Here is a 111,252-nt window from a genome sequence, read left to right on the forward strand (position 1 = left end):
GGCGCCGGGGCGTGGGGGCCGGGATGGGTGGGCGGGCGCGGGGGCGTGGCGGCCGGGATGGGTGGGCGGGCGAGGGGGCTTGGGGCCCGCCGGCGTCAGGCGTGCGCGGCCGAGTGCCCCGCGAAGACGTTCAGCACGATGACGCCCGCGATGATCAGGGCGATGCCGATGAGCTTCGGCACCGTCAGGCTCTCGCCGAGGAAGAGCACGCCGATCGCGACGATCGCCGCAGTTCCCACGCCCGACCAGATCGCGTAGACGATGCCGATCTCGAGCTCCCGCACCGCCTGCGCGAGCATCAGGAACGACACCCCGTAGCCGGCGAGCACGCCGACCGTCCACCACAGCTTCGTGAAGCCCTCGGTCTTGCCGATGAAGCTCGTCGCGGCGACCTCGAAGGCGATCGCGAGCGAGAGGTAGAGCCAGGCCATGCGGGTTCCCTTCCCGTGCGCCGGATGCCGGGCGCCGGGCACGCCGCGCTGGCGGGCCCGGCTCAGTCCGCCGGGGTCACATTCGCATTGTCGCGGAAGAGGTTGCCCGGGTCGACCTCCGATTTGATGCGCCGCAGGCGCTCGAGCGTCGCGGGCGGGAACGCCGCGGCGAGCCGATCGGGACCGCCCTCGGTCTCGAAGCTGAGGTAGGCGCCGGTCATGTGCGGCTCGAGCAGCTCGTTCCAGCGCTCGCTCGTGCGGCGGCTCGGGGTGCCGAAGGCGACCACCGAGAACTCCGCGTCGCGGTGCGCGTAGGCCGTGGCGTCGGCGGGCACGTCGTGCACGGCCCCGCCGGCGGCGCGCACCTGGAAGAAGTAGCTCGCGCCGCTCTCCAGGAACCGTGCCGCGTCGCGGGCGAACTCCGGCGTGAAGCGGCCGATCAGCCCGGTGCGGGCGAGCGGCTCCCCCTCCGCGCTGTGGCTCGCGTCGCTCGCGTTCGAGACGATGGCGCGGTAGCTCGTGAAGCGCACATCCTGCGCGACGAGCTGGGCGACGTCGGCGAGCGGGTTCAGCCGCTCGAGCACGGTGTCGGCGTCGTCGGAGTCGACCACCACGAGCACGTGCGCGAGGGGCGGGCGGCTCGCGCTGCCGGGCTGCACGATGAGGAAGCTCGTGAGGTCGCGCGGCGCGTCCACGACCCAGTCGCTCCAGGCGAGGAGGAACGCTTCTGTGTCGCTCGCGTCGAAGGTGAGCTGCCCGAACGCGAGCACGCCGACCTCGTCGACCTCGAACTCGAAGGCGGTGACGATGCCGAGGTTCGCCCCCGCGCCGCGCACGGCCCAGAACAGCTCGGGATGCTCCTCGGCGCTCGCGCGCACGACCCGGCCGTCGGCGAGCACGAGCTCCGCGGCGCGGAGGTGGTCGATCGTGAGGCCGTGCTCGCGCACGAGCCAGCCGATCCCGCCCGCGGTCGCGAGCCCGCCGACCCCGACGCCGCCGAAGTCCCCGGAGCTCAGGGCCCAGCCGTGCGGCTCGAGCGCGGCCGCGACGTCGGCCCAGCGCGCGCCCGGTTCGATGCGGACCAGGCGGGATGCCTCGTCGAGCACCTCGATGCGGCGCATCCGGGACAGGTCGATCACGATGCCGCCGTCGTTCGTCGACCGCCCGCTGATGCCGTGGCCCGCGCTGCGGACGCCGAGCGGGAGCTCGGGGTGGGCGCGCGCCACGGCGACGGCCTCGACGACCTCCTCGGTGCTCGCCGGTTGCAGGACGAGACCGGGGTCGCCGCCGCGCAGGTACGTCGAGCGCACCCGGGAGAACTTCGCGTCGCCGGGCTCGATGGCCGAGGCGGCGAGGGAGGCGGGCAGCCCGTCGTAGTCGATGCCGGGCCGACGCTTCGCGAGGGCCGCGGTGCTGCGGACGGCGCCGGCCGAGGCATCCGCTCCGAGTTCCCGCTCGACCGCCTCCCGCAGCGCGGGGGCGACCTCCTCGATGAAGCGCTGCATGCTCGACGGGTCGTCGCCGGCGAGGATGAAGGTGTCCGCGCCGTCCTCGACGACGAAGGGCAGCAGCTGCTCGACCCAGTCGGCGGGGGCGCCCTCGATCGCGCCGCCGCGGGCGCGCACGTCGCCGCCGCGCCCGCCGGTGAAGCGCCCGGCGACGTTCAGCAGCCGGCGGATCTCGGCGGGGTTCCGGCCCGCCTTCGTCGCGGCCTCGTCGATGCGCGCGGCGGAGTCGGCGTAGTCGACGGGCTGCAGATACGCGAGCGAGGGCAACCAGCCGTCGCCCGCCCGGCCGATGAGGCGGAGCATGCGGGGCTTCAGCGCGCCGATCCAGATGGGGATGTCGTGGGCGGGCGCCGGCCCGCGCTTCGCGCCGTCGACGCGGTAGTAGTCGCCCTCGACGGCGAAGCGGCCGCGCTCGGAGACGTCCCAGGTGCCGCGGATGATGCGGATGGCCTCGTCGAGCGCGTCGACCGCCTGGCCCGGGGTGAGCCGGCGGCCGCCGATCGCCTCGATCGCGTCCCAGAATCCGCCGGCGCCGAGGGCGAGTTCGAAGCGCCCGTCGCTCAGCAGGTCGAGGCTCGCGGAGGCGCGGGCGAGCACGGCGGGTTCGCGCTGCAGCGGAAGGTTCAGCACGTTGCCGGCGAGGTGGATGCGGCTCGTGCGGGCGGCCGCCCAGCTCAGCAGGGTCCAGGTGTCATGGAACGCGGGCTGGTACGGATGGTCCTGGAAGGTCACGAGGTCGTAGCCGAGCTGCTCGCTGAGCTCGGTGAGCTGCACCGCGCGCTGCGGCGGGTCGTTCACGGGCGTGACGAAGGTGCCGAACTGCAGTGGGCGTCCGTAGTGCATTCCATGCTCCGTTCCAGGCGGTCGCGTCCATCATGCTCGGATGGGGCGAGGCACGCATCCAGCAGGTAAGCTGCTTACTCGAAGGAAGTACCTTCACCGGATGGAACGGAGCTGCGACCATGGCGTATTCCCCGGACCCCGAGACGCGGGCCGACGAGCTCGACGCCCGCCGCTCGGCGCGGCTGCACGAGCTCGGGCACATCGACGACGAGGCGTGCCGCCGCTTCACGAGCGCGATCGAGTTCGCCGGCCGCAAGTGGAACGCCGCCATCCTGCTCGCCGGCGTCCGCGGGGCGCGCCGCTTCTCCGAGTACCGCGACACCGTCGCGGGCATCTCCGACCGGGTGCTCGCCGCCCGGCTCCGCGAGCTCGAGGCCGACGGGCTGCTCGAGCGGCACGTCCGCGCGACCACCCCCGTCTCGATCCGGTACACGCCGAGCCCCCGCGCCCTGCAGCTCATGGAGCTGCTGCAGCCGCTCGTCGAGTGGCAGGCCGGCGAGGAGGGCGCCGCCGGCCGGGTCGGCTGAGCGGAGGGGTCCGGCCGAGCGGAAGGGTTCGGCTGAGCTGAGTAGCCCGGCCGAGCGGAGCAGGCCGCCGGAGCAGCGCGAGCCGACGCCTCAGCGCGCGGTGTGGTCGACGAACGGCATCCGCGGTCCGCGCCGCGGGCGGCCCCGGTGGCCGGTGAGGCCGAGCAGGCGGATGACCCGGTAGCGCTGCCCCGACCACGGGGCGAGCGCGGCGAGCATCTCCTCGTCGCTCATGTCCCGCCCCTCGAGCGCGTGCCCGACGAAGTTCGCGAGGTGGAAGTCGCCGACCGAGACCGCATCGGCGTCGCCGAGCGCGCGCTGGGCGACCTCGGCCGCCGTCCAGGCGCCGACGCCGGGCAGCAGGGTGAGCCGGGCGTGCGCCTCGGCCGCCGTCATCCCGGCCGCCTCCTCGACGCGCGGCGCGACGGCCGCGACGCGCACGATCGTGCGGGAGCGCTGCGGGTCGACTCCGGCGCGGTGCCACTCCCAGCTCGGGATCATCCGCCATCCCTCCGCGCCGGGCGGCACGCGCATCGGGCGCGGCACCGGACCCGGGGCCGGCTCGCCGAAGCGGCGGAGCAGCACCCGCCAGGAGTCGTGCGCCTGCAGCGTGATGACCTTCTGCTCCAGGATGGCGGGCACGAGCGCCTCGAGCACCCGGCCGCTGCGCGGCACCCGCAGCCCCGGGTTGCGCCGGTGCGCCTCGGCGAGCGCGGGCAGTCGCGGCTCGAAGCCCGTCGTGTCGTCGCGTGCGCCGAGGAGATCCGGCGCGGAGGCGACGGCCTCGGCGGCGCCCGGGCCCCAGGCCTCGCAGCGGAACTCCCCCGGTGCGAGCTGGGAGAGCCGCATGGTGGCCGGGCCCGCCGGCATGCGCGTCGCACGCCAGACGGCCCGGTCGGGCGCGGTCAGGTAGGCGGGGTCGCCCGGACCGCGGCGGAGCGAGCCCACCGTCTGCTGCAGCTCGCTCGGGTGGGGCGCCCGCCAGTCGAGTCGTGCGTCCGCGGTCACCCGACCAGTGTGCGCCATGCCGCCGACCGCCGGCCTCTCCGACTTTCCGGCATACCAACTGATCGTCCTGTGGAGCTCTTTGTACGGAGAGACGGCGAGGCAGGTAGAGTCTGAGCGCACATGGCGGGATACCATTTCCGATCTTCGAAGGAGAACCGATGAGAGTTCGACGCACCCGGGCGACCGCCCTTCTCGGAGGAGCCGCTGCGGCGCCGCTGGGCGCCACCCTCATGACCGGCACCGCGTCCGTCACGTCGGCCGCGCCGGCGCAGTCGGCCACCTGCTACAACACCCAGCGCGATGCGACGTACAACACGCCCGGATGCTTCTCGGTGCGCCATTGGGTGACACGGAAGTCGACCGGTACTGCACGGACATACGGCGCATGGGCGGCATCAGGGGCACCAGCATGGTGATCAGTTATGTGGACTGGAAGAGCTCGGGCACCCAGGTATCGTGAACGCTCTCCGAATCGGCGTGGCCGTCGCCGCGCTGCTGCTGCTCGGCGGGTGTGCAGACACGACCGAGACTCCAGCCGACCTCGACGATGCGCCCGGATGGGACGATGAGCTCAGCGAACTGCGCGCGGGCGCCACGACGGATCTGGAACTGCTGATCCTCGAAGACGGCCGGATCACCGACGAGGAACTCGCCGCCGCCGAGGACGCCTTCCGCTCGTGCGCGGCCGGTGCCGGGTTCGAGGTCACCGAGCTCCAGCCCGGCGGGGGCTACACGATCGACGGCCCCTTCACCGAGGACGGTCCTCCTGCGCTCACCGCGTGCGAGGCGTCGTTCAACCGAACGTCCGGCCAGTACTGGCTCATGGAGCGGAACCCCGCCGGCATCGATGAAGCCGAACTCATGGTCGACTGCCTCGTACGTGCAGGTGTCCTCGACGCGGACATCACCCGGAGCGAATACCTCGAGGCGCTCGGCACGCCGCCGCTGACACCGGGCGCGCCGGAGTTCGCGCGATGCAACGCGGAGCCGGCGACCGCGTACGTCGAATGAGTCCCCGGCCAAGCTGGCCCGCGATCGCCGTCCTGGCGGTCACTGCGGCGTGCGCGGGAGCAGTGGCGGCCTTCCTCATCCTCCCTGCCGAAACGCCCGCCGCTCTCGCGAGCGCCGATCCCCTGGGCGAGACAGCGGTGACCGATCGCGAGTTCTTCGACGAGCGCCCAGTCTCGGTCGCGATCGAGCCGACGCCCGACCTCGCGGTCCTGAGTACGACAGCCGGCGTCGTGACCATGCTCGACTGCCGACGCGGAGCAACCATCGAGTCCGGATCTGTGCCGATCGCGGTCGACGGCCGCCCCCGCTTGGCGCTCTCGACCACCACTCCTCCCTGGCGCGATCTCGAAGCGGGCGCGGAGGGACCCGACGTCCTCGCCCTGCAGGAGGAGCTCCAGCGCCTCGGGTTCCCGGTCGTCGCCGATGGCGAGCTCGGCGCCGCATCGATCGCCGCAGTGGAGCTCCTGCGAACCGGCGTCTCCAGCGGGGCACGCGAGATCCGAGCATCCGACCTGCTCTGGTTCCCTGCACGAACGGCGACGATCAGGTCCTGCGGCGCCACGCTCGGCGCCCCGATCGAAGTCGGAACCACGCTCTTCGACCTGCCCGGACGAGCTGCGTCGGCGACGATCACGGACTACCCGGGCGATCTGCTTCCCGGCGACCGCGCCATCGTCGTGGACGGGACGCGCTTCGACATCGCCCCCGGCGGCCTCGTGGACGAAGCGGAGGCCGTCGCAGCGTTGGAGGCCGCGGCCCGCGCACGGGCGGCGGAGTCCGGCGAGGGGGCAGGAACCGTGACGGTCGCACTGATCCTGCGCGAGCCGGCGACCGTCGGCGCGATCCCGCCGGGTGCGCTCTACGACGTGGTGGCCGACCGGGGCTGCGTGATCTCCGAGGGTCGGCCGGTCCGCGTGCGACCGGTCGCGTCGCAGCTCGGCCACGTGTTCATCGCACCCATCGACGGCCGATTGCCGCGGTCGGTGCAGATCGCCCCCTCGGGAGATCGGCCGTGCTGATCTCGCTCGAGCGCGTCACGCATGCGTTCACCGGCGGCCACGAACTGTTCCAGCCCATCACGGCGTCGTTCGCACGCGGCGAGATGGTCGCCGTCACCGGGCGCTCCGGGGCGGGCAAGAGCACCCTGCTCGCCATCCTCGCCGGTTCCCTCCGACCTTCGTCCGGCGAGATCCGATGGAGCGAGGAGTGCCGGGTGTGCTGGATCGCTCAGCGTCCACGCGGCGTGCCCGGCCGCTCCGCGCTCGACCACGTCGCCCTCCCGGTCCTCGCGACGGGAGCGCGGCGACTGGAGGCCGAACGACGCGCCGCCGAACTCCTCGACCGCGTCGGACTGAGCGGCGCGTCCTCGCAGCCGTTCGAGACGCTGTCCGGCGGGCAGGCGCAGCGACTGATGCTGGCCCAGGGTCTCGCCGCCGCGCCCGACATCCTTCTCGTCGATGAACCGACCGCGCAGCTCGATCAGCGGACTGCGGCGGAGGTCGACGCGGTGCTCGGCCTCCTTGCCGCTGCCGAGCTTCTGGTCATGGTCGCGACGCACAGCGCCGCAACACGAGCGAGCTGCTCCCGCGAGCTGACGCTCGAGCATCACGTTCCATCCGAGTGAGGGCACTTCCCATGCGATTGGACACCCTGCTGACGGAAGCGTGGCGCAACACGATCTCCGGCGCCGCGCGAGCCGTGCCGATCTGGGTGGCGCTCGTGTTCATCACCTTCCCGCTGCTCGTCGCGGAGGGGGCGGCCACGCGCGCCGCCATCGACGAAGCGATCGCCTATCGCCTCTCCGGAGCAGCGATCACGACGTTCCGGGCGGCGGACGCGATCGACGGGCCGACGTGCGACGTCCTCGGGTCCACGTCGGGCGTGACGTCGGCCGGCGCACTTCGGGCGGTCGATGCGGCCGTCTCGCCCCTCGCGCTCCCGGGGTCGACCATTCCGACGTTCGAGACGACGCCCGCGTTCCCTGCGCTCCTCAGCGCGGCGAACACCGATGGCCGGGCTGGTGGAGCCTTCGTCTCCCGCGCCGTCGCAGACCGACTCGGCGTGTCGGCCGGTGAGGACCTGCCGCTCGCCTCCGGCGAACGACTCGCCGTGGCTGGGATCTACGATTGGCCGGATGACGGCCGTCGACCAGGACTCGGCTTCGCCGTGGTGATTCCGACGATCGGTCGGGAACCGTTCGACGAGTGCTGGGCCACGACCTGGCCGGAGTCCGAGCAATTGGCAGCGCTCCTCCGCTCCTCGGCGATTCCTGATCGGATCGACCCGGCTTCGCCTCCAGTCCTCTCTGCGGTCAACGACACCCTCGGCAGCGAGTTCCGAGGGGACGAACGCTTCCCCGCGCGCGTCACCCGGCTGGCGCCGCTCGCGGCACTCCTGGCCGCCGCCGTCACTCTCGCGGTCGCGGTGCACTCCCGGAGGTACGAGCTCGCCCATGCCCGGCACCTCGGCGTGCGGAGAGCTGATCTGCTCGCGATCGTGCTCGCCGAGCTCGCCTTCGTCCTCGTGGCGGTCGCCCTGCCATCGATCCTCGCAGCAGCCTTCCTCGCACACGGCCCGGCGCCGGACCGCGCCGCCGTGTTCGACGCTGCGATCCGCGTCCTGGCCGGGACCGCCGTCGGGGCGTTCACCGGCGGCGCGGGCGCGGCCCTCACGACACGCGCAAGCGCACTCGCGTCGGCGCACTCGGCGCGGTAGGGCCCTCGCAACCGGCTCAGCAGTTCCGGAAAGACGCAGTTCTTCATTCGTATTGCTTGCCTTTCCGCGAGTATTTTGCGTATGCGGCGAGTTTCATGCGTGGAAGTTGCGTGAGCGCCGGGAACGGTTCAGACTTGCCGATGCCATCGAGAGGACACCCATGGGCACCGCAGCCGACGCATCCGCCAGCACCACCCCCGACGCCGGGACCACCGCTCCGTCCGAGGCCGTCGACCCCACGCGGATGCACGCCGTCACCGCCGAGACCGAGGCCATCGTCGACCTCGTGCTCGACTACTCGCGCCGCCGGCTGCTCTCGACCGACACCCCGCTCGACAAGCCCGCGACCGAGACCGAGCTCACCCGGCTCGCCGGCCGCACGATCGACGAGCAGGGCATCGGCGCGACCCGGGCGCTCTCGGTGTTCGAGCACGTGCTCGCGCCGGCCTGCATCACGATCGACCACCCCCAGTACCTCTCGTTCATCCCCGCCGCGCCCACGAAGGCGGCGATGGCCTTCGACCTCGTGGTCTCGGCGTCGAGCCTCTACGGCGGCAGCTGGATGGAGGGTTCCGGCGCCGTGCACGCCGAGAACGAGGTGCTGAGCTGGCTCGCGAAGGAGTTCGAGCTGCCGGCCGGAGCCGGCGGCGTGTTCGTGCAGGGCGGCACCATCGGCAACCTCTCCGCCCTCGTCGCGGCCCGCGAGGCCGCCCGCGAGCGCCGCGCCGCGGCCGGGCTGCCCGCGCCGGCCCGGTGGAAGCTCGTCTGCAGCACCGAGGCGCACTCCTCCAACAAGTCCGCCGCGAAGGTCATGGACGTCGAGCTCGTGCTCGTCCCGGCGGGCGCCGACGGGCGGCTCCGCGGCGCTGCCGTCCGGGCCGCGCTCGAGGAGCACGGCGACGACGTCTTCGCGGTCATCGCGACGACCGGATCGACGAACTTCGGCATCATCGACGACGTCGCCTCGATCGCGGCGCTGAAGGACGACTTCGACTTCTGGCTGCACATCGACGGCGCCTACGGCCTGACCGGCATGCTCTCCCCCGTGGCACGCGCGCGGTACGCGGGCGTCGAGCGCGCCGACTCCGTCATCGTCGACCCGCACAAGTGGCTGTTCGCCCCGTTCGACGCCTGCGCGCTGATCTACCGCGACCCCGAGATCGGCCGTCGCGCACACACCCAGCACGCTGAGTACCTCGACACCCTCACGGGCAAGCCGGAGTGGAGCCCGTCCGACTACGCGGTGCAGCTCACCCGGCGGCCGCGCGGCCTGCCGTTCTGGTTCTCGCTCGCGAGCTACGGCGCCGCCGCGTACCGGGCGGCGATCACGAACGCGCTCGAGCTCGCGCAGCGCATCGCGGAGGAGATCCGCTCGCGCCCCGAGCTCCGACTCGTGCGCGACCCGGAGCTCTCGATCGTCGTCTTCGAGCGGGAGGGCTGGACGATGGACGACTACGAGCGCTGGTCGTCGCGCCTGCTCGAGGAGCAGCGCGCCTTCGTCACTCCGAGCTCGCACGACGGGCGGCCGAACACCCGCTTCGCGATCGTCAACCCGATGACGACCTTCGAGCAGCTCGTCGGCATCCTGGACTCGATGAACTGAGCCGAGCGGTCCCGGCGCGCAACCCGCCGTGGGCGGCAGTGCGCCGGAGCGGCGGTGCGCCGGGGGCCGCCCGCCGCATCGTCGGGACCCGATCACCCGGCGGTGGCGGGGCCAGCCCGGCCGGCACCGTCATGCCGCGAGCGCGGCGCGCGCGGGCTGCGGCAGGAGGGAGTCGCCGCATCACCCGCGTCGCGCCGCCATCGCATCCGAACCGATGCGATCGTGCTCGTCGACACGTTCCAAGGCTGCGCGCCGAGCCTATGACCGGGCTATGACGGGGGCTCGGATCCGCTGTGAACCCGGCGGATCGCAGGCACCCCGCTCCAAGGCATCCGCCTGAGGCATCCCCCAGAGACACCCGCTCAGAGACACCCGCTCAGAGACACCCGCTCAGAGCGGACGCACGTATCGCAGCTCGTGCAAGCCGTCGACGCTCCCGCCCTCACCGAACTTCTCGGCGCCGTCGCGCGCCAGCCGTGCCGCTCGTAGAAGCGGATGGTCCGTGCGTTGCCGTCGAGCACCCAGAGGTAGGCGTCGGTCCAGCCGGTTGCGGCGAGCTCCTGCTGCGCCCGTTCGATCAGCGCATTGCCGACTCCGCGCGACCACCTCGTCGGCTCGACGTACAGCCCGGCGAGCTCGCCGAGCTCGCCGGCGTCGTCGTCCCGTCCGCCGCCGAAGCTCGCCCAGCCGCGGATCACTCCGTCGAGTTCGGCGATGAGCAGGCGATGCGCGACATCACCATAGCCGCCCGGCGCCTCCCCGGCCAACGAACGGGTGATCCAGTTCCGCCACATCTCCGTGCGGGCGTCGACGCTCTGCCGGTCCAGGACCGCCTGGTCGATCAACCCCGCGTAGGCGACCCGCCACGCGTTCACATGAACAGCGGCGACCCCCGCCGCGTCGTCGACCGTCGCCCATCGGATGCTCAGCATCCGACGACGCTACCGGAGACGCGCTCAGTGACCCGGGAGGAGCATGTCGCACGTCGACAGACGTTCAGTGTTCACCCTGATGCGGCGCACTCGGGAACATCGGTGAATGAAACCTGGGTCCGGGGAACTCGTGAAAGGAACTCCGCACCCATGAAGCAGCTCACCAAATTCACCGCGACCGGCGTCCTCGTCAGCGCATTCGTCTTCGGAATGCCGGCGATCGCTGCGCACGCGGAAACGCCCGCTCCCCCCGCACCGGTCGGTCCGGTCGGTGACCCGAACGTTCCGACGGTGTGGACCAAGCAGAACGACTCGAGCACTCCGAGCGGGGTGAATGTCTACGTCAGTCTCTGGGGCCAGGCGGTCTACACGGATGCCGACCTCGGACCTGCCTTCGGCGGGAGCTTCGCGGACATCATCAGGGAAATTCAGCGCTCCCGCGAGCTCCTGGATATCCCTGAGACGCTCTAGCGGCCTCGGCAGACGCGCCGAAGGGCGGTGCACCACTCGGAGCGCCGCCCTTCGTCGTGTGCGGGGGCGATGACCCCGAGGACCCGGCGTTTGCGCACAGCCATCCCGGCGCCCGCGTCATACGGCGCGAGGGAAGCGTAGCGTGGGGGCATTGGCCAGGACAGGAGGCCGCCATGCGACAGGACTGCGACGAGCTCCTCGTCGAACGCCCGCAGCTCACCGTGAACTTCCCCGAATCCGGCCAGTGGCAAATTGTCTCCGCCGACCCAGTCTTCCTGCGCTGGGCGGCCGAGCAGGAGGTGCAGCCGTGACCCGTCTCTCGACCCAGTGGTCCGCCTCGCTCGGGCTCCGCGTCCCCATCGTCGCCGCCCCCATGGGCGGGGTCGCCGGCGGCCGCTTCGCGCACGCGGTCTCGCGCGCCGGCGCGCTCGGCATGATCGGCATGGGCAGCGCGGGATCGGCGGCGAAGCTCGCGACGCAGCTCGCGGAGTTCGGAGCCGCGGATGCCGCGACGGACGCCTCGGACGCCTCGGATGAGGCATCCGCTCCGCCCTTCGGTATCGGACTCGTGCACTGGGGGCTCACCCGCGACCCCGAGCTGCTCGACACCGCGCTGGCGGCCCGGCCGCACCTCGTCTCGATCGGCTTCGCCGAGCGCTTCGACTGGGTGGAGCGGGTGCACGCCGTCGGCGCGCTCGCGGCGACCCAGGTGTACACCCCGGCCGAGGCCGTCGTCGCGGCCGATGCCGGCGTCGACGTCGTCGTCGCGCGCGGCAGCGAGGGCGGCGGGCACGGCGACCCGCGGATGGGCGCGCTCAGCCTCCTCGACGCGGTGCTCGACGCCATCGGCGGACGTGCGACGGTGCTCGCGGCCGGCGGGGTCTCGTCCGGCCGGAGCCTCGCCGCCGTGCTCGCGGCCGGTGCCGACGGCGCCTGGGTCGGCACGGCGCTGATGGCGAGCCCCGAGGCGCTCACGCCGGACTCGGCCCGACCGGTGCTGCTCGCCGCCTCGGGCGACGACACCGTGAACACGAGCGCCGCCGACGCCGCACTCGGACTGCCCTGGCCGGAGCGCTTCCCCGAGCGGGTCGTGCGCAACGCCTTCGTCGAGGAGTGGGCGGCGCGGGTCGACGAGCTCCGCGGCTCCGGCGACGCGCTCGACGGGTTCCGCGCCGAGTTCACGGCAGCGAACTCGGCCGGCGACCACCGCCTCGTCCCCGTCGACGCAGGCGAGGGCGTCGGCCTGCTGCGCTCGGTGCGGCCGGTGGCCGAGATCCTCGACGAGTTCGGGCGGGATGCCGTGGCGCTGCTCCGCCGCTGGGCGTGAGCCGACGGCTCCGGGCGTGCACGGTCGTCGTCTCGGCGATCGACTGGGAGGATGGTTCTCGTGAGAGCACTGTTGACTGCCGGGGCCCTGTCGTTGGCCTTCACGCTCTTTCTGACGCCGGTGTTCATCAGGCTGTTCACCCGGTTGGGGTGGGGGCAGTTCATCCGTGATGATGGGCCGCAGTCGCATCATGTGAAGCGCGGGACGCCCACGATGGGTGGGATCATCTTCATCCTGGGCACGCTGTTCGGGTACTTCGGGGCGACGCTGCTGAGCGGTGAGGGCGCGACGGCGTCGGCGCTGCTGGTGCTGTTCATGATGGTCGGGCTCGGCGTGGTCGGGTTCATCGACGACTTCCTGAAGACGCGGAAGAAGCAGAGCCTGGGGCTCGGCGGCTGGGCGAAGGTCGCCGGGCAGGTCGTGGTGGCGGGCACGTTCGCGCTGCTGGCGCTGCAGTTCCCGAACGCGCAGGGCACGACGCCGGCGGACACGAAGATCTCGTTCATCCGGGATCTGCCGCTGGACTTCATGGTGTTCGGCACGATCGCCGGCACGATCCTGTACGTGATCTGGATCTGCCTCATCTCGACGGCGGCGTCGAACGGGGTGAACGTCACCGACGGGCTGGACGGGCTCGCCGGCGGGGCGTCGATCCTCGCGATCGGCTCGTTCGTGGTCATCGGGTTCTGGCAGTTCAACCAGGCCTGCGCGAATCCGAACCTGAACCAGGCGGATGCCTACCGCTGCTACGAGGTGCGTGACCCCCTCGATCTCGCGATCGTCGCCACCGCCATCACCGGTGGTCTCATCGGGTTCCTCTGGTGGAACACGAACCCGGCGAAGATCATCATGGGCGACACGGGGTCGTTGGCCCTCGGCGGGGCGCTCGCGGCGCTCGCGATCGTGAGCCGCACGGAGCTGCTCCTGGTGCTGATCGGCGGGCTGTTCGTGATCGAGACGGGCTCGGTGATCGTGCAGCGGGCGTACTTCAAGCTCACCCACGGCAAACGGATCTTCCTGATGAGCCCGATCCACCACCACTTCGAGTTGAAGGGCTGGGCCGAGGTCACCATCGTGGTCCGGTTCTGGATCATCGGCGGCCTCCTCGTCGCCGCCGGCGTCGGCAGCTTCTACCTCGAATGGCTCCAGAGCTGACGTGTCGTCACTCGGCTGTTCGCCACTCGCGCACGCCGCCCCGGCTCACTCAGGCCGGCGGAACACCCGGCGCATGTGGTCGCTGTCCAGGAAGTCGGCGATGCCGATGAGGATCAGGCTGAAGACGATCTGCTCCGTCACCATCCAGAACGGGAACAGCCCGGGGATGGCGGCCATCACGAGCGTGATGACCGGGAAGATCTTGCTGAACAGCCGCAGCCGCGAGTACGCCCAGCGGTAGCCCTTCTGCGCACGCCAGGCGAAGTAGAACAGCGTCGCGGTCATGCCGAGCACCACCAGGATGCGCATCCACACCGGGAACGCGAGCACCGTGCCCTGCGCGAGCAGTACGATCGCGACGACCAGGGCCGCGAGTCCGATGAGCAGCTCCAGGGCGAGCAACCAGGTGATCCATCTGAAGGCCCGCCGGGTGCGCGGATGCTCGACGAGCTCGTCGTCGGCCTTCTCGCCTGCGGCGCGGCCGCCCGCGATCCGGTCGAGTCTCATGAGCACGGGTTCGAGATCCATGTCGCCTCCGGCACCGACGATACGCCCCGGGCAGAGCGGCCGCATCGACCGGAAGTTCGAGCCGCGAACCCCCGGAGCGGCACTGAAACCACCTAGAGTGGTGACATGGCGGGCCGCTCCGACGACGCCGTGGTCATCGAGGTCGACGGCCACGAGGTGCGGGTGAGCCATCCGGGCAAAGTCGTCTTCCCCGACGCCGGCCTCACCAAGCGCGACCTCGTCGACTACTACCTCGCCGTGGCCGACGGAGCGCTCCGCGGCGCCGGCGGCCGGCCGATGGTGCTGAAGCGCTTCGTCAAGGGCATCGACCGCGAGGCGTTCTTCCAGAAGCGGGTCCCCGAGCAGCATCCCGACTTCATCGACACCGCGACCCTGCACTACGCCTCGGGCACCGAAGCCGAGGAGACCGTCGTGCGCGAGCGCGCCGGGCTCGCCTGGGTCGTCAACCTCGGCTGCATCGACCTCAACCCGCACCCCGTCCGCGCCGAGGATCTCGACCACCCCGACGAACTCCGCGTCGACCTCGACCCGATGCCCGGCGTCGACTGGTCGCAGATCGTCGACACCGCGTTCATCGCGCGCGAGGTGCTCGCCGAGCACGGCCTCGTCGCGTGGCCGAAGACCTCCGGCTCCCGCGGCATGCACCTGAACGTGCGCATCGAGCCGCGCTGGAGCTACCCCGAGCTGCGTCTCGCCGCCGAGGCGCTCGCCCGCGAGGTCGCCGAGCGCGCCCCGGGTCTCGCGACGGCCCGCTGGTGGAAAGAGGAGCGCGGCGAGACCGTGTTCGTCGACTTCAACCAGAACGCGAAGGACCGCACCGTCGCCTCGGCGTACTCGGTGCGCCCGCTCCCCGATGCGCGGGTATCGACGCCGCTCGACTGGGACGAGGTGCGCACCGCCAGGCCCGAGGCGTTCACGGTCGCGACCGTGCTGCGCCGCTTCGCGGAGCGCGGCGATCGGGCCGCCGGCATCGACGACGCAGCCGGCTCGCTCGACGGCCTGCTCGCCCTCGCCGAGCGCCTCGGCCCGGCGGAGAAGCCGCCGCGGGGCGCGGATGCCTCGGGCCGCCGCACCTCGACGATGCCGCTCATCGAACTCGCCCGCACCGAGACGAAACCCGAGGCGCTCGCCGCCCTCGAGGAGTGGCGGACGAGGCATCCGGCCGCCGCCGCCGCGCTGCACCCGGCCGACGTGCTCGTCGACGGCATGCGCGGGGCGAGCTCGCTCTGGTACCGCGTGCGGGTGAACCTGCAGCACGTGCCCAAGCCGGAGCGGCCGCCGCAGGAGGCCCTCATCGCCGACTACGACCCCTGGGCCGGGCGGCGACCCGACTGAGCGCGCGCCGGGGGCGGGGCTCCGGCCTCGGCCTCGGCCTCGGCTCAGCGGAAGGCGAGCACCTCGTCGCCCCAGCCGCGGCGCAGCTCCCCGTCGAGGTCGGGCTCGACGCGATCCTCGGCGTCGATGACGAGCGTCGCCCTGGTGCTCCCGTCGTAACCGGGCCAGCTCGGCGCCCCGTCGGCATCCGGCGCGCGTCCGTGCGCGAAGTTCGTCCAGCGCTCCTGCATCCGCCGCGACACCTCCCGCCCGTGGCGACGGCCGCCGAGCAGGAAGGTCGGGTCCTTCCGACCGCCTCCGAGCTCGCCCCAGAGGTAGGGGAGCTCGGTCGCGTGGGTCGCGCCGATTCCGAGGAGCTCCAGCATCGGCGTCGTGTAGTCGAATCGGTAGAGGTGCACCGGCGCCACCGCGGCGTGGCCCTCCGCGGCCCAGACCGTCGGCATCCGGAACCCGATGTCCCGCGCGATGCCGAGCCCGAGCGCGCGATGGCGCACCCCCTCGTACGCCTCGAGCACCTGCCCGCGCGACGGCAGCTCGGCCCCCGGATGCTCCGCCGCCATCGCCCGGAACATCGCCGTGATGGTCGGCTCCGTGATCGGCATCAGCGGCGACTTCATGTACTTGAACAGGGTCGCCTCGTCGCGGTTGGTCCCGATGAGGAGCGGCACTCGGAGCCCGCGGCCGGCGCGCAGGGCGGCGATCGGATGCTCCGGCACGAGCTCGCCGTCGACGGCGGGGGCGAACGGGATGACGCCCGGCTCCTCGGCGGGGATCGCGGCGTAGACCCGGGCGGACGCCTCGACGACCTCCTCGGCGGAGCGCGCCCGCGCGGCCGTCAGGTCGTCCGCGCCGAGCTCGCTGAGCAGGCGCGCGCCGACGCGCTGCGCACGGTCCAGCTCGTAGACCGAGCTCACCGGCGAGCTCTGCGCGATCGCCCGGCTGAAGAGCCCCGCGGCCGACGGGGTGGCGAGCAGCGTGGTCACGAGTCCGCCGCCTGCGGACTCGCCGAACACCGTGACCCGGTCCGGGTCGCCGCCGAACGCCCGCGCGTTCCGCTGCACCCACTCGAGGGCGAGCAGCACGTCGCGCAGCGCGAGATCGCCGTCGACCCGCTCCCCGTTCGCCGCGACGCCGCCGAGCTCCGCGAAGCCGAGCCCGCCGAGGCGGTAGTTGATCGTGACGAGCACGACCTCGCCGCGCTCGACGAGCGATCGGCCGTCGAAGAGCGGCTGCGACGCCGAGCCGAAGGTGTACGCGCCGCCGTGCACCCACACCATGACGGGGAGCCCATCCCCCGGGCCGACGTTCGAGGGGGCCCGCACGTTCAGGAAGAGGCAGTCCTCGGAGACCTGGATGTCCGGCCCGAGCGGCACCGCAGGATTCGGGTTCTGCGGTGCCGCCGGACCGAACGCGCCGGCATCGGCGATGCCCTGCCAGGGCGCGCCGGGGGCGGGAGCGCGCCAGCGCATCGCCCCGATGGGGGGCGCCGCGTACCGGATGCCGCGCCAGACCGTCGTGGCACCGTCGGAACGGCCTCCGACGAGACCCGCGGCGGTCCTGGCGACGAGTCGCTCGGTCGCGGTCATGCTGCGCCTCCCGGCAGGTTCGTGAGCTGATGGATGAGGCTCGCGATCTCCACCGCCGCGAGGACGGCGAAGAGCACGGTCATGATCCACGCGTTGTGCCGGATCATCTCCTCCTTGAGCCGACCGAGGCCCGCGGTGATCGCGGGCGCACCGGTCGCGGCGAGCGCGGTCGGCAGGATGACGCCGAGCCCGGCGCCGAGTGCGAAGAGCGCAGCGAGACCGACGACCGCGATCGGGGCGAGGTCGTGGGCGCCGATGATCGCCCCCGCCTTCAGCTCGAGCGGGAGGTTCTTGGAGTTCGTCACCGCCATGAGCACGCCGAGCCCGGCGGCCCGCGCGGGGGTGAGGGCGTCGACCGCGGCGAGCCAGCCCGGCGGCTTCGGCGGGGCGTCTCCGCGCGGCCGGCCGCGCCAGCTCAGGAGGGCGAGCACGGCGAAGCCGATCGCGAGCAGCCCCGTGACCCCGAGCACGATGAACTCGTCGCCGTGGCCGCCGCCCGCACCGGCGCCGGCGGTGCCGAGGGCCGCGACGAGCGTGACCGCGAAGCCGATGCCCGTGTTCGCCGCGGCGAAGGCGAGGCCGTTCCCCCGGCCCCGCGGGGAGAGCAGGAGCGCGACGACCGCCACGATCGGGAGCGGACTGATCACGACCCCCGCCGCGAGCGGCACCAGCTGCGCCAGATCGGCCATCGACTCCCCCTCCGCCGTCGCCCGGGCTCGCTCATCGCCCGGACAGAGGCACGGTAGCCGTCGGAGCTCAGCCGGCCGGGGCGGTGTTCGGCTGTTGCGACAGCGCCGCCGACGGCGTCGCCACCGCGCCGCCGAGCCGTGCGCGGAGCACGACGCGGCCGTCGTGCTCGAGGAGGAGCAGCTCCTCGGCCCGGAGCCCGAGCGCGCGGAGCCGGAGCGCGTCGAGCCCGATGCCCGGAGACGACGGACGGCCGCGACGCAGCCGCCCCGGGGCGGAGACCTCGACGCGGACGGCGCCGTCGGCAACCGACGAGAGCCGGACCGCCGCAGAGGGCGCGCCGTGCTTCACCGCGTTCACCAGCGCCTCCGAGGCGAGATCGACGACGAAGCGGCCGAGCTCGGGCTCCCGGTCGAGCCGGTCGAGCGCCGCCGGCGCCGCGGAGACGTCGAGGGCGAGCGCGCGCGACCAGGCGCCCAGCACGGTGGCGAAGGCCGCCGACCCGGCCGGGCCCGCGGAGGCGGACCCCGCCGCCTGCGCCCCGTCGTCCCGGGTCGGGTCGTCCCGCGTCGCGTCGTCCCGCGTCGCGTCGTCGAGCAGCCGCCCGACCCGTTCGAGCTCGGCGAGCGCCTCCCGCCATCGGCGCTGCGCCTCGGCGGCGGCGGGATCGCGCTCGAGGATCGCGGCGACGACGAGGCATCCGCCCTGGGCATCGTCGTGCAGCGCGCGGAGCAGCGCCTCCCGCCGCTCCCGCACCGCCCGCCCGTGCTCGGCGGTGTCCGCCGTGTACGCGGCGATCTCCCGCTCGAGCTGCGCCCGCTCGTGGCGGAGCCGCCGGACCGCCTCGCTCGCGCTGCCCGCGACGAGGGCGACCGCGAGGTAGCTCGGGAGCACGGGGAAGAGCTCCGGCGCCCCGCCCGTCAGGAGCGGCGGACCGAGCGTGAGCGCGAGGCCCGTCGCGGTGGCGCCGACCACGGCCGCGCGGGCGCGGGTTCGCGCACGGGCGGAATCACCCGGCGCTCCCGCGAGGCGGGCGGTCGCGAGCTCGCCGAGCACGCCGATCACGAGGGCCGCGGACGCACTCGCGATCGCCGCCGCGACGCCCTCGTGCGCGAGCGTGTACGGCAGGTACGCCGCGACGAGCAGCGCGACGGCGAGTCCGGGCGGTGCGGGGGCGAGCGACGCTGGGGCGAGTCGCGCGGGAGCGAGCGGCGCAGCGGTGCCAGCGGCGCGCGGGCGGGGATCGCCCGGCTCGCCGGGCGGCAGCGGCGGGCGGACGTCGGCCAGCCGGTGGCTGAGCGAACGGGCCGTGTCCCGGGCGAAGGCCCGCAGTGCGGCCGCCCGCGTCGCGGCATCCGCGTGGCGTCCGCACTTGACGAGCGCGCCGAGGTCCGCACGGAATCTGGCCGCGGCGGCCTGCGTCTCGTCGGCCGCCGCCGCACGCAGATCGCTCCCGCCGCTCCGGCCCACCCGCATCGCCTCCGCGACCTGACCCAGGGCGGCGACGGCCTGGGCGCGCCTCCGGAGCGCCGTGACGACGACGGCGACGATCGGCAGCGCGACGGCCGCCGCGACCAGGTTCGTCGCGAGGCGGACCCCGAACGGAGCCGGATACGGCGGGAGCCCGGCCCAGGCCGTGAGCGCGCTCACGAGCAGGGGGCGGGCGCAGCCGAGCACGACGACCGCGGCGATCGCGACGCACGCCCGCGCCGACGCCCGGCTCAGCCGGCGCTCGGCCAGGGCGAACGGCGCCCCGAGGCAGCCGAGCACGGCGTGCACGACGAACGCGACGGCGAAGCCGCCCGCTCGCTCGGACGCCGTGGCGGCTGCGTCGTAGCCGCCGAGCACCGTCACGGCGAACGGCAGCGTGAGCAGCCAGCTCCAGCGGCTGAGGAAGGCCCCTCCCGCGAAGGCGGCGCCGACGGCGCCGAAGACGCCGGCGGGACCGAAGACTCCGGCGGGGCGGCCGGCCGCCGCTGCGGCACCGTCGACCGTCGTCATGCGGCCGCCGGGCGCCGTCACGTGGCCGCCGGGCCGAAGTAGCGGTTGAACCGGTTCGCCGCGATGACCCGGGGATTGACGGCGGGGACGTTCGCGATCTCCAGTCGGTCGAAGAGCCGGCTCACCGTGCGCTCGACGGCCCGGACGGTCGAGCCGGTGCGCTCGGCGATCTCGGCGTTCGAGAGCCCCGCGGCGACGAGCGCGAGGATCCTCCGCTGATGCGGGGTGAGGCCCGCGACGACCGGGTCGGGCGATGCGAATCCGGGCTGATCGGGCCATGCCGGTGCGGCAAGATCCGCGGTGTGCGCGCTGAGCCGCCGTTCGCCGCCCGCTCGCTCCGCGCCCGGCATCCCCCTCGCGGCCCGCTCGATCGCCGCGACGAGCTCGTCGGCATCGCCCAGCGTCGCCTTGTCCACGAACTCCGCGCCCGGGGGCATCCGCGCGGCCGCCGCGGCGTAGTTGCTGAGCACGACGACGCCGATCCCCGGGGACGCCGCCCGCGCGATCACCGCGAGCTCGACGCCGTCCGGCCGGCTGCCGAGCTCCACGTCGGTCACGAGCACGTCGGGATCGACCGCGTCGAGCAGCTCGAGCGCCGCCGCCGCATCGGCCGCGAGCTCGACCTCGAAGCCGCGATGCCGCAACGCCTCGGCGACGAGCACGCGCATGATCCGCTGATCCTCGACGACGAGCACCCGTCTCGCCCACGACGCCCCCGACACAGTCCGAGCGTAGCCGCGCCCGGGATCGCGGGGCCGGCATCGCGCGTCCCCAGTCCGGGTCTGCCTGCCGCCGGGCCCGGGGGCTGCGGACGTCGGCGGTCGGTGGCAGGCTGGGCACGATCCCGGGAGGCAGCATGTGCGGAAGGTTCGTGGTCTCGCAGAAGGCCGACGATCTCACCGAGGTGTTCGAGGCCGAAGACGACTTCCCCGAGTGGGAGCCGAGTTACAGCCTGGCCCCCACCGACACCATCCCGATCATCCGCGAGCGCGCCGACCGCGGGTCCGGTGCGTTCGTGCGCCGGCTCGAGCCCGCGGTGTGGAACTTCCGCCCCTCGTTCATGACCGAGTCGAAGCGGCCCCAGTTCAACTCGCGCATCGAGACGGTCGCGACGAACGGCCTGTGGAAGGGCGCGTTCGCCCAGGGCCGGTGCATCGTCCCCATGCGCGGCTACTACGAGTGGACGGGCGAGGCCGGCAAGAAGCACGCGCACTACCTGCACGGCGAGAGCGAGCTGCTCGCGGCGGCGGGCATCTCGACCGCCCGGCGGCTCGACGACGGCAGTTGGCAGGTGTCGGCGTCGATCATCACGCGCGAGGCGCGGGATGCCTCGGGCGAGATCCACGAGCGCATGCCGGTGTACCTGCCCCTCGACGAGGTCGAGCGCTACCTCGACCCGGTGAAGCTCGACGCGGGCGGCATGCAGGCGATGGTCGACTTCCTGCTCGAGGCATCCGACCGCGTCGCGCCGACCATCCGCGAGTACGAGGTCGACCGCCGGGTCAACAGCCATCGTGCGATCGACCCGCACGACCCCACCCTGATCGAGCCGCTGCCCGCCGCGGAGTGAACCCGGGCGACTGAACCGGCCCGGACGCCGCGCATATCGCGCGCGTATCGGGAATCGCAGACGCCGTGGCAACGGCCGCCGCGGTCGACTCGAGGCATGCGAACCCATCACGATCCCGTCTTCCGCCGCCGCCGCGTCGCCGTGCTCGCCGCCGTCGCCGCCGGCCTCGCGTTCCTCGCGATCGGCGCCGCGCTCATCGGCGCCGCGGCGGCCTCGCCCGGCCTCGTCGGCGGGATCGGCGCCGGCGGACTCGACACGCCCATCACCGCCGACCCGCCCGCGGCCGGTGCCGAGGGCGACTCGGGTGCCAGCGGTGACGGCGTCGTGGATGTCGAGGACGGGTACATTCCGGAAGGGGAATGGATCTCGCTCCACGACGACGTCCCCGCGATCACGAAGCTCGACGCCGCGCTGCTCGACGCCACCCGGGCCGCAGCAGCGGATGCCGCAGCCGATGGCATCGAGTTCCGGGTCACCAGCGGATGGCGGAGCGCCGAGTACCAGCAGCAGCTCCTCGACGACGCGGTGCTCGAGTACGGGAGCCTCGAGGAGGCGCGGCGCTTCGTCAGCACCCCGGAGGGCTCGAACCACGTCACCGGCCGCGCGATCGACATCGGGCCGACCGACGCCGACAGCTGGCTCTCGCAGCACGGCTCCGACTACGGGCTCTGCCAGACCTACGCGAACGAGATGTGGCACTTCGAGCTGTCCACGGAGCCGGGCGGCGAGTGCCCGCAGATGCTCCCGGACGCATCATGAGCCGGCTCGACGGTCTCGGCGTCGTCGGCTCCGCGCTGGCGCTCCTCGTGCTGGGCGTCTGCGCCGCCCCGGTGTTCGCCGCCTGGCTCATGCTCCCGCTCGTGCCCGCGGTCGCGATGCTCGCCCAGCTGTGGGGGCTGTTCTAGCCGGTCCGCTGCGCCCGGCGGTGAGCCCGGTTCGCCCAGAACAGCACCGGGATGAGCACGAGCGAGAGGACGCCGCCCGCGAGCGCGAGCGTCGCGTAGCTCGACGCCGCCATCACCACCCCGGACATCACGCCGCCCCCGGCGCCCGCGAGCGCGATCAGCACGTCGATCGTGCCCTGCGTGCGCGCCCGGTTCGCCGGGACGGTGGCGTCGACGACGAGCGCGGTGCCCGCGATGAGGCCGAAGTTCCAGCCGAGCCCGAGCAGCACGAGCGCGAGGATCAGCAGGCCGAGCGAGTCCGCCGGCGCCACAGCCGCGACGACGCCCGCCGCGAGCAGCGTCACGCCCGCGGCGATCGCCATCGGCGTGCGGCCGACCCGGTCGACGAGCACGCCCGTGATGAGCGAGGGCAGATACATCGCGGCGATGTGCAGGCCGATGACGAGCCCGACCTCGCTCAGCCCGTGATGGTGCGCCCGCATGTGCACGGGCGTCATGGTCATGATCGCGACCATCGCGATCTGGGTGAGCACCATCACGGCGGCGCCCGCGTAGGCGCCCGGGCCGGGGCGCGCGGGTGCGAGCGGCGCGGTGGATGCGGCGGGAGTGGATGCCGCTGACGGCATGGCTGCCTCGACGGGCCTGACGGCGGGCGGCTCGGCCGCGGGAGCCGGCTCGGCCGCGGGGGTCTCGGCATCCGGAAGCCGGCGCGCCAGGAGGAAGGGATCGGGGCGCAGGAGCGCGAGCAGCACCGCGCCGGCGGCGACGTAGGCGGCGCCGCCGAGCAGGAACGGCCCCGCGAGCGCCGGGATGCCCCACGACTCCGCGAGCCGGCCGAGGGGCTCGACGAGGTTCGGACCGGCGACCGCGCCGAGCGTCGTGGACACCATCGCGATGCTGACCGCGGTGCCCCGGCTGCGCGGGGTCGCGAGGTCGGCGCCGGCGTACCTCGCCTGCAGATTGGTCGCCGTGCCCGCTCCGTAGACGAACAGCGAGAGGAAGAGCAGCGGCACGTTGCCGGCGACCGCGGCGATCACGACGCCGGCCGCGCCGAGGCCGCCCGCGGCGAAGCCGAGTCCGAGCCCGAGCCGGCGTCCCCGGCGCTGGGTGATCCGGCCGACGAGGAAGGCGGCGAGCGCGGAGCCGAGCGTGAACAGCGCGGTCGGGACGCCGGCGAGCCCGTCGCTGCCGAGGACCTCCTGCGCGAGCAGGGCGCCCACGGTGACCCCCGCGGCGAGGCCGGCCCCGCCGAGCACCTGGCTCGCGACGACGACGGTCAGGGTGCGCCGCTGGAGCCGCCGACGGAGCTCGTCGTCGGCGGCGACCGCGCGGGCCAGTTCCTCGAGCGCGTCGGGAGCGTCGGTCGCGCTCACGTCTGGACCGCGGCGATGGGCTCCGTCGTGGGCTGCTCGGAGCCGCCCGCCGGTTCGACCGTGATCCCCACCAGGACGCCGTCGGTGAAGTCGCCGTCGAGCACCCGCCAGGGGTCCGCGCCGTCCGCGAGGACGCCAGCCGGAGCCGGGCCGGACTCGTCGATGTACCAGAGCTCGTAGACGTGGTCGGGTCCGAGTTCCGGCAGCCCGCTCGCCGCGAGTCCGCTGCGTCCGAGCTCGGCCGACCAGACGAGGGTCACCTCACCGCCGCCCGCGACCTCGACGGTCTGGCTCTGGGCGTCGGCGGCGGCCTCGATCGCCGCCATCTCGCGCTGCGCGCCCCAGCCGTTCGGGCCAGACCAGCCGATCCCGACCGCGACCCCGATCACGAGGATCGCGACGGAGGCCGCCGCGGTCAGCGTGGCGACGAGGCGACGCCGACGGCGGCGCTCGGCGAGCTCGTCGACGGGCGGCGCCGGCGCGACGGGCGCGGGCAGGGGCTCGGCGGGCGCAGCGGGCGCAGGCGCAGCGGGCGCAGGCGCAGCGGGCGTAGGCGCAGCGGGCGTAGGCGCAGCGGGCGCCTGCCCGGCATCCGTCACGGGCAGCTGCGGCGTCTCGTCGAGGCGGTCGAACAGGGACGCCTTCAGCGCGGGCGGCGGCGCGAGCTCGGGCACGTCCTCGCCGAGGCCGGCGGCGACGACGCGGAAGGCGTCGACCTCGGCCTGCAGCTCGGGCGATCGGGCGAGCTCGGTCTCGAAGCGGCGCAGCTCCTCGCCGTCGAGCGCATCGAGCGCGTACGCGGCGGCGAGGGCGCGCAGCTCCGCGTCGGGCGGGCCGAACTCGTCGGGAGCTCGGGACTCGTCGGGTGCGGTCATGAGGTCACCCCCAGCAGGTGGCGCAGGCGGATCATGCCGTCGCGCAATCGGGTCTTCACGGTGCCGAGGGGCAGTTCGAGCGCGACCGCGATCTCGGACTGGCTCTTGCCCTCGTAGTAGGCCATGGCGAGCGCGGTGCGCTGCGCTTCGCTGAGCTCGGCGAGCGCGACGCTCACCCGCTCGTGCTCGACGCGGAGCTCCACCCGCTCCGCGACATCCTCCTGCGGGGACGCGAGCTCGCGCACGCCGGCCTTGAGGTCGCGGTCGGCGGCGGCCTGCGCGGAGCGCACCCGGTCGACGGCGCGCCGGTGCGCGATCGTCAGCAGCCAGGCGACGGCCGCCCCGCGACCGGCGTCGAAGCGCGCCGCGTTCTGCCAGGCCTCGAGGAACACGTCCTGCGTGACCTCCTCCGCCTGGGCGGCGTCGACGAGGATCCGTCGCACGAGCCCGAACACCCGCGGCGCCGTGCGGTCGTAGAGCTCGCCGAAGGCGGCCCGGTCGCCCGTCGCCACGTCGCCGAGGAGCGCGTCGAGCGATCGCTCCTGCTGCTCACCAACGTCGTCGCTCACGCGTCCAAGCATGTCAGACGCCCGGCCGGGCGAGGCCCGTTCGGCACGAGGTCGTTCGAGCAGCTGGATCATCCGAAGGTGAAGGAGTAGGCCTGCACGTCGCCCTCGACCGTGACGTCGAGGGTGCCGCGCTCGGGGGCGTCGGACTGGTGGAGGCGGTAGGAGCGCGGGACGCCGGAGATCTCGATCCGCTGCGTCTCGTCGCCGTCGCGTACGGTGACGACGCCCTCGCCGCCGAGCACCATCCGCACCTCGCGGGCGAGGTAGGAGAGCCGCACGGCGGCGGGTCCGCCGCCCGTCGGCGCGATCGACTGGGTGTCGAGCGACCACGCGCCGTCGAGGGCGAAGGCGTCGTCGCGGAGCTCCTCGGGGAAGGCGAACGAGCTCGTGCTGCGCCGGTACGCCTCCGCACCGCCGAAGTTCGCCTGCTTCGTCGTGCCGAGGAAGGTCTCCGGGGTCGTGGAGCCCGCGTCGGGGGTCTCGTCGGCGACCTCGGTCGGGGCGGGCAGCGCGACGCCGGGATCGGCGTCCTCGAGGAGTTCGCGGATCAGCCGCTCGGTGTCCGCGTAGTGTCCCTCCCCGAACGACACCTGGCGCACGACGCCGTCGGCGTCGACGAGGTAGTGGGCGGGCCAGTAGCGGTTGCGGAAGTTCGTCCAGGTCGCGAGGTCGTTGTCGAGCGCGACGGGGTACTGGATGCCGAAGTCGCGGATGCCCGCCTCGACGTTGCGCGGCTCCTTCTCGAAGGCGTACTCGGGCGAGTGCACGCCGACGACGCTGAGTCCGGCGTCGCGGTAGGCCTCGTCCCAGGCGACGACGTGCGGGATGGAGCGCTGGCAGTTGATGCAGGAGTACGCCCAGAAGTCGATCAGCACGACGCGGCCGCGCAGTTCGTCGAGGTCGACGGCGGCGCCGCCCGGGGTGTTGAACCACTGCTGGATGCCGCGGATCGAGGGCACCTGCCCGCAGGACTCGAGCTCGGCGGCACCGTTCGTGCACTGGTCGAGTTCGCGGTTCTCGTCGGTGACGAGCCCGCCGAGGTCGAGGGCCTTCGTGACCTCCTCCGACTGTGCGAGCTGGCGCTGGAGGTCGCCGGTGTAGTCGGGCACGAGCCGCTGCAGCGCCCCGGGCAGGTCGAAGACGAGCCCCACGGCGAGCGCGATCATGACGATGCCGCCGGTGATCCGCACGCCGCGCTGGTGCTTGCGGAACGCCGCGACGCGCTCGGCGACGCGGCGGCCGGCGAGGGCGAAGAGGAGGAGCGGGGCGGCCGCGCCGATCGCGAAGGTCACGGTGAGCACGATGGTCTCCACCCCGACTCGGCCGGTCGAGCCGGCCACGGTGATCGCCGCGAGCACGGGGCCGGCGCACGGCACGTAGACGGTGCCCAGCACGAGCCCGAGGATGAAGCCGTTGCCCTCGGTGCCGACGCTGCGCCGGGGGATCCAGGCGAACGGCTTCTCGAGCAGCTCCTCGAAGCGGGGCACGATGAGGCCGATGCCGATGAGCACGAGCACGACGAGGCCGGCCCAGCGGAGCACGTCCTGGGGCAGGCCTAGGAGGCCGAGCACGAGCGATCCGGCGAGGGTGATGAGGCTGAAGCTCACGACGAGGCCGGCGATGACGAGGTAGGGGCGCCACCGGCTCGGGCCGGGCGGGGCTGCGGCCGCGACGCCGTCGGGGTCCTGGCCGGGCGACGCCGTGCTGCGCGCGCTCTGCGCACCGCCGGAGAGGAGGATGACGGGCAGCACGGGGAGGATGCACGGCGAGATCCCGGTGATGAGACCCCCCGCCAGGCCGATCAGGGCGAGTGCGATCATGGGAGGCCTCGATTCCGGTGGGCGACGACTGGGCTGCGAGGGATTCGGAGCGGCGGCCGGATCGGATGGCCCGGGGCGCCCGCAGCCGTCCCGGCCGAGGCCGCCGGGCGGGATCCGACGCAGCATCCGGCGCGGCATCCGCAGCGCATCCGACGAGGCATCCGCGATTCGTCCAATCCGATCGGCGGATGCCTCCGAACCCCCGGTGTCGGCCCGTCCCGGGACGACGCATCCGAAGGAGGAAGTCCATGCGCACGTTCCGTACTCGCACCGCATCCGCCCTCGTCGCCCTCGCGGCGATCACCTCGCTCGGCCTCGCCGGCTGCAGCATGGGCGCATCGTCCGGCTCGAGCGACGAGGAGACCCCGAAGACGGAGTCGACGCCCTCGGCCGAGTCGATGGAGACCGACCCCGCCGCCGACCTCGTCGGCTCCGGCTGCGCGGCCTACGCCGAGCAGGTGCCCGACGGCGCCGGCTCGATCGTCGGCATGTCGCAGGACCCGGTCGCGGTCGCCGCGTCGAACAACCCGCTGCTGACGACCCTCGTCGCGGCGGTCTCCGGTCAGCTGAACCCCGACGTGAACCTCGTCGACACGCTGAACGGCGACGAGTTCACCGTCTTCGCGCCCGTCGACGACGCGTTCGCGAAGATCGACCCGGCCACCATCGAGTCGCTGAAGACCGACTCGGCGACGCTCACCTCGATCCTCACGTACCACGTCGTCCCGGGTCAGCTCTCGCCCGACGAGGTCGTCGGCACCCAGACCACGGTGCAGGGCGGCACGGTCGACGTGACCGGCTCGGGCGACTCGCTCAAGGTCAACGACGCCAACGTCATCTGCGGCGGCGTCCACACCGCGAACGCGACGGTCTACCTGATCGACAGCGTGCTGATGCCCCCGATGTGATCCCCGCGCGCGCCGGCAGCACGGCGCGCGCGCCGCATTGGGACCCCCGAGTTCATCGGGAACCCCCGAGTTGCCCGACTTTCATGGAAGTCGGGCAACTCGTCTGTTCAGCGGGTCAGCGGTTCAGCGGGTCAGCGGTTCAGCGGGTCAGCGATTCAGCGGGTCAGCGCGGGGCGCTCACTCGATCGCGTCGTCCGTGCGCTCGCGCTTCGTCGTCGCCCCGCGCTCGGGGATGAGCGCGTAGTCGGTGAGCAGCTCGCCGATCTCGGTGCCGTCGAGCTTCGCGAACAGCCGCTCGCGGAGGAACTTCGGCCCCGGCAGCTCCACCTCGGCCCCGTCGCGCAGTCGGCTCGTCGCGTTCAGCAGCCAGCGCACGTCGTACGTCGAGCCGAACACCTCCGGCACGCCGCGGTCGACGCCGAGCAGCCGGTACGCGGCCTCCATCCCGGTGCGCACCGAGTACTCGGTCGTGAAGATGCAGTCGCGGGTGGTCTCGGCGAACTGGCCGATGAAGGCGAAGTTCTCCGCACCGGCGGGCACGACGTCGGGCCGGTCGCCCGCCGCGCGCGGCATGAAGAACGACGTGACGTAGGGCATCATGACCGGCACGCACGTCGCCGCCTCCGCTGCGAGCTCGTCGATCTCCTCCGCCGGCACGCCGAGGTGGTAGAGCCACTCGCGGGTGATCTCCTCGCCCGTGGACTCCTGCAGGGTCTTGCCCGTGTAGTCGCCCGGCACGTCGACGAACAGCCCGTACACCCAGACCACGATCTGGTCGGCGGGCTGCTGCTTGAAGTGCGGCTGGCGGTTCACCGTCCAGCTCATCAGCCACGCCGAGTCGCGGGCGGTGACGATGCCGCCGGTGACGACGCGGCCGCTGAACGGGTCGCGCTTCGCGATGCGGCGGATGTGCTCGGGGATGCGCGCATCGAGCGTCGTCACCGTCGCCGACTCCCACTTCGTCTTCTGGATGTCGCCGCAGAAGACCTCCGGTCGGCCGAAGGACGGATGCTTCGCCGCGATGTTCTGCCAGAGCGCCCAGCCGGCCGCCGGCGACTCGTCGAGCTTCGCGGGGGTGCGCTGATCGCCCTCGTCGGAGTTCTCGGTGAGCCCGCCGATCGTGGCGAGCACGAGATCGTCCTCGCCGAGGTCGACCCCGCCCTCGACGCCGCCCTGCACCCAGTGGATGCGGGTCGCGCGCTTCGGGGCATCCGGCTCGTCCCCGTCGATCGAGAAGTCGATGTCGGTGACCTGCGTGTCGAAGTGAAAGGTGACGCCCTGGTCGAGCAGCCAGCGGTACATCGGCAGGACGAGCGACTCGTACTGGTTGTACTTCGTGAACTTCAGCGCGGACAGGTCGGGCAGTCCGCCGATGTGGTGCACGAAGCGGTGCAGGTAGAGCTTCATCTCGAGGGCGGAGTGCCACTCCTCGAAGGCGAACATCGTGCGCCAGTAGAGCCAGAAGTTGCTCTCGAGGAAGTCCTTCGAGAAGACCTCGTCGATGCGCTTGCGCTCCATCTCCTCGCGGGTGGCGAGGAAGATGCGCACGATGTCCTTCTGCGCGGTGTCGTTCAGCCCGAAGAGGTTGTTCGTGTGCGCGTCCTGCCCCTGCTGCTCGGTGACCCGGCAGAGCGAGTAGTTCGGGTCGTCCTTGTTGAGCCAGTAGAACTCGTCGAGCACGCTCGCGCCCTCGATCTCGAGCGAGGGCACCGTGCGGAACGCGTCCCACAGGCACTCCATGTGGTCTTCCATCTCGCGGCCGCCGCGGATGACGAAGCCCTTCTCCGGCTTCTTGATGCCGTCGAGCGCGCCGCCGGGCAGCGGCAGCCGCTCGAGGATGGTGATCCGCTCCCCCGGCAGCTGCCCGTCGCGGATCATGAAGAGCGCGGAGGACATCGAGGCGAGCCCCGCCCCCACGAACCAGGCCGACTTCCGGTCGACCCCCTCCGGCTTGCGCGGCCTGGCGAACGCCTCGTAGTTGCCCGTGCTGTAGTACATGCGTCTCCCCCCGGAACGTCGCGTCGCGACGATGCGCGGCGCATCTTCGTTCCACGCTAACCCGGTTCGCCCGGATTGCACCCGCGGATTCCTGGTCCGCTGAGCCGCCCCTGGTTCGCTGAGCTCGTCGAAGCGGGGCGGCGCCCTACGGCGCGGCGACCGCGGCGGCCAGGCGCTCCTCGGCCCGGCCGAGGTGCTCGGCGAGCACGGCGACGGCGGCCTCGCCGTCGCCCGCCGCGATGAGCTCCAGGATCCGCTCGTGCTCGGCCAGGATCGTGTCGACCGAGATCAGCCCGCGACCCTGCACCTGCGCCATGCACTGCCGCACCTCCTCGGTGAGCGAGCGGTAGGCGCGGCTCGTGCGCTCGCTGCCGAGGGCGTCGACGATCGCCGAGTGGAACCGCAGGTCGGGGTCGACGATGTCGACGCTCGAGCCGCCGAGGTGGGCGGCGATCTCGGCATCCGCCTCGGCCGCGGCATCCGGCCGTGTCCGCTTCTCCGCGAGCTCGCGGATCGCCGCGCTCTCGATGCGGCGGCGCGTGCGGTAGACGTCGCGCACCGCGTCGGCGTCGAGGCGGCGGACGCGGGCGCTGCGGTGGGCGGTGCGCTCGAGCACGCCCTCGGCGACGAGCTTCTCGATCGCGGCTTTGGCGCTCGGCCGGGCGACGGCGAAGCGGCCGGCGACCCAGGCCTCGGTGACCGCGCGGTCGGGCTCGAGCTCGCCGCCGATCGTGGCCGCGCGCAGCGCCTCGGCGACGGCGTCGACCACGCCGGTGACCCGGATCCCCTCGACCATGCGCTCGCCCTTCCGCCGCGCGTCAGTCTACGTGCCCGAACGCCTCGGTATACTTGTCTAACAATTCTGCCTTCACCGAATCCGGGAGCCAGCCAATGTCGCCTGCCGCCGTCGCCAGCGTCCTCGACGCCGCCCTCCTCGGCGAGCGCGCCACCGTGAGCGTGCGCTCCATCGACCGCTTCGCGAAGGCCCACGACGCCTCCCACTACCTCTTCGTCCCCGAGGCCGTCGTCACCCCGCACGACGCCGAGGCCGTCGCGTCGGTCTTCGCCGCCGCGCGTGCGGCCGGCTGCAGCGTGACCTTCCGCTCCGGCGGCACGAGCCTCTCCGGCCAGGGGGTGACCGACGAGCTGCTCGTCGACACCCGGGCGCGCTTCCGGGGCATCCGCGTCGGCGAGTCCGGCCGCACCGTCCGCGTCGAACCCGGCGCCACCGTGCGCCAGGTGAACCAGCGGCTCGCGCGGCACGGCCGCAAACTCGGCCCCGACCCGGCGAGCGAGATCGCCTGCACGATCGGCGGCGTGATCGCGAACAACTCGAGCGGCATGGCCTGCGGAATCACGCAGAACGCGTACCGCACGATCGCCTCGCTCCGGCTCGTGCTGCCGAGCGGCACGGTGCTCGACACGGGGGCGCCCGATGCCGCCGAGCTCCTCGCCGCCCGCGAGCCCGAGCTGCACGCCGGGCTGCTGCGCCTCCGCGAGCGCCTGCTCGCCTCCCCCGCGGCGGTCGCGCGCGTGCGGCAGCAGTTCGCGATGAAGAACACCATGGGCTACGGCCTGAACGCCCTGCTCGACTTCGCCGATCCGCTGCGCATCCTCGAGCACCTCGTCGTCGGCAGCGAGGGCACGCTCGCCTTCGTCGCCGAGGCCGTCTTCGACACCGTGCCGCTGCTCCCCCGCGCGGCGACCGCGCTCCTCGTGCTGCCCTCCCTCCGCGACGCCACGGCGGCCCTCCCGGAGCTCGTCGCCACGGGCGCGGCGACGATCGAGCTGATGGATGCCACGTCCCTGCTCGTCGCCCAGCGCGCCGCCGACGTGCCCGCGCAGATCGCGGCCCTCGCGGTCGACGGGCACACGGCGCTGCTCGTCGAGTACCAGGCCGAGACCGCGGAAGAGCTGGCATCCGCCCTGGCCGGCGCGGCGCCGCTCCTCGACGCGCTGCCGCTCGCGACGCCCGCCGCCTTCACGAGCGACGCCGCCGAGCGCGCCGCGCTCTGGCACGTGCGGAAGGGCCTCTACACGACCGTCGCCGGAGCCCGTCCGAGCGGCACCACCGCCCTCCTGGAGGACATCGTCGTGCCCGTCGAGCGCCTGCTGCCGACGTGCGAACGCCTGATCGAGCTCTTCGCCGAGCACGGCTACGACGACTCCGTCATCTTCGGCCACGCGAAGGACGGCAACCTGCACTTCATGCTCGGCGAGCGCTTCGACGACCCGGAGCAGCTCGCCCGCTACGAGCGCTTCACCGAGGACCTCGTGCAGCTCGTGCTCGCCCAGGGCGGCTCGCTCAAGGCCGAGCACGGCACCGGGCGCATCATGGCGCCGTTCGTGCGCCGCCAGTACGGCGACGAGCTCTACGAGATCATGCGCGAGGTGAAGCGGCTCTTCGACCCGAGCGGACTGCTGAACCCGGGCGTCGTGCTGTCCGACGAGCCCGGCTCCTACCTGCGCAGTCTGAAGCTCGTGCCGACCGTCGAGGCCGAGGTCGACCGCTGCGTCGAGTGCGGCTACTGCGAGCCGACGTGCCCGAGCAAGGACCTCACCCTCACGCCGCGGCAGCGCATCGCCCTCCGCCGCGACATCGCGAGCGCCGAGGCCGCCGGCGACACGGCCCTCGCCGCCGAGCTGCGCGACGACTACGAGTACGACGGCGAGCAGACCTGCGCCGTCGACGGGCTCTGCGCCATCGCCTGCCCGGTCGACATCAACACCGGGGACCTCGTGCGCCGGCTCCGGGCGGAGCGGGCGAACACGGTCCTGAACGCGGGCTGGTCGGCCGCCGCCGCGGCCTGGGGGCCCGTCACCCGGCTCGGCGGGGCGGCGCTCACGGTCGCGAACGCGCTGCCCGCGGCGCTGCCGACGGCGGCCACGGCCGTCGGGCGGGCGCTCCTCGGCCGCGACACCGTGCCCGCCTACGACGGCGGCCTGCCCCGCGGCGGCACGAAACGTCCGGCGCCCGGCGGCGATCCCGCAACGGCCGACGCCGTGTTCTTCGCCGCGTGCATCGGCACCATGTTCGGCCCCGAGCCGGGCGGCATCGGCGCGACCGCGGCCCTCCTGGAGCTCGCCGAGCGCGCCGGCCTCGAGCTCGTCGTGCCCGAGGGCATCGGCTCCCTCTGCTGCGGCACCCCGTGGAAGTCGAAGGGCTTCCTCGACGGCTACGCGGCCATGACCGAGCGGGTGCTACCGGCGCTCCTCGCCGCGAGCGACGGCGGCCGGCTGCCGATCGTGTGCGACGCGGCATCCTGCACCGAGGGCCTCGCGACGATGCAGGAGCTCGCCGCAGCGGCGGGGCGCGACGCGCCCGCGCTGCGCTTCGTCGACGCGACGCAGTTCGCGGCCGAGCGGATCCTGCCGGCGCTCGCGGTGACTGCCCCCGTCGGCCGGGTCGCCGTGCACCACACCTGTTCGACGGCCGCGCTCGGCGCGGGCGGCGCGATCGACCGCATCGCGCACGCCGTCGCGGCCGAGGTGGTGCTGCCCGACGACTGGAGCTGCTGCGCCTTCGCCGGCGACCGCGGGCTGCTTCACCCAGAGCTCACGGCGAGCGCGACAGCCCGCGAGGCGGCCGAGGTGATCGCCGCCGACGCCGACTGGCACGTCTCCGCGAACCGCACCTGCGAGATCGGGATGACCCGGGCGACGGGCCGCCCGTACCGGCACCTGCTCGAGCTGCTCGAGGTCGCGACCCGGCCCTGACGAGCGCCGCGTCCCGGGCCGGACGAGATTTCTCAGAAAATCTTGAATCCGCCTGTAACGCTTCGCCCTGAGGTGGAAACAGAGCAATTGAGGTGGCCGGCGTGGTCCGCAGGTTCGGGGGAGCTTCGGACCCCGGCCACCCACAACGTCCGGGGCGCCGCCCTCGCGGCCTACGCCACGTTCGCGGCGTACTTCGCCGGGTCCGAATCGAACGCGGGCCCGCAGCCGGCGCAGCAGAAGTAGTAGCGCTCGCCCTCGTAGTCGCGGAACAGTCCGGCCGCCTCGGCGGCGACCTTGCTGACCCGGCTGCCCACCATCACCGGGCAGGTGGTCTCGTCGTCGGCGCCCCCGCCGAGCAGGTTCGCCCTGCCGTGCCCCGTGACCGCCGCGGCGTGCGCGGCGTCGCCCGGGGTGATGCCGGTGCTGCAGCAGGATCCGCTCTGGGTGTCGTTCGTCATGGTCGTCGTGCCTTTCGTGTTCTCGGATGGTGCGGGATGGGGTGCGGAGCGCCGCTCAGTCCTTGGCGACGCTGCGGAAGCCGCGCAGGCGCAGGCTGTTGCCGACGACGAAGACGCTCGAGAACGCCATCGCCGCACCGGCGAGCATCGGGTTGAGCATGCCGAGCGCCGCGATCGGGATCGCCGCGGTGTTGTAGGCGAAGGCCCAGAACAGGTTCGTCTTGATCGTGCCGAGGGTCTTCCGCGACAGCCGGATCGCGTCGACCGCGCTGCGCAGGTCGCCGCGGACGAGCGTCAGGTCGGATGCCTCGATCGCGACATCCGTGCCCGTGCCCATCGCGAGCCCGAGATCGGCCTGGGCGAGCGCCGGGGCGTCGTTCACCCCGTCGCCGACCATGGCGACGACCTTGCCCTCCGCCTGGAGCCGGGCGACGACGGCGACCTTCTCCTGCGGCAGGACCTCGGCGTAGACGTGCTCGATGCCGACCTCCGCGGCGATCCGCCGTGCCACGGCCTCGTTGTCGCCCGTGAGGAGCACGGGGGTCAGCCCGATCCCCTTCAACTGGGCGATCGCCTCGGCGCTCGTCGGCTTCACCGTGTCGGCGACGACGAGGATGCCGCGGGCCCGGCCGTCCCAACCGACGGCGACGACCGTCTTCCCCTCGCCCTCGGCGCGGGCCTTGGCCGCGCCGACCTCCTCGGACAGTTCGAGCGCCCAGTCGGCGAGCAGCGACTCGCGGCCGATGACGACGGATGCCCCGTCGACGATGCCCTGCACGCCCTTGCCCTCGACGTTCGCGAAGTCCTCGGGCACGGGCAGCCGGCCGACCTCCTGGGTGGCCCCCTTCGCGATGGCCTGCGCGATCGGGTGCTCCGAGGCATCCTCGAGCGCGCCCGCGAATCGGAGCAGTTCGGCGCGGTCGACGCCCGACTCGGGGATCACGTCGACGAGGGTCATCCTGCCGGTGGTGACCGTGCCGGTCTTGTCGAGCACGACGGTGTCGACCTTGCGGGTGGACTCGAGCACCTCGGGTCCCTTGATCAGGATGCCGAGCTGCGCGCCGCGGCCCGTGCCCACGAGCAGGGCGGTCGGGGTCGCGAGGCCGAGCGCGCAGGGGCAGGCGATGACGAGCACCGCGACGGCGGCGGTGAAGGCCGCGGCGACGGGGAAGCCCGCGCCGAGCCACGCCCCCAGCGTGACGACGGCGACCACGATCACGATCGGCACGAAGACCCCCGAGATGCGGTCGGCGAGTCGCTGCACCTCGGCCTTGCCGGTCTGCGCGTCCTCGACGAGCTTCGCCATCTGGGCGAGCTGCGTGTCGGCGCCGATCCGCGTCGCCCGCACGACCAGCCGGCCGCCCGCGTTCACCGTGGCCCCGGTGACCGGGTCGCCCGCGGTCACCTCGACCGGCACGGACTCGCCCGTGAGCATCGAGGCGTCGACGGCGGAGCTGCCGGAGACGACGACGCCGTCGGTCGCGATCTTCTCGCCGGGGCGCACGATGAACTCGTCGCCGACCGCGAGCTCCTCGACGGGGATCTTCACCTCGGCGCCGTCGCGCAGCACCGAGACCTCCTTGGCGCCGAGCTCGAGCAGGGCGCGGAGCGCGGCGCCGGCCTGCCGCTTCGAGCGCTTCTCGAAGTAGCGGCCCGCGAGGATGAACATCGTGACGCCCGCGCCGACCTCGAGGTAGATGTTCGCGGCGCCGTCGGACGGCGCGATCGTGAACTCGAAGGGATGCGTCATGCCGGGCACGCCCGCGGTGCCGAAGAAGAGGGCGTAGAGCGACCAGAGCAGCGCGACCGAGGTGCCCATCGAGATGAGCGTGTCCATTGTCGCGGCGCCGTGCTTCAGGTTCGTCCACGCGGCCTTGTGGAACGGCCACGCCGCCCAGACGATCACCGGGGCGGCGAGGGCGAGCGAGGCCCACTGCCAGTAGGTGAACTGCAGCGCGGGGATCATCGCCATCGCGATGACGGGGACGGTCAGCACGATCGAGCCGATGAGCCGCTGGCGGAGCGAGCGCAGCTCGGGGTCGTCGGCGGCATCCGCCGCGCCCGAGCCCGCGCCGGCGCGCTCGGGCTTCGCGGGTGCCGGGAGCAGCGCCGTGTAGCCCGTCTTCTCGACCTCGGCGATGAGGAGCGCGGGGTCGTAGCCCTCGGGCACCGTCACCTTGGCCTTCTCGGTGGCGTAGTTCACCGTCGCCTCGACGCCGTCGAGCTTGTTCAGCTTCCGCTCGATGCGGTTCGCGCACGAGGCGCAGGTCATCCCGCCGATCTCGAGCTCGATGCCGGTGCCGCCCGCGAGGGGCGCTGTGCTGCTCATCAGTGATCCTCTCCCGCTGCTGCGGACGCCGCGTCGAGCACGAACTCGGCCGTGCGCACCTCGCCGTCGACCTGGAAGTCCAGGTAGAGCAGGTAGCGGCCGGGGGTCGGCGCGGTCGCGGCGAATGCGATCTCCGGGCCGCCGGTCGAGCCGGCCTCGGGCTCCTCGCCCTCGGGGTGCACGTGCAGGAACGCGAGGTCGCCCTGGCGGAGCGCCACGAGGTGGCCGAATGCGCCCAGGTAGGGCTCGAGCGCGGTGACGGGCCGCCCGTCGCGCTCGACGGTGAGGGTGAGCTCGCTCGCGGCGCCCGCCACGAGCTCGCCGTCGAGGGTGACGACGAAGCCGTCGACCTCGCTCGATCGGCTCGGCTCGGGGTCGACGGGCGAGAGCTCGCCCGCCACGTTGATCGAGCGGCTCAGGGTGACGCCCTCGGCGCCGTCGCCCGCGGGGGTGAAGTCCGCGTAGAGGCGGTAGCTGCCGGCCGCGTCCCACTCCCACGGCAGCGACCAGGTGCCGCTCGCCTCGTCGAGCGTCGGGTGCACGTGCCGGAACCCGGCGCCGTCGGAGCGCACGACGATCGTGTGCAGCTCGCGTTCGTGCGAGGTCGTGTAGTCGGTGACGGGGTCGCCCGAGGCATCCAGCACCTGGAAGCTGAGCTCGCCCGGCTCGCCGACCGCGCGCGGCGCGCTGAGCTGCGCCAGCAGGAAGCCGCCCGCGTCGATCGAGACCCCGTTCGGCGCGTGCGCGGCCGAGGCCCCCGCGCCGGTGCCGCCATGCGCGTTCTGGTCTTCACCGTGTGTTTCCATGTCGCTTCCTTCCGCCCAGGCCGCCACGAGGCTGTCCGGGACGACGGCTCCGGCGAGCGCGAAGGCGCCGCCGAAGGCCACCACCAGTGCGGCCCCGGAGAGGGCGAGACGCGCCCCGACCCGCATCAGACGCGGACGGCCGAGTAGCCGGCCTCTTCGACGGCCGCCAGCACGGCGGCGTCGTCGATCGGCTCGGCCGAGGTCACGACGAGGCGGCCGGTCTGGGCGCTCACCTGGATGTCCTGGATGCCGGCGAGCTCGCCGACCTCTTCGCGGACGGACAGCTCGCAGTGCCCGCAGGTCATCCCCGTCACCTGGTACTCGTTCGCGGTCATCGCCTTCTCCTTCTCGCCGTTCGTACCCGTGGGGGTACCTCTGCGAGACCCAACCATATACCCTCTGGGGGTATTCCGCGAGTCGCGCAGGTGCCCGCGAGCGGATGCGGCATCCGACCGCCGCCGGCGACTAGCGGCTCGGAGCGCCGTAACGGGCGAGGAACGTTGCGACCGCGCTCGTCACGTGGGCGTCGAGCCCGTCGAAACGCTCGCCGAGCAGCGCGGAGTTGAGGGGCGCGCCCACCACGAGCCAGGTGAACTCGGCCGCCGCGGCCCGGGCATCGCCGACCGTCAGCGAACCGGCGCGGTGGAGCTCGCCGAACGCCGCCGCGAGCGCGTCGACGTTGCGTTCCCAACTGTCCCGGCGGTAGGCCGCGGCCACCTCGGGCTGCACCTTCGCCTCGGTGATCACGAGGCGCCGCATCTCGACGACGGGCGGCGACAGCATGCCGCGCAGCATGCCGTGGCCGAGCTCGGCGAGGCCCTCCCGCGGCTCGGCCGCCGCAGTGAGCCGTTCGAGCATGGGCCGCGTCGCGTCCCGGCCGGACGCCGCCCAGTCCGCGACGACCGCGGCGAAGAGCTCGGACTTCGACGGATGCTCGCGGTACAGCGAGCTCTTCGAGATCCTGGCGCGGGCGGCGATCTCGTCCATCGTCGTGGCGGCGTAGCCGCGTTCGAGGAACACGGCCCGCGCCTCGGCGAGCAGCGCCGGTCCGGCCAGACCCGGTGGGCGGCCTCGGGTTCGGGGGGCAGCGGGCATGGGTCCAACTTTAGTACTTGACGGGACTAAATCGCCGGACTACGGTCATTAGTACTCACTGGTACTGAAAGGGGTTCGCATGGCTCTCCTCGGCGTCGCGCTCGCGACCATCGTCTCCTTCGTCGCCAGTGCGGTGCTCTACGCCGCACCGCCGGTCGCCCGGCTGATCGCGTCGAGCAGCACCGCGCGTCCCGGCATCCCCGCCCTCGTGCAGATGCTCCTCGTAGTGCTCCGCAGCCTGCTCGTCTCGCTGCTCGTCCTCGGGCTCATGGCCGCCGGCGGGTGGCACGGCGCCGGCGCCGGCGCCCTGCTGGGGCTCGCCCTGGCGGTGCTCCCCGCGGTGCTGCTGCTCGGCTCCGTCGTGCACGAGAACACCCCGCTCGCCGTCGCCGCCGTGCACTTCACCGACTGGCTGGCCAAGCTCGTCATCATCGGCGCCCTCGTCGGCGCCTTCGTCTGAACGGAGTCACCATGGCAGACCACACCACCCCGCTCGATCTCACCTTCACCTCCGTCCTCGGCAAGGTCCGCGAGGGCGATACCTGGACCTGCGCGCAGCTGCCCGGATCCGCGGAGCTCTTCGGCACCCGCGGCCTCGTGAAGGTCGAGGGCACCGTCGACGGCGAGCCGTTCCGGGGCGCCTTCATGGCGCTCGGGGACGGCACCCACAAGCTGCCGGTGTCCGCCGCCGTCCGCACCCGCATCGGCAAGGGCGACGGCGACACCGTCACGATCCATCTCACCCGGCGCCTCAACTGAGCGGCGCGTCCGCCGCACCGAGGGGTTGACGCAGCACTTTCATTTTGCAAGTATCTGCGCATGAGCCTCTTCATCAGCTGCCCCGTCGCGGACGTCGAGCGCACCACCGCCTTCTACACGGCCCTCGGCTGGACCCTCAACACCGAGATGTCCGATCACAACGTGTCCTGCTTCGCCATCGCGCCCGAGCAGTACCTCATGCTCTCCAGTCGCGAGGCCTACGCGAGCGTCGGGGGCACCGAGGAGCTGATCGGCGGGCCGGACACCCCGTCGAAGGTCACCGTCTCCTTCGATCTCCCCAGCCGCGAAGCAGTCGACGAGCTCATCGAGCGCGCCCGCGCCGCCGGCGGCCGCATCGGCGACATCGACGACTACCCGTTCATGTACCAGCGCCAGTTCGACGACCTGGACGGCTACCACTACTCGCCGTTCTGGATGAAGCCCGAGACCGATCCGACCGCGTGAGCGAGCTCGCCGCCGCCCTCGACGTCGTCGGGTCGCGCTGGGCGCTCCGCATCGTGGAGCAGCTGCTCGACGGCCCGCAGCGCTACGGCGACCTCCAGCGGGAGCTCGGAGCGCCGACGAACATGCTGGCGACCCGCCTGCGCGAGCTCGAGGAGGCGGGTGTGCTGCGCCGGCTGCCGCTGAAGCACAACACCCGGGCCTACGCGCTCACCGATCGCGGGCTCGCGCTCGGGGAGGCGATCGCCGCGCTCGGCCGCTGGGGCGCCGGGCTGTCCGACTGAGCGGGTCGAGGCCCGCGACCCCTCGGTGACGCCCGGTCCGATTCCCGCCGGAGGCGGGATCCCGCCGATGGTTGGGTGGGCGCATGTGGCTCTCCCGCGAACGCGATCACCTCCCCTCGGGCTTCACCCGCCTCGCCTGGTCCAGCGTGCTGACCCAGCTCGCGGAGCAGCTCGTGCTCGTGGCGGCCCCGCTGACCGCCGTGCTCGCCCTCGGTGCCGGCGCGGCGGAGACCGCAGTGCTGCAGGTCGCCCAGACGCTGCCGTTCCTCCTGCTCTCCGTGCCGTTCGGCCTGTTCGTCGACCGCGCATCGCCGCGCCTCGCGCTCCTCGGCTCGGAGGCCCTGCGCACCCTGACCCTCGCGGCGGTCGCCGTGCTCCTGATCGCGGACGCACTCGATTTCACCACGCTGCTCGTGCTCGGATTCCTCGGGGCGATCGGAACGATGGGGCTGAGCGTGACCGTGCCCGCCTCGGTGCCCCGCCTGGTCCGCCGAGAGGAGCTCGTCCCGGCGAACCGCTGGTTGGAGCTCGGCCGCAGCGCGGCGTTCGTCTCCGGCCCCGTGCTCGCCGGCGCCGTGGTGGCGGCGAGCGGGGCCACGACGGCGTTCGTCCTCGCGACCATCGTGTGCGCCGGCGCGCTGGTGCTCCTCGCACTCACCCGGGTCCCGCGCGGCGACGCCCCGGCGCGCACGCGCCCGTGGCGGGACATCGGCGAGGGACTCCGCTTCGTGTTCGGACACGCCCTGCTGCGACCGATGATCGTGACCTCGCTGCTGTTCAACGCGGGCTGGTTCCTCCTGCAGTCGATCTTCGTCGTGTACGCGATCGACGTGCTCGGGATGGGGCCCGAGCTCATCGGCGGGACGCTCGGCGCCTACGGCGTCGGGATGGTCCTCGGCGCGACGATCTCGGGCTGGCTCTCCCGGCGCATGCGGCTCGGCTGGATGTCGCTGCTGGGTCCGCTGGGCGGGTTCGCCGCAGCGCTGCTGATCACCGCCACCCTCTGGGTGCCGTCGCCGCTGCTCGCGCTGGCCTCGTACTTCCTCTTCGGACTCGGCCCCGTGCTCTGGGCGATCAGCACCACCGCGCTGCGCCAGGCGGTCACCCCGGTCCCGCTGATCGGACGGGTCTCCGCCGTCCTCGTCGTCGCCACCTACGGCGCCAGGCCCATCGGGGCCGGACTCGGAGCGGTGCTCGCCGCCGTCGCCGGCACGGCGTGGTGCGTGGCGATGTGCGCCGTCCTGTTCGCCGCGCAACTCCTCTACGTCCTCCGCTCAGCGCTCCCGCGCGTGCGTTCGATCCCCGAGTCCGAGGATGACGCGACGGAACCCGGCGGGGTCGCGCTGGCGCCGCCGCGGAGCTGATCCGACGTGCCGGGGCAGGTGGCCGGGGTCGTCGCGAGCGGGAACGACGAAGGCCCCGGCAGTCCTGCCGGGGCCTTCGTCTCGTGGTGGGTCATTCGCGTTTCCGCGCTTCCCTTGTGGTTCCGCGGTGGCCTGGATCTAGGCGATCATGCCGATCCTCCGTTGAGGTTCAAGATTTCCTCCCTACTCCCTCATGCCCGCTACTTTGCAGGCCTCGCGCAGCGTTTGGCGACCGCGTTGCTGGTCCAGCGAGCGCGCCGCGGATGTTCTCCCATAGACTGCCATCTATGAGCAGTGCGGCGCTCTTGCCTGGTGTCATCTCGGACCCGACGCGCGCCCGCGTCTTGACGCTGATCCTGCGCGGCGAAGGCGGACGGTCGACGGTGACCCGTTTGGCTGAGGAGCTCGGATTGCGGCAGCCGACGATCACCCATCACGCGAAGGTTCTGACGGAGGCGGGCGTGCTCGAGCGCCGCCCAGAAGGCCGGCAGGTCTGGTACTCGGTCGTGCCCGAGCAGGTGGATCGCGTGCTCGAGGTCCTCGGCGGCCAGCTTGCCTCGGAGCCCGATGCGGCGGTTTTCACACGAATCGTTGATGACCTCGCGGTGCGGTTCGCCGGCACGTTCAATCGCGAGACGGTCGAGCGCTTCGTCGAGGAGAGCCGGCAACTGCTCGCCCGAGCTGGGAGCGGCACCCGGCTGGCGTCGCGGACGGCGGAGTTCTCGGCACAGCGGCTCGCCGCGGTCGCAGCACGAGAGCAGGAGCGCGGCAGTGTGCCGGAGGTGCTGTTCGTCTGTGTGCAGAACGCCGGCCGCTCGCAGATGGCCGCGGCGTTGCTTCGTCAGCTCGCGGGTGATCGGGTCCACGTGCGGACCGCCGGGTCGGCGCCGGCGGGCACGGTGGCGCCCACCATCGTGACCGCGTTGGAGGAGATCGGGGTGCCCCTCGGTGGCGAGTTCCCGAAGCCGCTGACCGACGAAGTGGTCCGTGCGGCCGACGTGGTGATCACCATGGGATGCGGCGACGCCTGCCCGATCTACCCGGGAATCCGCTACCTCGACTGGGAGCTCGAGGACCCGGTGGGCCGGCCGCTCGAGGACGTGCGCCGTATTCGCGATGACATCGACGGACGAGTGCGCAACCTCATCGCGACCCTTGAGCATCCGACTGGGTGAACATCCGCTGAACGGCCCTGGCTGACCTCGCTTGATGCATAGACCGTGATCTATGGTTAAGCGAATCAGTTCCCGATGAGAGGCCAGCCATGTCCGAGAAGCCCACTGTTCTGTTCGTGTGCGTGCACAACGCCGGTCGTTCGCAGATGGCGGCCGGGTTCCTGCGCGAGCTCGGCGGCGACCGGGTCGATGTCCTGTCCGCCGGCTCTGAGCCGAAGGACCAGATCAACCCGGTCGCGGTCCAGGCGATGGCCGAGGAAGGCATCGACATCGCGAACCACGTGCCGAAGGTGCTCACCACCGAGGCGGTCCGCGACTCCGACGTGGTCATCACGATGGGTTGCGGTGACGCCTGCCCGATCTTCCCGGGCAAGCGGTACGAGGACTGGGAGCTCGACGACCCCGCCGGTCAGGGCATCGAGGCCGTGCGCCCCATCCGCGACGAGATCCGCGGCCGCGTCGAGAAGCTGCTCGCCGAACTCCTCCCGCAGGACGCCAGCGCATGACCGGCGAGCTCGGGCTCGACGACCCGCAGGAGGTGCTTCGCCGAAGCGCCGAGCGACTCGCGGCCCGGTATGAGGGCATCGTGAACGAGGAGACCGCCGAACGCGTCGTGTTCGAGTCGTATGCCGCGTTGATGCGCACGGCGAAGGTGCCGGCGCATGTGCCGAGCCTCGCGTACCGGTTCGCTCAGGACAGGCTGCTGGCGCTGGCGCAGTCGAAGGGTGCGATCCCGAAGGCGGTGCCCGAGGTGCTGTTCGTGTGCGTGCAGAACTCTGGCCGCTCGCAGATGGCGGCGGCACTGCTTCGCAAGCTGGCCGGCGACCGGGTGCACGTCCGCTCGGCCGGCTCCGAGCCGGGCAATACGATCCTGCCCGAGGTCGTGCAGGTGATGGCCGAGTACGGTATCGACCTGTCCGAGGAGTTCCCGAAGCCCCTCACGGATGACGTGGTGCGTGCCGCGGACGCGGTGATCACCATGGGCTGTGGTGACGCGTGCCCGATCTACCCCGGCAAGCGGTACCTGGACTGGCACCTCGACGACCCCACCGAACTCGACCTCGACGGCATCCGCCGAGTCCGTGACGACATCCAAGCCCGCCTCGAGCAACTGCTGACCGAGATCCTCCCGACGCCGGCGGGAGCGAACGCATGAACGTGGGGAACGTCGTCGTCATCGGCTCCGGCCCCGCCGGATACACCGCCGCGATCTACCTGGCCCGCGCGGGCCTCGCCCCGGTCGTGCTGACCAGCGCCGTCGAGACCGGTGGCGCGCTCATGAACACGACCGAGGTGGAGAACTTCCCCGGCTTCGTCGACGGCATCATGGGTCCCAACCTTATGGAGAACCTGCGCCAGCAGGCCGAACGATTCGGCGCCCGTCTCGTCGCCGACGACGCCGTCGAGGTCGACCTCGTCGGCGAGGTGAAGACCGTTCGCACCGGGCTGGGCGACGAATACCGGGCGCACGCGGTCGTCCTGGCGATGGGCTCCGCGTACCGCAAGCTCGGCGTCGACGGTGAAGACCGCCTCTCCGGGCACGGGGTGTCGTGGTGCGCGACCTGCGACGGGTTCTTCTTCAAGGGCAAGGACATCGCTGTCGTCGGCGGCGGCGACTCCGCACTCGAGGAGGCCCTGTTCCTCACCCGGTTCGCCGACACCGTGACTCTGGTGCACCGCCGCGACCAGCTGCGTGCCTCGCACATCATGCAGGAACGCGCGCTCGAGCACCCGAAGATCCAGGTCCGCTGGAACAGCCAGCTGACCGGCGTGCTCGGCGAGGACCAGCTCACCGGCGCCACGCTGCGCAACACCGCCACCGGCCACGAGGAAGTGCTCGACGTCGCCGGCCTGTTCGTCGCGGTCGGGCACGACCCCCGAAGCTCCCTCGTCGCCGGTCAGGTCGACCTCGATCCGGACGGGTACGTGAAGGTTGAACATCCGTCGACCGTGACGAACCTCCCCGGAGTGTTCGCCTGCGGCGACCTCGTCGACCGCCGCTACCGGCAGGCGATCACGGCCGCCGGCACCGGTTGTGCCGCCGCCCTCGACGCGGAGCACTACCTCGCCGGCCGCACCCCGGCCCATGAGCACGCCATCGCGGTGACCGCGTGACCGCGACCACGGCCCCGCCCGCCCTGCCGCTGGCCGCTCCGGCGGTCTCGGCGCGGCGGCGGGTGCTGGGCGAGTTCCTCGGCAGCGGCGGGCTCGCCGCGGTCGTCGTCGGGTCGGGCATCGCTGCTCAGCAGCTCTCCCCCGGCGACACCGGCCTGCAGCTCCTCGAGAACGCCCTCGCGACTGCCCTCGGACTGACCGTGCTGATCCTCGTCTTCGCACCCGTTTCAGGAGCGCAGTTCAACCCGGTCGTCACCCTCGTCGACGCCGCCACCGGTGGCCGGCCGTGGCGCGACCTCTGGGCCTATGTTCCGGCGCAGATCCTCGGCTGCCTCGCCGGCACCGTGCTCGCGAACCTCATGTTCGACCAGCCAGCCGCGGCCTGGAGCACCACCGACCGGGCGACTCCGGCGCACCTGCTCGCCGAGGTCGTCGCGACGGCCGGCCTCATCGTCGTGATCTTCGCCCTCGTCCGAAGCGGCCGGGCAGCGCTTGTCGCACCGGCGGTCGGTGCGTATATCGGAGCGGCGTACTTCTTCACCAGCTCGACGAGCTTCGCGAATCCCGCGATCACCATCGGGCGTGCGATCTCCGACACCTTCGCGGGCATCGCACCGAGCAGCGTGCCCTGGTACCTCGCGGCGCAGCTCGTGGGGGCGCTGCTCGGCTGGGCAGCAGTCCTGGTGCTCGCACCCGCGATTGTCGACGGGAGGCCCGTTAGAGGCGGCGCGCGCGGATCGCCTCGATGATCTGACCAAGCGTGGGCGAGTCGCGCAATCCGTCGGGCGTCGGGTAGAGCCTGCACGAGAGCGCGGTCACGCGTTCTGTTGATGCGAATGCGTCCTGCCCGTCGATGAGGATCGTCGGCGACCCGGCGAACCGGGTTGCCTCGGCATCTGCGGCCGAAGCGATGAGCCGATAGTTCACGTCGACGTCCCGCATGCCGAGAACGTCGAGTGCTCGGCGGGTCTGTGCGCCGGCTTCCTGCCAGCTCGGGCAGCCGGCGATGTGCAGCACCTCGACCTTCATCGGACCGCTCCGTGCTCGTGGTCGTCTTCGTCGGCTTCGAGGAGCATCCCGACCGGCGTGGCGCAGGTGTCGCCTCGCCAGGCCTCGATGCCTTCACGGACCGCGAACACCGCGATCACGAGTGCGGCGATGGAATCTGCCCACGCCCACCCGAAGAGCGAGTTCAGCACGAGCCCGATGAGTACCGCGGCCGAGAGGTAGGTGCAGATGAGGGTCTGCTTGCTGTCGGCGACCGCGGTCGCCGAGCCGAGCTCACGGCCGGTCCGCCGCTCCGCCCAGGAGAGGAATGGCATGATGACGACGCTCAGCGCGGTGATCACAAGCCCGAGCGTCGAGTGCTCGGCCTCGGGCAGGATGCCCGTGATGGTGAGGGCGGTGTTTGCGGTCACGTATGCGGCGAGGGCGAAGAACGCGAACGCGATGACCCTCAGCGTGGGCTTCTCGTACTTCTCCGGGTCCTTGCGGGTGAACTGCCACGCAACCGCCCCCGCCGAGAGCACTTCGACGAGCGAATCCAGCCCGAAGCCGAGGAGCGCGGCCGAGGAGGCTGCGGCCCCGGCCGCGATGGAGATCGCGGCCTCGACGAGGTTGTAGGTGATCGTGAATCCAACGATCCAGCGGATGCGACGGTGCAGCATCGCCCGGCGCTCGTCACTCGTGGCCGCGGTCATGCGGATGCCTCACAGCAGCCAGGCACGGAGCACGCCGGGTCGATGCAGTCCGCCGACTCATCGACGGCGAGCGTCACGCTCACGAGGTTCTCGAGCGCCGCCGAGAGGTGCGGGTCCGCGATTTCGTACCGGTTCTGCCGCCCCTCGGGCTCGATGACGACGATTCCGCAGTCCCGCAAGCACGCGAGATGGTTCGACACGTTCTGCCGGGTCAGCCCCAGCGAGTCGGCGAGGCCAGCCGGGTACGCCGGCCCCTCGAGCAATGTCAGCAGGATACGAGACCGGGTGGGATCGGCCATGGCGCGGCCGAGCCGGTTCATCACGTCCAGCCGAGAAGTCAGAGTCAGCACCCAAACATGATACAGCCAGCGCTGTACTAAGGGCCTCGCGTACCGTTGCGCTGCGAGCGTCGTTCGATCAGGATCGTGTCCCGCCACCGCCCAGCGTGCGGACCGAGCGTCGAGCGGGCGATGCGTTCGCGTCGGCCGACGATCCGGAACCCCGCCTGCTCGTGCAGACGAAGGCTCGCACTGTTTTCGGGGAAGATGCTCGACTGGATCATCCAGAACCCGGCATCCTCGGCAGCGGTGACGAATGCGTCGAGCAGGGCGCGGCCGACGCCTTGGCCGCGCGCGTCCTCGTGCACGTAGACCGAGTGCTCGAGGACCCCACGGTAGGCCGGCCGGCTCGACACCGGTGATGCGGCGGCCCACCCGACCACGCGTCCATCGACCTCGGCGACGAGCCGCGGCGCTTCGATCTTGCCCGCGTCGAACGTCTCCCAGCTCGGGGTCTGCGCTTCGAAGGTGGCTTCGCCACCGCGGATGCCCTGGTCGAAGATCTCCTCGACCAGGGCCCAGTCCGGGGCGCGCATCGGGCGAGTCAGCATCCCGAGCTCGATGAGCAGCAGCTCGAACCGCCACCGAGGTCGGTTGAGCACACACCCGTTGCGGGAAGTACGAGCTCGACGTTTGTCGCCGAGGCGAGGTCGCCGGCGAGCCACGCGGTCACTGACCGCACCTGCTCGTACCCCGTGGCCAGCAGGAAGGTCGGTGCACGCCCGTACGACTTCATGCCGACGATGAAGAACCCGTGCTCCGGGTGCGTGAGTTCGGCGAAGCCGTGCGGTTCAACCGTGCCGCACGAGTGCACGTTCGGGTCGATGAGGGGCGCGAGGCGCTTCGGGGCCTCGACGATGTCGTCGAGCTCGAGTCGGATCTCCCGCAGGAGGTCGAGGTTCGGCCGGAATCCGGTCGCGTTCACCACCACGTCGGTCTCGTGCACGGTGAGCTCGTCCCCGCGCTGCCCGATGAGTTCGATGCCGTCGCCGGCGCGGCGGGCGCGGAGGACCTCGAACCCGTCGACGAGCTCCACGTCACCTCGGAGCACGGCCGCGTCCACGCGACCGCCGAGCTTCGCCCGGTCGGCCAGCTCATCATCTGCCGAGGACGAGACCCGGACTGCCTGCGCGTTGCGGATCAGCCACGTGACCCGGGTGCCGGGCACCTCGCGGGCGAGCTGCACCAGCCCGAGCAGCGTGTTCGCTGCGGAGTGCCCAGCGCCCACGACCGTCGTGTGGCGGCCGGCGAAGGTCTCGCGGTCGCGGCCGAGCACGTCCGGGAGGGCCGGCTGCACCCAGTCAGCGATCTCGTCGAGGCCGAGCAGGCCGAGCCCTGACGAGCTCAGCGAGTTGGGCGAACGGTACGTGCCCGAGGCGTCGATCACGGCGCGGGCCGTCAGCTCCTCGATCCCCGCCTCGGTGCGGAGCCGCACGAGGAACGGCGTGGCCGAGCGGTTCGCGCTGCGGGTGCGGTCCATGCCCTCGCGGCTGATCGCGAGCACCTCGGCACCGGTGCGAATGCGCGACGCGATGGGCTCGAGGCGGCTGAGCGGCACGAGATACTCCTCGACCAGCTCGGTCCCGGAGGGCGCACGCTCCGGCGACGGCAGCACCCAGCCCTGAGCCTCGAGCAGACGCCGCGAGGCCGGGTCGACGAGGTGCTTCCATGGGGAGAAGAGCCGGGTGTGACCCCACGAACGGATACTGTCAGCGACATCGTCGCCGGCTTCGAGGACGACGAAGTCGATGCCGCGCTCGACGAGGTGCGCGCCCGCGGCAAGTCCGATGGGTCCGGCGCCCACGATCACCACCGGCAGCGTGGAGAGGCGATCATTCGTCACGGGACGGGCGGTCAAGTCGAGCAGTGTCACTGTATCCTCCAATATCGACGGGCATCGATGAACTTCGATGTCGTCAGTATGAAACCAAGCATCGATGATTGTCAATATCGAGTAGTATCAATACATGGTCACGATGCTCGAGGTCGCCGATGTCTCCGCTGGCGCGTGCTGCGCACCCCTGGTCCGCGAACCGCTGGGACCCGACGACGCCGCGCGGCTCGCGCACAAGATGAAGGCACTCGCCGATCCGACCCGACTCCGGCTCTTGTCCATCGTCGCGGCCGCCGCCGATCAGGAGGCGTGCGTCTGCGACCTGATCGAGCCAGTCGGCCTCAGTCAACCGACGGTCTCCCACCACCTGAAGATCTTGACCGAGGCCGGGTTCCTCTCGCGCAGCAAACGCGGCACCTGGGCCTACTACCGGCTGGTCCCCTCCGGTCTTGATTCCGTCACACAGGCGCTCATCTCGGCATAGCGGCCCACCGACCCGAGCAATCACCCCGCCCTCGGACGCGCTTTTGCTGGTCGGCGGCACCCGCGCTATTATCTGCGTATGGATGCAGATACGCAGATTTGCGGCCGCTCGCCTGACAGCCAGTACGTGGAGCTCGCCGTCGAGGTGTTCTCCATGCTCGCCGACGCGACTCGGATCCGGATCATCCTGGCGCTGCGCGACCACGGCGAGCTGTCGGTGAACCTGCTGGCCGACATCGTGGACAAGGCGCCGCCCGCGGTCTCCCAGCACCTCGCGAAGCTCCGACTCGCGCGCATCGTCGCGACCCGTCACGAGGGGACGAAGGTGTTCTACCGGCTGGAGAACGAGCACGCCCGTCAGCTTGTGGCGGACGCCATCTTCCAGGCGGAGCACTCACTTGGCGGGACGCCACGCCACCACCACACAGACGCGGCGGACGGGGAGCTGCGATGACCCGCGTCCACACGCACCACGACCACGACCACGACCACGACCACGACCACGACCATCCCGGTGGCCTGCGTGGGTTCCTGCGCGAGTTGTTCATCCCGCACACGCACGACGCGGCCGACTCCGTCGATGACGCCCTCGAAGCAAGCTCGCAGGGCGTCCGGGCTCTGAAGATCAGTCTCGTCGTGCTGCTTGCGACGACGGTGCTGCAGTTCGTCGTCGTGTTCCTCAGTAACTCGGTGGCCCTGCTCGCCGACACCGTGCACAACTTCTCCGACGCGCTCACCGCCGTGCCGCTCTGGGTCGCGTTCGTCCTCGCCCGGCGGGGACGAACGCGCCGGTACACCTATGGGTACGGGCGCGCGGAGGACCTCGCGGGCCTGTTCATCGTGGTCGTCGTCGCAGCATCCGCAGTCATCGCCGCGTGGCAGGCCGTCGACCGGCTTTTCAACCCGCAGCCGGTGCAGAACCTCGGCTGGCTCGCGGCCGCCGGCGTCATCGGGTTCCTCGGCAACGAAGCCGTCGCCATCTACCGGATCCGGGTCGGACGGCGTATCGGCTCGGCCGCACTCGTTGCCGACGGCGTGCACGCCCGAACTGACGGGTTCACCTCACTCGCCGTCGTCTTCGGCGCCGCCGGCGTCGCTCTCGGCTTCCCACTCGCCGACCCGATCATCGGTCTGCTCATCTCCGCCGCCATCCTCGTGCTCCTCTGGGGAACCATCCGCAGCGTCGGACGGCGCCTCATGGACGGCATCGAACCCGACCTCATCCACCGGCTTGAGCACGCACTCGAGCACACCGAAGGCGTGTGCGAGGTCCGCAACGTCCGCCTGCGGTGGAGCGGGCACCGACTTTCCGGCGATGCCGAGCTCGCACTCGCGAGCGAGTTGACGTTGGAAGCTGCGACCGCCGTCTCGCAGGACGCGGAAGCCCGTGCGCGGGCGGCGCTGCCGAAGCTCGACGATCTGGTGATTCGCCTGACCACCGGCTGACCTGGCGTCGAGAACAGCGGGAACCCGCCTGGCCAGGCGGCAACCCCTTGTCTGCTCAGCCTGCGCTTCGTAACGTCATAGTCATGAAGGTGTCGATCATCGCGTCGAACCCGCCGACGGGTGACGCGGTCGTCATCGAAGGCGAGGGCGACGATGAGGCCTCGGCGACCGCTGCAGCAAAGGCCAAGGCTCCCCCGGGATGGCGGGTGCTGAGCATCCGCCGGGTGTGACCTCCACGTTCGCGGCGCCTCGCGGATCAGTCAGTTCGCGCGACCGAACTCGTCGAGCCACTCGTTCATCGCCTCCTCCACAACCTCCCTTGGCAGCACGCCTCGGTAGTGCCGCACCGCGAGGTCGACGAGTGGCTCCCGGATGACAAGCAACCGCTCACGGCCCGTTCGGACGGCGACTGCGATGGCCGGTTCATACTCTCCGCGGTCGAAGGTTTCCCTCACTTGCCCGGGTGCGCTCGTCGCCATGAGCCGGTACATGTCTGCGGCGTCTTTGGTGCGGAGCCGTTCGGGGTTCCGCACGCGTTCGCGTTCGTCGAGCCGGTCGAAGAGCTTGTACGCCTTCGCGCACAGTAGGGCGCCGTGGCCCGCGACATAGGCGTCGACGCCTTCGCTGGTGTCGAGTTTCCCGACTCGCATGATGGACCGGTCGATGACGGTCAGCTCTGTGCCTGCGGTCTTCGAGACGGCGCGTGCACCGTGGGGTCCGACTTTCGCGGCGCGTCTGCCCGGGCCGGCCAGGGAGGCTGGCGCGATGAGGTCGATGGTGAGCCGGTCGTGGAGGTCCCGGTCCCGCTCACTCACCAGTCCCCATACCCCTGGGCGAACCTGGCTCGCTTCCTCGAGGCCAAGGTCGCGGAGAGTCGCTCCCAGGAGGGGTTCGGCGCTGAGCAGTTCCGGAGTCACTCCGAGGTCGGCGTCCCGGGTCGCGTCGCTGACAAGGTATGGCTCGAGCGCCTTCGTCCGCTCGAGCACTGCGTGTGCTCCGACGACGGTGAGGGCGTCGCGCTGCGGCTGAAGTTCCTTCAGGACATCCACGAGGAGCCCACGGGATCGGATCAGGTCGAGACTGTGGATCGGCGTGAGGGTGACCTCGGGCGCCGAGTTCATGACCGGGACGAAGCGTCCGACTCGGCTCCGTGGATGGTGCGCGGGGTTCCAGCTCATCGGCGTGCCGCCAGTCTGGCGGCGTACGCGTCGGCGCGGTCAGCGACGCGGCCCCCTGACGCGTACGCATCGATGAGGGCTCTCGCGGGGGTGGTCACACAGGCGCCGAGCTCGGTCGGAATGGTGTCGAGGTTCGCGGGACGCGGGATCGCCGTCACGGTCGGGCGGTATGGTTCCGCTTCCGGCAGCGGAAGGTCCCGGGGGTCGTCGACGTACACTGTGATCCCGCTCGGGTCGATGTCGTCGAACCCGGCGGGACCGGTGATCACCGGGTTCGCACCGGCTGCGGTGAGGTCGTTGAGAACTTCCGCGAGTGACCTGTCCAGGAGGTACTTCCGTGCGCCGCGTCGTGTGGCAACTTCGCTGGCGAGGCCAGCGAGGGCAGCAACCCGTGCCGGGTCCTTCGCTTGTCCCAGCTCGTCGAGCAGACCAGCCCTCGCCCACGACCACGTCCATGCATCATCTCGGCGTTCCGGTCGGGATTCGAGCGCGTTCGTCGCAGCCTCGATGACTGTCTCGTCGCCCAGGGAGCTGAGCGAGTCATCGAGCTTGAACCCTGCAGCGGCGAGGATCCTTCCGAGGAGCGTCCAGGTCGGGTCGAGGTCCCCGCTTTCGATGCGCCCGACCGTCGACGAGGCGACGTCGGCTGCGCGAGCAAGCTCGGCGCGTGTGTAGCCGGCGAGCAGGCGCGCCTGCTTCACCAGAGACGCCGCTGACTTCATCCGAACCTCCTATGCGTATCCGCAATTCTAGCGCATATGCGCGGGTGGATGTCCTGTCCAGGTCTATGCGCGGTCGGGCCTCGAGGTGCAGCCGAAGGCAAGGACGACGGCGACGCCACCGATGGCGGAGAGCATCACCACACCGCTTGCCATCTCCTCGGACCAGCCGAGCCCGTACGCGGCGGCAACGGTGAGGAGCTGCCCGGTCCAGAGGAGCACGGGCAGTGTCGCGGTTGCGACGAGCTCGACCGCCCGTGCGGGGAGGCGGTGCCGGATGGCGACAATGAGGCCGTCGACAAGGGCAGCGGCGACGAGGGCGGAGGCGATGCTCGCGGGGTTCTGGAAGCCGGTGAGCGAACCGGCATACGCGGCGATGGCTGCGACGAGGGCGGTGACGGCTCCGGGGAACCAGGATCGGGTCCGGAGGAGGTAGACCATCGGAGCGACCAGCAGGATGGTCGTCGTGAGGAAGCTGCCGAGGCCGGCGGCGGCGAGCCCCTCCGCGATGTAGTGCGCCTCCGTGCCTTCCGGCTCGTGAGCGACCGGCATGGTCGGCGCATCGCTGAGGAATGCCGACAGGAAGCTCAACGCGAACGCGGCGACCGCGGTGATCCCGACGACCGCGAGCAGCGCTGGGACCCGCGCGGCCGTTGACCCGGCATCCACCCGCCTTCTGGATGCGAGCAGCGGTCCGCTGAGCAACAGCGTGCCGCCGGCGAACAGCATCAGATGCGAGGGGCTGAGGAGCGCGTCGATGCCGAACTCGACGCCGAACGCGATGTGCCAGAACATGTCGAACACGCCACCCACTGCGAAGAGGGCGGCGCCGGCCACCGCAGGCCGGTACCCGGCAGGGATGACGAGCGGCCATCGGCCGTTGCTTCGACGGGCTGCACTGCGGCTGATGACGACGAGCCAGACGACCATGAGCGTGAGCCCGCCGTAGAGGAACGCATGCCATGGGGTGAAGAACGAGTCGGGCAGCCCAAGGATGTGCGCGCGCCCGTCGGCGTACACGGCGGAGACGACGACGAGCCCGAGAAGCGAGTGCACGAGATCTTCGGCGACGGTGGTGACTGGTCGGGTCGCGGTGTCCACGTCCATGCCGCCACGGTATACCCGGGCCGGGTATACGTCAACGGCGGTTCGATGCGGATCTCGCGAGGATTTGCCGCGCTGAACACAGTGAACACAGCTGGACACAGGAGCACATGATCCAAAACTTCCGCCCAGTTGCTGGGCGAGAGGGGCCAAACACAGTGAACACAGTTACTTACTACTTCTTCTTCAGGAAGAAGAAGAAGAAGAAAGAAGAAGGGCCACTGTACTTACTTCTCTCCAGCCTTATGGATGGGAGATCCACATTTCACTGTGTTCACTGTGTTTCGAATGAAAACCCCTGGTCAGTAGCTGAAAATTCGGACACAGGAGCACTGTGTTCAACTGTGTTCACTGTGTCCGATGCTGAGAGCTTCCTGAGCCGCACGAGGACCCGCCGCAGGGTAGGTGGGGAGAGAGCGAGACCGGTACGGCCGGCAGGCGCGGAGGACACGCGAGACGTGGGAACCTAAGCCGCCGAATGCCTATCCCCGGCAGCATCACCACGAGAACGGAGGCGGAACGGTCAGTTCGGCATGACGCCGAGCGCCGACATGCCAGGGATCTCGGTCCCGGCGAACCATTGGGAGCGCAGGAGCGCTTCGGAATCGCTCATACCGCAGATGTAGTCGCAGATGGCCCGGAGGTGCTCATCCCCCAACACCATCGCGGCGTACAGCGCTTCCACCTCTGCCAGCGTTTCCGGCGCCGTTCGCCGCTCCGGCTTCGGTCGTTCGGGCACTTTCTGGTCCGCGACGCCGAGGAAGTCATGCAGCTCCGGCGGGATGGTCTTCGGGTCGGGTGCGGACTCCAGCCAGCTCTTCGCTTCCGCGTAGAGCGAGGCCATCGCGGCCGTCTGACCCTTCTGGATGAGACCCACCCGCGGGCTCGAGACGAGGTACTCCCGAGTGATGACCTTCAACGCCTGCAGCCGATGCCACGCGTCGACGTCGAGGGAGATCTGCGGTCCGCCTTCGAACCGCGGCTCCTCGCGGATGTCGATGCGGGCGAAGAAGTACCCGACGAGGCTGGCGAGCTCGCGACGCAGGTTCGCCTGGTAGTCGATGCCGTCGGAACTGGTGATGTCCGGGAACTGGTCGGTGAGCAACTCGAACACGTTCCCGAGCTCAGTCCGGTACACCTCGGGGTCGAACAGTCCCCTGTAGTCGGCCGCGAGCTTCTTCCCCATCGCGCTGAACGGGTTGCCCTTCACCGCGGTGACATCCGCATCCGGGGGCAGCAGCTCCATCGCGCCCAGCGCCGCAATGGGGAAGCGCAAGTCGATGGCACCGGCCCCACAGAAGTCCTCGAGGTCATGGACGGCGTAGGCGATGTCATCGGCCAAGTCCATGACGCTCGCTTCGAGCGTCTGTCGACCGTTGTCCCAGTCGGCGTCCAGCACGCCACGCCGGCAGCTCTCCAGCTCGCCGACCTCGGTGGCGTAGGCCCCGAACTTGCTCTTTCCGGGCTGTCGGGTGAAGGGGTACTTCTGGATGGCCGCGAGAGTGACGTTCGTCAGGGAGAGCCCGCGGACGCCGGTTGCGCGCAGCTCCAGCCGGGTGACGATGCGGAACGACTGGGCGTTACCCTCGAAGCCGTCGAGCAGGCCGTCCAGCCGCAGCAGCCGGTTCAGCTGCTCCTCCCCCGCATGACCGAACGGCGGGTGGCCGAGATCGTGCGCGAGGCCGGCCGCCTCGCACGCGGTGACGTCGAGCCCTCCCGCACGACGGATGATCTCGGCGACGCGCGGCTCCTCGTCGGCGCGGCGGACGACGTACTCGGCGATCTCGCGGGCGATGGTCGCGACCTTGTAGGTGTGCGACGCGCGCGAGTGCATCCGCGTCGCAGTCAGGTCCGGCGAGGTCACCTGCGTGACCCCCGCCAGCCGGCGCAGGTACGGGCTGTAGCTCAGCCGCCCGCGGTCGCGTTCGGTTTCGGTGCGGACATCGCCCTCGTCACGCTCGCGAAGGCCGTTGCCCAAGGTGCTGTATCGCCGCTCGTACGCATCTTCACGGCACAGCGAACCGTCCTTGAACCGCATGAGCCCGAGCGGGCCCTCCTGCCAGGCCGGGCGCGGAATCGTCAACGAGCGGGGGTGGTCAGGCGCATGGTGGACTGGTTCAGCCGCACCCGTCCGACGGTCTTCGCGTAGGTCAGACCGTACTTCGCCTCCGACACGAGAATGTTCATCTCTTCCGCGACCTGCTTCAGCGCCTGAGCGGTGCTCAACGGCTCGTCGGCGTCGCCGATGACCTTGACGAAGGTGTCCGACATCTGGTCCAGCACCTTGACCTGCTCACCATGCGGGAGACTGTCCACGCTTCCGCCCACTGTCGGCCCCCTTCTCATCGTGCATCGCTGCAGTCCGGCCAGCTTCGCGTCTCGGGAGGACGACAAGTATCCCCCAATTCGAGGGGGCGATGGATGGTCGGGCCACGGCGTCTACCCCCAGTATGGCACGCCCCAGCGACCATACCAGCCGTGGTCAGCAGCCGTTTTCGGTCACGACGCAGCCCGTGCGCGGACGCCCACGCGGGCGAAGTCAGAACCGGGTCCGGTGCTCCGGTACGGGTTAGCATCCTCTGACCATGCATGTGCATGGACGGGGAGGGATTGTGGCGGACACCATCGACGCAGATGAGCTGGCCGGGGCCTTGGACGGCGCCGGCGCGACGCTGCTCGGCGCTGGCACGTTCGGGGAGACGTGGCTCGTCGACGGGGTCGACGTGGAGGGGGTCCGCAGTTCGGTGGCGGTCAAGGTGCTGCACGCCGAACGCGTGAACCCCGACCTCGTTCGGCGGGAGGTGCACGGGCTGACGCTCGTGCGGATCCCCCAGATCGTGGAGCTGCTGGAGGTTCGCGCGTTCGAACTGACCGGCGGTCACCGCATCGGCCTGTTGTTCGAGCATGTCCCGGGCGGTGACGCCGAATCCCACATCGTTGCCGGGCGGCATCCTTCCAGCGATGAGCTCTGCGTGTTCGCGCGGGAACTCATCACCGCTCTCGACGCGTTGCACGGGCACGAGGTGATCCATCGGGACGTCAAACTCGCGAACATCGTGCTGCGTGACGGGCGATGGGATCAGCCCGTCCTCATCGACTTCGGATTGTCGAAACGACTCGCCGACTCGAGCTTCACCATCGGTCCCGGCCCGGTGGGCACGCCGCCGTACATGGCGCCGGAACTGCTGCGCAGCGAGCCGGCACGGAAGTCCGCGGACCTGTGGGCGTGTGGCGTCGTGCTGTACATGCTGGCCGCCGGCCGGTTCCCGTACTTCGATGACGCGACCGGCCTGACGGTCGATGACCTCGCAGACATCGTCGTCGGGCCGCCGAGGCCCTTGCCAGACGGGCTGCCCGAGGACCTCGAGAGGTTGATCCTTCGTCTCCTGGAGCAGGAGGAGTACCGGCGTGGCAGCGCGAAACGTGCTCTCGCGGATATCGAAAGGATGGGCTGGTGATGGCAGCTGGCAAAGTAGGTGCGCCGCTGACGGAGATTCTCGCCGGCGATGTCCCGGTGTTCCTCGTCCACAAGGGCGTGCAGAACGCGAAGCGCCTCGGTGAGGTGTTCGGAGCTCTCGGGACCCTGCACGGAGACACGCTCGGCATCGGGACCATCGCCCGGCTCCCGAACGAGCGGTCCAACATCGTCGAACGGTACCTCAAGGGGCACCGCAACGTGCCCCTCCGGCTGGCGGACCCGGAACTGCACCGCGCTCCCGGGTCCGGCTGGGAGGGCGCCGGCCCCCTCACCGGGTACGCCGCCAAGTGGGAGTACCTCGCGACGGTTCCGGACCGGCCGAAGAACCGGTGGGTTCGTTCCGTGCTGAAGGCCCAGGCTGACCACGGAGCATCCGCGCTGCTGTCCGCGAGCGGGTGGGTGAGTGAGGTCGAGGCAACGAAGTCGCTGGCTCGAGCGATGACGTTCGTCTCCGAGAGTCGCGAGATCGCTGAGGACCGACCGATGTTCGCGTCGTTGACACTCGACGGGCGTTGGCTCTCCGACCCGGGTCTTCGCGGGAAGCTCCTCCACGAGATGGTGGAGAGCCCCGAGAAGAACTGGTATCTCAGGTTCTACTGGCCGGAGATCCAAGTGCGGTACGGCCAGCTGACCGACCCCGCGATCCTCGAGGGGTACAAGGAACTCGCCACCACCGCCGCGGTCGAGGACCGTACGCTGCTGCTCCCGGGCACCGGCCTCACCGGTTGGGTGGCGTCTGCGCTCGGGGCGACCGGCTTTTCCACGGGGACCTCGTGGGGTGAGCAGGCATTCTCGAAACCACGCGTGATGGGCGGCCGGAAGGGCATGCGGCCACCGCCCCGGGTCCCGCGCTACTTCGACTGGGCGCTGCTGCACACCGTCGAGTACCAGGAATACCTGCGGCTGCGCGAGCTCGACGGCCATGAGGACTACGAGAGCCCGTTCTCACTCGAGCTGGAAACCCACGGTCATGCGCACGACCTCAACGGGCTGCACTACCTGATGGCAGCGGCGGCCCTGCAGGCAGAACTGAACGCCAGGCGCCCGTCAGTGGTCGCGCTTCGCCGGGTGCGGTCGGCGAAGTCGTTCCTCGACGGGTTGCGGCGCCTGGACCAGCCTTCCGGCCAGAACCGGCCGCAGCATCTGGATGCGTGGGAGGACCTGCTCAGCTGATCGGTGCCGTCCACCCGAACACCGGGTAGATCTGGCCGTCCGATTCACCACGAGCGCGCATGTCGAGGCATCGTTCGGCGATGAGCATCCGACCGACCATGGTCTGATTTCGGGTGAGCACCCGTTGCGGTCGTACGAGTACGCGGCACCGCCCGGTGTCGGCGCCGACGGTGATGACCCCGATGCCGTTGGCCGCGATGGCGTCGAGCTCGGCGAGCATGCTTGCCGTCGCTGCGTGGTCCACCGCGATATAGGCCGCGTCCGCCGACAGTCGCTGCCGGCGGGCCTGCGCCACGGCACGGGTCCAGTCGCGGAGCTTCGCCTCCACGGTGACCACGCGCCGAGCAGCCCAGAGCGCGTCCGGGTGCCGCCGGATGCGTCCATCGTCCGTGCGGACCACCCAGTTCTCCCCTTCGAGCAGCGGCAGCACGGCACGGCGGACGTAATCGCGCGTCGCGCGCATCCGTTCGGCGAGCTCGCCGAGGTTGAGTGCCTCCTGCCCGAGCGCGAGGACGGCACGGACTTCGACATCGGTGCTGAGCGGGGTGATCCCGGCCTGGTCGCGGCGGGCGAGTGCGGCTTCATCGAACCGGATCGCCGCGAGGTCCGGGATCCCATGCACGGCCGGGACTTCGCGGTAGGTCTCGACCGCGGCGCGGTACTCGCGGCCGAACGCCAGCTCGGGGATGGCAGCACGCAGCGCCGGAAGCATGTCGGCCTCATACCGGAAGCGCGTCCCGCGCCGTGCAGCAGTCGTCGTCATCTTGGCCCCTTGGGTCTCCCGGAGTTTAACACCGGGGTCCGACCATCGGTGGGATTCAGGAACGCACGAGACGAGCGATGGCGGCTGAGGCTTCCTTCAGCTTCTGCTCGGCTTCGTCGCCGCCTTCCTCGGCCGCGACAAGGACGCAGTGGGTGAGGTGGTCGTTCAACAGTCCGAGCGCGACGGCTTCGAGCGCACTGGTCATCGCGGACACCTGGGTGAGGATGTCGATGCAGTACTTCTCGTCGTCGACCATCTTCTGCAGCCCGCGCGCCTGCCCTTCGATGCGCTTGAGCCGCCGCAGGTAGTCACCCTTGTCGGTGATGTATCCGTGGGTCGCGTGTTCAGTGTGCGTCATGGCCGTGCCCTCCATGCTGACATCCTCTCATTCCAGGGTTGACACCCTACCCGGTGGGGGTATAGTTAATCGTACCCCACGGGGGTACTACCGACAACTAGGAGTTCCACATGTGCGACAGCAACGGCAACCACGACACCTGCACCTGCGACACCACGGCCGGCCACGAGCATGACCACTCCGGGCACGAGCACGGCCACAGCTCGGCCGCGGTGACCGCCGAGTACGGCGTCGAGGGAATGACCTGCTCGCACTGCGTGTCCAGTGTCACCAAGGAGCTCAGCCAGCTCGAGGGTGTCACGAACGTCGACATCGACCTGGTCGCCGGCGGGATCTCCCGCGTGCGGGTCGGCAGCGACCGTACGCTCGACAACGACGTGGTCGCGGCCGCGGTCGACGAGGCCGGCTACGAGCTCGCCGCCCTGCCACGATGAGCGCGCAGCAGGTTGAGCTCAACGTCGGTGGGATGACCTGCGCGTCTTGCGCGACCCGCATCGAGAAGAAGCTCAACCGGATGCCCGGCGTGGAGGCGACCGTCAACTACGCCACGGAGAAGGCGAGTATCGCCCTGCCCGACGGGTTGAGCGTGGACGACGCCATCGCGACCATCGAGGCGACCGGGTACACGGCGGCGCGACCCGCTCCGCCCGTCCCGGCCGATGACGCCGAAGCACCGCGTGATGAGATGAGCGCCGAGGTGGTCTCGCTTCGGCGTCGGCTGATCATCTCGGCGGTGCTGACCGCCCCGGTTGTGGCGATGTCGATGATCCCGGTGCTGCAGTTCACGAACTGGCAGTGGCTTGCGCTCACCCTCGCCGCCCCGGTGGCGGTGTGGGGCGCGTGGCCGTTCCACCGGGCCGCGTGGGTGAATCTCCGGCACGGGGCAGCGACCATGGACACCCTGATCAGCGTGGGTGTGCTGGCCGCGTTCGGCTGGTCGTTGTACGCGCTGTTCTTCGGGATGGCGGGGATGCCCGGCATGACGATGACGTTCGCGTTGTTCACTCCACCCGGGCACGGCAGCGACGAGATCTACCTCGAGGTCGCTGCCGCGGTCACGGTGTTCATCCTCGCCGGCCGGTACTTCGAGGCGCGGGCGAAGAAGCGATCCAGCGCCGCGATCACCGCACTCCTCGAGATGGGTGCGAAGGAAGCGACCGTCCTCCGCGACGGCATCGAGGTCCGGGTGCCTGCGGGGAGCCTCGTCGTCGGCGACCTGTTCGTCGTCCGCCCCGGGGAGAAGGTCGCCACCGACGGTCAGGTCGTCGAGGGCAGTTCCGCGGTCGACGCGAGCATGCTGACCGGCGAGTCCGTGCCGGTGGAGGTGGGCCCCGGTGATGACGTGGTCGGGGCGACCATCAACGCGGGCGGCCGGCTCATCGTCCGCGCCACCCGCGTGGGCGCCGACACGGAGCTCGCGGTGATGGCTCGGCTCGTCGAGCAGGCGCAGACCGGGAAGGCCGAGGTGCAACGCCTCGCCGACCGGGTGTCCGCGGTGTTCGTGCCCATCGTCATCGCGCTCGCGCTCGGGACGCTGGCGGTGTGGCTACTCATCGGCGCCGGCCCCGAGGTGGCGTTCACCGCGGCTGTCGCGACGCTCATCATCGCTTGCCCGTGCGCGCTCGGCCTGGCCACTCCGACGGCGCTGCTGGTCGGTACCGGCCGGGGTGCGCAGCTCGGGATCCTGATCAAGGGGCCGCAGATCCTCGAGTCGACTCGTCGGGTGGACACCATCGTGTTGGACAAGACCGGCACGGTCACGACGGGGCGGATGTCGCTCACGGACGTGATCCCCGCCGGTGGCGAAGACCAGTCCGAGGTGCTCCGGCTCGCCGGCGCCGCCGAAGCCGGTTCGGAGCATCCCATCGCAGCGGCCATCGCCGCGGAGGCGCAGGCGCGCCTGGGCGGGCTGCCCGGGCTGGAGTCGTTCGCCTCCGAGCAGGGCCTCGGCGTGCAGGCGGTCGTCGATGGGCACCTGGTGGTCGTGGGACGACCGGCGTGGCTGACGAGCAGCTGGGGCATCGACGTGCCCGAGGAACTCACCGCCATCAGCAGAGGTTTGGAAGGGCGAGGCCGCACCGCGGTCACTGTCGCCTGGGACGGGAAGGCTCGCGGTGTGGTCGCCGTGTCCGACACGGTGAAGGCGAACTCCGCCGAAGCGGTCGCTCAGATGAAGCGGCTCGGGCTCACCCCGATTCTGCTCACCGGTGACAACGAGCGGGCGGCTCGCGCGGTCGCCGCCGAGGTCGGCATCGACGAGGTCCGGGCGGAGGTCCTCCCGGCGGAGAAGGCGGATGTCGTCGCGGAGCTCCAGGCGCGCGGCCGAGTGGTCGCGATGGTCGGCGACGGGGTGAACGACGCGGTCGCGCTGGCGACCGCGGACCTCGGGATCGCGATGGGCACCGGAACGGACGTCGCCATCGAGGCGAGCGACCTGACCCTGGTCCGAAGCGACCTCATCGCGGTCGTGGACGCCATCCGGTTGTCCCGGCGCACGCTTGCGACGATCAAGGCGAATCTGTTCTGGGCGTTCGCGTACAACGTGGCAGCCATCCCGGTCGCGATGCTCGGCATGCTGAACCCGCTCGTCGCCGGCGCGGCCATGGCGCTGTCGTCGGTGTTCGTCGTCAGCAACAGTTTGAGGCTCCGCAGCTTCCGCGGCATCGCCGACGGCACCCGCCCGACGCAAGCCGCCGCGTCGGAGCGCGAGCCGGCCCTCGCCAGCTGATCGTGGTGAAGCGGGGTGCTACCCGACAGGACGGCACCCCGCTTCGTCATGTCGCCAATCGGATGAGTTCGGCGTAGCGACGGGACGCTCGACACTCCGCCTGTGGGTGGGGTCCACGTCGGTGGCGCAGCGTGAGAATGAGTCATGCCCGCCGATGCGCCTTCGCTGATTCCTCCGGTGCTTGCTGAGCTGTACGCGGTTGTGCTGCGAAGCGAACGCAGTGGGGTCCGCGTGTTGTGGGGGCGGGAGGACCAGTGCTGGTTGCGTTCGAGCAGCTGGGGGCAGCCCGGCTTCGAGAAGCAGGAAACGGCTGAGCCTGCGGGCGCCGGTGAACGTCTGTTTCGTTCCGGCCCTCATGTCCCGGCGGTCGAGGATGTCGCCGCGGCCGCGGCCGTCGCTGAGACGTTCCGTGCCGCCGGGTTCTGTCAGTGGTGCGAACGGGATGAGCTCGTGGTGCACGCTCTCGTTCCCGATGTGTGGGATGAGCCTCGTCTGTACTGCATCCTCCGTCCGCATCCGACGGCGGTGGCCTCATCCGGTGGCGGGGGCACGGTCAAGCACTTCGGGAGCCCGTTCGGCTGCACGCACGTCGGGACGTCGAGCATCTGGCAGGAGGGATACGTCCCGGTCGGGCATCACCTGTACGGGGAGCCGTTGACGACGCTGGATGTCATCGAACGCGAGTGGTGCGCGAAGTGCGTGAACGCGGCGCACAACGGCCGTGAGTACGTCCGTGGGCAGGCGGCCGAGCGGCTCGGCCGGGTGCCGACGGACGAGGAACTGCGGCAAGCGATGAAGGAGAGTGACCGCAGGCGTTCCCGCGGCGCGCAGATCAGGTACCTCTTGGATGAGGTTGATGGGCGCGGCAAGAAGGAGCTGCTCCTGGAGATGCGGGCCGGCATGATGGGGCAGTCGGTCGAGGACTACCAGCGCATGGCGAAGGAGCGCGGGTGGTAATCCCGCGCTCCTTCGCCGCATGAATGCCTACGCGGTGGTCGTGGCCAGTTCCGGCTCTGCGGTTGCGGCCCGCCCGCGGAGGGTGGCGGCGGCGAGGATACCGCCGAGCACCGCGACGGCTGCTGCGCCGATGAACGCGGCCGCGTACCCTGCGGTGAGGTCCTCCGCGGTGCTCCCTCCGGCGGTGATGGTCGAGCTCAACGCGGTGAGTGCAGCCAGACCGACGGCGGACCCGATCTGGTAGCTGGTGTTCACGAGTCCCGAGGCCACACCGGTCTCCTCGGGGCGGGCGGCCCCGATGGCAGTCCCGAGCGAGGGCACGAATGCGAGCGCCATCCCGAACGCGGCGACAAGCGAGGCAGGCAGCACGTCCACGACGTAGCTGCCGTCGGGGCGGGCGAACGCCAGCCAGACGAGACCGGCAGCGAGGAATGCGAACCCGGCGACGATGAGCGCCTTGGCGCCGAACCGGGCGAGCAGGCGCGGCGCGACGAGCGTCATCCCGAGGACGATGAGGAGCGTCATCGGCAGGAGCGCTGCTCCTGCGGCGAACGCGCCGGCGCCGAGCACCTGCTGCAGGTACAGGTTCAGGAAGAACCACATCGGCACCCAGGCGCCGCCGAGCAGAAGCTGGGCGACGTTCGCTGCCCCGAGCTGCGGGGCGCGGAAGATGCCGAGGCGCAGGAGCGGCTGTCGCGAGCGGGCCTGCACGATGAAGAACAGGATGAGCAGGACCGCGCCGGCGCCGAGCGCGATGACGGTCTCGGCGGCAGCCCACCCGGCCTCCGGGGCTCTGACGATGCCGTAGACGAGGGCAGCGAGTCCCGCGGTCCCGGTGACGGCGCCGAGGATGTCAACGGAGCCCTGCTGGCCGGCGATGGCGGGCAATGCCACCGGGGTGAGGAGGATCACGAGGGCGGCGATGGGCACGGTGATGTAGAACACCCAGGGCCAGCTGGCGTACTCGGTGAGGACACCGCCGAGGAACACTCCGGCGGTGCCGCCGATGGGAGCGGCCGCACCGTACACCGCGAACGCCTTCGGGAGGTCCGAGGTTCCACCGAACAGCGCCATGAGCAGGGTAAGCGCGGCGGGGGCGATGAGTGCGGCGCCGGCACCTTGGACGGCGCGTCCTGCGATCTCGACGGCGACGTTCCCGGCGGCGCCGGCGAGGACGGATCCGGCGGCGAGGATCACCCAGCCGGTGATGAACATCTTCCGGGCGCCGAGGAGGTCGGAGAGCCGCCCGCCGAGGAGGAGCAGGCCGCCGAAGGCGATGACGTAGGCGTTGAACACCCAGGACAGCGACTCCGGGGAGAACCCGAGCGCAGCCTGCATGTCCGGGAGTGCGACGCCGATGATCGACGTGTCCATGATGACGACGAACTGAGCTGCGGCGATGAGGGCGAGCCCGAGCCACCGGCGTGGGGTGCCGGTCGTTGACGGTGACATGTGCGTTCCTTTCACGAATACCTGATAGGGGTATACGCTATACCCCTCCCGGGTATAGCGGTCAAGCCTCGAGTCCGGACACGCCGTACGCCCCGTCACCAAACTCTCAGGCTCACCAAGACCCCTCTGGGGTACGCTGTGGGGGTATTCGCGACTGGCGAGTCGTGGTGCGCGATGCGTGGAGGAGGTGCGCCGCATGCTGAACGTGCTCCGTTCCATGCCGCTGCCGCGCTTTCGCTTGCTCCGGAACACCCTGCTGAGCACCCTGGGCATGGCGGCCATCGTGGTCGGCCTGCTCGCCATGCATTCCGCCGGAGCCGAGCACGCGAATCTCGCCGAGGTGAGCGCGGTCAGCGCACACTCCCACGCGACCGCCCCTGACGGCGCCGACACGCTCATGGTGTCCGGCGGTCTCCACTGCGACAACGACTGCATGCAGGGTGTCATGGACTGCGCCCTCATGGTGATGGGCTGCGCGATGCTGCTCACCTTCGCCGCGCTCGTGGTCTTCGCTCACCGGCCTGGCATGTTCCAGGCGCTCCTCGACGCCGGCGGGCGCCTGGTGCGGGCCGTGCGCAACGCGGTCCCTTCGCACACCCTTCGACCCGACCTCGTCGTTCTTTCCATCAGCCGGACCTGAACCGAACCCGTCTCCCGCCGATGTGCGGTGCGGCTTCGCCGCGCCCGTCGGCGGTCCCGGTTCGACCACTCCGACGATGAAAGAACGAAACTGATGCTTCGTGCACGCAAACTTCTCCTGACCGCCGCCGCCGCCGCGACCGCGCTCGCCCTTGCCGGCTGCACCGGCGGGTCCATGCCCGGGATGGACATGGGCTCCGAGCCGGCAGCCTCCGACTCGCAAGCGGCGAGCGTCAACAACGCGGACGTCATGTTCGCGCAGATGATGATCCCCCACCACGAGCAAGCCATCGAGATGAGCGACATGCTCCTCCAAAAGGACGGCGTCGATCCGCGCGTCACCGAGCTCGCGACCAAGATCAAGGACGCTCAGCAGCCCGAGATCGACCAGCTCCGCGAGTGGCTGGACCAATGGGGCGAAGACGAATCCCCCATGAGCGGGATGAACCACGGCGGCGGGATGATGTCCGACGACGACATGGCGGCACTGGAAGCCGCGACTGGCGCGGACGCCGCCAAGCTGTTCCTCGAGCAGATGGTCGCCCACCATCAGGGTGCCATCGAGATGGCCCAGACCGAGGTCGACGGCGGCAAGAACACCGGCGCCATCGCAATGGCTCAGAGCATCATCGACACGCAGACCGACGAGATCACCACGATGCAGGAGCTCCTCGCGAGCCTCTGACCCCCAGACCGGGCGCGCGAACGGCCCCCTCGCTCACGCGTCCAGGAAAGGTGGGGCCCCTCACGTGCCGAGGGGTCCCACCCCATCCCACGGATCTCAAGGACTGAACATGCGTACCCTCTCCCCCTGCACGTCGGTGAGCCGCCATGGCTGAGCACTCGACGATGACCCGCCGCGCCCTCCGCGAAGCCGAACGCTCCCGCCCCCGCCGGCGCAGCACCTACTCCCCTGCCCCACCGGCGCCCGCCCCGACACGTGCAGCCGCGCCCGCGACCCGCACCGCCGGGGCCCGACCGAAGCGTCGATTCGCGCCCGCGTTCGCACTGACGGCGGCCACCCTGATGTTGGTGAGCGTCACGATCCCCGCCATGGCCGTCGACCCCACCCGGCGGGCGTACGCGATCCCGGTCACCCAGACCGACGGCGGCGAATCCCAGGACCTCATCGTGGGTTCGGGGGTGACCGCCAGTTCCATCGAGGTCGATTCGTACGTCGCCGGAAAGGCAGCCACCACTGGCGACTACGCGCAGACCGCGTCGACGTTCGTGAACTACTCCGGCGCCATCCAGTGGCCGTTCCTGACCGGCGTGCCGATCAGTACCGACTTCGGGCCCCGTGTACCGCCGTGTGCCGGCTGCTCCAGCTTCCACAAGGGCATCGACATGAACCCTGGTGACGGGTCCCCCATCCAGGCCATCGCCGCCGGGGTCGTCCGTGAGGTGTCCGCCGTCGACAACGGTGGCCTCGGCGTGTACGCCGTCATCGACCACATCGTGGACGGCGAACAGGTCAGCAGCGTGTACGCGCACATGCGGGAAGGAAGCCTCGCCCTCTCGGTCGGGCAGGTGGTCGCTGTTGGCGACCTTGTCGGGAACGTCGGCAACACCGGCCAGTCGACCGGTCCGCATCTGCACTTCGAGATCCTCCTCGACGGGGTCACCCCCACCGATCCCGTCGCCTGGTTGACCGAACGGGTCGTCCCATGACCCGCGCTGCCCGGCCGGTGCTCGGCGGCGTCGCGCTCTCCGTCACGCTCCTGCTCACCCTGAGCGGCGGCCTCGCCCCGGCGACCGCGTCGAGCGACTACCCGTCCTGGCAGGACGTGCAGAACGCGCGGGCATCCGAGTCGCAGAAGCAGGCGCAGATCGCCGAGCTGCAAGCACTGATCCTCTCCCTCACCGCCGAGGCGCGCGCCGCCGAAGAGCTCGCAAGCCGTCGCGGCGAGGAGTACGAGATGGCGCAGGGCAAGTTCGACGAAGCGACCTACAAGGCGGACACCCTGCAGGCCGAAGCCGACGACGCCGCCGCCAGGGCCGACGCGTCCGGTCGGACCGCCGGGCAGCTCGCGGCGATGATGGCCCGGACCGGGGCATCCGACCCGACCCTGACCATGCTCATGGACGCCGGCGCCGCCGATGACCTGCTGGCCCGCCTCGCGTCGATGGACAAACTCACCGAACGCATCTCCCTCGTCTACCAGGCCGCCGACGCGGACAGGAACACCGCCGACGCTCTCACCGAGCAGGCCCGCCTCGCGCAGAGCCTGCTCGGCGAGCTCGCCAAGCAGGCGGAAGACGCCCTGGCTGCAGCCATCGCCGCGCGCGAGGAAGCGAACCGGAAACTCGTCGACCAGCAGGCGAACGAGGCGACCATGCAGGCGCAGCTGGCCGTCCTCACCGACAACCGGGAAGCCACCGAGGCCGACTACGAGAAGGGTGAAGCCGCCCGCCGGGCCGCCGAAGCCGCACGCGGTGGCGGGGACGGGGGCCTGGACTCGGGGCAGTTGAGCGACCAGGGCTGGGCGCTGCCGGTCTCCGGGTGGATCAGCGACTCCTTCGGTCCCCGCCCGAACCGGCCCGTCGCTGGAGTCGGCGCGTTCCACTACGGCACCGATATCGCCGCAGGCTGCGGCCGGTCCGTCTACGCCGCAACCGGCGGCACCGTCGTGTATGCGGATTGGCTCGGTAGCTACGGGCTGTGGGTCCTCATCGACCACGGCAACGGGGTCCAGACCGGGTACGCGCACAACAGTGCACTGCTGGTCTCCCCCGGTCAATGGGTGCCCGCCGGAGCGAACATCGCCGAAGTCGGCACGACCGGGGCGTCCTCCGGCTGCCACCTGCACTACGAGGTCCGCGTCGACGGCGCCCGAATCGACCCAGAACCGTTCATGAGCAACAGAGGAATCACCCTTGGCTAAGCCGACCCGCATCGTTCTCACCGGCGCAGCGCTCGCGCTCACCCTGACCGGGTGCGCCGCCGGCGGCAGCGACCCCGCGACCCCGTCCGACCCGCTCGGGCACGTGCACGGACTCGGCCTCGACCCCGCATCCGGGGAGACGTACGCCGCCACCCACGACGGGGTGTGGCTGCTGCCAACCGACCAGCTGCCCGGCTCCTACCCGGCCGAGGACGCCGCCTCCACCGGCGCCCCGCGCAAGATCGGGGGGAACAGCCAGGACACGATGGGGTTCACCGTCGCCGGCCCCGGTCTCCTGTACGCGTCCGGGCATCCCGCCCCCGGCGAGCAGACCGAGCTTCCCACCCCGAACCTCGGGCTCATCCGCAGCACCGACCGGGCGAACACTTGGGAGAGCGTGTCGCTGTCCGGCGAGGTCGACTTCCACGACCTCGACACCGTCCCGCTCCCAGACGGACAGACGCGCGTGTACGGGTACGACGCGACCGCCGGCGTCATCCGGGTGAGCGACGACAGTGGGACGAGCTGGCAGGAGCAGGCTGCCATCGACCTGCGGGACCTCGCGGCGGACCCGACGAACCCGGACCGGCTGTACGCCACCACCTCGAACGGGTTCCTCATGAGCGAGGACCGCGGCGCAACGTTCGACCGGGTGGAGGGCGCCCCACCGCTCTACCTCGTCGACGTCGCCGACGACGGCGGCGGGTTCGTCGGCGTCGACGTCACCGGGCAGATCTGGAGCTCCGACGGCCGCTCCTGGGTCAAACGCGCGATGGTGCAGGGCACGCCGGAAGCGTTCGCCTACGTCGGCGGGGATGACGAGCACTGGGTCCTCATCGCCGACGAACGCGGCATCGTCGCCACCCCCGACTACGGCGAGACGGTCACCGTGCTCACGACGAACGAAGGGTGACCGGCATGCGAACCAGACCGATCTGGCTCACCGCCGCAGTCGCGGGCGCACTGGTACTCACCGGGTGCACGACGAATGATTCCCTCGCCGAGCAGTACCGGGCCGGCGACGGGAAAGGCTACGTCGCCGGTGACGGCACCATCACCGAGATCCCCGCAGCCGAACGGGGCGAGCGGGTCACCTTCAACGGGGAACTCGAAGCCGGCGGAACCACCGAATCGAGCACCTACCTCGGCCAGGTGATGGTCGTGAACTTCTGGTACGCGGGCTGCGCGCCATGCCGGGCCGAAGCCCCGCAGCTGGAGACCCTGTCACAGAAGTACCGCGACCAAGGCGTGGTGTTCCTCGGCGTGAACGTCCGCGACCAGGCGGGCACCGCCATGGCGTTCACGGACGCGTACGGAATCACCTACCCGTCGATCCTCGACGTGAACGACGGAAACGCGCAGCTCGCGTTCAGCGGCACCGTCGCCCCGAACGCGGTCCCCACCACCGTCGTCCTCGACCGGGAAGGGCGGGTCGCGTCCCGCATCCTCGGGCAGCTGCAGGACGAGAGCATCCTCGACACCCTGATCGCCTCAACGCTGGCGGAGACCCCCGATGTTTGAGCTCGCCACCGGGATCCCAAGCCCCGACATCAACTCGTTCCAGCTGGGCCCGTTCACCATCCGCTTCTACGCCCTGTTCATCCTGGCCGGCATCGTCCTGGCGGTATGGCTGACCTCCCGCAGGCTCACCCGCCGCGGCGCCGCCGCCGGCGTCGTCCTCGACATCGCCTTGTGGACGGTGCCGCTCGGAATCATCGGCGGACGCCTCTACCACGTGATCACCCACCCCGGCGACTACTTCTACCCAGGCGCCGACCTGTGGAAGACGCTGTACGTCTGGGAAGGCGGGTTGGCGATCTTCGGCGCCGTCCTGCTCGGCGGGGTTGGCGCGTTCATCGGGTGCCGACGAGCCGGGATCCGATTCCTCTCGTTCGCCGATGCCCTTGCGCCCGGCCTGCTGCTCGCCCAAGCGTTCGGCCGGTTCGGCAACTACTTCAACCAGGAACTGTTCGGCACCCCCACCACCCTGCCGTGGGGGCTGCACATCGACCCGTCGTCACCGGCGTTCCCCGAGGGGCTGCCGGCGGACACCTTGTTCCATCCGCTGTTCCTGTACGAGATGCTGTGGAACATCGCCGGCGCGACCCTCATCCTGCTCCTGGAACGGAAGGTCAGCCTGCGCTGGGGCAAAGCGCTCGGGCTGTACCTCATCATCTACGGCGCGGGGAGGGCCTGGTTCGAGTCGTTCCGGCTCGACCCGACCGAATTCCTCCTCGCCGGCGTGAAGATCAACCTCCTTACCGCGGCCGCCATCGCCGTCGCCGGCGCCGTGCTCATCATCGTCCAATCGCGCCGGCACCCAGAACCGGAGCCGGGCGTGTACCTGCCCGGGCGCGCCCCTGCAGCGGGCCCGGGCACGGCGGCCGCCGACCCGGCACAGACCGGCGAACGCATCCACACGGACGGGACTGACCAGGTCCCATGACCCGCCCGCTCGACCACATCGACACCTCGCCGGCACTCGTCGAGGTGGATGCACCGCGACTCGGGCCAGCAGGGTGGGCCCGGTGGGGATGGCGGCAGCTGACCAGCATGCGGACCGCCCTGCTGCTCCTCCTCGCTCTCGCCATCGCCGCCGTACCGGGCTCGCTCGTCCCCCAACGCAGCGCCGACCCGAACGGGGTCACACAGTACTTTCGGAACAACCCGTCCCTCGCCCCGGTGTTGGACGCGGTCGGCATGTTCGACGTGTACACCTCGGTGTGGTTCTCCGCGATCTACCTGCTGCTGTTCGTGTCGCTGATCGGCTGCATCATCCCCCGCACCCTCCACCATGCCCGTGCCCTCCGTGCCGCCCCGCCGCGGACCCCGGCGAACCTCGCCCGCATGCCCGGCCACCGCCAGACGACAATCGAGCAGACGGCCGAGGACGACGTCGTGGCCGCGGCCGTGCAGGTGCTCCGCGCGAACCGCTACCGGGTGACGAGCTACGAGCTGTCCACCCGTGACGGGGTGGTGCGCTCAGTGAGCGCCGAACGCGGATACCTGCGCGAGACCGGGAATCTCCTCTTCCACACCAGCCTCGTCGGCATCCTCGTCGCTGTCGGGGTAGGCGGCGGGTTCGGATTCACCGGGCAGCGCGTCGTCGTCGAAGGGCAGTCATTCGTGAACAGCCTCGCCAGCTACGACTCGTTCAGCCCTGGCCGGTTCTTCGACGTGAACGGCCTCGACCGGTACTCGCTCGGCTTGGACTCGTTCACCGTCGACTACGAGCAGCAGAACCTCGACGCGCTCGGCCAACCCGTCGACTACACGGCCGGCGTCACCGTCACCACCGCCGACGGGACAACGCGGCCGGGCACGGTGAAGGTGAACGCGCCGTTGCGGGTCGGTGCGACCGACATCTACCTGCTCGGGAACGGGTACGCGCCCCGCATCACCGTGCGGAACCCCGCCGGCGACGTGGTGTTCGCCGATGACGTCCCATTCCTGCCGCAGGACGCGAACCTCACCTCCCTCGGCGTCGTGAAAGTCCCGGACGGGCTCGCCCAGCAGCTCGGCCTGGTCGGCTTCTTCTACCCGACCCAGGATGAGCTCACCACCGGGGCTTACGTGTCCGTGTACCCGGACCTCACCTACCCGGTGCTGACCCTGAACGTGTACAGCGGGGACCTCGGATTGAACGCGGGCGCACCGAAATCCGTGTACGCCCTCGACACCAGCACCCTCACCCAGCTGACCGGTGGTGACACGGGCATCGACTCCCTCGAACTGAAGCCCGGGCAGACCCGGGACCTGCCGGCCGGGCTCGGCACGATCACCCTGGACAGCGTGCCCCGGTTCGCGTCGTTCGAGGTGCATTCCGACCCGGCGCAGGGGTGGGCGCTGCTGTTCTCGCTCGCCGTGCTCGCCGGGCTTCTTCTGTCCCTGTTCGTGCCCCGCCGCCGCCTGTGGGTGAAAGTCACCCCGCAGGGTACCGGTGTCCGCGTCGAGTACGCGGGTCTGGCCCGCGGCGACGACCCGCAACTGGACGCTGCCGTCGCCGCCCTCGAGAAGGCCCATCTGGCCGCTGTCACGAAAGTCCGACCATGAATCTGGATGCCCTGTCGGTGGTGCTGCTGTACTCGGCGATGTCCGTGTACGCACTCGCGTTCATCGCGTACGCCCTGGACCTCGCCACTCGCCGCGCCCCCGTCCCCGCGGCCGCGGGCGTCCCCGCCGACGCGACTGCTGAGGCTCCGAGGCTCGGCCGGGTGGCGCTCGCCCTGCTCATCCTCGGCTGGCTGCTGCACCTGGTGTCTGCGGCGTTCCGCGGCTGGGAGGCGGGCCGGCTCCCCTGGGCGAACATGTACGAGTTCTCCCTCACCGGCACCTTGATCATCATCGGCGTGTACCTCATCCTGCTGCTCGTCGTCGACATCCGCTTCCTCGGCACCTTCGTCACCGGGCTGATGCTCGTGCTCCTTGGCATTGCGGCAGTCCGCTACTACGTGCCCGTCGTCCCGTTGCAGCCGGCGCTGCAGTCGTACTGGCTCGTCATCCATGTGTTCGTCGCCCTCACCGCGACCGGGTTCTTCGCAGTCGGCGCCGCGCTCTCCGTCACCCAGCTGCTGCAACGCACCAGGCGCGGCAGGCGGCTGCTCGCCGCGCTGCCGGACTCGGAGCAGCTGGAGACGGTGGCGTACCGGGTGAACCTGGTCGGGTTCATCCTGTGGACGTTCACCCTGATCGCCGGTGCCATCTGGGCCGAACGAGCCTGGGGGCGGTACTGGGGTTGGGACACCAAAGAGGTGTGGACCTTTGTCGTCTGGGTCCTCTACGCCGGATACATCCACGCTCGCGCGACCCGCGGCTGGCGGGGCACCCGCTCTGCCTGGCTCGGACTCATCGGGTTCGCGGCAGTCCTGTTCAACTTCGGCGTCGTCAACGTCTTCTTCACCGGCCTGCACTCCTACTCAGGCCTCTAACCGCAAAGGAGCCCCACCATGAACCCTCGCACCCCCGCCGCTTCCGGCACCCCTGAGGACGCGCAGCGCAAGTACCGGCGCCGGCAACGATTCCTCCGTATCGGCCAGGCCGTCATGGCCGCCGGCTTCCTCGTCGCCTTCATCCACTGGCTCGCGCATCTCGAAGCGTTCGGGCCCGCCCAGCCCGAAGGCTGGGTGGACCTGGTCGCCGGGTATCCGATGGGCATGCTGCTCCTCCTCACCGGGGCGATCCTCGCCAGCCGGAAGGCGACATGAACCTCGACGACTTCTGGGCGAACGCCATCTGGTCACTCGCCCCATCCATCGGCATCGGACTGATCTTCTGGTTCGTGATCCGCGCCGTCGTCCGCGCCGACCGAGGCGAACGGAAGGCATACGCGCGGATGGAACAGAAACTCCGCACCGAACGCGCGCAGGAGCGCCAGAAGACCGCCGCTGCGCCCAAGGAAGCTCCCGGCGATGGGTGAGGACTTCGCGCAGCAGATCATGAGCGGGGAGTTGCTCATCGCGGTCCCCATCGCGGTGCTCGCCGGCCTCGTCTCCTTCGCGTCCCCATGCGTGCTGCCTCTCGTTCCCGGATACCTCGGGTACGTGTCCGGGACCACCGACCCGGCCGCTCCGGCCGCCCGCACCCGGGTAGTCGGCGGGGTCCTGCTGTTCACGCTCGGGTTCGCCGCCGTGTTCGTTTCCTACGGGGCGGCGTTCGGTGCAGCCGGGTACTGGCTGGTCCGCTGGCAGGACCCAGTCACCCGGGCCCTCGGGGTGATCGTCATCATCATGGGCTTGGCGTTCACCGGGGCGTTCCGCTTCCTCCAGCGAACGGCGAAACCGCAGTTCACCCCGAAGCTGGGCCTCGCTGGCGCACCGCTGCTCGGAGTGGTGTTCGGAATCGGCTGGACCCCGTGCCTGGGTCCCACCTTGACGGCGATCTCCGCGCTCAGCCTGAGCGCCGCGTCCCCATGGCGTGGCGCGATGCTCGCGGTGGCCTACTGCGTGGGGCTCGGTGTGCCGTTCCTGCTCGTCGCGCTCGGGTTCAACTGGGCAAGCGGGGCCATGGCTTGGCTGAAACGCCATGTGCGCGCCATCAACATCATCGGCGGCGCCACCCTCATCGTCATCGGCATGCTGATGGTCACCGGGATGTGGACCAAGTGGATCAGCAGCCTGCAAGCCCTCATCGGCGGATTCGTCCTGCCCATCTGACCGAACGGAACACCATGACACGCCTTCCTGCCCGGCTGACCCGACGAACCTTCATCGGTGCTGGATTGGGCGGTGCGACCCTGCTCGCTCTCGCCGCATGCACCCCCAACCCCCGATTCATCACGCCGACCTCCGCGGCAGTCGGCGACGCGGAAGCTGCACGTCAGACGACGGGCGCAGTCACCAAAGTGACCCTCGACGCCGCTCCCACGGTGGTCGACCTCGCCGGCACCCAGGTCGACACTTGGGCGTACGGCAGCATCCCGGCCCCCGTGATCCGAGTCGGGCAGGGCGACCGGGTGCAGGCGACCCTCCGCAACGAACTCCCGGACAGCTCGAGCATCCACTGGCATGGGCTGGCGCTCCGCAACGACATGGACGGAGTCCCCCACCTCACCCAGGACCCGGTCGCCGCGGGCACCACGTTCTCCTACGACTTCGTCGCTCCGCACCCGGGCACCTTCTGGTTCCACCCACACTCGGGCACCCAGCTGGACCGCGGGCTGTACGGGGCGCTCATCATCGATGATCCCGCCGAGCCCGGCGGATACGACGACGAATGGGTGGTGATCCTCGACGACTGGCTGGACGGAGTGACCGCCACTCCCGACGAGGTCTTGGAGGACCTGTCCCGCGGGATGGGCGGCATGGGCGAGATGGACGGGTTCATGCAGATGGGCAACATGCTGATGGGCGCCACCTCCGAGGCGCTCGGCGGCGACGCCGGCGACGTCTACTACCCGCACTACCTCATCAACGGCCGTCCGACCGCGGACCCGGAGACGTATCAGGCGAGTCCGGGCACCCGGGTCCGGATCCGGCTGATCAACGCCGGCTCCGACACCGCGTTCCGGGTCGCTCTGACCGGGCACCGTCTGACGGTGACGCACACCGACGGGTTCCCCGTCGACCCATACACCGGGGACGCGGTCCTCATCGGCATGGGCGAACGATACGACCTCCTGGTCACTCTCGCTGACGGGGCGTTCGCGCTGGTCGCCGAAGCCGAAGGCAAGCGGCAGCGCACCCGCGCCATCGTCCGCACCAGCAGCGGCGAACCGCCCGCTGAGAACGCGGCCGTCCCGGAACTGTCCAGGCAGCTGATCACCGCGGACCTCCTGCGAGCAAGCGAGGGGGTGCAGCTTGCCGAACGCGCCCCGGACCGGAAGCTGACGGTGCGACTCACGGGCGGGATGGCGGAGTACGACTGGGCGCTCGACGGGAACCCGTTCAACATGGACGACCCGATGCGGAACGCGCACCCCGTCACCGCCGGGGAGCGGGTCCGGCTCACCTTCGTGAACGACACGAAAATGTGGCACCCGATGCACCTGCACGGGCACACCTACCAGCATTCAGGCGGCCCGCGGAAAGACACCTCCATCGTGCTGCCCGGGCAACGCCTCGTCGTCGAGTTCGACGCGGACAACCCGGGCCGCTGGCTCACCCACTGTCACAACCTGTACCACGGGGAGAGCGGAATGATGGGCGTCCTTGCGTACTCTGCCTGAGCTCGAACGGGCCTCACGCCCAGCTCGCAGCCGGTCGCGCAACGCTGTGCTGGTCGTCGCGGCTGCCGCAGCCGGCGGCCTCGCGAACGCGCTCGCATTCCCCGGCGCCGGGTGGTGGCCGTTGGCGTTCGTCGGCACCCCGCTACTCCTGGCGGCGATGACGGTCACCCGCTTTCGGGTTGCGGTGGCGGCAAGCGCGGTCGGCGGAGCCGTGTTCTGGGGTACGCACGTGTTCTGGCTCACCGTGTATCTCGGGCCCGCCCCGTGGCTGGCGCTGGCGGGGCTGGAGACCATGTTCTTCGTCGTGGGCGCCGCAGCGAGCTGGGCGGTCTGGCGGGTCCTCGACCGCAGCGGGAGTGCGATGCGCACCTACGTGTTCGTGCCGGTCGCCGTCGCCGCTGTTTGGGCCGCCCGCGAATGGGTGACCGGGATGTGGCCGTATGGCGGGTTCGGGTGGGGCAAGCTTGCCTACGCCCAGTCGGAGAGCCCGTTCGCCGACCTCGCCGGCTGGACCGGGATCACCGGCATGTCGTTCCTCCTCGCTCTCGTGGGCGCGGTCACCGTCCAAGTGATCCGGCAGCGGCCCCCGCTGCCGGTCCGCATCCTCGGCCCCGCAGCACTTCTCGTGGCGCTCGCGCTGGTCCCTGCGTTCCCGCTCCCGACGACCGGGTCGCTGCGCGTGGGGGCGGTGCAGGGGAATTCGGAAGCCGGCCTGCTCGCGGTGAACCAGCCCGGGCGAATCCTCGACGACCATCTTCTGGCAGCGGCCCCGCTCTTGCAGGAGGATCTCGACCTGCTCGTCCTCCCCGAGAACGCAGCGGACCTGAACCCGCTCGAGCGGGCCGACGCGGCCGCCGCCCTCGACGAGCTGTCCCGACGGACGAGCGCCCCGGTCGTTGTCGGCACCATCACCGAAACCGGCGACGACATGTTCAACTCCGCGCTCGTGTGGGAAGCCGGCACCGGGGCGAGCGGGCAGTACGACAAGAAGCACCCGGTCCCGTTCGCCGAGTACATCCCCGACCGGGACTTCTGGTATCCGCTCGCCCCGGGGTTGTTCTCCCTGATCCCGCGGGACTTCGCTCTGGGCGAACGCAGCAACGTACTCGAGCTGGATGGTGTTCTCGCGGGTGTGGCCATCTGCTACGACATCGTCGATGACGCCCTGATCCGTGACATGATCGCCGGCGGCGCCCAGCTCATCGTCGCCCCGACGAACAACGCCGACTTCGGCCGCACCGACCAGAGCGCCCAGCAGCTCGCCATCGCACGCCTTCGGGCCATCGAAACCGGCCGGAGTCTCGTGAACGTGTCCACCGTCGGGGTGTCCGCGATGATCGGCCCGGACGGGCGGGCCATCGACCGGCTCGCCCCGTTCGCCCCGGGGGCGATGGTGAACGACGTGCCGCTCGCAACAGCGACTACCCCCGCGATTCTGCTCGGCCCCCTCGTCGACGCGCTCCTCGTCATCACCGGTGCTGTTCTTGCCGCGGGCGCGACCTTCAGGCTCTGGCGGGGACGGGCACGTGGCTGAGCGACGCCCGAGTGTGACCGTCATCGCGGTCGTCCTGGCCGTCACCGCCGGACTGGTTCTCCTCCTCGGGTACGCGTGGACGCAAGGCCAGCCGTCCACGACCACGTCCGAGCCGTCATCGAGCGCACCGCCCGCGGCCGTGGATGCCGCGCACGCGGCGCTGCACCTCCTTGGGGAGGAGTGCGCGCCCGACGCCGAACCACCCGCGGATGTTGCCGTCGCCGTCGACACCATCGCCTCGTTCGCGGGCCGCTACCCGAAGGGCCGGTTCCCCATCGACGACGAAACGGGGACCAGCGTGTCGCTGCTCCTGGTCGCGAGGAACGCCCTCATTGACTGTGCCCCAGCAGAGGCAGCCCGGCTGGACGCACTTCTGCCGGTCGAGCTTCGGCAGCGGTGACTACTCGGTCACTTCGATGACCATGGTCAGACCGCCGGCACCGTCGGTCTCTACGTTGTTGTTCGTCGTGTGGTGGTTGATGTGGCAATGGATCAACCATTTCCCGGGGCGGAGCGCCTTCCAGATCACGTCGTACCGTTGCCCCGGTCCGACGTTGATGGTGTCCGCGGTGAACCGTTGCTCTTCGGGAAGCTGTGCACCATCGCGGGCGACCACGGTGAACGGGCCGCCGTGGATGTGCATTGGATGGATGTCGACGGAGTTCGACCCGACGAACCGGATGCGGAGCGTCTCGCCGACCTTCATCTTGAGTGTTTCGGTCGACGGGTACGCCTTCCCGTTGATGGTGAAGTAGTTCGCCATCCCGCCCTCCATCGGCATCGCCGGGAAGGTCAACCCTTCCCGGGTCAGCCACTCCCCCAGCTGGATGACGTGGTCGTAGTCGGCGGGCACCTGCTCGGTGGGGTTCTTCGGGTCGATGATGAGCGCCCCGTACAGGCCGAGGGTCTGCTGCCGGTCCGCGTGGTCGTGGGAGTGGTAGAAGAACGTGCCCCACTGGTTCACCGTGTACTCGTAGGTGTACGTCTGCCCGGGCTGGATCGGATCCTGGGTGATTTCCGCTGGCCCGTCCATTTCGTTCGGCACGTCGAGTCCGTGCCAGTGCACCGTCGTGGTGGTGTCGAGCTGATTCGTAACCTCGATGCGGACGCGGTCTCCCTCGGTGAAGTTCAGTCTGGGACCGGGGATCTGCCCGTTGTAGGCGTACGCGTCGACGGTGACCCCGGGGAGGATCTCCCACTGGATGATCGAGACCGTGAGCTCGAAGACCTTCACCCCGTCGTCCACCCTGACCGGGTCGAGGAGCTGGTCGCCGCGGGTGTCCACGTCGTAGCGTTCGGCAACGTCGCGAGGGTCGACCGCGGCCATGTCTCGCATCGCTTCACCTGGGGTGTCGCGGGTCATGATCATTCCGGGCGGCATGATCAGCCCGCCGACATCGCGGGCGCTCAGGGTCATGTTGACCGCGTTCGCCGGCGCGACCATGCCGACGGCGAGAGCGATGGTCGCCACCGCGCTGACGACCACCAGTTGCGGCACGGTCGCCCCCGTCGACGGCATCTGGTGCCGCATGGCCGCGTGCGCGCTCTCCGACGGGTGATCGTGACCCTCTGTGCCCCGGTGCGCGGGGTGCTCAGCCGGGGCGGGAGGTTGCGCTTCGGCAGGTTTCGGGCGCTCGGTCATCAGCCCATGCTTCAGGCCCTTCTTCACGAGCCAGACGTTCGCGGGATAGGCGAGGGCGAAGCCGGCGGCCACGCCGACGGACATGACGGCCCAGAACAGCAGCTCATCCGGTGCCATTGCCCGCATGTCACGGCCCATCATCAGCAGCGTCATCACCGGCGCCATCGCCGCCATCATGAAGTTCATGCTGATGAACTCCGGCAGGAACGACCGGCGTACGTTCTGCCAGTAGCTGCCGCCCATGATGTTCTTCATGAACAGGGCTTGGAAGATGAACAGCCCGAACGCGAACCCGGCAATGTACTCGACGATGAGGTCCACCCACATCGGCAGTCCGAGCGCGGCGGTGATCGCTGCGGCCGCGATGATGCCGGTGGCATCGCCAGCCACGCAATGGATGGTCGAGCCGATGCCCTGCTTCCACAGCGGCTTGGTGAACTCTTCATGTTCACCGGGCCGGGGCTCCTTGTCCGCGAGGACGTAGAGGAGCGCCCCGATTGGTCCGAGGTAGAGGGTGACGAGGATGAACCCCCACTTCATGACCGCGGGCTCCGGGTTGTTCCGGAACTGATCCACTCCAACCCACACGGTGCTTACCGCGACCAGCGCGAACCAGACGACGAGGAAGTAGTCGATGGGTTGGATGAGCATGAGGCGTCCTTCCGGTCAGCCGGTCGTCACACGAGCACCGGTTCCTCCGCACGTTCGCCGCTGCGTTCCAGCACCGCCCGGGTGCTGGCCTCCGGGGAGAGGTCCAACCGTCGAAGGAACTGCGCGTTGACGGCGACGACGATGGTCGACAGCGACATGAGGATCGCGCCGACCGCCATCGGCAGGACGAACCCGACCGGGGCGAGCACGCCGGCCGCCAGCGGCACTGAGATCAGGTTGTACCCGGCCGCCCACCAGAGGTTCTGCTTCATCTTCCGGTAGCTGGCGCGGGACAGTTCGATGACCGACAGCACCGAGCGGGGGTCGTCGCTGGCGAGAATCACCCCGGCCGACGCGATGGCGACGTCGGTACCCGCTCCGATGGCGATGCCGACATCCGCCTGGGCGAGGGCGGGCGCGTCGTTCACGCCGTCGCCGACCATCGCGACCGTGCGGCCTTCGCGTTGCAGCTCGGCGACTTTCGCGGACTTGTCCTCGGGGCGGACCCCGGCGAAGACCCGGTCGATGCCGAGCTCGGACGCGACGGAGTGGGCGACTGCCTCGGCATCGCCGGTGATCATGACGACCTGGACGCCGAGCGCGTGCAGCGCGTTGACCGCCTGACGCGACTCCGGCCGGATCTCATCCGCCAGGCCGAGCGCGCCGATGACCTCTCCGTCCTGCAGCACGTGCAGGATGATGGCGCCGTCTTCCTTCCACGCCTCAGTGGCCGGCAACGGCTGCTCACCGTGCCGGTTCAGCATGCTCGGCCCACCGACGTTGACGACCCTGCCATCCACGGTCGCAGTAACCCCTTCCGCGGGGGAGGCTTTGAAACCATTCGCCTTCGAGAGGGTGAGGCCGCGGTGATGCGCGGCCTGAATGATGGCTTTCGCGAGCGGGTGCTCGCTGTCGGTTTCAGCGGCGGCCGCGAACGCGAGGACCTCGTCCTCGGTGCGCCCGGCGACGGGCGCGACATGGGTGACGACGGGTTCACCCTTCGTGAGGGTGCCGGTCTTGTCGAACAGCACCGACGACACCGTTCGCATGCTTTCCAGCGCGAGACGGTCCTTGATGAGCACGCCACCCTTCGCCGCCCGTTCTGTCGCGATGGCGACCACGAGCGGGATCGCAAGGCCGAGGGCGTGCGGGCAGGCGATCACCAGGACGGTGATGGTGCGGATGACGGCGTCGTCGGGCAGCCCGACGAGCGTCCACACGACCGCGGTAAGAACGGCGGCGCCGAGCGCGAACCAGAACAACCACCCGGCGGCGGTGTCCGCGAGCCGCTGCGCGCGGGACGAGGAGTTCTGCGCCTCGGTGACGAGCCGCTGGATCCCGGCCAGTGCCGTATCCGCGCCGACGGCGTTGATACGCACCCGCAGGGCCGTGTCGGTTGCGACGGTGCCGGCGACGACCTTGTCGTCCGGGCCGCGCCGAACCGGTCGGGACTCGCCCGTGATCATGGATTCGTCGACGTCCGCGGTCCCATCGACGACGATGCCGTCGGCGGGAATCCGGCCACCCGGGCGCACGATGACCACGTCCCCGACTTGCAGGTCCGACGGCGCGACGGTGGTGACCGTGTTGCCGTCGACGCGTTCGGCTTCGTCGGGCAGGAGGGCGGCGAGCGACTCGAGCGCCGACGTCGTCTGCGCGAGCGAACGCATCTCGATCCAGTGACCGAGGAGCATGATCACGATGAGAAGTGCCAGCTCCCACCAGAAGTCCAGCTGGTGGTCGAGGATGCCGAGGCTCGCACCCCAGGATGCGAGGAACGCCACGGTGATCGCCAGCGAGATCAGCAGCATCATCCCGGGCTTGCGCGCGCGGAGCTCGCCAACGGCTCCTGTGAGGAAGGGCCGGCCGCCCCACACGTACATGACCGTGCCAAGCAGCGGCGAGATCCACCCGATGAGCGGCGCGTCCGGTAGTTCGTATCCGAGCAGCATTGCGAACATGGGACTGAACCCGATGACGGGGACCGCGATCACGAGCATCACCCAGAAGAGGCGACGGAACTGAGCCACGTGATCGCCGCCGTGTCCTGCATGCCCGGCGTGCGCGTGTGAGTCGACCTCACCGGCGTGCCCCGAATGCGCGTGCGCGGCGGCCGGTTCGTGCTGGTGAGCAGCTGGGGTCTCGAGTGTGCGATGCTCGGCGTGCGGGTCATGCCCGCCGTGGCCGGAACCCTGACCCCCGTGATGTTCATGCGCGTCCGACATGACCCCGACCATATACCCCCAGGTGGTATGCGTCAATGACCGGCCGCCAACCCCCACTGGCACCGGCCCCGTGCGGGAGTCCGGCTCAGCTCAGGTCGATTTCGGGCTGCGAACGTGAGCGGGTCGCGAACTTCCCGCCGTTGCCGGGCTGTCGCGTGTCGCGGCGACGCGTTCGTCGTGAGGATGTCGATGCGATGGACCCGAGGTCGAGTTCTGGAGCGGAATCGTCGGGACGGTGCCCGCCTCGAAGAACGTCGAGCAACCGCCGCTCCCAGAGCAGTTCGACGGCATTCGCGCCATCGAACTCCGGTCGACGTTCGCACAGCCAGCGCGTGACGCTCCAGTCGATGTCCGGATCATGGTCTGGGTTCAACGCCAGCAGCACCTGTTTCAGGTCTGGCAGCAGGGTCCCGTCGTGTGCGAACTGGAAGGCGGGAAAGAACTCAAGGTCACCGCGCTCAAGACGAAGGATCTCACGGTGGTTGATGAGTTCGTCGAGTTGGGTAGGCGTGAGCGCGAGGTCGCGCAGGAGTGTGGCGCGCGAGTAGTAGGGCCCGACGACGCGAGTCCACTCCCGGCCGGCTCGGCGCCTCACCTCGTCATTCGTCATGCCGGTCCCGCTCGAGTTCAGGCAGTCGTACCCACTCCCAGTCCATGTCGCGGAGGTCGAGCACGCCGAGGTTCCCGCGCATCCACTCGCAGCCCAGCGAGTAGACGCGGCGGCCGTCCTGGAGCTCCCGTTCCCCCATGACATGCATGTGCCCATGCGCGAGCACTCGCGGTCGTACCGACTCCCAGACGAAGGTAACCGCGGCGCGCACCACCTGTGAGTACTCGTGCGCTTCGGGGCTCCATCGCCCTCGGCTGAGCTGTTCGTCGGCTGCACGAGTGCCCCCGTTCACCATGTCGTGCGTCAGCAGGACGTCGACCGGCCCACCAGCCGCGGCGTACTCAGCTTCGAGTGCCGTCGGCGCTTCCTGAGCCCACCAGGACTTCCCGGGGGTCCGCGACGCGTAGTCCATCGATGCCGCGCCGCCGAATGACAGGAACGAGCGGCCGCCGATCTCGAACCGCAGCCCGCGCGGCAGCGCCCACACGCGTTCACTCATCAGGACAGCGCGACCGGGGGAAGACGCGAATTCTGCGTCCAGCCACGCCCAATCGTCGTGATTGCCCGGCGTCAGGAGGAGACGGTCGATGCCGCTTCGTCCGAGCCAGTAGTCGACGGTGCCGAGGAAACCCGGCGGTCGCTCTCGGCCGGAGACGCCGAGGTCGCCGACGTGGAGCACGGTTCGCACGTCTGGATGCTGGCGGGCGAACGCGGGGACGGCACGCTGCACCCACCGCACATCCCCGTGCCAGTCGCCGGCGACGGCGACCGCTCGCTCAGTCGCGAGCTCGTCCAGGCCAGAGGTCGACACCCAAGCCGAGCTCGAGCTTCGCGATGGTGGCGAGGTCGGGCCACGCGCGCCCGGCGAGGAGGCTGAGGATAGTGGTGTGGTCGACGCCGATCTCTTTGGCGACGGCGCGCACGCTGCGTTCACCGATTGCGGCGGCGACGTTCTGTGCGAAGCGGCGTGCGACCTCACCAACAGGGTCTACCGCCTCCACGGTTGGCCACCCGGGCGCGAGTTCGCGCGGGGACGGTCGAGGTGGCCTGGCCATGATCCGAGCGTAGAGCACCGCGATCTGGCCAGCGGGCACCTCGCCCTACTGCGGGCGGCTCCACACATGTGGGTATTTTAATAACCAAACCGTGGCGGTGTCAACCGAAAATCGCGGCCGGATGGATGCGAATCGGAAACGATGCTTGCCATCGCCGACACACCTGCGTATTTTAATACCCACTTGGCCGGGTACGCGCAACCGCGCATGGATCGGCCATGGCAAACCGGATCCCCGCAGGTGGTGACCTTCAATGACGCGAGACCGCATCGACTCCTTCACCCCGAGCATCCCAACCGACTACTGGACCCGCATCGGCGCGTTCGTACGGGACGTCGTGCGCGACACCGACGGCAGGACCCCGTACAGCGACGAGCAACTCATGCGGACGGTCAGCCGTCACACCCTGTGGTGCTGGCAGACCGCCGGCCTGCCCCTCGACCGGGAGACCCTGCTCAGCACCCCGGTCATCGACGAGAGCTGCATGCAGGTGCGGGGGCTCTCCGCGGCCAGTCGCGGCAACGTCAGGTCCCAGCTGCTCCGCGTCGCCGAGGCGCTGCTGCCGGCCGTGCGACAGCGACTTGCACCACTCCCGCCGGCGGAACCCTCCGCGCCGTACACCACCGCACAGCTCACCTCGTTCCGTTCTTGGGCAGCCGGGCAACCCACGGCCGCGGCACGCCAGAGCGCGGCAACGCTCATCAGCCTGGGGGCCGGTGCTGGGCTCGCGGCGCGGGAGCTTGCCGCAGTCCTGCCCGAAGATGTCATCGAGGACGACGAAGGCGTGCTCGTGCAGGTGCGCGGCGAGCGGGAGCGGACCGTCCCGCTGCTCCAGTCCTGGGAGGAACTCCTGCTGGAGACCAGGTCACAGGCACTCAGCGGGCGCCCGTTGTTCCGGCCCACGCACGGGAAGTTCTACCCGAACATCGTCACGAACTTCGTCGCGCGCAGCGACGGAATCGGGTTGAAACCGCAGTCGCCGAGGCTCCGCGCCACCTGGCTCGTCACCCTACTCACCGCGGGCACTCCCCCGCAGGCGCTCCTCGACGCCGCAGGCGTCGCATCACTGGAGGCGCTCACCCGCTTCCTCGCCTACGTCCCGGCCACCGACGCGACCCGAGCTCGATTCGCCTTCCGACATGCGGAGCTTCAAGGGTTCGGCTGATGCCGCTGCAACTGCAGCCGGAACGGGAAGTGCCGCGAGGCGAGCATCACGTCTTCGAGCTTCATCGGGATCTCACCCCGCATGATCCGGCCGAGCCTGCCGTAGTCCAGCCCGAGGTCTCTCGCATACCGCCGAAGGCTGGTCTGCTTCTCCCGCAAGCCATCCCGGACAGCGAGCGAGAACGCGTGCTGCAGTCTGGCGCACTCGCGTTCCATCACCCGCTCCCGGCCCTCCACCGGCGGCCACTCCACCTCTGCCCGGCCGAACAGGTGGGGACTCGACGTGAAGTCGCGAGGAATGAACCGCGGAGCACCCATGCTGCAAGAATCTACCGAAATTTGTGCTGCTTCTCGGCACCATGCGCGCCGGGTCAGCATCAGAAGTGCCTGAAACGGGCCGTTTCGGCCGTGCTGGGGATTCAGACTGCGCACAGAAGGGGCATGAACCCCGTCGAACGCTACCTCAGCAACTACCGGCCCCATCTCCCCGACAACCACTGGGCTGCCATCCGCGGCCTCGTCCTGCAGGTTGCTCGAGAAGTCGCGCCGCATTCGCCCGAGAAGGCGGCACGCCTCGTCGGCACCCTCACACACTACGTCCACTGGTGCTGGCAGACCGCGGGACTCGAACCCACCGAAGAGGAGGTCTTCACGGAGACGACCCTCCTCGACTACCTCGCCGCTGACCACGGCGAGAACGACAACCTCATGGCGAGGCGGCGCCGCCTGCTCGTCGAAGCCATCACCGGTCTCAACGGCACCCGTCCGCGGATCGACGACCACCGCCGCCAAATCTCCAACGGACTCGCGCCATACACCGACGAGGAACTCGCCCGGTTCCGCAGCTGGGCGGCCGGGCAGTCCAGCCACTGGCAGCGGAAGAACGCGACGGTACTCCTCGCCCTCGGCGCCGGATGCGGGTTCTCGCCCGCCGAGGTGCGACACGCGAAACCCGGCGACTACGCCGTCAAGGACGGATGCCCCGGCATGCTCGTCGAGGGCGGCGCGCGCTTCGTTCCCATCCTCGCGGAATGGGAAGACCTGCTCGATCAAGCCATCGAGGAGTGCACAACCGAGCGCCTCTTCGACTCGAACCTCACCTACCGGGAAGGCCGGGCCCCCGCGATGTTCGTCGAACGCACCAGCGGCGACGAAGGCAAGCCCGGCGTCAAGCGGCTCCGAGTCACCTGGTTCGTCACCCAGCTGAGGCGCGGCGTACCCGTCGACGTCATCATCCGAGCAGCCGGCGTGACCCCCGGCAACCTCGCACGCCACCTCGACCACGTCCCCGAACGACCCTCACACGAGAGCGGGCCCCTGCTCCGAGGGGCGGAGGCGAGCCGATGAACACGGAAGCGCTCGCCACCCTCATCGACAGCGACCACGCCCGCACCCTTCACCGGAAAGGCGTCATCCCCGGAAGCCGGGTCAAGTTCGTCGCCAAGTTCATCGACAACAGCCGGCTCGTCGAGCAGCTCGAAGCCTGGCGGGACGAAGACAAGCAGGCCCGCCGCAAGGGTGGGCGGCCGTCCAAGATGCCGGTGCGGACCGTGCTCATCCTGCTGTTCCTGCTCGCCCTGGAGCACTCCCCGATGCACGTCACCGAGATGGCCGCAGTCCTCGACCACCGGCTCACGAAGAAGAGCCGACGCAAGTACGAACTCGTGACCGGCGGCACGCTCGACCAGCTGTACTACCGCCTCTGGCGCACGCTCGAGAACATCATCGCGACCATCGACCCCGAACCCCTCCCCTCGGCTCGTCGCCGTCGACTGACCCCCGAGGAGTACGACGCCATCGTCGAATCCCGCGACCCGGACGAGATGCAGGAGAAGCAGAGGCGACTCGACTGGCTCGCCAACCACATCCTCGAAGCCACCTATCAACTGGTTCCGACCGAGCACCGCAAGTGGGCGGGCAACATCACCGTCGACGCGACCCCGGTCGCCGCGTTCGGCCGCCACCGCAGCTCGAAGATCAGCAACCGGCTCTCCGCCGAACCTGGTGCCGGCATGTATTACCGCGAGCCCGACCTCCGCGACGAAACCACGGCCGGCACCAACCGCCGCCTCAACGCGAAACGCGTCTGGGGTTGGGAAGCGGAACTGCTCATCCAGACGACGAACGACCCGACCCGACCTGCCGACTTCCCACTCCTCGTGCTCGGCATCGCGTTCCACAAGCCGGCCCACTCACCGGCCGCCAGCGCACTCGGGGCGTTCCGCTCCATCATCAGCCGCGGCCACCCGGCCGGGTACGTCATCGGCGACCGGCTCTACTTCCCCGGCAGCAAAGCCGACAGCTTCCAGCTACCGATGCGCGAACTCGGGTACGAACCCATCCACGACTACCGCATCGACCAGCTCGGCATCCAGGGCCAGTACGCCGGCGCCCTCCTCGTCGACGGGAACTGGTACTGCCCGTCAATGCCGAAACCGCTCATCGACGCCACCCTCGACCACCGCCAGGGACGCATCGACGACGCCACCTGGCAGGCGCGACTCAGCAAGCGAAGCGACTACCGGCTCAGGCGCAAGGAGAAGCCCGACAGCGACGGGCACACCCCACTCATGTGCCCCGCGGCCGGATCGCGGGCCACCGCGGCCTGCCCGCTCAAACCGAGTGCCACCCGCGGCGCGAAGGTGAGCGTCACCATCGGGAAGCCCCCGAAGCAGCCGGACCGCATCTGCGTGAACAAGGCATCGGTCAGCTTCCCACCCGAAGCCGGCGCGAAACTCGCCCAACCCCTCGCCCACGGCACCGACGAATGGCAGACGTGGTACGCCACAGGGCGGAACACCATCGAAGGGTTCAACGGCTACATCAAGGACGGAGCCCGCGAAGCACTCGCCGACGCGACCCGCAGGCGCCTGCACGGGTACGCCGCGCAGTACCTCCTCACGACCGTCCTCGTCGCCAGCGCGAACATCCGCAAGATCATCGGCTTCCTCGAAGAGGAGCAACTCCGCCGCGAAGGCAACCACGTCGCCGAGACCCGACGCATCCGCCGAAAGCGCCGCACCAGCATCCGCGCCTGGTCGATGGAAGCCGAAGGCACCGACCCGCACATCGAACAACCAAGGTGAAACCGCCTCGACGCGAGCAACCCAGAACGAAGAAGGCCCCGGTCTCCCGGGGCCTTCTTCATGCGGTTGATTTTCGCAAACCGATTCTTCGAGTTTCGCGATCAACCCGTGGTGCGCAAGGGGGGAGTTGAACCCCCACGCCCTTTCGGGCACACGGACCTGAACCGTGCGCGTCTGCCTATTCCGCCACTTGCGCATGCGGGCACTCGCGTGCCAGCCGATCGAGACTAACACTTCACCCGCCCGAACTCCATTCGGCCCCACCCGGCCGCCGCCCCCGGCATCCACCCGCCCCGCATCCGCGAGTTGCACGACGAACCTCGCGGCGCGCCGGGCCGCACCGGCGCGCCGCCCGACCTGTCGTGCGACTCGCAGACTCGCCCCACCGCACACCCGACCCACCGCACACCCGACCACCGCACCCGCACGCACCCGCACGCGCCTCCGAACCCGCTGAGCGTCCGCCCCTCCCCTCGCGGGCCCCGCACCTCCGGGCATAGCATCGTCCCGGGTGCAGACGCCCAGACCGACGTGACGACGACGACGTGACGAAAGGACCGGCGTGACCACCGTCGACCCCTCCCTCGACCTCTCCCCCATCCGCGCGTGGCTCTTCGACCTCGACGGAGTGCTGACGCCCACCGCGGTGGTGCACATGCACGCCTGGGCGCGCCTCTTCACCCCCTACCTCGCCGAACACGGTGCGGCGCCGTACACCGAGGGCGACTACTTCGCCTACATCGACGGCAAGCCCCGCTACGACGGCGTCCGCAGCCTGCTCGCGAGCCGCGGCATCCGCGTCCCCGAGGGCGAGCCTGCCGACCCGCCGAGCGCCGACACGGTGCACGGCCTCGGCAACCGCAAGAACGCCGTCTTCACCGACACCCTCGCCGAGGAGGGCGTCTCCCCCTATCCGGCGAGCGTCGCCTTCCTCGACGCGATCGACGCGGCCGGATGCCTCGCCGCGGTCGTGTCGAGCTCGAAGAACGCCCCCGAGGTGCTGCGCGCCGCCGGCCTCGCCGATCGCTTCGAGGTCGTCGTCGACGGCGGCTACGCGGCGGCCGAGCACCTGCCCGGCAAGCCCGCGCCCGACACCTACACCCGCGCGGCCGAGCTCCTCGGCGTGGCGCCGACGGTCTGCGCGGTCGTGGAGGACGCCGAGTCCGGCGTCCAGGCCGGCGCGGCCGGCGACTTCGGCCTCGTCGTCGGGGTCGACCGCGGCGTCGGACGCGATACGCTGCTGCGGCTCGGTGCCGACGTCGTCGTCGACGAGCTCGACGAGCTCGTCCCGGCGCTCCGCCGCACCGCACCGCCGTCCCCCGACCACCCCACTCGAGAGAGCACCGCATGAGGTTCGCCGACACCGACCCGCTGAACCGCACCCGGTTCCCGCTCGACGAGTGGGCGCTGGTCGAGACCGATTTCCAGGCCGACGACCAGGGGCGCACCGAGACCCTCTTCGCCGTCGGCAACGGCTACCTCGGCCTCCGCGGCAACATCGAGGAGGGCCGCGACGGCTACGCCCACGGCACCTTCGTGAACGGCTTCCACGAGACGTGGCCGATCCGGCACGCCGAGGAGGCGTTCGGCTTCGCGCGCGTCGGGCAGACGATCGTGAACGCGCCCGACGCGAAGATCATCCGCCTCTACGTCGACGACGAGCCGCTCGTCATCACGGAGGCGGAGATCCTCGCCTACGAGCGCCGCCTCGACTTCCGCACGGGCGTGCTCAGCCGTTCCATCGAGTGGCGCACCCCCGCGGGCAAGCGCGTGCTGATCACCAGCCGGCGGATGACGAGCTTCGTCGACCGCCACCTCGCCGTGCTCGACTACGAGGTCGAGCTGCTCGACGCCGACGCGGCCGTCACGATCACGAGCCACATCCTGAACCGCCAGGACGGCCGCGACGAGTACCGCTCCGGCGTGACCGAGGCACCCGGCGCCTTCGACCCCCGCAAGGCGGAGACCTTCACCGAGCGCGTCCTCCAGCCGCGGGTCAGCCGCCAGGACGGCGACCGCTACCTGCTCGGCTACCAGACGACGAACTCCGGGATGACCCTCGCGGTCGGCGCGGAGCACGCCATCGCGACCGACAACCCGTACACCGAGACCGGCACGATCGCCGACGACCTCGCGAAGCACACCTACCGGGTGCAGGCGAAGCAGGGGCATCCGATCCGGGTGACGAAGCTCGTGAGCTACCACTCGGCGCGCTCCGTGCCGGCCCGTGAGCTCGGCGACCGCGCCGATCGCACGCTCGACCGCGCGCTCGAGCTCGGGGTCGCGGAGCTGTTCACGCAGCAGCGCGACTGGCTCGACGACTACTGGATCCGCTCCGACGTCGAGGTCGCCGGGCAGCCGCTCCTGCAGCAGGCGATCCGGTGGAACCTGTTCCAGCTCGCCCAGGCCTCCGCCCGCACCGACGGCGGCGGCGTGGCGGCGAAGGGCGTGTCCGGCTCCGGCTACGGCGGGCACTACTTCTGGGACTCAGAGATCTACGTCATGCCGTTCCTCACCTATACGGCGCCGATCGTCGCCCGGAACGTCATGCGCTTCCGCGCGAAGATGCTGCCGGCCGCCCGGGCCCGCGCCCTCGAGCTGAACCAGCAGGGGGCCCTCTTCCCGTGGCGCACGATCAACGGGCTCGAGTCGAGCGCCTACTACGCGGCGGGCACGGCGCAGTACCACATCGACGCCGACATCTCCTACGCGCTGATGCACTACGTGCAGGCCACCGGCGACGAGGACTTCCTCGCCCGCGGCGCCATCGACATCCTCGTCGAGACGGCGCGGATGTGGGAGGACCTCGGCTTCTGGCGGCACAACGCCGACGACGTGTTCCACATCCACGGCGTGACGGGCCCCGACGAGTACACGACGGTCGTGAACGACAACCTGTACACGAACGTGATGGCCAGGGCGAACCTCGAGGACGCGGCGAGCGCCGTCGATCAGCTCCAGGTGAAGCATCCGCTCGAGTACCACAAGCTCGTCGAGCGGCTCGGCGTGACGCCCGCGGAGGTCGCGGGTTGGCGTCGCGCCGCGGCGCACATGCACATCCCCTTCGACGCGAAGCTCGGCGTGCACCCGCAGGACGCCGCGTTCCTCGACAAGGAGCTGTGGGACCTCGAGCAGACGCCCGAGCAGCTGCGCCCGCTCCTCCTGCACTACCACCCGCTCGTCATCTACCGCTTCCAGGTGCTGAAGCAGGCCGATGTCGTGCTCGCCCTCTTCCTGCAGGGCGACCGCTTCACGAGCGAGCAGAAGCTCGCCGACTTCGAGTACTACGACCCGCTGACGACGGGCGACTCGACCCTGTCGGCGGTCGTGCAGTCGATCATGGCGGCGGAGGTCGGCTATCACGAGCTCGCGCTGCGGTACTTCCGTTCCGCGCTGTTCGTCGACCTCGCCGATCTGCATCACAACGCCGCCGACGGCGTGCACGTCGCCTCCACCGGCGGGGTGTGGAGCGCGCTGGCGTTCGGCTTCGGCGGCTTCCGCGACCACAAGGGCAAGTACGGCTTCGATCCGCGGCTGCCCGACGGCTGGGACGAGCTCACCTTCCGCATCACGCTGCACGGCGCGCGGATGCGCGTCACGGTGCAGCCCGAGGAGATCCGCTTCGCGCTCGAGACCGGTGAGCGCGTCGAGGTCCAGGTGCGCGGCGCCGCGGTCGTCGTGACGGCGGATGACGAGGTGCGCGTGCCGCTCGACGGGCAGGGTCCGCGCATCCTCGGACGCCCCACGATGCGCGACGTGGAAGGGGCCCGGCGGGCCGACGGAACCCTGCTCACCGCCTCGGTGCCGACCCTCTCGCTCGACGTCGACGAGGGGGATGCGACCATCCCTCTGGACTGATCACCCAGCATTTTCAGCCGCTCGCGCTAACATGACGCGAAGTCAGACACCGGAATCGGGAGACCTGTGGGCCTACTGGACAACTTCGAGAAGGGTCTCGAGCGCGCCGTCAACGGCGCGTTCGCGAAGACCTTCCGTTCCGGACTCCAGCCGGTCGAGATCACCTCGGCCCTGAAGCGCGAGATCGACACGAAGGCCGCCGTCGTCTCGCGCGACCGCGTCCTGGTGCCGAACACGTTCACCGTGCGGATGGCGCCGGAGGACTACGACCGGATGTCCCGCCTCGGCCCCGCGCTCACCGACGAACTCGTCGATCTCGTGCAGAAGCACGCCGCGAGCCAGCGCTTCCAGTTCGCCGGCGGCATCACGATCGAGCTCCAGCCCGACGAGCAGTTGAGCGTCGGCATGGTGCAGGTCGACTCGCAGAACGTGAAGGGCCAGGTCGCCTGGACCCCCGTGCTCGACGTCGACGGCAAGCGCTACCCCATCATCAAGGGCCGCACGGTGCTCGGCCGCGGCAGCGAGGCCGACATCGCCCTCGGCGACACCGGCGCCTCCCGCCGCCACGCCGAGGTGCAGTGGGACGGCTCGCGCGCCCGCGTGCGCGACCTCGGCTCGACCAACGGCACCCAGCTCGACGGCGCCCCGGTCTCCGACTCCGTGCTGGAGCCGGACTCCGTGATCACCATCGGGCGCACCCGCATCGTGTTCCGCGTCCTCGCTCAGGCCGCGGCCGCGCCGCGCCGCGAACCGGCGACCGAGCGCCACGACATGAACGGGTTCTGGGGGCCGGCCGAATGAGTCAACTCACCCTCCTCGTCCTCCAGATCGGCTTCCTGCTGCTGATGTGGGTGTTCGTGTTCGCCGTGGTCTACGCCCTGCGCAGCGATCTGTTCGGGCAGCGCGTCCGGAAGCTCCAGCCGGATGCCGCGCAGGCGGCGGCCCCGTCGGCGTCCGGATTCCCGAGCTCCCCGATCACGCCCGGCGGCGGCACGCGCACGCCGGCGCCCGCCGCGCCCGCGGCGGCGCCCCCGAGCGGCGAGATCGCCTCGGCGCAGAACGCGAGCCGGCTCATCATCACCTCCGGCCCGAAGTCGGGCGCCGAGTTCCCGCTCGGCCGCGACGAGATCACGATCGGACGCTCCGCCGACTCGGCGATCATCATCCGCGACGACTACACCTCGACCCACCACGCGCGGCTCATGCTGTGGAACGACCGGTGGATGATCCAGGACCTCGACTCCACGAACGGCACCTTCCTCGACGGCTCCCGGGTGAGCGTGCCGACCCCGATCCCGCTCGGAGTCCCGGTCAAGGTCGGCGCGACGACGTTCGAGCTCCGGCGGTAGCCCATGACGCACGTCAAGGCGAGCGCGGCGGTCTCACACGTCGGCCGGGTCCGGAGCAACAACCAGGACTCCGGCTTCGAGGGCAACCATCTCTTCTTCGTGGCCGACGGCATGGGCGGCCACGCCGGCGGCGACGTCGCGAGCGCGATCGCGACGCATCGCATCGCCGAGGTGGACCGCGCGTTCGACGACCCCACCGAGGCCGCCGCGGTCCTCGAGGGCTCGCTCATCGCGGCCAACCGCCGCCTCGCGGAGACGGTCGCGGAGCACTCCGAACTCACCGGCATGGGCACGACCGTGAGCGCCATGATGCTGACCGGCGACCGGGTCGTCATCGCGCACATCGGCGACTCGCGCATCTACCTCCTCCGATCGGGCGAGCTGAACCAGGTCACGATCGACCACACCTTCGTGCAGCGGCTCGTCGACGCCGGCCGCATCACCGCCGAGGAGGCGATGGTGCATCCCCGCCGCTCGGTGCTCATGCGCGTGCTCGGCGACGTCGAGGCCTCCCCCGAGATCGACACGATGGTGCTCGAGACCCGGCCGGGCGACCGCTGGATGCTCTGCTCCGACGGCCTCTCGGGCGTCGTCTCCTTCGAGGAGATCCACGACTTCCTCGCGGCCGACCAGAGCGCGAAGCCCGTCGCCGAACGGCTCGTCAAGGCCTCCCTCGACGGCGGCGCCCCCGACAACGTCACCGTGATCGTCGTCGACATCGGCGAGCCGCCGGCGCCCGAGACGCCGGGCGTCATGGTGGGCTCCGCCGCCGCCCCGCTCGCCTTCAAGACGCCCGAGCCCCCGCGCCCGCGCGGCATCCGGCTCGCGCCCTTCCGCCCGCACCCGGTGCAGGAGACGCACTTCGAACCCGACTCGGTCGACTACTTCGACGAGCTGATCGAGGAGGACGAGCGCCGCCGGCGCCGACGGCGCATCGTCTGGGGCGCCTGGATCGTGCTCCTCATCGGCGCGATCGTCGCGGCCTTCGTCATCGGCTACCAGTGGACGCAGACGCGGTTCTACGTCGGCGAGCACAACGGGCGGGTCGCCATCTACCAGGGCATCCAGCAGAACCTCGGACCGATCTCGCTGCACGAGCTGCACACCGAGACGACGATCGACGTCTCCGAGCTCCGCACCTACGACCAGCAGCGGGTGGAGCAGACCATCAGCGCGGACTCCTACTCCGAGGCCTCCCGCATCGTGCAGCGATTGGAGGCGTCGCTTGACTGAGCCGATCGCCTCGCCCCTCGGGTCCCCGAGCTCGTCTGGTTCCCCGAGCTCGTCGAGGGGCGCCACCCGCCGCTCCGCCCGCGCCGCGGGCGACCCGACGCCGCCCTCCGGCATCCGCCGCATCCGGCTGCCCCAGAAGCTGCGCAACCTGGAGCTCGCGCTCCTCATCTTCGCCTGCGCCATCAACGGCGGCGCGATCGTGCTCGTGCAGCTCGGCGCGCTCGGCACCATCGACACCCAGCTGATCCTGCTCGGCGTGGGGCTCTCGGTGCTCGTGCTCGCACTGCACATCGCGATGCGCTTCGTCGCCCGCGACGCCGACCCGTTCCTCCTGCCGATCGCGACCCTGCTGAACGGCATCGGCATCGCCATGATCTACCGCATCGACATCGCGGAGGGCGACACCGGCTGGGACAGCGCCGCCGTGCGCCAGATCGTGTGGAGCGCGATCGCGATCGTCTGCGCGATCGCCACGATCCTCGTCATCCGGAACCACCGGGTGCTGTTCAAGTACACGTACCTGTCGGGGCTCGTCGCGATCGTGCTGCTGCTGCTCCCGCTCGTGCCGGGGCTCGGCGACGACCACGACGGCGCCCAGGTCTGGATCTCCATCGCCGGCGTCATGAACTTCCAGCCGGGCGAGATCGCGAAGATCGCCCTCGCCGTGTTCTTCGCCGGCTATCTCGTGCGCAACCGCGACTCCCTCTCGATGGTCGGCCGGAGCTTCCTCGGCATGCGCTTCCCGCGCGCCCGCGACCTCGGCCCGCTGCTCGTCGTCTGGGCGCTCTCGATGGCGGTCATCGTGTTCCAGCGCGACCTCGGCACCGCGCTGCTCTACTTCGGCCTCTTCCTCGTCATGCTCTACGTCGCGACCGGCCGCCTGTCGTGGATCGTGCTCGGCCTCTCGCTGTTCCTCGCGGGCGCCCTCATCGCGAGCCAGGTGCTCGAGTACGTCGGCAACCGCTTCGCGAACTGGCTGAACCCGTTCGACCCGGCCCGCTACGAGGCGGAGGTCGGCGGCAGCTATCAGCTCGTGCAGGGGCTCTTCGGCCTCTCGAACGGCGGCCTCATCGGCACCGGCTGGGGCCAGGGCCGTCCCGACATCACCCCCGTGCCGCAGTCGGACTACATCATCGCGAGCCTCGGCGAGGAGCTCGGCCTCGCCGGCATCTTCGCCATCCTCGCGCTCTACCTGCTCTTCGTGTCGCGCGGCTTCCGCATCGGCTTCGCCGGCCAGGACGACTTCGGCAAGCTGCTCGGCGTCGGCCTCTCCTTCGTCGTGGCGCTGCAGGTGTTCATCGTCGTCGGCGGCGTCATGCGCGTCATCCCGCTCACCGGCCTCACGACCCCGTTCCTCGCGGCCGGCGGATCCTCGCTCGTCGCGAACTGGATCATCGTGGCGCTCCTGCTGCGGCTCTCCGACACGGTCCGCAACCATCCGAGGCTGGTGATCGACGGATGAACCGCGAACTGAAGCGCATCACGATCCTCGTCTTCGTCATGTTCCTGTCGCTCTTCGTCGCCTCGACGATCGTGCAGTACGTGCAGGCGCAGAACCTCGCGGACGACCCGCGGAACTCGCGCACCCTCTACGAGAGCTACTCGGTGGAGCGCGGGCCGATCCTCGTCGGCGGCGAGCCGATCGCCTACTCGCAGCCCTCCGGCGACGACTACAAGTTCCAGCGCGTCTACGCGAACGGCCCGCTCTACGCGCCGATCACGGGCTTCCTGCCGGTGAACGGCGAGGCGACCGGCCTCGAGCGATCGCTGAACTCGTTCCTGAGCGGCCAGTCGTCGACCCAGTTCTTCGACCAGCTGAACCGCCTGATCTCGGGGCAGGACCCCATGGGCGCCTCCGTCGAGGTCGCGATCGACCCCGTCGCGCAGCAGGCCGCCTGGGACGCGCTCGGCGACTACACCGGTGCGGTCATCGTCACGGAGCCCTCGACCGGGCGCATCATCGCGATGGTGACGAAGCCGACGTACGACCCGAACACCCTCGCCGTGCACGACAGCGCGCAGGTGCAGGAGACCTACCAGGGGCTCGTCGACGACCCCGCCGACCCGCTGTACAACCGCGCCACCGGCGGCGACATGAACCCGCCCGGCTCGGTGTTCAAGCTCGTCGTCACCGCGGCCGCGCTCGAGTCGGGCAAGTACACGCCCGACAGCACGTTCCCGAACCCGGCGTCGCTCACCCTGCCCGGCACGGACTCCGTCGTCCGCAACACCGACGGCGGCACGTGCGGCGGCGGCGCCCAGGTGACGCTCGCCGACGCGCTGCGGCTCTCCTGCAACATCCCGTTCGCCGAGCTCGGCATGGCGCTCGGCGACGACGCCATCCGGGAGCAGGCCGAGAAGTTCGGCTTCGACACCGAGTTCGACATCCCGACGGCGACCGCGGCGAGCACCTACCCGAGCGTGCTCGACGAGCCGCAGACGGCGCTCACCGCCTTCGGCCAGGGCGACGTCCGGGCCACCCCGCTGCAGATGGCCATGGTGTCCGCCGCGATCGCGAACGGGGGCATCGTGATGAACCCGACGCTGGTCGACCAGATCACCGCCCCGGACTTCGCTCCGCTGCAGGAGTTCCAGAAGAGCGAATTCGGCCGTGCGATCAGCAAGGAGACGGCCGACACCATGGTGCAGATGATGGTGAACGGCGTCGAGAACGGCGCCGCGAGTAATGCAAGAATAGACGGCGTCAGCGTGGCTGGGAAGACGGGCACCGCGGAGAACGGCGAGAGTGACCCGTACACTCTCTGGTTCACCGGTTTTGCCCCGGCCGACGCCCCCCAGTACGCGATCACGGTCCTGGTGGAAGACGGCGGGGGACAAGGGCAAGAGGGGTTCGGCAACGGGATTGCCGCACCGGTGGCGAAACAGGTACTAGAGGCGGTGCTGAGCAAATGAGACCGAGCGCAGGGCTCACCTTCGGTGGGCGCTACGAACTGCAGTCGCGCATTGCGATCGGCGGCATGGGCGAGGTGTGGCAAGCCACCGACCTCGTCATCGGCCGACAGGTCGCCCTGAAGATCCTGAAGGACGAGTACCTCGGCGACCCCGGCTTCCTCGAGCGCTTCCGCGCCGAGGCCCGGCACGCCGCGCTCGTGAACCACGAGGGCATCGCCAACGTCTTCGACTACGGCGAGGAGGACGGCAGCGCCTACCTCGTCATGGAGCTCGTGCCGGGCGAGGCGCTCTCGACGATCCTCGAGCGGGAGCACGTGCTCTCCACCGACAAGGTGCTCGACATCGTCGCGCAGACCGCCGCCGCGCTCCAGGCCGCGCACGCCGCGGGCCTCGTGCACCGCGACATCAAGCCCGGCAACCTGCTGATCACCCCCGACGGCCGCGTCAAGATCACCGACTTCGGCATCGCGCGCATCGCCGACCAGGTGCCCCTCACCGCGACCGGGCAGGTCATGGGCACGGTCCAGTACCTCTCGCCCGAGCAGGCCTCCGGCCACCCGGCGTCGCCGACGACCGACATCTACTCGCTCGGCATCGTCGCGTACGAGTGCCTCGCCGGCCGCCGCCCCTTCACGGGCGAGTCGCAGGTCGCCATCGCGATGGCCCAGATCAATGAGACGCCGCCGGAGCTGCCGGTGACGGTCTCCGAGCCGGTGCGCAACCTCGTCTACGCGTGCATCGCGAAGAACCCCGCCGACCGTCCGCAGTCGGCCGCGCACCTCGCCCGGGCCGCGACCGCGCTCCGCCGCGGCGACGTGCAGGCGGCGGCCGCGGCGGTCCCCGCCGTGCTCGGCACCGGCGACGGCACCGCCGCGACGCTGCTGCTGCCGCAGCAGGGCGCTCCCACCGCCGCGACGACCGTGCTCGCCGCGGGCGCCGGTGCGGCCGCGGGAGCGGCGCTCGGGGCCGATGGCACGGCCGAGGCCGAGGCCGAGGACGGCAAGAAGAAGCGCAGCAAGTGGACCTGGCCGCTGATCATCCTGATCGCGATCCTCGCGATCGTGCTGATCGGCACCGTCGTCGCGCTGCTCCTGAACGGCGGCGGCAAGGCCGCCCCGTCCACCTCGAGCAAGCCGCCGACGTCGAGCGCGCCGCCGAGTTCGACGCCGCCGCCGACGACGGATGCCCCGCAGACGATCCAGATCGACCGGGCGCACTTCATCGGCATGAACATCGACGCCGCGCGCGCCGAGATCGAGGGCATGGACCTCCCGGTCAACGCCGTCGAGGGCGGCCCGGCGACCGAGCCCGGTCTCGCGAACACCGTGTCCGACGTCAACCCGAGCGGCCCTGTGCAGCCCGGCACGACGATCACGCTGACCTATTACGGCGAGCCCGAGACGCCCTCAGCGCCCGGTTCGGCGCCCGCGGTCGACCCGGCCTCGGTCCAGGCGGGCCAGTCGTTCACCGTCTCCTGGCCGGCGGCGAGCTGCCCCTCGGGTCAGACGCTCTCCGGCTACAGCATCACGGTCGACGGCCCGGCGTCGCAGCCCTCGCCCGTCTCGGCCGATGTGCGGCAGGTCACGATCGCGACGAACGCCGACGCCACCGGCCAGGTCAACGTGAGCTACAGCTACTTCTGCGGTCAGCTCAGCTCGCCGTCCTCGCCCGCCGCCACCGTGACGATCGAGGACGCCCCGCTGCCCGGCAACGAGAACCCCGACAACTGACGCGGACCACCGCCGAGCTCCAGCGCGGGCGCACCCGAGCCCGCGACGAGGAAAGGAACTGCACGACGTGAACGATGAAGGTCGCATTCTCGCGGGTCGCTACCGCGTGGGCGCGCTCATCGGGCGCGGCGGCATGGCCGATGTGCACGTCGGCACGGATTCGCGGCTCGGTCGTCAGGTCGCGATCAAGCTGCTGAAGCCGCAGCTCGCGACCGACCCGGCGTTCCGCATGCGGTTCCGCCAGGAGGCGCAGTCCGCCGCCCGGATGGCCCACCCCACCATCGTCCGCGTCTTCGACGCCGGCGAGGAGACCGTCGTCGATCCCTCGGGCCATGAGGTGCAGCTGCCCTTCATCGTCATGGAATACGTCGAGGGGCGCCTCCTGAAGGACGTCATCAGCGACGGTCCGCTCGAGCCGCAGGCCGCGGTCCGCGTCGCCGAGGGCGTCCTCACCGCGCTCGAGTACTCGCACCGCGCCGGGGTCGTGCACCGCGACATCAAGCCGGGCAACATCATGATCACCACCGCCGGTCAGGTGAAGGTGATGGACTTCGGCATCGCGCGCGCGGTGTCCGACTCCTCGACGACCGTGGCGCAGACGACCGCCATCCTCGGCACCGCCTCGTACTTCTCGCCCGAGCAGGCGAAGGGCGAGACGGTCGACGCCCGCACCGACCTGTACTCGATGGGGGTCGTGCTCTTCGAGATGCTGACCGGCCGTCCGCCGTTCCGGGGCGACACCCCGGTCGCGGTGGCCTACCAGCACGTGAGCGAGCGCCCGGTGAAGCCGAGCGTGATCAACCCGAAGGTGTCGCCGGCGCTCGACACCGTCGTCATGCACGCCCTCGCGAAGAACCGCGACGAGCGCTACCAGACGGCGGCCGAGTTCCGGGCCGACGTCGAGACCGCGGCATCCGGCCGGGTTCCCGTGCACCGCGAGCCCGACGGCTCCGCGATGCTCTTCGACGCGCCGACCGGATCGCTGTCGAGCTCGGAGCTCGCGCTCCGCCAGCTCACCGAGGACGAGTCGATGGCGCGCACCCAGCGGCGCCCACCGGCGGTGTGGATCTGGTCGGGTATCGTCGCCGTCGTCGTGATCGTGATCGCGGTCATGTACTGGGCGCTGAACCTGCAGCCCACGACGGAGCTGCCCTCCGACGTGGCGCGGGTGCCCGATCTCAGCGGCCAGACCTACGAGGAAGCCTCGGCGGCGCTGAAGGATCTGAAGCTGCCGGCGACCCGCATCGACCAGACCGACGAGACCGTCGAGGCCGGGAAGGTCATCAGCACCGATCCGCCCGCCGGCGAGACGGTCGCGAACGGCACCGTCGTGACGGTGTACGTCTCGACCGGGCGCGATGCCGTCGAGGTGCCCGACGTCACCAACATGACGCTCGACCAGGCGAAACAGGCGCTCACCGACGCCGGGCTCGTCCCCGGCAGCGAGACGCGCGACAACTCGCCGACGGTCGCCGAGAACACGGTGCTGTCGACCGATCCCGCCGCCAAGACGAAGGTCGAGGTCGGCACCACCGTGAAGTTCAGCATCTCGAGCGGCAAGGTCACGCTCACCGACCTCACCGGCCAGTCGCTCGAGGCGGCGAGCTCGTTCCTGCAGTCGCAGAACCTCCAGCTGGTGCCGGTGCCGGTGCCCGATCCGGACTGCCCGTCGGAGTCCGGCTCGCCGGTCACGCAGCAGTCGCTCGCGCCGGGCGACGTCCCGCAGGGCTCCGAAGTCGAACTGACGTACTGCGCGGGCTGAGCAGGCGCAGCGGGGCACGCGGCTCCGGGCGCACCGGACGCGGCATCCGCCGCTGCGCGTCGGCTACTTGAGCAGCGGGTTCAGGCCTGCGGCCCGCTCGCGCGCCTCGGGGAGCCCGGCCGCGGCCAACCAGTTGCCGAGCATCCGGTAGCCGCCCTCGGTCAGCACCGACTCGGGGTGGAACTGCACGCCGTAGATCGGGGCGCTCTCGTGGCGGAGCCCCATGATGACCCCGCCGTCGGTGCGGCTCGTGACGACGAGCTCGGGCGGCAACGTGCCGTCGACGATGGCGAGGGAGTGGTAGCGGGTCGCCGTGAACGGCTGCGGGACCCCGGCGTAGAAGTCGTCGTCGTCGTGCCGCACGTTCGAGGTCTTGCCGTGCATCAGCTCCTCGGCGTTCGTCACGACGCCGCCGAAGGCCTCCGCGATCGCCTGGTGGCCGAGGCAGACTCCGAGGAGGGGCTGCCCGCTCGCGAGTGCCGCCTCCACCGCCGGGATGGAGATGCCGGCATCGGCGGGCTTGCCCGGTCCGGGCGAGACGAGCACGGCGTCGTACTCGGCGAGCCGAGCGGGGACGTCGGCGACGGCGATGTCGTCGTTGCGGACGACCTCGGTCTCGGCGCCGAGCTCCTGCAGGTATCCGTTCAGCGTGTAGACGAAGCTGTCGTAGTTGTCGATGACGAGGACGCGGAACATTTACTCCACCGTGACGTTGATCGGGTTCAGGATGTGGTCGACCCAGGGGAAGACCCACGTGAAGAGGGCGTAGACGGCCGCAGCGGCCAGCACGAGCATGATCAGCAGGCGCAGCCACCAGGGGCCGGGCAGGATGCGCCAGAGGGCTCCGTACACGTCACTGCTCCCATCGTGCGACGTCGGCCGCGATCTCGGCGGGCGGCCCGGCGGACAGCGGCTGCCAGGACTCGAGCACCCCGTACGCGATGAGCCGCTCGGCGGTCGAGTAGAGCGGGTTGCAGGTCGTCAGCGTGACCAGCCGGTCGCTCGGCTTCAGATCGGGGTGGTGCGGCACGGGTGCGAGCACGTCGACCGAGTCGGGCGTGACGTACTCGAAGTCGCGGAACCGGTAGGTGTACCAGCCGTCCTTCGTCTGGATGAAGATGCCGTCGCCGAGCTGCAGCTGCTCGATCTCGTGCATGCCGCCGCCGTAGGCGCTGCGGTGCGCGGCGATCGCGAAGTTGCCGACCTCGCCCGGCATCTGCGTCTCCGGGTAGTGGCCGACGCCCAGCTCGAAGCTGTTGAGCACATCGAGCCCGTAGCCCTGCGCGACCGTGCGCACCGAGTCCACCGTGCCCGGCGTGTTGAAGCGGGGCACGTACATGACGGCCAGCGGCTCGCCGTTGCCGTAGGTGTTCGTGTCGACGACCGGGTCGCCGTAGTCGGCGGGATCGGGCGGCGGGGTGTCGCCGCGGGCCGCGCGCTCGTCTTCGATCCACTTGGAGCTCTGACCGGATGCCGCCTGCGACTGCTGCCCGGCCATGATCGCGTCGTTCCACCACAGCTGCCAGCCGAGGAACAGCAGGATCAGCACGCCCGCCGTGACGAGGAGTTCGCCGAAGACGCCGACGACGCTCACCCGAGGGCGCGGCTTCGCCGGGCGACGCGCGGCGCGGCGCCCACCGTCAACCGGCGCGGGCTCGGACATACCCGTGAGTCTACTGCCGCCGGGCTGTGCTCCACCCGAGTGCGCGAACGCCGGGATGGGAGGAACGCCCGGCCTCGGCTAGAATCTCGGGCATGGCACGTGCGAAATCCCCGAAGCCCGCGAACGCGGAGCAGCCGAGCGGCGAAGAGGCCCCGAACCCGGTCTGGTTCAAGCCCGTCATGTTCGGCTTCATGCTGCTCGGACTGGCCTGGATCATCGTCTTCTACGTCTCCGGCGGCGCCTGGCCGATCGCCGACCTCGGGCCGTGGAACATCTTGATCGGATTCGGCATCGCCTTCATCGGCTTCCTCATGACCACCCGCTGGCGCTGACGCCGGCAGACCGACGCATCCGAACGGGGGCGAGCGCTTCGGCGCCCGCCCCCGTTTCGTATGCCGGGAGCAGTTCTCCACAGTTCTTCACAGGGTGATCCACATTCTCCACAGCAGGCTGTGGAATCTGGGGATAACCCTCGATTGCCGCGAATTCCCGTGATTCCGCGCCTCTGGAGCGGCATCCGCCGAATCACATCTCTGTAATTCTCCCCAGCTGTGGAGACGGATGTGGATAACTCAGAAGGCGCCGATCTTCCAGCGCGCGACGAGGAAGCCGAGCACGAAGAGCGCGACGACGAGCCCGGCGAGCAGACCGATCTGGATGCCCCTGCGGGAGCGGTCGCGCGTCTCGAGGTAGATCAGGCCGACGAGCGCACCGCCGACGAGGCCGCCGAGGTGGGCCTGCCAGGAGATGTTCGCGCCGGGGAGGAATCCGATCGCGAGGTTGATCGCGAGCAGGACGTAGAGCTGGGTCAGGTTGCCGCCGAGCCTGCGCTGGATGACGACGAAAGCGCCCATGAGGCCGAAGATCGCCCCCGATGCGCCGAGCACCCAGGTGAACGGGTCGGCGAGCACCACGACACCGATCGAGCCGGCGAGCCCGGCGATCAGGTAGAGCGCGAGGAACCGCCAGCGGCCGAGCATCGACTCCAGCAGCTGACCGAACAGCCACAGCGTGTACATGTTCAGCAGCACGTGCAGGATCGAGCCGTGCAGGAAGAGGCTCGTGAGCGCCCGCCACGGCTCGATCGAGAGCACGAAGGCCTGCGGGGTGAACGCGAAGAGGTTCGTCAGCAGCGAGCCCGTGAGGAACTGCAGCAGGTAGACGACGAGCGTCACCCCGATGATCGAGTAGGTGACCACGGGAGCGCCGCGGCCCGCGGCGCTCCGCATCCGGGTGAAGGCGGCCGGCTTGGTGCGCGGCGCCTGGGCGCGCTGCTCCCGCATGCACTCGGGGCAGATGACCCCGACCGGTGCCGGCGTCTGGCACTCGCCGCACACGGTGCGGCCGCAGCGCTGGCACAGCACGTAGCTCCGCCGATCGGGATGCCGATAGCAGAAGTCCTCGCGGGACGGCGCGCCCTCGCTCACCCGATGCTCGGGATTCTCGAGGCGGTCAGCGCTGCTCGATGGAGATCGACTCGATCACCACGTCGTCGAGCGGCTTGTCGCGACCGTCGGTCGGCACCGCGGCGAGCTTGTCGACGACGGCCTGGCTCGCCGCGTCGGTCACCTTGCCGAAGATGGTGTGCTTGCCCTGCAGCCACGTGGTCGGGCCGACGGTGATGAAGAACTGCGAGCCGTTCGTGCCGCCGCCGGTGATGCGGTCGGGGCCGGCGTTCGCCATGGCGAGCACGTAGGGCTCGGTGAAGTCGAGCTCGGGGTTGATCTCGTCGTCGAACTGGTAGCCGGGGCCGCCGATGCCCTGCCCGAGCGGGTCGCCGCCCTGGATCATGAAGCCCGGGATGATGCGGTGGAACACGACGCCGTCGTAGAGCGGCACGCCGCTCTGCTTCTGGCCGGTGCCCGGGTGGGTCCACTCCTGCTCGCCGGTCGCGAGGCCGATGAAGTTGCGCACCGTCTTCGGCGCGTGGTTGCCGTAGAGCTCGACCTCGATCGGGCCGTGGTTCGTCGTGATCGTCGCAACAGCGGTGGGGAGAGCAGCCATGTCGGCCATTCTCTCATGCACGAAGAGGCATCCGGTGGCAACCCCTGACGACTCTCACCTCGTTTCCAGGCGGTTCGGTGGCAAGATGGAGGAGTTCGCTGCACAACGATGGAGGTCGACATGAGCCTGTCACGCAAGCGCCGGAAGGAACTCAAGCGGCTGCGGGGGAGTGCGGAGGAACTGTGGGGGAACCAGCAGGCCGTGCTGGAGCACGCGAATTCCGTCGCCCGTGAGGCCAGCCGTCAACTCGGCAACCTGACCCGCGAAGAGGTCGTTCCGCGTGTCCGAGACGGCTACCAGACGTACGTCCGCCCCGGACTCGACTCCGCGCGCGTCGTCGCACGACGTGCGGGCGAGACCGCCGAGCGCACCGCGGGGAGCTTCCTCGGCTCGCTGCTCTCGGTCGGCGACATCGCCAACGACACCCGTGTGCGGCGCGCCCTCGAGCGCGTCAACCCGCGTGCCGTGGTCGTCGAGCAGAAGAAGGGCCCTGGCGTCGGCACGATCCTCGCGATCGGCGCCGGTGTCGTGGTGGCCGCGGGCGTCGCGTACGCCGTGTGGCAGACCTTCCGCGCCGACGACGAGCTCTGGGTGGCCGATGAGGAGCCCGAGGGCCCCGCGGCATCCTGAGCCCCCGCGTCCGTCCGACGCGCACCACTCGCACGATGGCCCCGCCGATCCGGCGGGGCCATCGGCGTCTCCGCACCGGATTCGGAGCGATTTCGGCCAGGCACTTGCGCCGGCGCCGCGATCACCGATAGGTTCGTGACCGTTCGTTTCCGCCGAGTTTCAGAGAGGAGTGATGACCGATGATGAAGCAGACGTTCACGTCGCCCGCCGGCCACACCTTCCTCGGCGCAGCGTTCGCGGCCTCCGTCGCCGCCTGCTGAACCCGGGTTGAGCGCCACCGGTCTTCACGGACCGCACCGCTCCTGAAGGTTCCGGCCCCACGGGCACGTCGCGCCATCGAGGCGCATCGCCCACCACCGAGTCGCTGACTCGGACGTCGCACGCTGCGGCTCCCCGCCCGGATCCCTCCGGCGCGGCCGCGCGACGCCCCGCCCCGATCCGGGCGGCGTCGCGCCTGAGACTCGGCGCGCCCTCCCGCGCGCCGGAATCCGGCTCCGAGCATCCTCGGCGCCGACCATCCTGAACGAAGGAACCATCGTGAATCCCACGACCATCACCACCCTCGGGACCACCGAGTCCCGTGCGGGCGACGTGCGCACCGGCGCACGGATGCTCCGCGAGCGATTGGCCGCGCGACTCGGACTCGCCCTGATCGAGTGGAGCCGTCATCACGACGAGCGCCGCACGCATCGGGCAGTGGCCGACCACCGCGAGGCGCAGCGCATCGCCGCCGAACTCCGCGACCGCGGATTCAGCAGCGTCGCGCTGAGCGTCACCGCCAGGTGACCCCGTGATCGCCGTACGACCCGCCGGGTACTCAGCCCCGGCGCCGATCCAACGGCCCCGTCCGCTCGGACGGGGCCGTTGCCTGTTCCCCGGCGCGCTGCGGGCTCTGGCGCCCTGCGCCGCCGCGACGGCCGCTCAGCGCTGACGCCCGTCCGCGGGCTCCTCGGCGTTGAGTCGCAGCCCGATGTCGAGCAGGCTCACCCGCTTCAGCCGCGGGATCTCCTCGAGCCGCACCCAGCGCGCCTCGTCGCTCGACCCGCCCACCTCGTTGCGCAGCTCGCCGCCGATGACGTGCGCGCGGTACACGACCCGCATCGCGTAGAGCGGTGCCTGCCCCGTGTTCCGCCGCTCCGCCGGGATCACCATCGTGTCGATGCCGAGCAGCCGATCGATCCCGGCGTCGTAGCCGGTCTCCTCGCGGATCTCGCGAACCGCCGCCTCGAGCGGATGCTCGGACCCCTCGATCCCGCCGCCGGGGAGGGTCCACCCGGAGCGGCCGTGCTCGTTCCAGTGCGAGAGCAGCATTCGCCCCTGGTCGATGATGACGCCATACGCCGCGATGCGGATGTCCATGCGGTCACTGTACCCGCACGCGCGGAGCACCCCGGCGCCCGCTCTGCACGCGGACGCCGGGGTGGCTCGGTTCCCCGGGTGGGGCTGCAGCGGCTCAGCCGAGGCGGCGGCGCAGCGCGAGGCCGCCGAGTCCCAGCAGCGCCAGGGCGAGGATGCCCGCGCCGGCGAGCGCGGCGCCATCGACGCCGGTCTCGGCGAGGCCCGTACCGTCGCCGTCGCCCGGGTTCGCGGGGGTGCCGGGGCCGGGGGTGCCCGGTCCGGGGGTGCCGGGCCCCGGCGTTCCGGGATCGGACCCCGCCGTAACGGTCAGCGTCGCCTCGCCGAGGACGTCGCCCGCCGCCATCGGCACGACCAGCGCGGCGAACGGCTGCGCGGGCGGCGCCGGCGCGAAGCCGGGCCCCTCGACGAGCTGCACCGTGTGACGGCCGGGTGCGGCATCCGCGATGCTGAAGCGGGCCGATCCCGTGCCGTCGGCCGAGCTCGTGAACGCGCCCACCTCGGCGCCGTCGAACAGCACCCGCACGGGGATCGCGGCGGGAAGCCCGTCGATGTCGAGGGCGACGCCGTCGGCTGCGAGCTCGTCGGCCGAGAGTTCGCTCGGCGTGAGCACGATCTCGGCGGGAACGGCCGGGTCGGCGGTGACGACGAGCTGCGCCGAAGCCTCCCACGCCCCGCTGCGGAGCAGCACGGTCGACGTGCCGACCGGCGCGCCGGCCCGGACGAGCCGGGTCGAGACCGCGCCGGCGGCGTCGGACTGCACCGTGGAGATCAGCTCCCCGCCGAGGCGGAGCTCGACGTCGGCGTTCTCCGGGAAGCCCGTGCCGGTGACGGCGACGCCGGAACTGGCGAGACCGCTCTGCGTGACCGACCCCGGCGACACGGACGTCTCGGGCTCGTAGACGATCGGGTCCTCGGTGACCGTGAAGGAGGTCGACGCGCTCCACCGCCCGCTCGTCAGCGTCACGGCGTGCGATCCGGTCGAGACGCCGGCCCGCGTGAACACGTGCGACAGCGCTCCGTCCGCACCGGCGTCCACCGTGGCGACGGTCTCGCCATCGACGGCGACGACCACCGGCTCGGCGGGCGGGAAGCCGGTGCCGGCGAGCGTCACACCGCTCGTGCCCAGCTGCTCGACCGTCAGCGAGCCCGGCGAGGCGCTCGCCTCGGGGTCGTACTGCACCGGATCGGCCTCGACGGTCAGCGCGGCCTCGGCCGACCACTGCCCGGCGGTGAGCTTCACCGTGTGCGCACCCGGCGCGGCTCCGGCGCGCACGAGCGTCGCCGCCACGGACCCGTCCGCGCCGCTCGTCACCGTCGTGACCGGCGCGCCGTCGAAGGCCAGCTCCACCGCCGTCGACGGCGGGAAGTCCGTTCCGCTCACCGAGACGCCGGCGCCGCCCAGCGCGGACACCGTCACCGTGGCCGGGTCGACGGCAGCGGTCGGCGAGTAGCTCGGGTCCTCGACGATCGTGAGCGTGGTCTCGGCCGAGCGCGAGCCGCTGACGAGGCGCAGCGTGTGCTGGCCGACCGTGGCGTTCAGCCAGGCGAGCTGCACGACGACCTCGCCCTGATCGTCGGCGGTACGTTCCGCGGCCTGCTGGCCGTTCACCGTGAGGGCCACGGTGGAGCCCGGCGTGAAGCCGGAGCCGGTGACTCGCAGCGCGCCCGCCGGGTCCTGCGCCTGCGACAGGGTCGCGGGGTTGGGCGCAACGGCCATCTCCGGCGCGGCCGCGGCGATGGCCGCATCCCAGGTGAACTGCTGGCCTGAGCAGAGGAGGCCGACGCCGACCATGTCGGCGGCGTTCGATCCGGCGCTCGTGGCCGTCCCGTCGTCGGCGATGACCCCGCCCAGCCAGTACTCGGCCGTGTAGTCGTCGTCCACCCGATAGCTCCAGTGCGCGGCGAACGAGCCGTCGGCGGCGATGGGCGTGACCGGGATGTCGTTGTACGGGAGCGGCGTCTGGATGCCGGAGCAGACGACCCAGGCGGTGGTGACGACGTCGGTCACCGCGCCGTCCTCCACCGTGATCGAGAAGTCGAAGCCGCTGCTCGTCTCGCCGGTGTAGACGCCGTCGCTCGGAGCGGCGTGCGCTGGCAGGGCGATGGCGAGGCCGCTCGCGCCCACCGCGAGCACCGTTCCGGTGAGTGCGGCGAGCAGTCGGGACCATCGTGTTCGACGGGTCGTGGTCATTTCGTGTTCCTCAAGGTTCGGGCGGACACAATCAGGCACACGCTACGTTGGCCCCCGTTCCGGGCACATCCGTGGAACCACGCAAGGTCGGGAAGGTCACCCCGTGGAGTGAGCCGGGAGGCACGACGCCCCGGCTAGCCTGCCCACGCAGCGGGACGGAAGGGGCCGGATGTTCGTCGGCAGAGCGCGCGAGCTCGAGCGCCTCCGCGCCGTCCTCGACCCGATGTCCGGCGGCGCCGTGCACCGGGTGGTCTTCCTCGAGGGCGCCGTCGGCATCGGCAAGACCGCGCTGCTCACCGAGTTCCTCGCCGAGTGGGACGGTGCGCGCGTGCTCTTCGCCCGCGCGGACGAGCACGGCACGACCACGCCCCTCGGCGGCATCCTCGGCATCCTCGAGCAGCTGTTCGGCACCGGACCGACCGCGCTGCTCGAGCGCGTCCGCGCACCCCGGGAGCTGCTCCGCGCGATCCGCGAGCGCCTGGGCGCGCAACCCGCCCTCGTCGTGATCGACGACGCGCAGTGGCTCGATCCCGCGGCGACGACCGTGCTCGAGGAACTCGTGATGGCTCCGTCGCCGACCGGCTGGGGCTTCCTCTTCGCGCACCAGCCCGGGGGGATGCCGGGGCGGCTCGTCCGCGCGGCGCGACGCGGCGGGTGCGCGATGCACCGGATCGTGCTCGATCCGCTCGAGCCGGGCGCCGCGGGCGCGCTCCTCTCGAGTCAGGGCGTCCTGGACCTGCGGCTCGTCGAGCTGGCCGGCGGCAACCCCCTCTTCCTGCGGCTGCTCGCCGAGCACCACCACCGCACGACCGCCCGACCGGTCGAGGCGGTCCGGACCAGCCTGGATGGCGCACTCCGGCGCGAGCTCGAGCAGCTCCTCACGCCGCGGGAGCGGACGATCGCCGAGCTCGTCGCCGAGGGGCACAGCAACCGGGACATCGCCGCGGCCCTGCATCTCAGCCCGCGCACGGTGGAGACCCACGTCTCGCGCATCCTCCGGAAGACCGGGGTGCGTTCGAGAGCGGGACTCGCGCGGCGACTCGACGCGGCGGGCTGAGCTCCCGGCACCTCAGCCGGCCCGCGCGGTGAGCAGCGCGGTCTGGATCTCGCGGATGGTCATGGCGAGCATCCCGGTCGCGAGCAGTCCGGTGCCCAGCGGGCCGGCGGAATCCGTGCCGAGCGGCGGCAGACGAAGGAGGGCGTCCTGCACCGGCGCGTCGAGTCGCGCCAGCTGCCACGCGACCTCCTCGGCACGGGCATGCTCCGGGTCGTGGGCGGCGAGCGCGGCCGCCCTCGCCGCGTAGGCCGCTGCCCCGAGGGCGTGCGCGCCCATGTGCGCGACGCCCGAGGCCTGGCCTGCGGCCCGCGCCGCGGCGGCGCCGGCCGGAGTCGACGCGGAGTGCGCCGCCCGACCGGCGACGAAGCGGATGCGGATCTGCTCGGCGGTGTCCAGCTCGCCACGTCCGTAGGCGCGGGCGCGGTCGATGCCCGCGCGCGCCCGGTCGTCGTCCGGTGCGTCGCGTTCGAAGAGCGGCAGCACCCGCTCCGCGCAGTCGGCGGCCCAGAGCGCGACGGTGCGGCGGTCGGCGTCACTGAGCGCCTGGCGAGAGGACATGCAGAACCTCCGTACCGAATGGCGGAGTGGGAATGGTGGAGCCTAGGAGAATCGAACTCCTGACATCCTGCTTGCAAAGCAGGCGCTCTACCAACTGAGCTAAGGCCCCGGACCGGAGGCGCTGCCACCGGTGAGTGTGGAATTTTGGAGTGGGGATACGAGGACTTGAACCTCGGACCTCTTCGTTATCAGCGAAGCGCTCTAACCGCCTGAGCTATATCCCCGAATCGGTGCCGGCCCGTGAAGGCCGAAGGACAGCCTACCCGACCGTGCGTGAAAGTCCGAATCGACGCTCACGCAGCCCGGCACCGGTGGATCAGTTGTTCGTGAAGCCCACCAGGATGCCGCCCGTGATCTTCACGCTGAGGTTGTACAGCACGGCCATGATGGCGCCGAGGGCGGTCGTGACGACGAGGTTCAGGAGCGACACGACGATGGCGAAGCCCATGACGTTGCCGAGCGACAGGATGGCGGTCAGATCGCCGCCCTGCCCGGCGACGTCGCGGACGAGCTCGTTCACCTTGCCGAAGATGCCGGTCGAGTTGAGCACCGTGTAGACGAGGAACGTCGCCACGATGTTCACCACGGCCAGGCAGACCGCGATGAGGAAGGACAGTTTCACTGCCGACCAGAAGTCGATGTAGACCAGGCGCAGGCGGACCTGCTTGGCGGGGGCCTTGCGGCCGGACTTCTTGGCCAGCTTCTCGGCGACGCTACTCATCGGTGGTGATTCTCCCTCAGGCGGTTACTCGGCGTCCGTCGACTCCACCGACTCTTCGGTTTCCTCGTCGAGGTTCCTCTCTGAATTCTTCGCGATCGCGATGATGCGGTCCTCGTTCGCGAACTTCGCGAACACGACGCCCATCGTATCCCGGCCCTTGGCCGGGACTTCGGCGACATGGGAGCGTACCACCTTGCCGCTGGCAAGAACCACAAGGACCTCGTCGCTCCGCGAGACCATCAGCGCACCTGCGAGATCGCCCCGGTCCTCGGAGAGCTTGGCGACCTTGATACCGAGCCCGCCGCGGTTCTGCTTGCGGTACTCCTCGATCCGGGTGCGCTTGGCGTACCCGCCCTCGGTGACCACGAACACGTAGGCGTCGCTCGGGCTGAGCTTCTGCCCGGCGGCATCCTCCGGCGCATCCGCGGCCTCGTCGTCGTCGGAGGACGGGACCACCGCGGCGGCGAGCAGCGCATCGCCGTCGCGGAACGACATGCCCTTCACGCCGGACGTGGCGCGGCCCATCGGGCGGAGCGCCTCGTCGGTCGCCTCGAAGCGGAGCGACATGCCCTTCTGCGAGACGAGCAGGATCTCGTCGGTCTCGTTCGCGAGCATCGCGGAGACGAGCTCGTCGCCCTCGCGGAGGTTGATCGCGATGACGCCGCGCGAGCGGTTGGTGTCGTACGCGGACAGCTCGGTCTTCTTCACGAGCCCGTCGCGGGTCGCCAGGACCAGGTAGGTGGCCACCTGATAGTCGCGGATGTCGACGATCTCGGCGATCTGCTCGTCGGGCTGCATCTCCAGCAGGTTCGCGACGTGCTGGCCCTTCGCGTCGCGACCGGCCTCGAGGATCTCGTACGTCTTCGCCCGGTACACGCGCCCCATGTTCGTGAAGAAGAGGAGCCAGTGGTGCGTGGTCGTGACGAAGAAGTGGTCGACCACGTCGTCGGCGCGGAGCTGCGCGCCCTTCACGCCCTTGCCGCCGCGGTGCTGCGAGCGGTAGTTGTCGCTGCGGGTGCGCTTGATGTATCCGCCGCGGGTGACGGTGACGACCATCTCCTCCTCGGGGATCAGGTCTTCGACCGACATGTCGCCGTCGTAGCCGGGCA

At 70.7% G+C, this 111,252-nt stretch carries 115 protein-coding genes and 3 tRNA genes (1 of these 118 only partly in view); 66 read left to right on the plus strand and 52 right to left on the minus strand.

All coding sequences use genetic code 11. The features are described from left to right. Positions 1-95: 95 nt before the first annotated feature. Entirely contained in the window at positions 96-431 is a 336-nt protein-coding gene (locus ROT00_RS07070) for a DMT family transporter (protein WP_404773513.1), read from the minus strand. 62 nt (positions 432-493) lie between these two features. Beyond that, the gene (locus ROT00_RS07075; RefSeq protein WP_404773515.1) at positions 494-2,782 is read right to left on the minus strand and encodes an LLM class flavin-dependent oxidoreductase; all 2,289 of its coding nucleotides are present in this window, start codon (positions 2,780-2,782) and stop codon (positions 494-496) included. A gap of 119 nt (positions 2,783-2,901) precedes the next feature. Between ROT00_RS07075 and ROT00_RS07080 the strand changes: the two genes are divergently transcribed. Continuing rightward, positions 2,902-3,309 (plus strand): winged helix-turn-helix transcriptional regulator, encoded by a 408-nt coding sequence (locus ROT00_RS07080; protein ID WP_404773516.1) that lies wholly within the window; start codon positions 2,902-2,904, stop codon positions 3,307-3,309. 90 nt (positions 3,310-3,399) lie between these two features. On the opposite strand, the gene ROT00_RS07085 is transcribed toward ROT00_RS07080, so the two are convergent. Beyond that, positions 3,400-4,317, minus strand: coding sequence for a DNA-3-methyladenine glycosylase family protein (locus ROT00_RS07085; RefSeq protein WP_404773518.1), 918 nt, complete (start codon positions 4,315-4,317; stop codon positions 3,400-3,402). A gap of 456 nt (positions 4,318-4,773) precedes the next feature. Here ROT00_RS07085 and ROT00_RS07090 point away from each other — a divergent pair, with 456 nt between their 5' ends. The 5 genes from ROT00_RS07090 (at position 4,774) to ROT00_RS07110 (ending at position 9,646) form a co-directional block, all read left to right on the plus strand. Then, the gene (locus ROT00_RS07090; RefSeq protein ID WP_404773520.1) at positions 4,774-5,328 is read left to right on the plus strand and encodes a hypothetical protein; all 555 of its coding nucleotides are present in this window, start codon (positions 4,774-4,776) and stop codon (positions 5,326-5,328) included. A gap of 137 nt (positions 5,329-5,465) precedes the next feature. Continuing rightward, positions 5,466-6,347: a peptidoglycan-binding domain-containing protein gene (locus tag ROT00_RS07095; RefSeq protein WP_404773522.1), complete on the plus strand. Its 882-nt coding sequence runs from the start codon at positions 5,466-5,468 to the stop codon at positions 6,345-6,347. Next, positions 6,341-6,952, plus strand: a complete 612-nt coding sequence (locus ROT00_RS07100; protein ID WP_404773526.1) for an ATP-binding cassette domain-containing protein — start codon at positions 6,341-6,343, stop codon at positions 6,950-6,952. The genes ROT00_RS07095 and ROT00_RS07100 overlap by 7 nt, the downstream gene beginning before the upstream one ends. Positions 6,953-6,963: 11 nt before the next feature. Then, on the plus strand, positions 6,964-8,043 hold the full coding sequence (locus ROT00_RS07105; RefSeq protein WP_404773528.1) for a hypothetical protein: 1,080 nt from the start codon (positions 6,964-6,966) through the stop codon (positions 8,041-8,043). 244 nt (positions 8,044-8,287) lie between these two features. Further along, positions 8,288-9,646 (plus strand): pyridoxal phosphate-dependent decarboxylase family protein, encoded by a 1,359-nt coding sequence (locus ROT00_RS07110; RefSeq protein WP_404774062.1) that lies wholly within the window; start codon positions 8,288-8,290, stop codon positions 9,644-9,646. Between the two features lie 362 nt (positions 9,647-10,008). Here the strand turns inward: ROT00_RS07110 and ROT00_RS07115 are convergent, their stop codons facing one another. Continuing rightward, positions 10,009-10,578: a GNAT family N-acetyltransferase gene (locus ROT00_RS07115; protein ID WP_404773530.1), complete on the minus strand. Its 570-nt coding sequence runs from the start codon at positions 10,576-10,578 to the stop codon at positions 10,009-10,011. A 150-nt stretch (positions 10,579-10,728) separates the two neighbouring features. Here ROT00_RS07115 and ROT00_RS07120 point away from each other — a divergent pair, with 150 nt between their 5' ends. The 4 genes from ROT00_RS07120 (at position 10,729) to mraY (ending at position 13,531) form a co-directional block, all read left to right on the plus strand. Next, positions 10,729-11,049, plus strand: coding sequence for a hypothetical protein (locus ROT00_RS07120; RefSeq protein ID WP_404773532.1), 321 nt, complete (start codon positions 10,729-10,731; stop codon positions 11,047-11,049). 173 nt (positions 11,050-11,222) lie between these two features. Beyond that, complete coding sequence (locus ROT00_RS07125; protein ID WP_404773534.1) at positions 11,223-11,360, plus strand: hypothetical protein; 138 nt, start codon at positions 11,223-11,225, stop codon at positions 11,358-11,360. Beyond that, positions 11,357-12,376 (plus strand): NAD(P)H-dependent flavin oxidoreductase, encoded by a 1,020-nt coding sequence (locus ROT00_RS07130; protein ID WP_404773536.1) that lies wholly within the window; start codon positions 11,357-11,359, stop codon positions 12,374-12,376. Before ROT00_RS07125 ends, ROT00_RS07130 begins: the two co-directional genes overlap by 4 nt. Positions 12,377-12,436: 60 nt before the next feature. Beyond that, complete coding sequence (gene mraY / locus ROT00_RS07135; protein ID WP_404774064.1) at positions 12,437-13,531, plus strand: phospho-N-acetylmuramoyl-pentapeptide-transferase; 1,095 nt, start codon at positions 12,437-12,439, stop codon at positions 13,529-13,531. Positions 13,532-13,576: 45 nt separating this feature from the next. Here the strand turns inward: mraY and ROT00_RS07140 are convergent, their stop codons facing one another. Beyond that, positions 13,577-14,059, minus strand: a complete 483-nt coding sequence (locus tag ROT00_RS07140) for a hypothetical protein (RefSeq protein WP_404773538.1) — start codon at positions 14,057-14,059, stop codon at positions 13,577-13,579. A gap of 105 nt (positions 14,060-14,164) precedes the next feature. Here ROT00_RS07140 and ROT00_RS07145 point away from each other — a divergent pair, with 105 nt between their 5' ends. Further along, entirely contained in the window at positions 14,165-15,394 is a 1,230-nt protein-coding gene (locus tag ROT00_RS07145; RefSeq protein ID WP_404773540.1) for a DNA polymerase domain-containing protein, read from the plus strand. A gap of 44 nt (positions 15,395-15,438) precedes the next feature. Here the strand turns inward: ROT00_RS07145 and ROT00_RS07150 are convergent, their stop codons facing one another. The 4 genes from ROT00_RS07150 to ROT00_RS07165 form a co-directional block, all read right to left on the minus strand. Next, on the minus strand, positions 15,439-16,980 hold the full coding sequence (locus ROT00_RS07150) for a carboxylesterase/lipase family protein (protein WP_404773542.1): 1,542 nt from the start codon (positions 16,978-16,980) through the stop codon (positions 15,439-15,441). Further along, positions 16,977-17,669, minus strand: coding sequence for a GAP family protein (locus tag ROT00_RS07155; protein ID WP_404773544.1), 693 nt, complete (start codon positions 17,667-17,669; stop codon positions 16,977-16,979). Before ROT00_RS07155 ends, ROT00_RS07150 begins: the two co-directional genes overlap by 4 nt. Positions 17,670-17,736: 67 nt before the next feature. After that, complete coding sequence (locus ROT00_RS07160; protein WP_404773546.1) at positions 17,737-19,668, minus strand: hypothetical protein; 1,932 nt, start codon at positions 19,666-19,668, stop codon at positions 17,737-17,739. Positions 19,669-19,685: 17 nt separating this feature from the next. Next, entirely contained in the window at positions 19,686-20,390 is a 705-nt protein-coding gene (locus ROT00_RS07165) for a response regulator (protein ID WP_404773548.1), read from the minus strand. A 134-nt stretch (positions 20,391-20,524) separates the two neighbouring features. Here ROT00_RS07165 and ROT00_RS07170 point away from each other — a divergent pair, with 134 nt between their 5' ends. From ROT00_RS07170 to ROT00_RS07180, 3 genes are all read left to right on the plus strand, one after another. Then, positions 20,525-21,238, plus strand: coding sequence for an SOS response-associated peptidase (locus ROT00_RS07170; protein WP_404773550.1), 714 nt, complete (start codon positions 20,525-20,527; stop codon positions 21,236-21,238). 96 nt (positions 21,239-21,334) lie between these two features. Continuing rightward, positions 21,335-21,997 carry a M15 family metallopeptidase gene (locus tag ROT00_RS07175; RefSeq protein ID WP_404773552.1) on the plus strand — a complete coding sequence of 221 codons (663 nt, stop codon included), beginning with the start codon at positions 21,335-21,337 and terminating at the stop codon, positions 21,995-21,997. Then, positions 21,994-22,143, plus strand: coding sequence for a hypothetical protein (locus ROT00_RS07180; protein ID WP_404773554.1), 150 nt, complete (start codon positions 21,994-21,996; stop codon positions 22,141-22,143). The genes ROT00_RS07175 and ROT00_RS07180 overlap by 4 nt, the downstream gene beginning before the upstream one ends. On the opposite strand, the gene ROT00_RS07185 is transcribed toward ROT00_RS07180, so the two are convergent. Genes ROT00_RS07185 through ROT00_RS07200 form a run of 4 tightly spaced genes read right to left on the minus strand, consistent with a single transcriptional unit; the run spans position 22,140 to position 26,780 of the window. Further along, positions 22,140-23,516, minus strand: coding sequence for an MFS transporter (locus tag ROT00_RS07185; protein ID WP_404773556.1), 1,377 nt, complete (start codon positions 23,514-23,516; stop codon positions 22,140-22,142). The two genes, ROT00_RS07180 and ROT00_RS07185, sit on opposite strands and share 4 nt — an antisense overlap. Then, on the minus strand, positions 23,513-24,391 hold the full coding sequence (locus tag ROT00_RS07190) for an anti-sigma factor (protein ID WP_404773558.1): 879 nt from the start codon (positions 24,389-24,391) through the stop codon (positions 23,513-23,515). Before ROT00_RS07190 ends, ROT00_RS07185 begins: the two co-directional genes overlap by 4 nt. Beyond that, the gene (sigK, locus tag ROT00_RS07195) at positions 24,388-24,972 is read right to left on the minus strand and encodes an ECF RNA polymerase sigma factor SigK (RefSeq protein ID WP_404773560.1); all 585 of its coding nucleotides are present in this window, start codon (positions 24,970-24,972) and stop codon (positions 24,388-24,390) included. Before sigK ends, ROT00_RS07190 begins: the two co-directional genes overlap by 4 nt. A gap of 56 nt (positions 24,973-25,028) precedes the next feature. Then, on the minus strand, positions 25,029-26,780 hold the full coding sequence (locus ROT00_RS07200) for a cytochrome c biogenesis protein CcdA (protein ID WP_404773562.1): 1,752 nt from the start codon (positions 26,778-26,780) through the stop codon (positions 25,029-25,031). Between the two features lie 248 nt (positions 26,781-27,028). On the opposite strand from ROT00_RS07200, the gene ROT00_RS07205 reads away from it, so the two are divergent. Continuing rightward, a complete protein-coding gene (locus tag ROT00_RS07205) occupies positions 27,029-27,688 on the plus strand; it encodes a fasciclin domain-containing protein (protein ID WP_404773564.1) in 660 nt (219 codons plus the stop codon). A gap of 177 nt (positions 27,689-27,865) precedes the next feature. On the opposite strand, the gene ROT00_RS07210 is transcribed toward ROT00_RS07205, so the two are convergent. Together ROT00_RS07210 and ROT00_RS07215 are read right to left on the minus strand one after the other, a co-directional pair. Next, complete coding sequence (locus ROT00_RS07210) at positions 27,866-29,686, minus strand: oleate hydratase (RefSeq protein WP_404773566.1); 1,821 nt, start codon at positions 29,684-29,686, stop codon at positions 27,866-27,868. A gap of 145 nt (positions 29,687-29,831) precedes the next feature. Next, entirely contained in the window at positions 29,832-30,482 is a 651-nt protein-coding gene (locus ROT00_RS07215; RefSeq protein WP_404773568.1) for a GntR family transcriptional regulator, read from the minus strand. A gap of 95 nt (positions 30,483-30,577) precedes the next feature. On the opposite strand from ROT00_RS07215, the gene ROT00_RS07220 reads away from it, so the two are divergent. Further along, complete coding sequence (locus tag ROT00_RS07220) at positions 30,578-33,403, plus strand: FAD-binding and (Fe-S)-binding domain-containing protein (protein ID WP_404773570.1); 2,826 nt, start codon at positions 30,578-30,580, stop codon at positions 33,401-33,403. Between the two features lie 170 nt (positions 33,404-33,573). Here the strand turns inward: ROT00_RS07220 and ROT00_RS07225 are convergent, their stop codons facing one another. From ROT00_RS07225 to ROT00_RS07245, 5 genes are all read right to left on the minus strand, one after another. Next, a complete protein-coding gene (locus tag ROT00_RS07225) occupies positions 33,574-33,861 on the minus strand; it encodes a YHS domain-containing protein (RefSeq protein ID WP_404773572.1) in 288 nt (95 codons plus the stop codon). 55 nt (positions 33,862-33,916) lie between these two features. Further along, complete coding sequence (locus tag ROT00_RS07230; RefSeq protein ID WP_404773574.1) at positions 33,917-36,190, minus strand: heavy metal translocating P-type ATPase; 2,274 nt, start codon at positions 36,188-36,190, stop codon at positions 33,917-33,919. Beyond that, a complete protein-coding gene (locus tag ROT00_RS07235; RefSeq protein WP_404773576.1) occupies positions 36,190-36,996 on the minus strand; it encodes a hypothetical protein in 807 nt (268 codons plus the stop codon). Before ROT00_RS07235 ends, ROT00_RS07230 begins: the two co-directional genes overlap by 1 nt. A gap of 125 nt (positions 36,997-37,121) precedes the next feature. Then, positions 37,122-37,331, minus strand: coding sequence for a heavy-metal-associated domain-containing protein (locus tag ROT00_RS07240; protein WP_404773578.1), 210 nt, complete (start codon positions 37,329-37,331; stop codon positions 37,122-37,124). Between the two features lie 130 nt (positions 37,332-37,461). Next, the gene (locus tag ROT00_RS07245) at positions 37,462-38,091 is read right to left on the minus strand and encodes a TetR/AcrR family transcriptional regulator (RefSeq protein ID WP_404773580.1); all 630 of its coding nucleotides are present in this window, start codon (positions 38,089-38,091) and stop codon (positions 37,462-37,464) included. A 79-nt stretch (positions 38,092-38,170) separates the two neighbouring features. Between ROT00_RS07245 and ROT00_RS07250 the strand changes: the two genes are divergently transcribed. The 10 genes from ROT00_RS07250 to ROT00_RS07295 all read left to right on the plus strand — a co-directional run bounded on the left by ROT00_RS07250 (position 38,171) and on the right by ROT00_RS07295 (position 44,999). Continuing rightward, positions 38,171-38,551, plus strand: coding sequence for a DUF1761 family protein (locus ROT00_RS07250; protein WP_404773582.1), 381 nt, complete (start codon positions 38,171-38,173; stop codon positions 38,549-38,551). A gap of 11 nt (positions 38,552-38,562) precedes the next feature. Beyond that, positions 38,563-38,850 carry a DUF1905 domain-containing protein gene (locus ROT00_RS07255; protein ID WP_404773584.1) on the plus strand — a complete coding sequence of 96 codons (288 nt, stop codon included), beginning with the start codon at positions 38,563-38,565 and terminating at the stop codon, positions 38,848-38,850. Between the two features lie 60 nt (positions 38,851-38,910). Beyond that, positions 38,911-39,315 carry a VOC family protein gene (locus ROT00_RS07260; RefSeq protein ID WP_404773585.1) on the plus strand — a complete coding sequence of 135 codons (405 nt, stop codon included), beginning with the start codon at positions 38,911-38,913 and terminating at the stop codon, positions 39,313-39,315. Beyond that, entirely contained in the window at positions 39,312-39,596 is a 285-nt protein-coding gene (locus tag ROT00_RS07265; protein WP_404773587.1) for a winged helix-turn-helix transcriptional regulator, read from the plus strand. Before ROT00_RS07260 ends, ROT00_RS07265 begins: the two co-directional genes overlap by 4 nt. A gap of 83 nt (positions 39,597-39,679) precedes the next feature. After that, positions 39,680-40,960, plus strand: coding sequence for an MFS transporter (locus tag ROT00_RS07270; RefSeq protein ID WP_404773589.1), 1,281 nt, complete (start codon positions 39,680-39,682; stop codon positions 40,958-40,960). A 287-nt stretch (positions 40,961-41,247) separates the two neighbouring features. After that, on the plus strand, positions 41,248-42,135 hold the full coding sequence (locus ROT00_RS07275) for a metalloregulator ArsR/SmtB family transcription factor (RefSeq protein WP_404773591.1): 888 nt from the start codon (positions 41,248-41,250) through the stop codon (positions 42,133-42,135). An 89-nt stretch (positions 42,136-42,224) separates the two neighbouring features. Next, positions 42,225-42,641, plus strand: coding sequence for an arsenate reductase ArsC (locus ROT00_RS07280; protein ID WP_404773593.1), 417 nt, complete (start codon positions 42,225-42,227; stop codon positions 42,639-42,641). Beyond that, positions 42,638-43,291 carry an arsenate reductase ArsC gene (locus ROT00_RS07285; RefSeq protein ID WP_404773595.1) on the plus strand — a complete coding sequence of 218 codons (654 nt, stop codon included), beginning with the start codon at positions 42,638-42,640 and terminating at the stop codon, positions 43,289-43,291. Before ROT00_RS07280 ends, ROT00_RS07285 begins: the two co-directional genes overlap by 4 nt. Then, entirely contained in the window at positions 43,288-44,250 is a 963-nt protein-coding gene (gene trxB, locus ROT00_RS07290) for a thioredoxin-disulfide reductase (RefSeq protein WP_404773596.1), read from the plus strand. Before ROT00_RS07285 ends, trxB begins: the two co-directional genes overlap by 4 nt. Beyond that, entirely contained in the window at positions 44,247-44,999 is a 753-nt protein-coding gene (locus ROT00_RS07295) for an aquaporin (protein ID WP_404773598.1), read from the plus strand. The genes trxB and ROT00_RS07295 overlap by 4 nt, the downstream gene beginning before the upstream one ends. On the opposite strand, the gene ROT00_RS07300 is transcribed toward ROT00_RS07295, so the two are convergent. The 5 genes from ROT00_RS07300 to ROT00_RS07320 are packed head-to-tail and all read right to left on the minus strand — an operon-like array spanning position 44,968 to position 48,131. After that, positions 44,968-45,279 (minus strand): hypothetical protein, encoded by a 312-nt coding sequence (locus tag ROT00_RS07300; RefSeq protein WP_404773600.1) that lies wholly within the window; start codon positions 45,277-45,279, stop codon positions 44,968-44,970. The two genes, ROT00_RS07295 and ROT00_RS07300, sit on opposite strands and share 32 nt — an antisense overlap. Continuing rightward, entirely contained in the window at positions 45,276-45,950 is a 675-nt protein-coding gene (locus ROT00_RS07305; protein ID WP_404773602.1) for a cation efflux transmembrane domain-containing protein, read from the minus strand. Before ROT00_RS07305 ends, ROT00_RS07300 begins: the two co-directional genes overlap by 4 nt. Beyond that, positions 45,947-46,300 carry a Cd(II)/Pb(II)-sensing metalloregulatory transcriptional regulator CmtR gene (cmtR, locus tag ROT00_RS07310; RefSeq protein ID WP_404773604.1) on the minus strand — a complete coding sequence of 118 codons (354 nt, stop codon included), beginning with the start codon at positions 46,298-46,300 and terminating at the stop codon, positions 45,947-45,949. Before cmtR ends, ROT00_RS07305 begins: the two co-directional genes overlap by 4 nt. Before the next feature lie 26 nt (positions 46,301-46,326). Continuing rightward, positions 46,327-46,824, minus strand: a complete 498-nt coding sequence (locus tag ROT00_RS07315; protein ID WP_404773606.1) for a GNAT family N-acetyltransferase — start codon at positions 46,822-46,824, stop codon at positions 46,327-46,329. Positions 46,825-46,832: 8 nt separating this feature from the next. Next, the gene (locus tag ROT00_RS07320) at positions 46,833-48,131 is read right to left on the minus strand and encodes an FAD-dependent oxidoreductase (RefSeq protein WP_404773608.1); all 1,299 of its coding nucleotides are present in this window, start codon (positions 48,129-48,131) and stop codon (positions 46,833-46,835) included. A 124-nt stretch (positions 48,132-48,255) separates the two neighbouring features. Here ROT00_RS07320 and ROT00_RS07325 point away from each other — a divergent pair, with 124 nt between their 5' ends. The 4 genes from ROT00_RS07325 to ROT00_RS07340 all read left to right on the plus strand — a co-directional run bounded on the left by ROT00_RS07325 (position 48,256) and on the right by ROT00_RS07340 (position 50,281). Next, positions 48,256-48,606 carry a metalloregulator ArsR/SmtB family transcription factor gene (locus ROT00_RS07325; RefSeq protein ID WP_404773610.1) on the plus strand — a complete coding sequence of 117 codons (351 nt, stop codon included), beginning with the start codon at positions 48,256-48,258 and terminating at the stop codon, positions 48,604-48,606. A gap of 78 nt (positions 48,607-48,684) precedes the next feature. After that, the gene (locus tag ROT00_RS07330) at positions 48,685-49,059 is read left to right on the plus strand and encodes an ArsR/SmtB family transcription factor (protein ID WP_404773612.1); all 375 of its coding nucleotides are present in this window, start codon (positions 48,685-48,687) and stop codon (positions 49,057-49,059) included. Beyond that, positions 49,056-50,051 (plus strand): cation diffusion facilitator family transporter, encoded by a 996-nt coding sequence (locus tag ROT00_RS07335; RefSeq protein WP_404773614.1) that lies wholly within the window; start codon positions 49,056-49,058, stop codon positions 50,049-50,051. Before ROT00_RS07330 ends, ROT00_RS07335 begins: the two co-directional genes overlap by 4 nt. A gap of 83 nt (positions 50,052-50,134) precedes the next feature. Continuing rightward, positions 50,135-50,281, plus strand: coding sequence for a hypothetical protein (locus ROT00_RS07340; protein WP_404773616.1), 147 nt, complete (start codon positions 50,135-50,137; stop codon positions 50,279-50,281). A gap of 30 nt (positions 50,282-50,311) precedes the next feature. Here ROT00_RS07340 and ROT00_RS07345 read toward each other — a convergent pair whose 3' ends face one another. From ROT00_RS07345 to ROT00_RS07365, 5 genes are all read right to left on the minus strand, one after another. Then, complete coding sequence (locus tag ROT00_RS07345; RefSeq protein WP_404773617.1) at positions 50,312-51,172, minus strand: hypothetical protein; 861 nt, start codon at positions 51,170-51,172, stop codon at positions 50,312-50,314. Positions 51,173-51,225: 53 nt separating this feature from the next. After that, positions 51,226-51,951 carry a helix-turn-helix transcriptional regulator gene (locus tag ROT00_RS07350; RefSeq protein ID WP_404773619.1) on the minus strand — a complete coding sequence of 242 codons (726 nt, stop codon included), beginning with the start codon at positions 51,949-51,951 and terminating at the stop codon, positions 51,226-51,228. 63 nt (positions 51,952-52,014) lie between these two features. Further along, complete coding sequence (locus tag ROT00_RS07355; protein WP_404773621.1) at positions 52,015-53,055, minus strand: hypothetical protein; 1,041 nt, start codon at positions 53,053-53,055, stop codon at positions 52,015-52,017. A 520-nt stretch (positions 53,056-53,575) separates the two neighbouring features. Then, positions 53,576-55,090 (minus strand): dGTP triphosphohydrolase, encoded by a 1,515-nt coding sequence (gene dgt, locus ROT00_RS07360; protein ID WP_404773623.1) that lies wholly within the window; start codon positions 55,088-55,090, stop codon positions 53,576-53,578. Positions 55,091-55,131: 41 nt separating this feature from the next. Beyond that, positions 55,132-55,380, minus strand: coding sequence for a hypothetical protein (locus ROT00_RS07365; RefSeq protein ID WP_404773625.1), 249 nt, complete (start codon positions 55,378-55,380; stop codon positions 55,132-55,134). A 284-nt stretch (positions 55,381-55,664) separates the two neighbouring features. Between ROT00_RS07365 and ROT00_RS07370 the strand changes: the two genes are divergently transcribed. Together ROT00_RS07370 and ROT00_RS07375 are read left to right on the plus strand one after the other, a co-directional pair. Next, positions 55,665-56,510: a serine/threonine-protein kinase gene (locus ROT00_RS07370; RefSeq protein WP_404773627.1), complete on the plus strand. Its 846-nt coding sequence runs from the start codon at positions 55,665-55,667 to the stop codon at positions 56,508-56,510. Next, entirely contained in the window at positions 56,510-57,703 is a 1,194-nt protein-coding gene (locus ROT00_RS07375; protein ID WP_404773629.1) for a hypothetical protein, read from the plus strand. Before ROT00_RS07370 ends, ROT00_RS07375 begins: the two co-directional genes overlap by 1 nt. Here ROT00_RS07375 and ROT00_RS07380 read toward each other — a convergent pair. Together ROT00_RS07380 and ROT00_RS07385 are read right to left on the minus strand one after the other, a co-directional pair. Further along, on the minus strand, positions 57,696-58,466 hold the full coding sequence (locus ROT00_RS07380) for a hypothetical protein (protein ID WP_404773631.1): 771 nt from the start codon (positions 58,464-58,466) through the stop codon (positions 57,696-57,698). The two genes, ROT00_RS07375 and ROT00_RS07380, sit on opposite strands and share 8 nt — an antisense overlap. A 55-nt stretch (positions 58,467-58,521) precedes the next feature. Further along, complete coding sequence (locus ROT00_RS07385) at positions 58,522-58,839, minus strand: metal-sensitive transcriptional regulator (RefSeq protein WP_404773633.1); 318 nt, start codon at positions 58,837-58,839, stop codon at positions 58,522-58,524. Between the two features lie 95 nt (positions 58,840-58,934). Here ROT00_RS07385 and ROT00_RS07390 point away from each other — a divergent pair, with 95 nt between their 5' ends. The 3 genes from ROT00_RS07390 to ROT00_RS07400 all read left to right on the plus strand — a co-directional run bounded on the left by ROT00_RS07390 (position 58,935) and on the right by ROT00_RS07400 (position 62,509). Then, positions 58,935-59,258, plus strand: a complete 324-nt coding sequence (locus tag ROT00_RS07390) for a heavy-metal-associated domain-containing protein (protein WP_404773635.1) — start codon at positions 58,935-58,937, stop codon at positions 59,256-59,258. Continuing rightward, entirely contained in the window at positions 59,255-61,552 is a 2,298-nt protein-coding gene (locus ROT00_RS07395; RefSeq protein WP_404773637.1) for a heavy metal translocating P-type ATPase, read from the plus strand. The genes ROT00_RS07390 and ROT00_RS07395 overlap by 4 nt, the downstream gene beginning before the upstream one ends. Positions 61,553-61,696: 144 nt before the next feature. Next, a complete protein-coding gene (locus ROT00_RS07400; RefSeq protein WP_404773639.1) occupies positions 61,697-62,509 on the plus strand; it encodes a hypothetical protein in 813 nt (270 codons plus the stop codon). 27 nt (positions 62,510-62,536) lie between these two features. Here the strand turns inward: ROT00_RS07400 and ROT00_RS07405 are convergent, their stop codons facing one another. Next, entirely contained in the window at positions 62,537-63,961 is a 1,425-nt protein-coding gene (locus tag ROT00_RS07405) for an MFS transporter (protein ID WP_404773641.1), read from the minus strand. A 196-nt stretch (positions 63,962-64,157) separates the two neighbouring features. On the opposite strand from ROT00_RS07405, the gene ROT00_RS07410 reads away from it, so the two are divergent. The 15 genes from ROT00_RS07410 to ROT00_RS07480 all read left to right on the plus strand — a co-directional run bounded on the left by ROT00_RS07410 (position 64,158) and on the right by ROT00_RS07480 (position 77,082). Further along, complete coding sequence (locus tag ROT00_RS07410) at positions 64,158-64,601, plus strand: hypothetical protein (RefSeq protein ID WP_404773643.1); 444 nt, start codon at positions 64,158-64,160, stop codon at positions 64,599-64,601. Between the two features lie 93 nt (positions 64,602-64,694). Next, positions 64,695-65,285, plus strand: a complete 591-nt coding sequence (locus ROT00_RS07415) for a DUF305 domain-containing protein (protein ID WP_404773645.1) — start codon at positions 64,695-64,697, stop codon at positions 65,283-65,285. A gap of 347 nt (positions 65,286-65,632) precedes the next feature. After that, positions 65,633-66,271: a M23 family metallopeptidase gene (locus ROT00_RS07420; protein ID WP_404773647.1), complete on the plus strand. Its 639-nt coding sequence runs from the start codon at positions 65,633-65,635 to the stop codon at positions 66,269-66,271. A 17-nt stretch (positions 66,272-66,288) separates the two neighbouring features. Next, positions 66,289-67,485 carry a M23 family metallopeptidase gene (locus tag ROT00_RS07425; protein ID WP_404773649.1) on the plus strand — a complete coding sequence of 399 codons (1,197 nt, stop codon included), beginning with the start codon at positions 66,289-66,291 and terminating at the stop codon, positions 67,483-67,485. After that, positions 67,478-68,398: a F510_1955 family glycosylhydrolase gene (locus ROT00_RS07430; RefSeq protein WP_404773650.1), complete on the plus strand. Its 921-nt coding sequence runs from the start codon at positions 67,478-67,480 to the stop codon at positions 68,396-68,398. The genes ROT00_RS07425 and ROT00_RS07430 overlap by 8 nt, the downstream gene beginning before the upstream one ends. A 5-nt stretch (positions 68,399-68,403) precedes the next feature. Next, positions 68,404-69,006, plus strand: a complete 603-nt coding sequence (locus ROT00_RS07435) for a redoxin family protein (RefSeq protein WP_404773651.1) — start codon at positions 68,404-68,406, stop codon at positions 69,004-69,006. Then, positions 68,999-69,931 carry a prolipoprotein diacylglyceryl transferase gene (lgt, locus tag ROT00_RS07440; RefSeq protein ID WP_404773653.1) on the plus strand — a complete coding sequence of 311 codons (933 nt, stop codon included), beginning with the start codon at positions 68,999-69,001 and terminating at the stop codon, positions 69,929-69,931. The genes ROT00_RS07435 and lgt overlap by 8 nt, the downstream gene beginning before the upstream one ends. Then, entirely contained in the window at positions 69,928-71,538 is a 1,611-nt protein-coding gene (resB, locus tag ROT00_RS07445) for a cytochrome c biogenesis protein ResB (protein ID WP_404773654.1), read from the plus strand. Before lgt ends, resB begins: the two co-directional genes overlap by 4 nt. Continuing rightward, on the plus strand, positions 71,535-72,413 hold the full coding sequence (gene ccsB / locus ROT00_RS07450; protein WP_404773656.1) for a c-type cytochrome biogenesis protein CcsB: 879 nt from the start codon (positions 71,535-71,537) through the stop codon (positions 72,411-72,413). Before resB ends, ccsB begins: the two co-directional genes overlap by 4 nt. Before the next feature lie 18 nt (positions 72,414-72,431). Next, the gene (locus tag ROT00_RS07455) at positions 72,432-72,689 is read left to right on the plus strand and encodes a hypothetical protein (protein WP_404773657.1); all 258 of its coding nucleotides are present in this window, start codon (positions 72,432-72,434) and stop codon (positions 72,687-72,689) included. Continuing rightward, entirely contained in the window at positions 72,686-72,901 is a 216-nt protein-coding gene (locus ROT00_RS07460) for a hypothetical protein (RefSeq protein ID WP_404773659.1), read from the plus strand. The genes ROT00_RS07455 and ROT00_RS07460 overlap by 4 nt, the downstream gene beginning before the upstream one ends. Further along, on the plus strand, positions 72,894-73,637 hold the full coding sequence (locus tag ROT00_RS07465) for a cytochrome c biogenesis CcdA family protein (protein ID WP_404773661.1): 744 nt from the start codon (positions 72,894-72,896) through the stop codon (positions 73,635-73,637). Before ROT00_RS07460 ends, ROT00_RS07465 begins: the two co-directional genes overlap by 8 nt. Next, positions 73,586-75,148: a multicopper oxidase family protein gene (locus tag ROT00_RS07470; RefSeq protein ID WP_404773662.1), complete on the plus strand. Its 1,563-nt coding sequence runs from the start codon at positions 73,586-73,588 to the stop codon at positions 75,146-75,148. The genes ROT00_RS07465 and ROT00_RS07470 overlap by 52 nt, the downstream gene beginning before the upstream one ends. Positions 75,149-75,194: 46 nt before the next feature. Continuing rightward, positions 75,195-76,682, plus strand: coding sequence for an apolipoprotein N-acyltransferase (gene lnt / locus ROT00_RS07475; protein ID WP_404773664.1), 1,488 nt, complete (start codon positions 75,195-75,197; stop codon positions 76,680-76,682). A gap of 13 nt (positions 76,683-76,695) precedes the next feature. Further along, the gene (locus ROT00_RS07480; protein ID WP_404773665.1) at positions 76,696-77,082 is read left to right on the plus strand and encodes a hypothetical protein; all 387 of its coding nucleotides are present in this window, start codon (positions 76,696-76,698) and stop codon (positions 77,080-77,082) included. Here ROT00_RS07480 and ROT00_RS07485 read toward each other — a convergent pair whose 3' ends face one another. From ROT00_RS07485 to ROT00_RS07505, 5 genes are all read right to left on the minus strand, one after another. Then, positions 77,083-78,975, minus strand: coding sequence for a multicopper oxidase domain-containing protein (locus tag ROT00_RS07485; RefSeq protein WP_404773667.1), 1,893 nt, complete (start codon positions 78,973-78,975; stop codon positions 77,083-77,085). Positions 78,976-79,001: 26 nt separating this feature from the next. Beyond that, positions 79,002-81,200 carry a heavy metal translocating P-type ATPase gene (locus ROT00_RS07490; RefSeq protein WP_404773669.1) on the minus strand — a complete coding sequence of 733 codons (2,199 nt, stop codon included), beginning with the start codon at positions 81,198-81,200 and terminating at the stop codon, positions 79,002-79,004. Positions 81,201-81,285: 85 nt separating this feature from the next. Next, positions 81,286-81,810 (minus strand): hypothetical protein, encoded by a 525-nt coding sequence (locus ROT00_RS07495; RefSeq protein ID WP_404773670.1) that lies wholly within the window; start codon positions 81,808-81,810, stop codon positions 81,286-81,288. Further along, on the minus strand, positions 81,800-82,621 hold the full coding sequence (locus ROT00_RS07500) for a metallophosphoesterase family protein (protein ID WP_404773671.1): 822 nt from the start codon (positions 82,619-82,621) through the stop codon (positions 81,800-81,802). Before ROT00_RS07500 ends, ROT00_RS07495 begins: the two co-directional genes overlap by 11 nt. Then, complete coding sequence (locus ROT00_RS07505) at positions 82,587-82,865, minus strand: helix-turn-helix domain-containing protein (RefSeq protein WP_404773673.1); 279 nt, start codon at positions 82,863-82,865, stop codon at positions 82,587-82,589. Before ROT00_RS07505 ends, ROT00_RS07500 begins: the two co-directional genes overlap by 35 nt. A 337-nt stretch (positions 82,866-83,202) precedes the next feature. Here ROT00_RS07505 and ROT00_RS07510 point away from each other — a divergent pair, with 337 nt between their 5' ends. After that, complete coding sequence (locus ROT00_RS07510; protein ID WP_404773674.1) at positions 83,203-84,030, plus strand: hypothetical protein; 828 nt, start codon at positions 83,203-83,205, stop codon at positions 84,028-84,030. Here ROT00_RS07510 and ROT00_RS07515 read toward each other — a convergent pair. Further along, positions 84,015-84,347: a hypothetical protein gene (locus ROT00_RS07515; protein WP_404773676.1), complete on the minus strand. Its 333-nt coding sequence runs from the start codon at positions 84,345-84,347 to the stop codon at positions 84,015-84,017. The two genes, ROT00_RS07510 and ROT00_RS07515, sit on opposite strands and share 16 nt — an antisense overlap. Positions 84,348-84,470: 123 nt before the next feature. Here ROT00_RS07515 and ROT00_RS07520 point away from each other — a divergent pair, with 123 nt between their 5' ends. Continuing rightward, positions 84,471-85,376 (plus strand): hypothetical protein, encoded by a 906-nt coding sequence (locus tag ROT00_RS07520; RefSeq protein WP_404773678.1) that lies wholly within the window; start codon positions 84,471-84,473, stop codon positions 85,374-85,376. After that, a complete protein-coding gene (locus ROT00_RS07525) occupies positions 85,373-87,115 on the plus strand; it encodes a hypothetical protein (protein WP_404773680.1) in 1,743 nt (580 codons plus the stop codon). The genes ROT00_RS07520 and ROT00_RS07525 overlap by 4 nt, the downstream gene beginning before the upstream one ends. 109 nt (positions 87,116-87,224) lie before the next feature. Here the strand turns inward: ROT00_RS07525 and ROT00_RS07530 are convergent. After that, positions 87,225-87,311 (minus strand) — tRNA-Leu (locus ROT00_RS07530). Positions 87,312-87,677: 366 nt separating this feature from the next. Here ROT00_RS07530 and ROT00_RS07535 point away from each other — a divergent pair. From ROT00_RS07535 to pknB, 9 genes are all read left to right on the plus strand, one after another. Next, positions 87,678-88,466, plus strand: a complete 789-nt coding sequence (locus ROT00_RS07535) for an HAD family hydrolase (RefSeq protein ID WP_404773681.1) — start codon at positions 87,678-87,680, stop codon at positions 88,464-88,466. After that, positions 88,463-90,973 carry a glycoside hydrolase family 65 protein gene (locus ROT00_RS07540; RefSeq protein WP_404773683.1) on the plus strand — a complete coding sequence of 837 codons (2,511 nt, stop codon included), beginning with the start codon at positions 88,463-88,465 and terminating at the stop codon, positions 90,971-90,973. The genes ROT00_RS07535 and ROT00_RS07540 overlap by 4 nt, the downstream gene beginning before the upstream one ends. Positions 90,974-91,039: 66 nt before the next feature. Then, on the plus strand, positions 91,040-91,774 hold the full coding sequence (locus ROT00_RS07545) for an FhaA domain-containing protein (protein WP_404773684.1): 735 nt from the start codon (positions 91,040-91,042) through the stop codon (positions 91,772-91,774). Then, positions 91,771-92,322 carry an FHA domain-containing protein FhaB/FipA gene (locus ROT00_RS07550; protein ID WP_404773686.1) on the plus strand — a complete coding sequence of 184 codons (552 nt, stop codon included), beginning with the start codon at positions 91,771-91,773 and terminating at the stop codon, positions 92,320-92,322. The genes ROT00_RS07545 and ROT00_RS07550 overlap by 4 nt, the downstream gene beginning before the upstream one ends. A 3-nt stretch (positions 92,323-92,325) precedes the next feature. Continuing rightward, positions 92,326-93,555 (plus strand): PP2C family protein-serine/threonine phosphatase, encoded by a 1,230-nt coding sequence (locus tag ROT00_RS07555; protein ID WP_404773688.1) that lies wholly within the window; start codon positions 92,326-92,328, stop codon positions 93,553-93,555. Then, positions 93,548-95,017, plus strand: a complete 1,470-nt coding sequence (locus ROT00_RS07560; RefSeq protein WP_404773689.1) for an FtsW/RodA/SpoVE family cell cycle protein — start codon at positions 93,548-93,550, stop codon at positions 95,015-95,017. The genes ROT00_RS07555 and ROT00_RS07560 overlap by 8 nt, the downstream gene beginning before the upstream one ends. After that, positions 95,014-96,468, plus strand: a complete 1,455-nt coding sequence (locus ROT00_RS07565; protein ID WP_404773691.1) for a peptidoglycan D,D-transpeptidase FtsI family protein — start codon at positions 95,014-95,016, stop codon at positions 96,466-96,468. The genes ROT00_RS07560 and ROT00_RS07565 overlap by 4 nt, the downstream gene beginning before the upstream one ends. Further along, positions 96,465-98,198, plus strand: coding sequence for a serine/threonine-protein kinase (locus tag ROT00_RS07570; RefSeq protein ID WP_404773693.1), 1,734 nt, complete (start codon positions 96,465-96,467; stop codon positions 98,196-98,198). Before ROT00_RS07565 ends, ROT00_RS07570 begins: the two co-directional genes overlap by 4 nt. A 67-nt stretch (positions 98,199-98,265) precedes the next feature. Next, complete coding sequence (pknB, locus tag ROT00_RS07575; protein ID WP_404773695.1) at positions 98,266-99,960, plus strand: Stk1 family PASTA domain-containing Ser/Thr kinase; 1,695 nt, start codon at positions 98,266-98,268, stop codon at positions 99,958-99,960. A 63-nt stretch (positions 99,961-100,023) separates the two neighbouring features. Here pknB and ROT00_RS07580 read toward each other — a convergent pair whose 3' ends face one another. From ROT00_RS07580 to ROT00_RS07590, 3 genes are read right to left on the minus strand one after another with little or no spacing between them, the layout of a single operon-like run. Continuing rightward, positions 100,024-100,656 (minus strand): anthranilate synthase component II, encoded by a 633-nt coding sequence (locus tag ROT00_RS07580; protein ID WP_404773696.1) that lies wholly within the window; start codon positions 100,654-100,656, stop codon positions 100,024-100,026. Continuing rightward, entirely contained in the window at positions 100,657-100,812 is a 156-nt protein-coding gene (locus ROT00_RS07585; RefSeq protein WP_189083956.1) for a hypothetical protein, read from the minus strand. A 1-nt stretch (position 100,813) separates the two neighbouring features. Then, positions 100,814-101,623, minus strand: coding sequence for a class E sortase (locus ROT00_RS07590; protein WP_404773697.1), 810 nt, complete (start codon positions 101,621-101,623; stop codon positions 100,814-100,816). 92 nt (positions 101,624-101,715) lie between these two features. On the opposite strand from ROT00_RS07590, the gene ROT00_RS07595 reads away from it, so the two are divergent. After that, positions 101,716-101,955, plus strand: a complete 240-nt coding sequence (locus ROT00_RS07595) for a cell division protein CrgA (RefSeq protein WP_189083957.1) — start codon at positions 101,716-101,718, stop codon at positions 101,953-101,955. Between the two features lie 240 nt (positions 101,956-102,195). Here the strand turns inward: ROT00_RS07595 and ROT00_RS07600 are convergent, their stop codons facing one another. Both ROT00_RS07600 and ROT00_RS07605 read right to left on the minus strand, forming a co-directional pair. Beyond that, complete coding sequence (locus tag ROT00_RS07600; protein WP_404773699.1) at positions 102,196-103,050, minus strand: rhomboid family intramembrane serine protease; 855 nt, start codon at positions 103,048-103,050, stop codon at positions 102,196-102,198. A gap of 25 nt (positions 103,051-103,075) precedes the next feature. Beyond that, positions 103,076-103,627, minus strand: a complete 552-nt coding sequence (locus ROT00_RS07605) for a peptidylprolyl isomerase (protein ID WP_243569926.1) — start codon at positions 103,625-103,627, stop codon at positions 103,076-103,078. 120 nt (positions 103,628-103,747) lie between these two features. Here ROT00_RS07605 and ROT00_RS07610 point away from each other — a divergent pair, with 120 nt between their 5' ends. Next, entirely contained in the window at positions 103,748-104,257 is a 510-nt protein-coding gene (locus ROT00_RS07610) for a DNA helicase (protein ID WP_404773701.1), read from the plus strand. Positions 104,258-104,794: 537 nt separating this feature from the next. Continuing rightward, positions 104,795-105,043 carry a hypothetical protein gene (locus ROT00_RS07615; protein ID WP_404773702.1) on the plus strand — a complete coding sequence of 83 codons (249 nt, stop codon included), beginning with the start codon at positions 104,795-104,797 and terminating at the stop codon, positions 105,041-105,043. A gap of 135 nt (positions 105,044-105,178) precedes the next feature. Here the strand turns inward: ROT00_RS07615 and ROT00_RS07620 are convergent, their stop codons facing one another. After that, complete coding sequence (locus ROT00_RS07620) at positions 105,179-105,616, minus strand: NUDIX hydrolase (RefSeq protein ID WP_404773704.1); 438 nt, start codon at positions 105,614-105,616, stop codon at positions 105,179-105,181. Positions 105,617-105,710: 94 nt separating this feature from the next. Continuing rightward, the gene (locus tag ROT00_RS07625) at positions 105,711-107,807 is read right to left on the minus strand and encodes a hypothetical protein (RefSeq protein WP_404773705.1); all 2,097 of its coding nucleotides are present in this window, start codon (positions 107,805-107,807) and stop codon (positions 105,711-105,713) included. 169 nt (positions 107,808-107,976) lie between these two features. On the opposite strand from ROT00_RS07625, the gene ROT00_RS07630 reads away from it, so the two are divergent. Beyond that, positions 107,977-108,864 (plus strand): AAA family ATPase, encoded by an 888-nt coding sequence (locus ROT00_RS07630; RefSeq protein WP_404773706.1) that lies wholly within the window; start codon positions 107,977-107,979, stop codon positions 108,862-108,864. A 12-nt stretch (positions 108,865-108,876) separates the two neighbouring features. Here ROT00_RS07630 and ROT00_RS07635 read toward each other — a convergent pair whose 3' ends face one another. The 5 genes from ROT00_RS07635 to gyrA form a co-directional block, all read right to left on the minus strand. Then, entirely contained in the window at positions 108,877-109,422 is a 546-nt protein-coding gene (locus ROT00_RS07635; RefSeq protein ID WP_404773707.1) for a putative immunity protein, read from the minus strand. 33 nt (positions 109,423-109,455) lie between these two features. After that, positions 109,456-109,531, minus strand: a tRNA-Ala gene (locus ROT00_RS07640). Between the two features lie 41 nt (positions 109,532-109,572). Continuing rightward, positions 109,573-109,646 (minus strand) — tRNA-Ile (locus tag ROT00_RS07645). Between the two features lie 92 nt (positions 109,647-109,738). Then, a complete protein-coding gene (locus ROT00_RS07650; protein ID WP_243569933.1) occupies positions 109,739-110,143 on the minus strand; it encodes a DUF3566 domain-containing protein in 405 nt (134 codons plus the stop codon). A 24-nt stretch (positions 110,144-110,167) separates the two neighbouring features. Further along, a protein-coding gene (gene gyrA / locus ROT00_RS07655) for a DNA gyrase subunit A (protein WP_404773708.1) crosses the window boundary here: on the minus strand, positions 110,168-111,252 show its final stretch. 1,504 nt of this gene lie beyond the right edge of the window; only the last 1,085 of its 2,589 coding nucleotides appear in the window; its start codon lies beyond the right edge, outside the window; its stop codon occupies positions 110,168-110,170.

Origin of the sequence: Agromyces mediolanus (genome assembly GCF_044917495.1) — a bacterium.
In the GTDB taxonomy this organism is placed as follows: domain Bacteria; phylum Actinomycetota; class Actinomycetes; order Actinomycetales; family Microbacteriaceae; genus Agromyces; species Agromyces mediolanus_B.

Excerpts from the sequence above, each read along its gene's own strand:
- ROT00_RS07070 (WP_404773513.1), bottom strand. The coding sequence starts at position 431 with ATGGCCTGGCTCTACCTCTCGCTCGCGATCGCCTTCGAGGTCGCCGCG.
- ROT00_RS07075 (WP_404773515.1), bottom strand. The coding sequence starts at position 2,782 with ATGCACTACGGACGCCCACTGCAGTTCGGCACCTTCGTCACGCCCGTG.
- ROT00_RS07080 (WP_404773516.1), top strand. The coding sequence starts at position 2,902 with ATGGCGTATTCCCCGGACCCCGAGACGCGGGCCGACGAGCTCGACGCC.
- ROT00_RS07105 (WP_404773528.1), top strand. The coding sequence starts at position 6,964 with ATGCGATTGGACACCCTGCTGACGGAAGCGTGGCGCAACACGATCTCC.
- ROT00_RS07110 (WP_404774062.1), top strand. The coding sequence starts at position 8,288 with ATGCACGCCGTCACCGCCGAGACCGAGGCCATCGTCGACCTCGTGCTC.
- ROT00_RS07115 (WP_404773530.1), bottom strand. The coding sequence starts at position 10,578 with ATGCTGAGCATCCGATGGGCGACGGTCGACGACGCGGCGGGGGTCGCC.
- ROT00_RS07120 (WP_404773532.1), top strand. The coding sequence starts at position 10,729 with ATGAAGCAGCTCACCAAATTCACCGCGACCGGCGTCCTCGTCAGCGCA.
- ROT00_RS07125 (WP_404773534.1), top strand. The coding sequence starts at position 11,223 with ATGCGACAGGACTGCGACGAGCTCCTCGTCGAACGCCCGCAGCTCACC.
- ROT00_RS07140 (WP_404773538.1), bottom strand. The coding sequence starts at position 14,059 with ATGGATCTCGAACCCGTGCTCATGAGACTCGACCGGATCGCGGGCGGC.
- ROT00_RS07145 (WP_404773540.1), top strand. The coding sequence starts at position 14,165 with ATGGCGGGCCGCTCCGACGACGCCGTGGTCATCGAGGTCGACGGCCAC.
- ROT00_RS07150 (WP_404773542.1), bottom strand. The coding sequence starts at position 16,980 with ATGACCGCGACCGAGCGACTCGTCGCCAGGACCGCCGCGGGTCTCGTC.
- ROT00_RS07155 (WP_404773544.1), bottom strand. The coding sequence starts at position 17,669 with ATGGCCGATCTGGCGCAGCTGGTGCCGCTCGCGGCGGGGGTCGTGATC.
- ROT00_RS07160 (WP_404773546.1), bottom strand. The coding sequence starts at position 19,668 with ATGACGACGGTCGACGGTGCCGCAGCGGCGGCCGGCCGCCCCGCCGGA.
- ROT00_RS07170 (WP_404773550.1), top strand. The coding sequence starts at position 20,525 with ATGTGCGGAAGGTTCGTGGTCTCGCAGAAGGCCGACGATCTCACCGAG.
- ROT00_RS07175 (WP_404773552.1), top strand. The coding sequence starts at position 21,335 with ATGCGAACCCATCACGATCCCGTCTTCCGCCGCCGCCGCGTCGCCGTG.
- ROT00_RS07180 (WP_404773554.1), top strand. The coding sequence starts at position 21,994 with ATGAGCCGGCTCGACGGTCTCGGCGTCGTCGGCTCCGCGCTGGCGCTC.
- ROT00_RS07190 (WP_404773558.1), bottom strand. The coding sequence starts at position 24,391 with ATGACCGCACCCGACGAGTCCCGAGCTCCCGACGAGTTCGGCCCGCCC.
- sigK (WP_404773560.1), bottom strand. The coding sequence starts at position 24,972 with ATGCTTGGACGCGTGAGCGACGACGTTGGTGAGCAGCAGGAGCGATCG.
- ROT00_RS07200 (WP_404773562.1), bottom strand. The coding sequence starts at position 26,780 with ATGATCGCACTCGCCCTGATCGGCCTGGCGGGGGGTCTCATCACCGGG.
- ROT00_RS07205 (WP_404773564.1), top strand. The coding sequence starts at position 27,029 with ATGCGCACGTTCCGTACTCGCACCGCATCCGCCCTCGTCGCCCTCGCG.
- ROT00_RS07210 (WP_404773566.1), bottom strand. The coding sequence starts at position 29,686 with ATGTACTACAGCACGGGCAACTACGAGGCGTTCGCCAGGCCGCGCAAG.
- ROT00_RS07215 (WP_404773568.1), bottom strand. The coding sequence starts at position 30,482 with ATGGTCGAGGGGATCCGGGTCACCGGCGTGGTCGACGCCGTCGCCGAG.
- ROT00_RS07220 (WP_404773570.1), top strand. The coding sequence starts at position 30,578 with ATGTCGCCTGCCGCCGTCGCCAGCGTCCTCGACGCCGCCCTCCTCGGC.
- ROT00_RS07225 (WP_404773572.1), bottom strand. The coding sequence starts at position 33,861 with ATGACGAACGACACCCAGAGCGGATCCTGCTGCAGCACCGGCATCACC.
- ROT00_RS07230 (WP_404773574.1), bottom strand. The coding sequence starts at position 36,190 with ATGAGCAGCACAGCGCCCCTCGCGGGCGGCACCGGCATCGAGCTCGAG.
- ROT00_RS07235 (WP_404773576.1), bottom strand. The coding sequence starts at position 36,996 with ATGGAAACACACGGTGAAGACCAGAACGCGCATGGCGGCACCGGCGCG.
- ROT00_RS07240 (WP_404773578.1), bottom strand. The coding sequence starts at position 37,331 with ATGACCGCGAACGAGTACCAGGTGACGGGGATGACCTGCGGGCACTGC.
- ROT00_RS07245 (WP_404773580.1), bottom strand. The coding sequence starts at position 38,091 with ATGCCCGCTGCCCCCCGAACCCGAGGCCGCCCACCGGGTCTGGCCGGA.
- ROT00_RS07250 (WP_404773582.1), top strand. The coding sequence starts at position 38,171 with ATGGCTCTCCTCGGCGTCGCGCTCGCGACCATCGTCTCCTTCGTCGCC.
- ROT00_RS07255 (WP_404773584.1), top strand. The coding sequence starts at position 38,563 with ATGGCAGACCACACCACCCCGCTCGATCTCACCTTCACCTCCGTCCTC.
- ROT00_RS07260 (WP_404773585.1), top strand. The coding sequence starts at position 38,911 with ATGAGCCTCTTCATCAGCTGCCCCGTCGCGGACGTCGAGCGCACCACC.
- ROT00_RS07270 (WP_404773589.1), top strand. The coding sequence starts at position 39,680 with ATGTGGCTCTCCCGCGAACGCGATCACCTCCCCTCGGGCTTCACCCGC.
- ROT00_RS07275 (WP_404773591.1), top strand. The coding sequence starts at position 41,248 with ATGAGCAGTGCGGCGCTCTTGCCTGGTGTCATCTCGGACCCGACGCGC.
- ROT00_RS07280 (WP_404773593.1), top strand. The coding sequence starts at position 42,225 with ATGTCCGAGAAGCCCACTGTTCTGTTCGTGTGCGTGCACAACGCCGGT.
- ROT00_RS07285 (WP_404773595.1), top strand. The coding sequence starts at position 42,638 with ATGACCGGCGAGCTCGGGCTCGACGACCCGCAGGAGGTGCTTCGCCGA.
- trxB (WP_404773596.1), top strand. The coding sequence starts at position 43,288 with ATGAACGTGGGGAACGTCGTCGTCATCGGCTCCGGCCCCGCCGGATAC.
- ROT00_RS07300 (WP_404773600.1), bottom strand. The coding sequence starts at position 45,279 with ATGAAGGTCGAGGTGCTGCACATCGCCGGCTGCCCGAGCTGGCAGGAA.
- ROT00_RS07305 (WP_404773602.1), bottom strand. The coding sequence starts at position 45,950 with ATGACCGCGGCCACGAGTGACGAGCGCCGGGCGATGCTGCACCGTCGC.
- ROT00_RS07315 (WP_404773606.1), bottom strand. The coding sequence starts at position 46,824 with ATGCGCGCCCCGGACTGGGCCCTGGTCGAGGAGATCTTCGACCAGGGC.
- ROT00_RS07325 (WP_404773610.1), top strand. The coding sequence starts at position 48,256 with ATGGTCACGATGCTCGAGGTCGCCGATGTCTCCGCTGGCGCGTGCTGC.
- ROT00_RS07330 (WP_404773612.1), top strand. The coding sequence starts at position 48,685 with ATGGATGCAGATACGCAGATTTGCGGCCGCTCGCCTGACAGCCAGTAC.
- ROT00_RS07335 (WP_404773614.1), top strand. The coding sequence starts at position 49,056 with ATGACCCGCGTCCACACGCACCACGACCACGACCACGACCACGACCAC.
- ROT00_RS07340 (WP_404773616.1), top strand. The coding sequence starts at position 50,135 with ATGAAGGTGTCGATCATCGCGTCGAACCCGCCGACGGGTGACGCGGTC.
- ROT00_RS07345 (WP_404773617.1), bottom strand. The coding sequence starts at position 51,172 with ATGAACTCGGCGCCCGAGGTCACCCTCACGCCGATCCACAGTCTCGAC.
- ROT00_RS07350 (WP_404773619.1), bottom strand. The coding sequence starts at position 51,951 with ATGAAGTCAGCGGCGTCTCTGGTGAAGCAGGCGCGCCTGCTCGCCGGC.
- ROT00_RS07355 (WP_404773621.1), bottom strand. The coding sequence starts at position 53,055 with ATGGACGTGGACACCGCGACCCGACCAGTCACCACCGTCGCCGAAGAT.
- dgt (WP_404773623.1), bottom strand. The coding sequence starts at position 55,090 with ATGCGGTTCAAGGACGGTTCGCTGTGCCGTGAAGATGCGTACGAGCGG.
- ROT00_RS07375 (WP_404773629.1), top strand. The coding sequence starts at position 56,510 with ATGGCAGCTGGCAAAGTAGGTGCGCCGCTGACGGAGATTCTCGCCGGC.
- ROT00_RS07380 (WP_404773631.1), bottom strand. The coding sequence starts at position 58,466 with ATGACGACGACTGCTGCACGGCGCGGGACGCGCTTCCGGTATGAGGCC.
- ROT00_RS07385 (WP_404773633.1), bottom strand. The coding sequence starts at position 58,839 with ATGGAGGGCACGGCCATGACGCACACTGAACACGCGACCCACGGATAC.
- ROT00_RS07390 (WP_404773635.1), top strand. The coding sequence starts at position 58,935 with ATGTGCGACAGCAACGGCAACCACGACACCTGCACCTGCGACACCACG.
- ROT00_RS07395 (WP_404773637.1), top strand. The coding sequence starts at position 59,255 with ATGAGCGCGCAGCAGGTTGAGCTCAACGTCGGTGGGATGACCTGCGCG.
- ROT00_RS07400 (WP_404773639.1), top strand. The coding sequence starts at position 61,697 with ATGCCCGCCGATGCGCCTTCGCTGATTCCTCCGGTGCTTGCTGAGCTG.
- ROT00_RS07405 (WP_404773641.1), bottom strand. The coding sequence starts at position 63,961 with ATGTCACCGTCAACGACCGGCACCCCACGCCGGTGGCTCGGGCTCGCC.
- ROT00_RS07410 (WP_404773643.1), top strand. The coding sequence starts at position 64,158 with ATGCTGAACGTGCTCCGTTCCATGCCGCTGCCGCGCTTTCGCTTGCTC.
- ROT00_RS07415 (WP_404773645.1), top strand. The coding sequence starts at position 64,695 with ATGCTTCGTGCACGCAAACTTCTCCTGACCGCCGCCGCCGCCGCGACC.
- ROT00_RS07435 (WP_404773651.1), top strand. The coding sequence starts at position 68,404 with ATGCGAACCAGACCGATCTGGCTCACCGCCGCAGTCGCGGGCGCACTG.
- lgt (WP_404773653.1), top strand. The coding sequence starts at position 68,999 with ATGTTTGAGCTCGCCACCGGGATCCCAAGCCCCGACATCAACTCGTTC.
- resB (WP_404773654.1), top strand. The coding sequence starts at position 69,928 with ATGACCCGCCCGCTCGACCACATCGACACCTCGCCGGCACTCGTCGAG.
- ccsB (WP_404773656.1), top strand. The coding sequence starts at position 71,535 with ATGAATCTGGATGCCCTGTCGGTGGTGCTGCTGTACTCGGCGATGTCC.
- ROT00_RS07455 (WP_404773657.1), top strand. The coding sequence starts at position 72,432 with ATGAACCCTCGCACCCCCGCCGCTTCCGGCACCCCTGAGGACGCGCAG.
- ROT00_RS07460 (WP_404773659.1), top strand. The coding sequence starts at position 72,686 with ATGAACCTCGACGACTTCTGGGCGAACGCCATCTGGTCACTCGCCCCA.
- ROT00_RS07465 (WP_404773661.1), top strand. The coding sequence starts at position 72,894 with ATGGGTGAGGACTTCGCGCAGCAGATCATGAGCGGGGAGTTGCTCATC.
- ROT00_RS07485 (WP_404773667.1), bottom strand. The coding sequence starts at position 78,975 with ATGCTCATCCAACCCATCGACTACTTCCTCGTCGTCTGGTTCGCGCTG.
- ROT00_RS07490 (WP_404773669.1), bottom strand. The coding sequence starts at position 81,200 with ATGTCGGACGCGCATGAACATCACGGGGGTCAGGGTTCCGGCCACGGC.
- ROT00_RS07495 (WP_404773670.1), bottom strand. The coding sequence starts at position 81,810 with ATGACGAATGACGAGGTGAGGCGCCGAGCCGGCCGGGAGTGGACTCGC.
- ROT00_RS07505 (WP_404773673.1), bottom strand. The coding sequence starts at position 82,865 with ATGGCCAGGCCACCTCGACCGTCCCCGCGCGAACTCGCGCCCGGGTGG.
- ROT00_RS07515 (WP_404773676.1), bottom strand. The coding sequence starts at position 84,347 with ATGGGTGCTCCGCGGTTCATTCCTCGCGACTTCACGTCGAGTCCCCAC.
- ROT00_RS07520 (WP_404773678.1), top strand. The coding sequence starts at position 84,471 with ATGAACCCCGTCGAACGCTACCTCAGCAACTACCGGCCCCATCTCCCC.
- ROT00_RS07525 (WP_404773680.1), top strand. The coding sequence starts at position 85,373 with ATGAACACGGAAGCGCTCGCCACCCTCATCGACAGCGACCACGCCCGC.
- ROT00_RS07540 (WP_404773683.1), top strand. The coding sequence starts at position 88,463 with ATGAGGTTCGCCGACACCGACCCGCTGAACCGCACCCGGTTCCCGCTC.
- ROT00_RS07550 (WP_404773686.1), top strand. The coding sequence starts at position 91,771 with ATGAGTCAACTCACCCTCCTCGTCCTCCAGATCGGCTTCCTGCTGCTG.
- ROT00_RS07555 (WP_404773688.1), top strand. The coding sequence starts at position 92,326 with ATGACGCACGTCAAGGCGAGCGCGGCGGTCTCACACGTCGGCCGGGTC.
- ROT00_RS07565 (WP_404773691.1), top strand. The coding sequence starts at position 95,014 with ATGAACCGCGAACTGAAGCGCATCACGATCCTCGTCTTCGTCATGTTC.
- ROT00_RS07570 (WP_404773693.1), top strand. The coding sequence starts at position 96,465 with ATGAGACCGAGCGCAGGGCTCACCTTCGGTGGGCGCTACGAACTGCAG.
- ROT00_RS07580 (WP_404773696.1), bottom strand. The coding sequence starts at position 100,656 with ATGTTCCGCGTCCTCGTCATCGACAACTACGACAGCTTCGTCTACACG.
- ROT00_RS07590 (WP_404773697.1), bottom strand. The coding sequence starts at position 101,623 with ATGTCCGAGCCCGCGCCGGTTGACGGTGGGCGCCGCGCCGCGCGTCGC.
- ROT00_RS07595 (WP_189083957.1), top strand. The coding sequence starts at position 101,716 with ATGGCACGTGCGAAATCCCCGAAGCCCGCGAACGCGGAGCAGCCGAGC.
- ROT00_RS07605 (WP_243569926.1), bottom strand. The coding sequence starts at position 103,627 with ATGGCTGCTCTCCCCACCGCTGTTGCGACGATCACGACGAACCACGGC.
- ROT00_RS07610 (WP_404773701.1), top strand. The coding sequence starts at position 103,748 with ATGAGCCTGTCACGCAAGCGCCGGAAGGAACTCAAGCGGCTGCGGGGG.
- ROT00_RS07620 (WP_404773704.1), bottom strand. The coding sequence starts at position 105,616 with ATGGACATCCGCATCGCGGCGTATGGCGTCATCATCGACCAGGGGCGA.
- ROT00_RS07625 (WP_404773705.1), bottom strand. The coding sequence starts at position 107,807 with ATGACCACGACCCGTCGAACACGATGGTCCCGACTGCTCGCCGCACTC.
- ROT00_RS07630 (WP_404773706.1), top strand. The coding sequence starts at position 107,977 with ATGTTCGTCGGCAGAGCGCGCGAGCTCGAGCGCCTCCGCGCCGTCCTC.
- ROT00_RS07635 (WP_404773707.1), bottom strand. The coding sequence starts at position 109,422 with ATGTCCTCTCGCCAGGCGCTCAGTGACGCCGACCGCCGCACCGTCGCG.
- ROT00_RS07650 (WP_243569933.1), bottom strand. The coding sequence starts at position 110,143 with ATGAGTAGCGTCGCCGAGAAGCTGGCCAAGAAGTCCGGCCGCAAGGCC.